The sequence below is a fragment of the Streptomyces sp. NPDC056479 genome, from assembly GCF_042795335.1.
Lineage (GTDB): Bacteria > Actinomycetota > Actinomycetes > Streptomycetales > Streptomycetaceae > Streptomyces.
Window position 1 is genome coordinate 120743 of record NZ_JBHTRZ010000006.1, and the last position, 114008, is coordinate 234750.

Annotated in this window: 103 protein-coding genes and 2 tRNA genes (1 of these 105 cut by a window edge); 50 read left to right on the plus strand and 55 right to left on the minus strand. The window is 70.7% G+C overall.

Going from position 1 to position 114008, the window contains the following annotated elements; all coding sequences use genetic code 11:
* Positions 1-146: 146 nt before the first annotated feature.
* Complete coding sequence (locus tag ACFQ6S_RS23970; protein ID WP_383413270.1) at positions 147-2717, minus strand: ABC transporter permease; 2571 nt, start codon at positions 2715-2717, stop codon at positions 147-149.
* Complete coding sequence (locus ACFQ6S_RS23975) at positions 2714-3502, minus strand: ABC transporter ATP-binding protein (RefSeq protein ID WP_383413273.1); 789 nt, start codon at positions 3500-3502, stop codon at positions 2714-2716. The genes ACFQ6S_RS23970 and ACFQ6S_RS23975 overlap by 4 nt, the downstream gene beginning before the upstream one ends.
* Before the next feature lie 391 nt (positions 3503-3893).
* Here ACFQ6S_RS23975 and ACFQ6S_RS23980 point away from each other — a divergent pair, with 391 nt between their 5' ends.
* Complete coding sequence (locus ACFQ6S_RS23980; RefSeq protein ID WP_383413276.1) at positions 3894-5486, plus strand: MFS transporter; 1593 nt, start codon at positions 3894-3896, stop codon at positions 5484-5486.
* A gap of 95 nt (positions 5487-5581) precedes the next feature.
* A complete protein-coding gene (locus ACFQ6S_RS23985; protein WP_383413279.1) occupies positions 5582-6079 on the plus strand; it encodes a GNAT family N-acetyltransferase in 498 nt (165 codons plus the stop codon).
* 16 nt (positions 6080-6095) lie between these two features.
* Here the strand turns inward: ACFQ6S_RS23985 and ACFQ6S_RS23990 are convergent, their stop codons facing one another.
* The gene (locus ACFQ6S_RS23990; RefSeq protein ID WP_383413282.1) at positions 6096-6683 is read right to left on the minus strand and encodes a hypothetical protein; all 588 of its coding nucleotides are present in this window, start codon (positions 6681-6683) and stop codon (positions 6096-6098) included.
* Positions 6684-6865: 182 nt separating this feature from the next.
* On the opposite strand from ACFQ6S_RS23990, the gene ACFQ6S_RS23995 reads away from it, so the two are divergent.
* The 3 genes from ACFQ6S_RS23995 (at position 6866) to ACFQ6S_RS24005 (ending at position 11648) form a co-directional block, all read left to right on the plus strand.
* Positions 6866-9283, plus strand: coding sequence for a hypothetical protein (locus tag ACFQ6S_RS23995; RefSeq protein WP_383413283.1), 2418 nt, complete (start codon positions 6866-6868; stop codon positions 9281-9283).
* A 224-nt stretch (positions 9284-9507) separates the two neighbouring features.
* Positions 9508-10041, plus strand: a complete 534-nt coding sequence (locus tag ACFQ6S_RS24000) for a DUF485 domain-containing protein (protein ID WP_383413287.1) — start codon at positions 9508-9510, stop codon at positions 10039-10041.
* Positions 10038-11648 (plus strand): cation acetate symporter, encoded by a 1611-nt coding sequence (locus tag ACFQ6S_RS24005; RefSeq protein WP_383413289.1) that lies wholly within the window; start codon positions 10038-10040, stop codon positions 11646-11648. Before ACFQ6S_RS24000 ends, ACFQ6S_RS24005 begins: the two co-directional genes overlap by 4 nt.
* Before the next feature lie 66 nt (positions 11649-11714).
* Here ACFQ6S_RS24005 and ACFQ6S_RS24010 read toward each other — a convergent pair whose 3' ends face one another.
* The 3 genes from ACFQ6S_RS24010 to ACFQ6S_RS24020 all read right to left on the minus strand — a co-directional run bounded on the left by ACFQ6S_RS24010 (position 11715) and on the right by ACFQ6S_RS24020 (position 16732).
* Positions 11715-12602 carry a cellulose-binding protein gene (locus tag ACFQ6S_RS24010; protein ID WP_383413291.1) on the minus strand — a complete coding sequence of 296 codons (888 nt, stop codon included), beginning with the start codon at positions 12600-12602 and terminating at the stop codon, positions 11715-11717.
* 264 nt (positions 12603-12866) lie between these two features.
* Entirely contained in the window at positions 12867-15728 is a 2862-nt protein-coding gene (locus tag ACFQ6S_RS24015; protein ID WP_383413294.1) for an SUKH-4 family immunity protein, read from the minus strand.
* Between the two features lie 8 nt (positions 15729-15736).
* A complete protein-coding gene (locus ACFQ6S_RS24020) occupies positions 15737-16732 on the minus strand; it encodes an SMI1/KNR4 family protein (protein WP_383413297.1) in 996 nt (331 codons plus the stop codon).
* 308 nt (positions 16733-17040) lie between these two features.
* On the opposite strand from ACFQ6S_RS24020, the gene ACFQ6S_RS24025 reads away from it, so the two are divergent.
* Positions 17041-17565 (plus strand): YwqJ-related putative deaminase, encoded by a 525-nt coding sequence (locus tag ACFQ6S_RS24025; RefSeq protein WP_383413299.1) that lies wholly within the window; start codon positions 17041-17043, stop codon positions 17563-17565.
* A 79-nt stretch (positions 17566-17644) separates the two neighbouring features.
* Positions 17645-18139 carry an SUKH-3 domain-containing protein gene (locus ACFQ6S_RS24030; RefSeq protein ID WP_383413302.1) on the plus strand — a complete coding sequence of 165 codons (495 nt, stop codon included), beginning with the start codon at positions 17645-17647 and terminating at the stop codon, positions 18137-18139.
* A gap of 20 nt (positions 18140-18159) precedes the next feature.
* On the opposite strand, the gene ACFQ6S_RS24035 is transcribed toward ACFQ6S_RS24030, so the two are convergent.
* On the minus strand, positions 18160-19494 hold the full coding sequence (locus tag ACFQ6S_RS24035) for a sensor histidine kinase (protein WP_383413304.1): 1335 nt from the start codon (positions 19492-19494) through the stop codon (positions 18160-18162).
* Between the two features lie 207 nt (positions 19495-19701).
* On the opposite strand from ACFQ6S_RS24035, the gene ACFQ6S_RS24040 reads away from it, so the two are divergent.
* The 7 genes from ACFQ6S_RS24040 (at position 19702) to ACFQ6S_RS24070 (ending at position 25214) form a co-directional block, all read left to right on the plus strand.
* Positions 19702-19773 (plus strand) — tRNA-Gln (locus ACFQ6S_RS24040).
* A gap of 118 nt (positions 19774-19891) precedes the next feature.
* Positions 19892-21340, plus strand: a complete 1449-nt coding sequence (gene glmU / locus ACFQ6S_RS24045) for a bifunctional UDP-N-acetylglucosamine diphosphorylase/glucosamine-1-phosphate N-acetyltransferase GlmU (protein WP_383413307.1) — start codon at positions 19892-19894, stop codon at positions 21338-21340.
* 77 nt (positions 21341-21417) lie between these two features.
* Positions 21418-22398, plus strand: a complete 981-nt coding sequence (locus ACFQ6S_RS24050) for a ribose-phosphate diphosphokinase (protein ID WP_383413310.1) — start codon at positions 21418-21420, stop codon at positions 22396-22398.
* Positions 22399-22565: 167 nt separating this feature from the next.
* Positions 22566-23162 (plus strand): 50S ribosomal protein L25/general stress protein Ctc, encoded by a 597-nt coding sequence (locus ACFQ6S_RS24055; protein WP_383413313.1) that lies wholly within the window; start codon positions 22566-22568, stop codon positions 23160-23162.
* A gap of 96 nt (positions 23163-23258) precedes the next feature.
* Positions 23259-23861 carry an aminoacyl-tRNA hydrolase gene (pth, locus tag ACFQ6S_RS24060; RefSeq protein ID WP_383413315.1) on the plus strand — a complete coding sequence of 201 codons (603 nt, stop codon included), beginning with the start codon at positions 23259-23261 and terminating at the stop codon, positions 23859-23861.
* 65 nt (positions 23862-23926) lie between these two features.
* Positions 23927-24415 carry a hypothetical protein gene (locus ACFQ6S_RS24065; RefSeq protein ID WP_383413318.1) on the plus strand — a complete coding sequence of 163 codons (489 nt, stop codon included), beginning with the start codon at positions 23927-23929 and terminating at the stop codon, positions 24413-24415.
* A gap of 136 nt (positions 24416-24551) precedes the next feature.
* Positions 24552-25214, plus strand: coding sequence for an LPXTG cell wall anchor domain-containing protein (locus tag ACFQ6S_RS24070; protein WP_383413321.1), 663 nt, complete (start codon positions 24552-24554; stop codon positions 25212-25214).
* Positions 25215-25285: 71 nt separating this feature from the next.
* Here ACFQ6S_RS24070 and ppc read toward each other — a convergent pair whose 3' ends face one another.
* On the minus strand, positions 25286-28018 hold the full coding sequence (gene ppc / locus ACFQ6S_RS24075) for a phosphoenolpyruvate carboxylase (RefSeq protein ID WP_383413323.1): 2733 nt from the start codon (positions 28016-28018) through the stop codon (positions 25286-25288).
* Positions 28019-28327: 309 nt separating this feature from the next.
* Between ppc and ACFQ6S_RS24080 the strand changes: the two genes are divergently transcribed.
* Together ACFQ6S_RS24080 and ACFQ6S_RS24085 are read left to right on the plus strand one after the other, a co-directional pair.
* A complete protein-coding gene (locus ACFQ6S_RS24080; protein WP_383413326.1) occupies positions 28328-29338 on the plus strand; it encodes an acyl-CoA desaturase in 1011 nt (336 codons plus the stop codon).
* Complete coding sequence (locus ACFQ6S_RS24085) at positions 29335-30012, plus strand: TetR family transcriptional regulator (RefSeq protein WP_383413329.1); 678 nt, start codon at positions 29335-29337, stop codon at positions 30010-30012. The genes ACFQ6S_RS24080 and ACFQ6S_RS24085 overlap by 4 nt, the downstream gene beginning before the upstream one ends.
* Positions 30013-30043: 31 nt before the next feature.
* On the opposite strand, the gene ACFQ6S_RS24090 is transcribed toward ACFQ6S_RS24085, so the two are convergent.
* The 3 genes from ACFQ6S_RS24090 to ACFQ6S_RS24100 all read right to left on the minus strand — a co-directional run bounded on the left by ACFQ6S_RS24090 (position 30044) and on the right by ACFQ6S_RS24100 (position 31458).
* Positions 30044-30217, minus strand: a complete 174-nt coding sequence (locus ACFQ6S_RS24090) for a CsbD family protein (protein ID WP_383413332.1) — start codon at positions 30215-30217, stop codon at positions 30044-30046.
* A gap of 63 nt (positions 30218-30280) precedes the next feature.
* Entirely contained in the window at positions 30281-30649 is a 369-nt protein-coding gene (locus ACFQ6S_RS24095) for a glyoxalase (RefSeq protein ID WP_383413334.1), read from the minus strand.
* Positions 30649-31458: a trans-aconitate 2-methyltransferase gene (locus tag ACFQ6S_RS24100; protein ID WP_383413337.1), complete on the minus strand. Its 810-nt coding sequence runs from the start codon at positions 31456-31458 to the stop codon at positions 30649-30651. Before ACFQ6S_RS24100 ends, ACFQ6S_RS24095 begins: the two co-directional genes overlap by 1 nt.
* 97 nt (positions 31459-31555) lie before the next feature.
* On the opposite strand from ACFQ6S_RS24100, the gene tamR reads away from it, so the two are divergent.
* The gene (tamR, locus tag ACFQ6S_RS24105) at positions 31556-32053 is read left to right on the plus strand and encodes a MarR family transcriptional regulator TamR (RefSeq protein WP_059196100.1); all 498 of its coding nucleotides are present in this window, start codon (positions 31556-31558) and stop codon (positions 32051-32053) included.
* A 108-nt stretch (positions 32054-32161) separates the two neighbouring features.
* On the opposite strand, the gene ACFQ6S_RS24110 is transcribed toward tamR, so the two are convergent.
* Entirely contained in the window at positions 32162-32935 is a 774-nt protein-coding gene (locus ACFQ6S_RS24110) for a LuxR C-terminal-related transcriptional regulator (protein ID WP_383413339.1), read from the minus strand.
* Positions 32936-33207: 272 nt separating this feature from the next.
* On the opposite strand from ACFQ6S_RS24110, the gene ACFQ6S_RS24115 reads away from it, so the two are divergent.
* Entirely contained in the window at positions 33208-33669 is a 462-nt protein-coding gene (locus tag ACFQ6S_RS24115; RefSeq protein WP_383414522.1) for a GNAT family N-acetyltransferase, read from the plus strand.
* A 41-nt stretch (positions 33670-33710) separates the two neighbouring features.
* Positions 33711-34613, plus strand: a complete 903-nt coding sequence (locus tag ACFQ6S_RS24120) for a sulfotransferase family protein (protein ID WP_383413342.1) — start codon at positions 33711-33713, stop codon at positions 34611-34613.
* A gap of 67 nt (positions 34614-34680) precedes the next feature.
* On the opposite strand, the gene galK is transcribed toward ACFQ6S_RS24120, so the two are convergent.
* The 3 genes from galK to galT are packed head-to-tail and all read right to left on the minus strand — an operon-like array spanning position 34681 to position 37895.
* Positions 34681-35853 (minus strand): galactokinase, encoded by a 1173-nt coding sequence (gene galK / locus ACFQ6S_RS24125; RefSeq protein WP_383413345.1) that lies wholly within the window; start codon positions 35851-35853, stop codon positions 34681-34683.
* A gap of 21 nt (positions 35854-35874) precedes the next feature.
* The gene (galE, locus tag ACFQ6S_RS24130; protein ID WP_383413348.1) at positions 35875-36837 is read right to left on the minus strand and encodes a UDP-glucose 4-epimerase GalE; all 963 of its coding nucleotides are present in this window, start codon (positions 36835-36837) and stop codon (positions 35875-35877) included.
* A complete protein-coding gene (gene galT, locus ACFQ6S_RS24135; protein ID WP_383413351.1) occupies positions 36834-37895 on the minus strand; it encodes a galactose-1-phosphate uridylyltransferase in 1062 nt (353 codons plus the stop codon). Before galT ends, galE begins: the two co-directional genes overlap by 4 nt.
* A gap of 160 nt (positions 37896-38055) precedes the next feature.
* Here galT and ACFQ6S_RS24140 point away from each other — a divergent pair, with 160 nt between their 5' ends.
* Positions 38056-39792, plus strand: a complete 1737-nt coding sequence (locus ACFQ6S_RS24140; RefSeq protein ID WP_383413354.1) for a sodium:solute symporter family protein — start codon at positions 38056-38058, stop codon at positions 39790-39792.
* Between the two features lie 20 nt (positions 39793-39812).
* Positions 39813-40163 carry a hypothetical protein gene (locus tag ACFQ6S_RS24145; protein WP_383413357.1) on the plus strand — a complete coding sequence of 117 codons (351 nt, stop codon included), beginning with the start codon at positions 39813-39815 and terminating at the stop codon, positions 40161-40163.
* Between the two features lie 86 nt (positions 40164-40249).
* On the opposite strand, the gene ACFQ6S_RS24150 is transcribed toward ACFQ6S_RS24145, so the two are convergent.
* The 11 genes from ACFQ6S_RS24150 to rsmI form a co-directional block, all read right to left on the minus strand.
* Positions 40250-40957 (minus strand): LuxR C-terminal-related transcriptional regulator, encoded by a 708-nt coding sequence (locus tag ACFQ6S_RS24150; protein ID WP_383413359.1) that lies wholly within the window; start codon positions 40955-40957, stop codon positions 40250-40252.
* A gap of 308 nt (positions 40958-41265) precedes the next feature.
* Positions 41266-43098: a PQQ-binding-like beta-propeller repeat protein gene (locus tag ACFQ6S_RS24155; protein WP_383413362.1), complete on the minus strand. Its 1833-nt coding sequence runs from the start codon at positions 43096-43098 to the stop codon at positions 41266-41268.
* Positions 43099-43184: 86 nt separating this feature from the next.
* Positions 43185-45062 carry a PQQ-binding-like beta-propeller repeat protein gene (locus ACFQ6S_RS24160; protein WP_383413364.1) on the minus strand — a complete coding sequence of 626 codons (1878 nt, stop codon included), beginning with the start codon at positions 45060-45062 and terminating at the stop codon, positions 43185-43187.
* 238 nt (positions 45063-45300) lie between these two features.
* Complete coding sequence (locus tag ACFQ6S_RS24165; RefSeq protein ID WP_383413367.1) at positions 45301-47109, minus strand: ABC-F family ATP-binding cassette domain-containing protein; 1809 nt, start codon at positions 47107-47109, stop codon at positions 45301-45303.
* A 138-nt stretch (positions 47110-47247) separates the two neighbouring features.
* Positions 47248-48366: a peptidoglycan recognition family protein gene (locus tag ACFQ6S_RS24170; protein WP_383413370.1), complete on the minus strand. Its 1119-nt coding sequence runs from the start codon at positions 48364-48366 to the stop codon at positions 47248-47250.
* Between the two features lie 185 nt (positions 48367-48551).
* Complete coding sequence (locus tag ACFQ6S_RS24175) at positions 48552-49469, minus strand: 4-(cytidine 5'-diphospho)-2-C-methyl-D-erythritol kinase (RefSeq protein WP_383413373.1); 918 nt, start codon at positions 49467-49469, stop codon at positions 48552-48554.
* The gene (rsmA, locus tag ACFQ6S_RS24180; RefSeq protein ID WP_383413376.1) at positions 49470-50378 is read right to left on the minus strand and encodes a 16S rRNA (adenine(1518)-N(6)/adenine(1519)-N(6))-dimethyltransferase RsmA; all 909 of its coding nucleotides are present in this window, start codon (positions 50376-50378) and stop codon (positions 49470-49472) included. It lies immediately after the preceding gene.
* Between the two features lie 60 nt (positions 50379-50438).
* Complete coding sequence (locus ACFQ6S_RS24185; RefSeq protein WP_383413379.1) at positions 50439-51833, minus strand: ubiquitin-like domain-containing protein; 1395 nt, start codon at positions 51831-51833, stop codon at positions 50439-50441.
* Between the two features lie 139 nt (positions 51834-51972).
* Positions 51973-52854: a TatD family hydrolase gene (locus ACFQ6S_RS24190; RefSeq protein WP_383413382.1), complete on the minus strand. Its 882-nt coding sequence runs from the start codon at positions 52852-52854 to the stop codon at positions 51973-51975.
* 47 nt (positions 52855-52901) lie between these two features.
* Positions 52902-53315: a hypothetical protein gene (locus ACFQ6S_RS24195; protein ID WP_383413385.1), complete on the minus strand. Its 414-nt coding sequence runs from the start codon at positions 53313-53315 to the stop codon at positions 52902-52904.
* Between the two features lie 190 nt (positions 53316-53505).
* A complete protein-coding gene (gene rsmI, locus ACFQ6S_RS24200; protein WP_383413388.1) occupies positions 53506-54354 on the minus strand; it encodes a 16S rRNA (cytidine(1402)-2'-O)-methyltransferase in 849 nt (282 codons plus the stop codon).
* A gap of 62 nt (positions 54355-54416) precedes the next feature.
* Between rsmI and ACFQ6S_RS24205 the strand changes: the two genes are divergently transcribed.
* The 3 genes from ACFQ6S_RS24205 (at position 54417) to ACFQ6S_RS24215 (ending at position 60079) form a co-directional block, all read left to right on the plus strand.
* A complete protein-coding gene (locus ACFQ6S_RS24205) occupies positions 54417-56159 on the plus strand; it encodes a dolichyl-phosphate-mannose--protein mannosyltransferase (protein WP_383413390.1) in 1743 nt (580 codons plus the stop codon).
* A gap of 500 nt (positions 56160-56659) precedes the next feature.
* The gene (locus ACFQ6S_RS24210; protein WP_383413393.1) at positions 56660-58297 is read left to right on the plus strand and encodes a penicillin-binding transpeptidase domain-containing protein; all 1638 of its coding nucleotides are present in this window, start codon (positions 56660-56662) and stop codon (positions 58295-58297) included.
* Between the two features lie 105 nt (positions 58298-58402).
* Positions 58403-60079, plus strand: a complete 1677-nt coding sequence (locus ACFQ6S_RS24215; protein WP_383413396.1) for a penicillin-binding transpeptidase domain-containing protein — start codon at positions 58403-58405, stop codon at positions 60077-60079.
* 21 nt (positions 60080-60100) lie between these two features.
* Here the strand turns inward: ACFQ6S_RS24215 and ACFQ6S_RS24220 are convergent, their stop codons facing one another.
* Positions 60101-60484: an SsgA family sporulation/cell division regulator gene (locus tag ACFQ6S_RS24220; RefSeq protein ID WP_383413399.1), complete on the minus strand. Its 384-nt coding sequence runs from the start codon at positions 60482-60484 to the stop codon at positions 60101-60103.
* Between the two features lie 167 nt (positions 60485-60651).
* Between ACFQ6S_RS24220 and ACFQ6S_RS24225 the strand changes: the two genes are divergently transcribed.
* The 6 genes from ACFQ6S_RS24225 (at position 60652) to ACFQ6S_RS24250 (ending at position 65460) form a co-directional block, all read left to right on the plus strand.
* On the plus strand, positions 60652-61710 hold the full coding sequence (locus ACFQ6S_RS24225) for an energy-coupling factor ABC transporter permease (RefSeq protein WP_383413402.1): 1059 nt from the start codon (positions 60652-60654) through the stop codon (positions 61708-61710).
* A 1-nt stretch (position 61711) separates the two neighbouring features.
* Positions 61712-62473 (plus strand): cobalt ECF transporter T component CbiQ, encoded by a 762-nt coding sequence (cbiQ, locus tag ACFQ6S_RS24230; RefSeq protein WP_383413405.1) that lies wholly within the window; start codon positions 61712-61714, stop codon positions 62471-62473.
* A complete protein-coding gene (locus ACFQ6S_RS24235; protein WP_383413408.1) occupies positions 62461-63219 on the plus strand; it encodes an energy-coupling factor ABC transporter ATP-binding protein in 759 nt (252 codons plus the stop codon). Before cbiQ ends, ACFQ6S_RS24235 begins: the two co-directional genes overlap by 13 nt.
* Positions 63216-63677, plus strand: coding sequence for a MarR family winged helix-turn-helix transcriptional regulator (locus ACFQ6S_RS24240; protein WP_383413411.1), 462 nt, complete (start codon positions 63216-63218; stop codon positions 63675-63677). The genes ACFQ6S_RS24235 and ACFQ6S_RS24240 overlap by 4 nt, the downstream gene beginning before the upstream one ends.
* A 124-nt stretch (positions 63678-63801) precedes the next feature.
* Positions 63802-64251: an organic hydroperoxide resistance protein gene (locus ACFQ6S_RS24245; protein WP_383413413.1), complete on the plus strand. Its 450-nt coding sequence runs from the start codon at positions 63802-63804 to the stop codon at positions 64249-64251.
* Positions 64252-64287: 36 nt separating this feature from the next.
* Complete coding sequence (locus ACFQ6S_RS24250; RefSeq protein WP_383413416.1) at positions 64288-65460, plus strand: serine hydrolase domain-containing protein; 1173 nt, start codon at positions 64288-64290, stop codon at positions 65458-65460.
* Between the two features lie 19 nt (positions 65461-65479).
* Here the strand turns inward: ACFQ6S_RS24250 and ACFQ6S_RS24255 are convergent, their stop codons facing one another.
* Positions 65480-65755, minus strand: coding sequence for a DUF1876 domain-containing protein (locus ACFQ6S_RS24255; protein WP_383413419.1), 276 nt, complete (start codon positions 65753-65755; stop codon positions 65480-65482).
* A 239-nt stretch (positions 65756-65994) separates the two neighbouring features.
* On the opposite strand from ACFQ6S_RS24255, the gene ACFQ6S_RS24260 reads away from it, so the two are divergent.
* Together ACFQ6S_RS24260 and ACFQ6S_RS24265 are read left to right on the plus strand one after the other, a co-directional pair.
* Positions 65995-67464, plus strand: coding sequence for a metallophosphoesterase (locus ACFQ6S_RS24260; protein ID WP_383413421.1), 1470 nt, complete (start codon positions 65995-65997; stop codon positions 67462-67464).
* Positions 67465-67496: 32 nt separating this feature from the next.
* On the plus strand, positions 67497-68201 hold the full coding sequence (locus ACFQ6S_RS24265; protein ID WP_383413424.1) for a class I SAM-dependent methyltransferase: 705 nt from the start codon (positions 67497-67499) through the stop codon (positions 68199-68201).
* A 134-nt stretch (positions 68202-68335) separates the two neighbouring features.
* Here the strand turns inward: ACFQ6S_RS24265 and ACFQ6S_RS24270 are convergent, their stop codons facing one another.
* The 6 genes from ACFQ6S_RS24270 to ACFQ6S_RS24295 are packed head-to-tail and all read right to left on the minus strand — an operon-like array spanning position 68336 to position 73499.
* Entirely contained in the window at positions 68336-69181 is an 846-nt protein-coding gene (locus tag ACFQ6S_RS24270) for an EamA family transporter (RefSeq protein ID WP_383413427.1), read from the minus strand.
* The gene (locus ACFQ6S_RS24275; RefSeq protein WP_383413430.1) at positions 69178-69684 is read right to left on the minus strand and encodes a YbaK/EbsC family protein; all 507 of its coding nucleotides are present in this window, start codon (positions 69682-69684) and stop codon (positions 69178-69180) included. Before ACFQ6S_RS24275 ends, ACFQ6S_RS24270 begins: the two co-directional genes overlap by 4 nt.
* A 43-nt stretch (positions 69685-69727) precedes the next feature.
* A complete protein-coding gene (locus ACFQ6S_RS24280) occupies positions 69728-71017 on the minus strand; it encodes an NAD(P)/FAD-dependent oxidoreductase (RefSeq protein WP_383413432.1) in 1290 nt (429 codons plus the stop codon).
* Complete coding sequence (locus ACFQ6S_RS24285; RefSeq protein WP_383413435.1) at positions 71014-71811, minus strand: amino acid ABC transporter ATP-binding protein; 798 nt, start codon at positions 71809-71811, stop codon at positions 71014-71016. The genes ACFQ6S_RS24280 and ACFQ6S_RS24285 overlap by 4 nt, the downstream gene beginning before the upstream one ends.
* Entirely contained in the window at positions 71808-72557 is a 750-nt protein-coding gene (locus ACFQ6S_RS24290; RefSeq protein WP_383413438.1) for an amino acid ABC transporter permease, read from the minus strand. Before ACFQ6S_RS24290 ends, ACFQ6S_RS24285 begins: the two co-directional genes overlap by 4 nt.
* Positions 72558-72566: 9 nt before the next feature.
* Complete coding sequence (locus tag ACFQ6S_RS24295; protein ID WP_383413441.1) at positions 72567-73499, minus strand: substrate-binding periplasmic protein; 933 nt, start codon at positions 73497-73499, stop codon at positions 72567-72569.
* A 201-nt stretch (positions 73500-73700) separates the two neighbouring features.
* Here ACFQ6S_RS24295 and ACFQ6S_RS24300 point away from each other — a divergent pair, with 201 nt between their 5' ends.
* Positions 73701-74897, plus strand: a complete 1197-nt coding sequence (locus ACFQ6S_RS24300; protein ID WP_383413444.1) for a CdaR family transcriptional regulator — start codon at positions 73701-73703, stop codon at positions 74895-74897.
* Between the two features lie 45 nt (positions 74898-74942).
* Here ACFQ6S_RS24300 and ACFQ6S_RS24305 read toward each other — a convergent pair whose 3' ends face one another.
* The 3 genes from ACFQ6S_RS24305 to ACFQ6S_RS24315 all read right to left on the minus strand — a co-directional run bounded on the left by ACFQ6S_RS24305 (position 74943) and on the right by ACFQ6S_RS24315 (position 78688).
* Positions 74943-75452, minus strand: a complete 510-nt coding sequence (locus ACFQ6S_RS24305; RefSeq protein ID WP_383413447.1) for a hypothetical protein — start codon at positions 75450-75452, stop codon at positions 74943-74945.
* A gap of 269 nt (positions 75453-75721) precedes the next feature.
* Positions 75722-77938: an MMPL family transporter gene (locus tag ACFQ6S_RS24310; RefSeq protein WP_383413449.1), complete on the minus strand. Its 2217-nt coding sequence runs from the start codon at positions 77936-77938 to the stop codon at positions 75722-75724.
* 150 nt (positions 77939-78088) lie between these two features.
* Positions 78089-78688, minus strand: a complete 600-nt coding sequence (locus ACFQ6S_RS24315; RefSeq protein WP_383413452.1) for a TetR/AcrR family transcriptional regulator — start codon at positions 78686-78688, stop codon at positions 78089-78091.
* A 164-nt stretch (positions 78689-78852) separates the two neighbouring features.
* Between ACFQ6S_RS24315 and ACFQ6S_RS24320 the strand changes: the two genes are divergently transcribed.
* Complete coding sequence (locus ACFQ6S_RS24320; protein ID WP_383413455.1) at positions 78853-82092, plus strand: S41 family peptidase; 3240 nt, start codon at positions 78853-78855, stop codon at positions 82090-82092.
* A 150-nt stretch (positions 82093-82242) separates the two neighbouring features.
* Here ACFQ6S_RS24320 and ACFQ6S_RS24325 read toward each other — a convergent pair whose 3' ends face one another.
* The 4 genes from ACFQ6S_RS24325 to ACFQ6S_RS24340 form a co-directional block, all read right to left on the minus strand.
* The gene (locus ACFQ6S_RS24325) at positions 82243-82437 is read right to left on the minus strand and encodes a hypothetical protein (RefSeq protein ID WP_383413458.1); all 195 of its coding nucleotides are present in this window, start codon (positions 82435-82437) and stop codon (positions 82243-82245) included.
* 87 nt (positions 82438-82524) lie between these two features.
* Positions 82525-83409 (minus strand): SDR family oxidoreductase, encoded by an 885-nt coding sequence (locus ACFQ6S_RS24330; protein ID WP_383413461.1) that lies wholly within the window; start codon positions 83407-83409, stop codon positions 82525-82527.
* Positions 83406-84350 carry an alpha/beta fold hydrolase gene (locus ACFQ6S_RS24335; protein WP_383413464.1) on the minus strand — a complete coding sequence of 315 codons (945 nt, stop codon included), beginning with the start codon at positions 84348-84350 and terminating at the stop codon, positions 83406-83408. Before ACFQ6S_RS24335 ends, ACFQ6S_RS24330 begins: the two co-directional genes overlap by 4 nt.
* Positions 84347-85858: a flavin-containing monooxygenase gene (locus ACFQ6S_RS24340; protein WP_383413467.1), complete on the minus strand. Its 1512-nt coding sequence runs from the start codon at positions 85856-85858 to the stop codon at positions 84347-84349. Before ACFQ6S_RS24340 ends, ACFQ6S_RS24335 begins: the two co-directional genes overlap by 4 nt.
* 134 nt (positions 85859-85992) lie before the next feature.
* Here ACFQ6S_RS24340 and ACFQ6S_RS24345 point away from each other — a divergent pair, with 134 nt between their 5' ends.
* Both ACFQ6S_RS24345 and ACFQ6S_RS24350 read left to right on the plus strand, forming a co-directional pair.
* A complete protein-coding gene (locus tag ACFQ6S_RS24345) occupies positions 85993-86634 on the plus strand; it encodes a MerR family transcriptional regulator (protein WP_383413470.1) in 642 nt (213 codons plus the stop codon).
* Positions 86635-86808: 174 nt separating this feature from the next.
* A complete protein-coding gene (locus tag ACFQ6S_RS24350) occupies positions 86809-88128 on the plus strand; it encodes a recombinase family protein (protein ID WP_383413473.1) in 1320 nt (439 codons plus the stop codon).
* Between the two features lie 61 nt (positions 88129-88189).
* On the opposite strand, the gene ACFQ6S_RS24355 is transcribed toward ACFQ6S_RS24350, so the two are convergent.
* Entirely contained in the window at positions 88190-88993 is an 804-nt protein-coding gene (locus ACFQ6S_RS24355; protein WP_383413476.1) for an exodeoxyribonuclease III, read from the minus strand.
* A 77-nt stretch (positions 88994-89070) separates the two neighbouring features.
* Between ACFQ6S_RS24355 and ACFQ6S_RS24360 the strand changes: the two genes are divergently transcribed.
* The gene (locus ACFQ6S_RS24360; protein ID WP_383413479.1) at positions 89071-89547 is read left to right on the plus strand and encodes a GNAT family N-acetyltransferase; all 477 of its coding nucleotides are present in this window, start codon (positions 89071-89073) and stop codon (positions 89545-89547) included.
* A 4-nt stretch (positions 89548-89551) separates the two neighbouring features.
* On the opposite strand, the gene ACFQ6S_RS24365 is transcribed toward ACFQ6S_RS24360, so the two are convergent.
* The 8 genes from ACFQ6S_RS24365 to galU form a co-directional block, all read right to left on the minus strand.
* Complete coding sequence (locus ACFQ6S_RS24365) at positions 89552-90781, minus strand: MFS transporter (RefSeq protein ID WP_383414524.1); 1230 nt, start codon at positions 90779-90781, stop codon at positions 89552-89554.
* A gap of 107 nt (positions 90782-90888) precedes the next feature.
* A tRNA-Ala gene (locus ACFQ6S_RS24370) sits at positions 90889-90962 on the minus strand.
* 100 nt (positions 90963-91062) lie between these two features.
* Entirely contained in the window at positions 91063-92352 is a 1290-nt protein-coding gene (glpR, locus tag ACFQ6S_RS24375; protein ID WP_383413482.1) for a gephyrin-like molybdotransferase receptor GlpR, read from the minus strand.
* 231 nt (positions 92353-92583) lie between these two features.
* A complete protein-coding gene (locus ACFQ6S_RS24380; protein ID WP_383413485.1) occupies positions 92584-93231 on the minus strand; it encodes a GNAT family N-acetyltransferase in 648 nt (215 codons plus the stop codon).
* A gap of 20 nt (positions 93232-93251) precedes the next feature.
* Positions 93252-93788 (minus strand): molybdenum cofactor biosynthesis protein B, encoded by a 537-nt coding sequence (locus tag ACFQ6S_RS24385; RefSeq protein ID WP_383413488.1) that lies wholly within the window; start codon positions 93786-93788, stop codon positions 93252-93254.
* Complete coding sequence (gene moaC / locus ACFQ6S_RS24390; RefSeq protein WP_383413491.1) at positions 93785-94279, minus strand: cyclic pyranopterin monophosphate synthase MoaC; 495 nt, start codon at positions 94277-94279, stop codon at positions 93785-93787. The genes ACFQ6S_RS24385 and moaC overlap by 4 nt, the downstream gene beginning before the upstream one ends.
* Positions 94280-94365: 86 nt before the next feature.
* Positions 94366-95688 carry a gephyrin-like molybdotransferase Glp gene (gene glp, locus ACFQ6S_RS24395; RefSeq protein ID WP_383413495.1) on the minus strand — a complete coding sequence of 441 codons (1323 nt, stop codon included), beginning with the start codon at positions 95686-95688 and terminating at the stop codon, positions 94366-94368.
* 4 nt (positions 95689-95692) lie between these two features.
* Entirely contained in the window at positions 95693-96595 is a 903-nt protein-coding gene (galU, locus tag ACFQ6S_RS24400; RefSeq protein WP_383413498.1) for a UTP--glucose-1-phosphate uridylyltransferase GalU, read from the minus strand.
* A gap of 94 nt (positions 96596-96689) precedes the next feature.
* On the opposite strand from galU, the gene ACFQ6S_RS24405 reads away from it, so the two are divergent.
* Entirely contained in the window at positions 96690-97304 is a 615-nt protein-coding gene (locus tag ACFQ6S_RS24405; RefSeq protein ID WP_383413501.1) for a 5-formyltetrahydrofolate cyclo-ligase, read from the plus strand.
* Between the two features lie 87 nt (positions 97305-97391).
* On the opposite strand, the gene ACFQ6S_RS24410 is transcribed toward ACFQ6S_RS24405, so the two are convergent.
* Positions 97392-100148 carry a penicillin acylase family protein gene (locus tag ACFQ6S_RS24410; protein WP_383413504.1) on the minus strand — a complete coding sequence of 919 codons (2757 nt, stop codon included), beginning with the start codon at positions 100146-100148 and terminating at the stop codon, positions 97392-97394.
* 227 nt (positions 100149-100375) lie between these two features.
* On the opposite strand from ACFQ6S_RS24410, the gene ACFQ6S_RS24415 reads away from it, so the two are divergent.
* The 7 genes from ACFQ6S_RS24415 to ACFQ6S_RS24445 all read left to right on the plus strand — a co-directional run bounded on the left by ACFQ6S_RS24415 (position 100376) and on the right by ACFQ6S_RS24445 (position 106596).
* Complete coding sequence (locus ACFQ6S_RS24415; protein WP_383413507.1) at positions 100376-101902, plus strand: potassium/proton antiporter; 1527 nt, start codon at positions 100376-100378, stop codon at positions 101900-101902.
* Positions 101903-102173: 271 nt separating this feature from the next.
* The gene (locus ACFQ6S_RS24420) at positions 102174-103466 is read left to right on the plus strand and encodes an MFS transporter (RefSeq protein ID WP_383413510.1); all 1293 of its coding nucleotides are present in this window, start codon (positions 102174-102176) and stop codon (positions 103464-103466) included.
* 67 nt (positions 103467-103533) lie between these two features.
* The gene (locus tag ACFQ6S_RS24425; protein ID WP_383413513.1) at positions 103534-103848 is read left to right on the plus strand and encodes an FmdB family zinc ribbon protein; all 315 of its coding nucleotides are present in this window, start codon (positions 103534-103536) and stop codon (positions 103846-103848) included.
* Between the two features lie 80 nt (positions 103849-103928).
* Complete coding sequence (locus ACFQ6S_RS24430) at positions 103929-104771, plus strand: S-methyl-5'-thioadenosine phosphorylase (RefSeq protein WP_383413516.1); 843 nt, start codon at positions 103929-103931, stop codon at positions 104769-104771.
* Between the two features lie 130 nt (positions 104772-104901).
* Complete coding sequence (locus tag ACFQ6S_RS24435) at positions 104902-105465, plus strand: hypothetical protein (protein WP_383413519.1); 564 nt, start codon at positions 104902-104904, stop codon at positions 105463-105465.
* Positions 105466-105558: 93 nt separating this feature from the next.
* On the plus strand, positions 105559-106017 hold the full coding sequence (gene mscL, locus ACFQ6S_RS24440) for a large conductance mechanosensitive channel protein MscL (RefSeq protein ID WP_383413522.1): 459 nt from the start codon (positions 105559-105561) through the stop codon (positions 106015-106017).
* A 93-nt stretch (positions 106018-106110) separates the two neighbouring features.
* Positions 106111-106596, plus strand: a complete 486-nt coding sequence (locus tag ACFQ6S_RS24445; RefSeq protein WP_383413525.1) for a MarR family winged helix-turn-helix transcriptional regulator — start codon at positions 106111-106113, stop codon at positions 106594-106596.
* Between the two features lie 70 nt (positions 106597-106666).
* On the opposite strand, the gene ACFQ6S_RS24450 is transcribed toward ACFQ6S_RS24445, so the two are convergent.
* Positions 106667-107317, minus strand: coding sequence for an FMN-dependent NADH-azoreductase (locus ACFQ6S_RS24450; protein ID WP_383413528.1), 651 nt, complete (start codon positions 107315-107317; stop codon positions 106667-106669).
* A gap of 149 nt (positions 107318-107466) precedes the next feature.
* Between ACFQ6S_RS24450 and ACFQ6S_RS24455 the strand changes: the two genes are divergently transcribed.
* Positions 107467-108144, plus strand: a complete 678-nt coding sequence (locus tag ACFQ6S_RS24455; protein ID WP_383413531.1) for a nitroreductase — start codon at positions 107467-107469, stop codon at positions 108142-108144.
* A gap of 40 nt (positions 108145-108184) precedes the next feature.
* Here the strand turns inward: ACFQ6S_RS24455 and ACFQ6S_RS24460 are convergent, their stop codons facing one another.
* Positions 108185-108376, minus strand: coding sequence for a hypothetical protein (locus ACFQ6S_RS24460; RefSeq protein ID WP_383413534.1), 192 nt, complete (start codon positions 108374-108376; stop codon positions 108185-108187).
* Positions 108377-108476: 100 nt separating this feature from the next.
* Here ACFQ6S_RS24460 and ACFQ6S_RS24465 point away from each other — a divergent pair, with 100 nt between their 5' ends.
* The 4 genes from ACFQ6S_RS24465 to ACFQ6S_RS24480 all read left to right on the plus strand — a co-directional run bounded on the left by ACFQ6S_RS24465 (position 108477) and on the right by ACFQ6S_RS24480 (position 113154).
* Positions 108477-109715: a low temperature requirement protein A gene (locus ACFQ6S_RS24465; RefSeq protein WP_383413536.1), complete on the plus strand. Its 1239-nt coding sequence runs from the start codon at positions 108477-108479 to the stop codon at positions 109713-109715.
* Positions 109716-109768: 53 nt separating this feature from the next.
* Entirely contained in the window at positions 109769-110809 is a 1041-nt protein-coding gene (locus tag ACFQ6S_RS24470; RefSeq protein WP_383413539.1) for a P1 family peptidase, read from the plus strand.
* A gap of 191 nt (positions 110810-111000) precedes the next feature.
* Positions 111001-112218 (plus strand): Ig-like domain-containing protein, encoded by a 1218-nt coding sequence (locus tag ACFQ6S_RS24475; protein ID WP_383413541.1) that lies wholly within the window; start codon positions 111001-111003, stop codon positions 112216-112218.
* Between the two features lie 189 nt (positions 112219-112407).
* Entirely contained in the window at positions 112408-113154 is a 747-nt protein-coding gene (locus ACFQ6S_RS24480; protein WP_383413544.1) for a DUF6227 family protein, read from the plus strand.
* 36 nt (positions 113155-113190) lie between these two features.
* On the opposite strand, the gene ACFQ6S_RS24485 is transcribed toward ACFQ6S_RS24480, so the two are convergent.
* Positions 113191-113445 carry a hypothetical protein gene (locus ACFQ6S_RS24485; protein ID WP_383413546.1) on the minus strand — a complete coding sequence of 85 codons (255 nt, stop codon included), beginning with the start codon at positions 113443-113445 and terminating at the stop codon, positions 113191-113193.
* 119 nt (positions 113446-113564) lie between these two features.
* Positions 113565-114008 carry the end of a fructose-specific PTS transporter subunit EIIC gene (locus tag ACFQ6S_RS24490; protein WP_383413548.1) on the minus strand. 1632 nt of this gene lie beyond the right edge of the window, so only the last 444 of its 2076 coding nucleotides appear in the window; the start codon falls outside the window, past its right edge; it ends in the stop codon at positions 113565-113567.

Below are 114008 nucleotides of genomic sequence, written 5' to 3' on the forward strand. Positions count from 1 at the left end.
AGGGGAGAGAAAAAAAAAAAAGAGAGGAGAGCCCCACCAAAAGCAAAAGGGAGGCGCTCCTGTGCGCCCCCCCCCCCCCCCCCCCCCCGGGCCCCTCCCCCGCAACCCCCGTCCGCGGTGGTCAATCGGGCCGGGCGACCGCCCGGCTACTCGGTCGCGATCGCGTTCAGTACGTTCATCCGGCCCGCCCGGAACGCCGGGATCAGTGCGGCGAACAGCCCCACGAACGCCGAGCCGATGAAGACTCCGATGATCGTCGGCCACGGGATTTCCAGGACGTTCAGGCCCTCCAGAGCCAGCAGCTTCTGGGCGGTCGCGCCCCAGCCCATGCCGAGCCCCAGACCGAGCAGGGCACCGAAGAGGGCGATGACCACCGACTCCATGCGGATCATGCGGCGCAGCTGACGGCGGGAGAGGCCGATCGCGCGCAGCAGGCCGATCTCCCTCGTCCGCTCGACCACCGACAGCGCGAGGGTGTTCACCACGCCCAGGACCGCCACGATGATCGCCAGGGCCAGCAGGCCGTAGACCATGTTCAGGAGCTGGCCGACCTGGTCCTTCAGCTCCTCCTTGTAGTCGGTCTGGTCGCGGACCTGGTACTGCGGATAGCCGTCGAGCGACTTCTTCAGGGCCGCGTACGCCGCCTCCTCCTGGCCGTCCTTCGCCTTGCCGAACATCATCACGTTCTGCGGGATCCGGTCGGCGGGGAGGTACTTCGACAGGGTCTCGATACTCATGTAGCGAGCGCCCTGGTCGATGGCGGTGTCGTCGTCCGTGATGGCCGCGACCTTCAGCTCGGCCGTGTCGCCGCCCTTGAAGGCGACGTCGATGGTGTCGCCGACCTGTACGCCGTGCTTCTTGGCGTAGTCGGAGCCGACCGACATGGCGTCCTTGCCGTAGGCGGCGGAAAGCGTGCCCGCTGTGGTCGTACGGCGCAGGTCCTCGGCGTACGTCGGGTCGGCGGCCGTGATGCCGCTGTCGTCGGTCTTGCCGTCCGGCGAGGTCAGGGTGGCGTCGACGTCCTTGTAACGGGTGACGTGGGCGAGGCCGGGCGTCTGCTGCATGGCCTTCTCGGCCTGCGGCACGAAGTCCTGCTGCTCGCTCATGACGATGAAGTCCGCGCCCACCGACTTGTCCAGCTCACTCGTCGCCGAGGCGACCATCGAGGAGCCGACCACCGACAGACATGCCACCAGCGCGAGGCCGATCATCAGGGCCGCGCCCGTGGCGCCGGTACGGCGCGGGTTGCGCAGGGCGTTGCGCTCGGCCATGCGGCCCACGGGTCCGAAGGCCCGCAGCAGGACCGCGCTGATCACCCGGACCACCGCGCCCGCCAGCAGCGGGCCGATGACCACGAAGCCGATCAGGGACAGCACCACACCGCCGCCCAGCATCAGCGCCCCGTCGCTCGCCTTGTCGGCGGTGGCGGCCGCGTAGAGCGCGAAGGCGCCACCGCCGGCCAGCAGCAGCCCGATCAGGCCGCGTACCCAGCCCGCCTTGCCGTCGGCCGGCGTACCGGCGTCGCGCAGTGCGGCCATCGGGGAGACCTTGCCCGCGCGGCGGGCCGGGAGGTAGGCGGCCAGCACCGTGACCACGACGCCGAGGATCAGGCCGACGACCGGGGTCGTCACCTTCACCGTCAGATCGTCGGTGGAGAGGTTCATGCCGGCCATCGACATGAGCTTCATCAGGCCGACCGCGATACCGACACCGGCACCCACGCCCAGGATGGAACCGACGAAGCCGAGCAGCAGCGCCTCCACCAGCACCGACCGGTTGACCTGCCGGCGCGAGGAGCCGATCGCCCTCATGAGGCCGATCTCGCGGGTGCGTTGGGCGACCAGCATCGAGAAGGTGTTGATGATCAGGAAGATGCCGACCAGGAACGCGATCCCGGCGAAGCCGAGCATGGCGTACTTGATGACGTCCATGAACGCGCCGACGTCCTTGCGGTTCTCGTCGGCGTTCTCCTTGGCCGTCTGGATCTTGTACGTGCCGTCCAGGGCCTGCGCGACGTCCTGCTTGAGCTGCGCGTCGCTCACTCCGGCGGCCGCCGTGACGGAGACCTGCGTGAAGCGGCCGGTGGCGCCGAGCAGGGTGCGCTGGGCTGTCTCGGTGTCGAAGTAGACGACGGCCGCGCCCGGATTGGTCACCTTCCAGGAGGCGATGCCGACGATCCGAGCGCGGATGTCGCCGGTGGCGGCGATGGTGCGCAACTCGTCGCCCAGCTTGAGGTCGTGCTTGTCCGCGGTGTCCGCGTCGACCATGACCTCGGTGGGTCCGCGCGGGGCGTGCCCGGAGGCGATCTCCATGGACTTCAGGTCGTTCCTGGTCCAGTTGCCGGCGATGGTGGGAGCGCCGGTGGAGGAACCCATGTTCTTGTTCTCGGAGTTGACGACGGTCACGCTCGACGAGCCGACCGAGCCCTCTGCGTCCTTGACGCCGTCCACGGCCGCGACCTGCTCGACGGTCGAGGCGGGCAGCGAGACGGGCTTGCCGGTGCCGGAACCGTTGTCCTCGTCCTTCGCCTCCTTGGGGCTGACGGTGACGTCGGAGGAGGTGACGGCGAAGAGCTTGTCGAACGTGGTGTTCATCGTGTCGGTGAACACGAGCGTCCCGCACACGAACGCGACGGACAGCAGCACCGCCACCGCCGACAGGGCCATGCGCCCCTTGTGCGCGAAGAAGTTGCGCATGGACGTCTTCAGGACGGTCATGACGTACGCCCCCGGGCGTCGAAGTCCTTCATGCGGTCCAGGACGGCGTCGGCGGTCGGCTTGTACATCTCGTCGACGATGCGTCCGTCGGCGAGGTACAGCACCCGGTCCGCGTACGAGGCGGCGACGGGGTCGTGCGTGACCATCACGATGGTCTGCCCGAGCTCGTCCACGGACCGCCGCAGGAAGCCGAGGACCTCTGCGCCCGCGCGCGAGTCGAGGTTTCCGGTCGGCTCGTCACCGAAGATGATCTCCGGCCGGGCGGCCAGGGCGCGGGCGACGGCGACGCGCTGCTGCTGGCCGCCGGAGAGCTGGGTGGGCCGGTGCTTGAGTCGGTCGGAAAGTCCAACTGTGTCGACCACGCGACCGAGCCACTGCTTGTCCGGCTTGCGGCCCGCTATGTCCATGGGCAGCGTGATGTTCTCGATGGCGTTGAGCGTCGGCAGCAGGTTGAACGCCTGGAAGATGAAGCCGATCCGGTCCCGGCGCAGCTGCGTGAGCTTCTTGTCCTTCAGCCCGGTGATCTCGGTGTCGTCGAGGTGGATCTGGCCGCTGGTGACGGTGTCGAGCCCGGCGAGGCAGTGCATCAGGGTGGACTTGCCGGACCCCGAGGGACCCATGATCGCGGTGTACTGACCCCGCGCGATGTCCACGTCCACATGGTCCAGGGCCACGACACGGGTCTCCCCCGACCCGTACGCCTTGACGACCTGCCGCGCCCGCGCGGCAACGGCCGTACGCCCTCCAGTACCCCCGTGCCTGGGAATGGTCACAGCCGATGTCACGGTATGTCTCCTAAGTCGGTCAGCAGGTCGGTCACGAGAACCGCTACGACGGTCAGTCTCGTGGTGGGAGAGGGCCCGGCGCGCTGGTGCCCGGCCCCGTCTTGTGCGGGGGAAAACCCCACCCCCACAGGTTCGGAAAGCCGCCCCCCAGCGGCATAAAGCCAGGTTAAGGACGCACCCCGTGCCCTCTCGTCCTCCGGCGGTACCAACCCTCCCCGAGACCTAGTACGGAGGTCCCCCTAGGGGCCGTCCACCCTTCGGTGGAGCGCGCGTCGGGGTTGTCTCCACCCTCGGACGCATCGAGCCTCCACCCTCCCGCGGCGTCAGGTTCAAGTGGGAAGCTGTTCGGCGGCAGATAGGTGCAAGGGGAAAGCAACAGGAGAGGACCCCGGTGGGCAGTACGAGACCCGCGATACGCGACACCGCACGGCGCACCGGAACCGACCGGCGGGGGCCCGTCGTAGCGGCCCTGATGCTCGCGATGGCGCTGGCCGCGCTCGACGCCACCATCGTCTCCACGGCCGTACCGCAGATCGTCGGCGACCTCGGCGGCTTCTCCGTGTTCTCCTGGCTCTTCTCCGGCTATCTGCTCGCCGTCACGGTGACCCTCCCGGTCTACGGCAAGCTCTCCGACACCTTCGGCCGCAAGCCGGTGCTGATCGCGGGCGCGGCGGTGTTCCTGCTGGGGTCGCTGCTGTGCGCGGTGGCCTGGAACATGGGGGCCCTGATCGCGTTCCGGATCGTGCAGGGACTGGGCGGCGGCGCCCTGCAGGGCACGGTCCAGACGCTGGCCGCCGACCTGTATCCGCTCAAGGAGCGCCCGAAGATCCAGTCGAAGCTGTCCACGGTGTGGGCGCTGTCGGCGGTGGCCGGACCGGGGGTGGGCGGCGTCCTGGCGGCGTACGCGGACTGGCGCTGGATCTTCCTCATCAACCTGCCCATAGGGGCGGTGGCGTTGTGGCTGATCGCGCGTCATCTGCACGAGCCGGAGCGGGAGAGGACGGGTACGCGCGCGCGTGTCGACTGGGCGGGCGCGCTGGCGGTGTTCGCGTGCGGGGGCGTGCTGCTGACGGCGCTGGTGCAGGGCGGGGTGGCGTGGCCGTGGCTGTCGGGACCGTCCTTCGCCCTGTTCGGTATGGGACTCGCCCTCGTGGCGGTCGTGGTGATGGTGGAGCGCAGGGCGGCCGAACCGATCATCCCCGGGTGGGTGTGGCGGCGCCGGACGATCGCGGCGGTGAACCTGGCGCTCGGTGCGCTGGGCCTGCTGATGGTGGCACCTACGGTGTTCCTCCCCACGTACGCCCAGGCCGTCCTCGGACTGGCGCCGGTCGCGGCCGGATTCGTGCTGTCCGTCTGGACGTTGAGCTGGCCGGTGTCGGCGGCCTTGAGTCAGCACGTGTACCGAAGGATCGGCTTCCGCAACACTGCGATGCTGGGGATCGGAACGGCCTCCCTGATCCTGCTGGCCTTCCTGTTCCTGCCGTATCCCGGTCAGGCCTGGCAGCCGACGCTGCTGATGCTGCTGCTGGGAGCTGCGCTGGGGCTGTTCCAACTGCCGCTGATCGTCGGCGTGCAGTCGACGGTCGGCTGGTCGGAGCGGGGCACGGCGACGGCCTCGGTGCTGTTCTGCCGGCAGACGGGCCAGACGGTGGGCGCGGCGGTCTTCGGCGCGGTGGCCAACGGCGTACTGGCGTCACGGCTCGGCGGGGCGGGCGACCTGGACTCGGTGACCCGGGCACTGGACTCCGGTGGCAGGGCCCCGGAGGCCACCAGGAGGGCCATCGCCGACGCGGTGCACGCCGTGTATCTGGGCGCGTCCTGCGCGGCGGCGCTGGCCTTCCTGGTGCTGTTGCTGCTGGCGCCGCGGCGTTTCCCGGTGCTCAAGGAGGTCGGCGATCAGGCCGATGACCGGGCCCCCGATGACGCCGTCGTCGAGGGAGTCGTTGAGGGCGTCACCGACGGCGTCAAGGAGGACGGACGCTGACCTCGGGGGGGCGTAGGCCAGGGGTGCCGAGTGGCGGTGTCCCGGGCTCCTCCCCCGTCGGACACGTCCCCGACGCCCTCACCTACCCTTTCCCCATGCTGACCCTGGAGCGCCTGCGCGCCGACCACGCGGACGCCGTGCTGGCCTTCGAGCGCGAGAACCGGGAGTACTTCGCCCGTACGGTGCCGGACCGCGGGGACACGTACTTCGACCCCGCGGGCTTCGCGGCCCGGCACGAGGCGCTGCTGGCCGAACAGGACGCCGGGGTCTGCCATTTCCACGTCGTACTCGACGACGGAGGACGTCTCGTCGGGCGGATCAACCTGGTCGACGTCGAGGAAGGGTCGGCCGAACTCGGCTATCGCGTCGGCGAGTTCGCAGCCGGCAAGGGCGTCGCCACGGCGGCGGTGGCGGAGATGTGCCGGGTGGCCCCTACGACGTACGGGCTCACGTCGCTGGTCGCGAAGACCACGCTCGACAACTTGGCGTCCCGGACCGTGCTGGAGAGGAACGCCTTCATCGCCGTGGGGGACGTGACGATCTCGAGTGAGCCCGGGGTCCGCTATCGACGCGCGCTTCTCCCTCAGGGCTAGAAAGGGCCAGAAAGGGCTAGAAAGCGATCTCCTCGACCAGGCCGGCAAGAAAGCCCAGCACGCCCACCCCGACGCAGACGACGACTCCGCCCATCAGCCGTTCGGCCACCTTCTCGCGCCGCGAGAGCACCCGGCCCGGGTTCGGCCGGCCCGACTGGGGCGGCCGTACGGCCATGTACGCGAGCCAGCAGAGGATGGCCGCGGCAAATCCGATCTGCCACAGCTCGTCCGTGACACCGCGGATCCCTGCCCGCTGAATCGTCTCCGGCTCCAGCCCCTGCCGCGCCGCGAACTCGGTGCCGTCCGGGTAGTCGTGCCCCGTGTCCTCGAGACGTACATAGACCGCGCCGTCCGCGCCGCCGCCGTCCGGCGTGAAGTCGCCGTAGCAGGAGATGTCGGAGTTCTTACGGCTGGCATCGGTGTCGTGGCAGCTGGCCACCTTGTACGTGCCCGGCGTTCCGTAGACGCCCACGGAGAGGGCGAGATCGGTGGTCGCGGTGACCACCCAGAAGGTGGCGGCGAAGGCGATGACGCCGCCGCCGAGCCAGAGGAACACCCTGGCCACCGGGCCTCGGGTGCGGGGGACAGTGCGGGAGTCGGCCATACGGAACTGCGTTGTCCTTCGGTGGGGGAACCGGCGTGGGCCCGAATGACTGATCACCGGGACGCCCTCGGCACCCTACCTGCGCCTCCGTCGGCCCCTAGGGCCCACCCCGCACACCTTCTCCGGGACCGTCCGCCCTCCCGTATGACGTGCTCCCCGGTCCGCCCCTGTCTGCTGAAGTCATGGACCTCAACAGGCGAACGGCGATGGCGGCAGGGCTCGTTGCGGCGGTGACGGCGGCGGGCGGCACCCGACGGGGCGCCGCACACGCGGCCGGCCCGGCGGCGATCACGGTCCCCGGCGAGTCCCCTACCCGCACCAACATCCCTGTCGCCCGCGACCGCCGCGCCTCCGGCGGCCGCCACCTCGCTCTGCTGACGACCGGACAACCCCCGGCGGACACCGGCTGGTACGCCACCTACCGCGTCCGCGTCCCGCAGGCGGGGCGGTACGCCCTGACCGCTGTGGCGATCGCCCCCGTCGAGACCCCGCACACCGAAGCGGTCGGCTCCTACCTCCAGCTCTCGGTGAACGACGGACCGTTCAGCGAGCTCGCCCGCTCGCAACCCCACTGGTACGCGTCCCCACCCGCCTGGGGAGACCTGTCCGTACTGGATCTCGGCTCGTGGGAACTCCGCGGCGGGGGCAACGCGTTCTGCTTACGAGTCGTCGAGCCGACGATCCTTGACAACAGCATCATGTACGTCCTGTCCCTGGACCACCTTCTCCTGCGCCCCCTGCCCGGAGGTCTCGCTCTCTGCCAGGCATCCGTCTCCCGTCACCGCGTCGGCGAGCCCGCTCGTCTGCGCCTGACCCTCAATGGCCGCGCCGCCCGCCCGCATCCCGTTCACTACGCCGTCACCGACTACTTCGGCCAACGGGTCGCCGCCGGCCGCACGGCCATCCCCGCAGGCCGCAGGACCACCACCGTCGCCCTCCCGGCCGACCTCCCGCCCGGCCACTACCGCATCCGCACGGATGACGGCACGACCGGCACCTTCGCCCGCCTTCCCGCCCGCCGTCGCTCCGGGACCACCGACGTGACCGCCAACCGCTTCGGCGTCAACCTCTGGGCCTCCTCCCTCATCCCGCCCTCCCGGCTGCCCGAATTCGCCGCCGCCGTACGCGACATGGGTGCGGGATGGATCCGTGACGGACAGTCCTGGCCGGTCGCCGAACCCGCGCCCGGCGTGTACGACACCGCGCACCACGACCGGGCCACCCGTGTCCTCCGCGCCCACGATCTCGCCGTCCTGGACGTGCTCTCCCCCGCCCCCGAGTGGGCGATGACCGACGCCTCGCTGCCCCTCCCCGCAGACCTGCGTCACGCGTACCGCTACGCCCGCCGCCTCGCACTGGCCTGCCCCGAGGCGCTCCAGCTCTCCAACGAACCCGACGTCGACACCACCAGCAGCACCGGCGACGCCCACGCGGCCTTCGTCAAAGCGGCCGCGCTGGGCATCAAGGACGCCTGCGACGAGCCGCCGCTGGTCGTCCTGCCCGGCATCGCGCAAGCCGGGCCTTTCCAGGACCTGATGCTGGCGAACGACGTGGTCCGGTACGCCGATGTGTGGGCCTTTCACGGGTATCCGGATCCGTGGGAGCAGGACGAGCCCGAGTTCCCCGGTGCCGCGGACGAGCAGCACGCACTCGCCCGGCGGCACGGGGCGGCTGGGGAGGTACCGCTGTGGATGACCGAGTGCGGGGCCTTCCTGACCACGCCGGGGGATCTGTCCGCCGCGCAGGAGCGGGTGCAGGCGCGGTACCTCGTGCGTTCGATGGTGGAAGGGCTGGCCGCCGGGAACGGTCGGCAGTTCTGGTTCGCGGGGCCGCCGCTGCACGACGACGGCGTCTATTTCGGGTTGTTCGACCGGGACTTCGGGCCGCTTCCCGCGTACAGCGCTTTCGCCGCGCTGACTTCGCTGCTGGGCGCCGCGCATTTCAGGGGGCCGGTGCGCCAGCTGCCCGCCGGGGTGCGGGGGTTCGTCTTCGACGACGGGTGCGGGCAGCGGGTGACCGTGGTGTGGAGTGAGCGGCACGCGCGCGTGCGGGTGCCGGGGGTGCCCGGGGTGGCGTACGACGTCATGGGGCGCCGGATGACCGAGTCGGGCTCGGAGGTCGTCGCCTCGCCGGATCCCGTCTACCTCGTCTCGCGGGCCCGTCCTTCCGACGGAGGCGAGGCGGATGCGGGGATCCGTCGCCGGCCCGGCTGCCTCTCCCCGGCCGAGCACATCGTCCTCAGCCAGCGCTACTCCGCCCGCAATGCCGCTCCCGGCAAGGACAACGGCGACGCGCCGCCGCCTTACGGATACCGTCTCGGCCGTCGTACGCGCATGAGCCTCGATGTCTACAACTTCGGCGGCTCGGGGCGGTACGTGCGTGTCGCGGCGGAGGCGATGGGGGCGGGCTGGTCGGTCCGGCCCGCGACCGGGTCCGCCACGCGTGTGTGGGTGCCCGCGGGAGGGCGGGTCGGGGTGGAGTTCGTGATCGTGGCGGGGCGGCCGGTGCGTCGGAGGGTCGACCGTCGGTTGACGTTCGGGGCGCGGCTCGACGGTGGCGGTGAGGTGCCCGGCACCGTCGGGCTGGTGCACCTGAAGTAATGCGGTCGTCGCCCTCAGTCGCAGCACAGGCACTTCAAAAGTCTGAGTTAACGGCGGTAACACCCCAGGTCAGACACGGTTCCGCATAGCAAGCGCGTACCGACCACTCAGTTTGCTGAAACCCTCGCGTTTGTCAGTACTCCGCAGTAACGTGCGTGGCTCGCCCGCCCCCCACCTCCCTGCGGTCCGCCAACCCGGACCCGAGCCACGCAAGGAGTCCCGGGATGTCCTCCCCGCACGACCCGCAATACCCGCACGATCGGTACGGCCGGCAAGACCAGTTCGACCCGTACGACCGACAAGGCCCATACGAACCCTACGAACGGTTCCAGCCACCCCTGTCTCCACCTCCCTCGTACGCCACCTATCCGTGGCAGCCATCCGCCCCACCCCACCCACCCGAATCCGCACGGCACCGAACCCCCGACCACCCTCCCCTCGGGCACCACAGCGACCTGCGGATCCTGCGCAGCGCCTACCGCTGGCAGCGGCGCGTGGCGACGCTGACCGCGCTCGGGTACTTCACGCTGTTCCTGATCCTGTCCGCCTTCGCGCCCGGGTTCATGACCAGCACGGTCACCGACGGCCTGCCCGCAGGGCTGCTGCTCGCGCTGCTGCAACTGCCCGTCACCTGGCTGGCGATAGGCCTGTACGAGCACACCGCCCGCCGTTACGTGGACCCGATCGCGGACCGGATCCGCAAGGAGGCCGCGGTGGAAGCCAAGCGTGAGGCCGGCAAGAGGGGAGCGGGCCGATGACGAACTTCAGCGGAGACGCGCAGGCGATGTCGCTGGTCGCGTTCTGTGTCGTCGTCACCATCACGTTGCTGCTCTGCGTGATGACCGGCCCGGACCGGGACGACCTCGACGAGTTCTACACGGGCTACAGCTCCCTGTCCCCCATGCGCAACGGCCTGGCGATCGGCGGCGACTACATCAGCGCGGCCACCGTGCTCGGGACCACCGGTGTGGTCGCGCTGTGCGGTTACGACGGGATCGTGCTGGCGTTGAGCACGGCCCTGTCGCTGATGCTGCTGATGTTCCTGCTGGCCGAACCGCTGCGCAACGCGGGCCGGTTCACGATGGGCGACGCGCTGGCGCGCCGGATGCCGGGGCGGGGCGTACGGATCGCCGCGTGCGCGGTGACGCTGGCCGCGCTGGTGCCGCTGATGCTGGTGCAGCTGGCGGGGACCGGGCAGTTGCTGGCGTTCATCCTGGGGTTCTCGAGCGACTCCCTGAAGACGGGGTGCGTCATCGGGCTGGGTGTGCTGATGATCAGCTACGCGGCCATCGGCGGGATGAAGGGCACGGCCCTCATCCAGATCCTGAAGATGGTGATGCTGCTCGGCTCGGGCGCCGTGGTCGCCCTGCTGGTGCTGCGGCGGTTCGACTGGGACCCCGGCGCGCTGTTCAACGCGGCGGCCGAGCAGAGCGGCGTCGGCTCGGCGTTCCTGGAGTCGGGGCTTCAGTTCGCGGGCAGCCCGTATCCGCGCCTGGACATGATCAGCTCCCAGCTCGCGGTCGTCCTCGGCGGCGCGGTTCTGCCGCACATCACCATGCGGATGTACACGGCGACCGGTGCGCGTCAGGTGCGCAGGTCCATGTCCTGGGCGGTGTCGAGCGTGGCGCTGTTCGTGCTGGTGATCACGGTGGTCGGCTTCGGGGCGACGGCGCTGATCGGGCGGGAGGTGATCGCCGGGGCGGATCCGCAGGGCAACACGGCGTATCTGCTGGGCTCCAGGGCCGTGTTCGGCGCCGAGGTCTCGACCGCGGAGAGCCTGCTCTTCACGGCGGTCACCACGGCCATCTTCCTGACCGTGCTCGCCTCGGTGGCGGGCATGATCCTCGCCTGCGCGAACTCCCTCGCGCATGACCTGTTCGCCACACGGATGCGGGAGCTGTCCGGACACCGCGAGATGGCCCTGGCGCGGCTGGCGGCGCTGGCGGTGGGCGTCCCCGCGATCGTGCTGGCGACCATGGTCCAGCACCGCAGCCTGCAGCCCCTGGTGACCCTGTCCTTCACGCTGGGCGCCTCGGCCATCGCGCCGGCCCTCGTCTACAGCCTCTTCTGGCGCAGGTACACCAGGGCCGGCCTGCTGTGGACCCTGATCGGCGGCTCGGCGGTGGTGCTGGTGCTGATGCCGTGGACCAATCTGGTCTCCGGATCGCCGGTGGCAGCCTTCCCCGAGGCCGACTTCAACTGGTTCCCGTTCACGACACCCGGGCTGGTGTCGATCCCGGCCGGGTTCCTGCTCGGGTGGCTGGGGACGGTCGTGTCGGGACGGCGGCAGTCGGAGGAGCAACGGCGGCAGTACGAGGCCGTGGAGGGCTGGATTCTGGCGGGGGCGGTGCGCAGGGGGAACTGAGCGGCCTCGGGTGGTCGGCGGCGGGGGCGGTGGCACGGCCGGTTCCGTGGCCGGTGCCGCCGTCGGTCACTCCAGCGCGGTCTGGCCCGTGAGTGCCGTGAGGCTGTTGCGCATCTGGCCGATGTGGGTCCGTACGTCGTCCCACATCTCCCCGTGTTCGCGCAGCACCTGTTCCGTCTCCCGGGCGATCTCGTCCGACCGCTCCCGGGCCTGCGTGACCAGTTCGGTCGCGCGGGCCTGCGCCTCCTCCTCGGCCCGCCGGGCCGAGATCTTGGCGTCCGCGAAGATCTGCTTCGCCTCGACCAACGACGCCTCGGCCCGGGTCTGCCGCTCGTCCTCCGACGTCCTCTGCGCGGTCCGCCGCTCGTCGGCCTGCCGCCGGAACTCGGCCCACCGCTCGCCATGGTCCCTGGCCTGATCGGTGAGCATCCGGGTGGTCCGATGCCGCAGCTCGCGCAGCGCGAGGAGTTCCAGGCCGCGCTCCTCGCGCACCGTGCGCCGGGCCGCGACCCGGATCTCGTCCGCCTCGGCACGTGCCGCGACCAGCCGCTCATCGGCGTACTCGTCGGCCTCCGCGACCAGGGCGTCGGCGTGCGCCTGCGCGGCGTCCCGCAGACCGTTCACCCACGTCTGCACCTCGTCCTTGAGGCGCTGAGCCTCCTGCCGTGCGCCCTCCGTCAGGGCCTCGGCCTCCTCCCGCACCAACTCGAACAGCCGATGCGCGCTCTCCCCCAGCGATTCGTACGTCTGCGGGCCGAGCTCCGCCACCGCCTCCCGCAGCCGCTCCGCCTCGGTCTCCATCTCCTTGGCCAGCACGGTGAGCCGGGCGGCCCGTTCCCAGGCGGCGTCCCGGTCGTGGAAGAGGGCGTCGACATAGGCGTCGACCTGTTCGGGACGGTAGCCACGCCCTCGTACGACCACGAAGTCGTGGAGCGAGACCGGTGCGCTGCTCATCCTGAGAACCCCTCTCGGCCGGCCGGATACGAAAATGATGATTTAGCGCACATCTTGATGTATCGGGTGGAGGCCTTCATAACGCGACACTCCGGGCATGGGGGAGCCCAGGGAGGGGGCAGAGAGGCACGGCAGGGGGCATACGAAGGGGCCGGCTCCCGGTCGTACAACCGGGAGCCGGCCCCTTACGCCCCGCCCGCCGCCGCCGTCAGCGGCAGCCGGTCGGGGTCACGACGGACAGTCGGGCGAACCAGTCGGGCGGCGTCACAGCAATCCGTCCCACATCTGCTCCAGCAGCACCGACCACCAGCTCTCCGGCGAGCCGAGCGCCGCCGGGTCGAAGGCGGCGAGCTGGGCCTGGAAGTCGACGGTCCAGCGGCCCGCCTGCTCCTGGTTGAGGCCGAAGCGAAGCCGCCACATCCGGCCGAGCAGCGCCAGGCAGCGCTGGAACTCGGGCAGGCCCGTGTTCACGAACTGCGGCGGTACGGGCGCACCGCCCGGGCCGGCCTCCACCGGCACGGCGACGATGTTCGCCGTGCCGTACTGCACACAGATCGCCTTGCCGAAGTCGCTGCCCATGACGAGGTACGACCCCGCGTCCGGCGCCGGCTGCACCCCGCGCTCCTGCGCCAGCTCCGCCAGCGTCGGAACGGGCCGCCCCGGCTGGGCCTGCGCCCAGAAGAACGGGCCCATGTCCATCGGCAGCCCGCCGACGACCAGGCAGTGCGCCACGAGCGGCGGTACGCCCTGCCGGGACACGGCGGCCTGCTCGAACCGGAAGATGCCCGGCCCGAACGCCCCCGCCAGCTCCTGCGCCACGCCCTCCGGCGGAATCGGCGGCGCGGCCTGCACCTGCGGCAGCGGCGCGCGCACCGGTGCCGGACGGGCGGGGCCGTCGGCGACCTCGTGCAACTCGCCCTGGTGGGCGAGCAGCTGCTGCATGCCCTGCTGCCGGCTCGCGTGATCCGTGCCGTACGGCGCGATCGACGTGATGCGCGCCTGCGGCCACTGCTCCCGGATCATCCGCGCGCAGTACGCGCCCGGCAGCTCGCACGACTCCAACTCCGTGTGCAGCTCCAGGACCTGGTCCGACGGCACGTTCATGCCCCGCAGCTCATGGAAGATCTGCCACTCCGGGTGCGGCGTACCCGGCGCCGAACGCCGGATCAGCTGCTGCTCCGAGCCGTCCTGCGCGCGGTAGCGCAGGACAGCCTGGTAGCCGGGGCCGACGGTCGGCTGGCCGGTGGGCTGCGGCGGGTAGCCGTACGACGGCTGGCCCGGGGCGGGCTGGCCGGGCCCGGCGTGCCCGAGGGGCGGCGCGACGGCGCCCGGCGGCATGGGGGGCTGAGGTGCGCCGGCCATGCCCGGGGCACCAGGCGTGCCGAGGGCACCGGGAGCGCCGGGAGGCGGCATCCCCGGTCCCGCCGGGGGCATACCGGGGGCACCCGGCGGCATGCCGGGAGCGCCCGGAGGCTGCGGCGCACCTGGGGCCTGCGGCGGCGGAGGCATGCCGGGACCGCCCACCGGGGGTCCGGACAGCACGGTCTCGGCGTGGTGTACGGCACCTCCCGCACCGCCGGAGGCTCCGGGCGGGATCGGAGCACCGGGGGCACCCGGCGCCCCGGGGAAGCCCGGAGGCTGCGGCGCGCCAGGCATGCCCGGGGCACCCGGAGTACCAGGCGGGTTGGGGAGGCCGGGCGGGTTGGGCGCCCCAGGAGCACCGGGCGCACCGGGCGCACCCGGAGGCTGCGGCGCACCCCCCATCCGGTTCGGGTCGGCCAGGACGGTGGCGGCATGGTGCACCCCACCCGGGGGCGTACCGCCGGGCGTGCCGGGCGGGTTGGGCGCGCCAGGAGGCTGCGGCGCGCCGGGCATACCGGGCGCACCCGGGGCACCGGGCGGCTGCGGAAGGCCAGACGGGCCAGGCGGGTTCGGGACACCGGGACCCTGCGGAGCCCCGGGCCCGGCAGCGCCCTCCGGCCCCTCGGGCCCGAGCGCCGACACGAGCTGCGTGGGCACGTACCCGCCACCCGAGGCATCCGGAGCACCCGGGGCCGACGGCGGTGCGGGAGGCGTACTCCCGGCCGGCGCACCCGGAACACCCGGCGCACCCGGCGGCGGAGGCGGCGTCGCCCCACTCCGAGGCCGAGGGGGCGCCGCCTTGCTCGTGGCGGCGTCGGCGATGTCCGCAGCGTGCGGCGCGGGCGGCTGCCCCGGACCGCCCGGAGCCTGCGGGTAGCCGTAGGAAGGCGCGGGCGGCGGCGTCGAACCCGGCGCGGGCGCACCCGGCGGAGGCGGCGTACCAGGACCACCGGCACCGGCACCGGGTCCCTGCGGATACCCGTACGAAGACGCGCCACCCGGTCCGGAAGCCGCCGCACCGCCCTGCGGCGCCCCGGCCCCGTTCGCATCGTCGAGCGCCGGTGACACGGCCGTCGACGGCAGCTGGCTGCCACCCGACATCAGCGCCGTCTTGGCGTCCGGCGGCACACTGTCGTCGCCGCTCAACGGCGGCGCGAACACCGTCTCGGGCAACGGCACGGAACGGTCCTCACCGACATCGGCGTTGGTGTCCGTCCCGGCCCAGGGAGTGGCCCCGACCGGCACACCGGGCGCCCCGGGCGGCGGAGCCGGCGAAGAGCCGGCCGCCGAGCCGACCCCCACCGGGGGCCCGCCCAACGTCTCAGGAAGCGGCCCGGCACCGGCCTCGGCATCGCCCGACCCCGAACTGCCGTCCCCGTCCCGCCCCTCAGGTGCCCCCAACCGGTCCGCGGCCTCCTGCAGCCACTCCGGCGGAGTCAGCAGGAACGACGTCTGGTTCAGATCCACCCGCGCCGGAGCGGCCGGCGCCGGTTCCGCGGCCGCGACACGGCCGTACTCCTCCTCGTAGCGGCGGATCACCTCGCCCACCGGCAGCGCCGGCCACAGCGTGGCCTCGCCGCTGTCCCGGGCGATGACCAGCCGCTGCGCGCCGGCGTCCGAACGCGGCCCGTCCGCACGGTCCTCGCCCCACACCACGAACCCGCGCTCGAACTCCCGCACCCGCACCTCACGGTGCTGGTACGACGGCACATCCCCGTTGATCCACTCCTCGGCGCGCTCCTGCGCCTGTGCGAACGTCACCATCGCGAAGCTCACTCCCCCACAGCCGCGGCCACGGCAGGCACCGCACGCGCGAACCCACCGTCGACCATCAGATTCGCCACCGTCTCCAACTCCGGCGGAGAACCCGCCAGCCGGGACAGAAACGCGTCGAAGTCCTCACCGCAGGGCACCAGCAGCCGCTCCACGCGGTCGGCCGGCGGCCACGAGGGATCCACGTCCCGCGCGTCGTCGTACGCGCAGAACCACACCGAACCGATCCGCTCGCCCTTCACCTTCACGGCCAGCAGCCCACCCTGGACAAAACCAACACCCAGGTAGTCCTTGGTCAGATGATCGCGCAGGCACTTGTTGACGTAGACCAGGTCATTGACCGCCGCCTCGTCCCGCACCGTGAAGAACGGCTGGTCGATCAACAACCCCAGCTCCGCGTCCAGCGCCGTCCCCACCGGAGCACACCCGCCGGCCGCCTTCAGAAAGGACCGATAGGCACCCGGCAGCCGGTATCCGAGATCCTCCTCGACACCCAGCGCCTGCGCCTCCGTCACCGCCACACCCGACTTCGGCAGCCGGAAGTGCGCGGGCCGCGTCTCCTGCAACGGCCGCGTCCCACGCTTGTGGTGGTCCACCGCCGACGTCGCGATCCCGCCGTGATGCCGCAGCAACGCCTTCACCTCGACCGGAACGAGCTCCAGCCGCCGCGAACCCACCACGTGATGCCAGGTCCAGCCATGCGGCGTCGCCACCGCGGGGACGGTGTCCCACAGTTCGTGCCCCGATGCCGCCAGTGCCGCGTTCGCCGACACATAGTCCGTCAGCCGCAACTCGTCGACCCCGAAACCCTCCGGGGGCTCCGCGATCTCCACCGCCGCGCGCGCGTACGGCGAGAAGTCGGGGTAACCACGCTCGTCGACGCGTACCCCTCTCGGGTGACGGGACGCCCGTACCGGATCCGGGAAATGCACGACCTGCCCGGCGTAGGCCGCGTTCGGCGGCGCGGCTTGCTGCCCGAGCCGACCTGTCGTCATGGCGGTTGCCCCCTGCGGCGTTCTGATACGCGCCAGCATGACCACTCTCGGTCACAACGCCACGTATCGACTGTCTCGTCTGCGCCCACGCGTCATCGCATGGAAAGCGGTGCCGACAGCCTATGCGGTACGAGGACACCGGTCACCGGCGCCGGTCACACCCCCCTCCGCTTCCGTGACCAGCCGTCACCCTGCCGTGACAGCCTGCCCAAACCCGGGCGTGTCGCGTCGCCCCAGCTTCCGCACCCGCCACGGCATTTGGCACTCTGTGACGTCCGAGAGCATGCCCGGGGGATGCTCGGGAGGGGATGATGATCATGAACGCGACGCAAACAGGGCCACACGCGGCGAGGTCCGGGGACCCCCGCATCGGCTGGAGCGCCACCGAGAACCCCCACGCCCCCGCCCTTCGCCACCGCCGCGACGGCATACTCCCCACCGTCGCCGCCGCCCTCTCCGTCCGCGGCGCCACCCTCACCGGCACCGCCGCCCGCGGCGACCAGCCCCCCGAACTGCATCACCTCGTGCAGGACTTCCTCGACACCCTGACCAGCGGCGAACGCGACCGCTTCACCGGCCGCTGCGCCGAGACCATCCTCATCTCACGCCACATCGCCACCGCGGACGCCGCCCGCAGCAAACGCGCCGCCCGCAAACCCATGACCAACGGCGAAGCGCGCAAAGTCCTCAAGCAGGCCAAGCTCACCGCCCGCCGCATCCGTGAGGACGGCGACCCCCTGCACGGCAGCTTCGCGGCACCCTGCCGCGCCTGCACCGCCCTCAGCGACCACTTCGGCGTCCGCATCGTCGACCCGGCCACGGCGGACGGCTGATCACCCCGCCCCCGCCACAGCACACCCGCCGCCCATCAACCCCCCGCACATCCCGTAGGCGCCGACGAACCAAGGGCAGATGCACACCGACCGCACCTCCACCACCCGTTTCCCCGTCCCCGTCGACGCCGCCCTGCGCGCCGCCGGCTGGCAGCCCGGACGCTGGGACATCAAACAAGCAGAGGTCTGGGCCGACACCCTGCGCGAGCACGCATCACCCGCCGGTCACCGTCACGCCGTCTTCCCTGCCGCGGTCGAGGCCTGGGCCGAATTCGGCGGCCTGCACATCGCGCCCACCGGCCCCGGCCGCCAGGTCGCGCCCGCAAGCCTCCACTTCGACCCGCTGCACGGTCTGCACATGGCCCGCACCCTCGGCGACCTCGGCCGCGCCCTCGACACCGAGGTCTGCCCGCTCGGTGCCGAGACGGACACCCAGGCCCTCCTCGCCATCGACGCCGAAGGCCGCGTCTACACCCTCGACCACACCGGCGACTGGTACCTCGGCCCCGATATCGACCAGGCCCTCTCCGGCCTCGTCACCGGCATAGAACCGGTACGCCTGACCGCGGGCTGACCCACCGGGCGCCACGGCGACTACGCGGCCGGAATCACCGCCGACACCCGAAAACCGCCCGCGTCCGTCGGCCCCGACACAAACACCCCGCCCAGCGCCGAGACCCGCTCCTTCATCCCCACCAGGCCATTGCCCCCCGAGGGCAACCGCACCGACGACGCCGACGACAACTCCGGCGGCGGCTCGTTCTCCACCTGCATCGCGATCTCGGACACCCGATGCGCGAGCCGCACATGCGTCTTGGCACCCGCCGCGTGCTTGTGGACGTTCGTCAGCGCCTCCTGCACCACCCGGAACGCCGTCTGCTCGATCTCCGGCGCATAGGACCGGGTCTCGCCCTCCACGGACAGATCCACGACCATGCCCGCGGCGGCGGACTGCCCGATCAACTCGTCCAACTCGGACAGACACGGCCCCTCGGCGGCCGACTCGTCCCCGCCGACCCGCTCCCGGTCCGCCGCCGCGGCGGCCGCGGCCCCCACAGCGGCAAGGGGCACGACCGCCCGCTGGACCTTCTCCGCAGCCACACCCCCGCTGCGCAGCACCCCGAGCATCTCCCGCAACTCGGTCAGCGCCTGCCGGCCCATGTCGCCGACGAGTGCGGCGTTCTTCACGGCCTTCTCGGGATCCTTGCGGGCGACCGCCTGCAACGCGGCGGCATGCACCACCATCAGGCTCACCCGATGAGCGACGACATCGTGCATCTCGCGTGCGATGCGCGTCCGCTCCTCGTTGCGCGCCCACTCGGCCCGCTCCTCCGCCCGCTCCGCGAGCAGCTGAAGCTCCCGCTCAAGACTGTCCGCGCGCTCCCGCAAGCTCTCCATCAGCCGCCGCCGCGCCCCCACGTACAAGCCGAGCAGCAGCGGCGGCGCGGTCACGCCGAGAGCCGTGGTGAGCGAGGCGAACGGGACCACCCAGTCCCCGAAACTCAGATCCCCCCGGTCCACGCCCTGCCGCACCCACACGAACGTCACGATCAACGTCCCGACGAACGACATCCCGGCCAGCGAGGCGATGATCCGCCTCGGCAGCTCGGAAGCGGCGAGCGTGTACAGCCCGACGATGCCCAGCAGAAACCCCATCTGAGCGGGCAACACGGCGATGGACACCAGAACGACGGTGATCGGCCACCGGCGCCGCAGCACCAGCACCGCCCCCGCCAGCACCCCGAACACGACCCCCGCGGCCACCGGTATCCCGGCATCCCCCGCGAACCGAACCCCCTCGATCCCGCACTCCAGCGCCGATACGACACCCAGACTCACGTCCAGTACCGCACTGCGCACCCGACCCCACCACAACGGCCCCGCCCTCGGCGGCGGGACCTCGGCGCGCTCTTCCCCCGTCGTGGTCATGCCTCCAGCCTACGGGCCGCCGCACGTCCATTTCCGGGGAGTTTTGACGACTGGCCTACACCACACTGCGTGACCGAACGTAAACGAAACCACCCGATATCCCAGCGCGAAGACCGTCGATCCACCGTCGCATGGAGGGCACCCGGTACGGCATAGTGTGGGGTGCCGACTCGGCGGCCTGACCAAACGTCCGGTTAGTCGAGATTTTCCCCCGTGGTGTAATTGGCAGCACTGTGGCTTTTGGTGCCATCTGTCCGGGTTCGAGTCCTGGCGGGGGAGCACATACTCGGAGCGGGTCCTGACTGCAGCAGCTCAGTCGGGACCCGCTCTCATGTCCCCCACAAATCGCCCCGGTATCCTGCGGATGTCACCCCACGCCACATCCGAAGGGCAAACCGTGAGCGCCATTCGCCCGGCAGCCGTCGTCGTTCTCGCAGCGGGTGAGGGCACCCGTATGAAGTCGGCCACACCGAAGGTCCTGCACGAGCTCTGCGGACGCAGCCTCGTGGGGCATGTGCTCGCCGCCTCGCGTGAGTTGGACCCCGAGAATCTCGTCGTCGTGGTCGGCCACGCCCGCGAGCAGGTCACCGCGCACCTCGGCGAGATCGACCCCGGCGTACGCACCGCCGTGCAGGCCGAGCAGAACGGCACCGGGCACGCCGTACGGATGGCCCTGGAGGAGCTCGGTGGTGGTGTCGACGGGACCGTCGTGGTCGTGTGCGGCGACACCCCCCTGCTCGCCGGCGAGACCCTGACGCATCTCGCCGCCACCCACTCCGCCGACGGCAACGCCGTGACCGTGCTGACGGCCGAGGTGCCGGACGCGACCGGTTACGGGCGGATCGTGCGCGACGGCGCCTCCGGTGCCGTGACCGCGATCGTCGAGCACAAGGACGCCACCGAGTCGCAGCGCGCGATCCGCGAGATCAACTCGGGTGTCTTCGCGTTCGACGGGCAGCTCCTCGCGGACGCCCTCGGCAAGGTCCGCACCGACAACAGCCAGGGCGAGGAGTACCTGACCGACGTCCTCGGCATCCTGCGCGAGGCCGGTCACCGCGTCGGTGCCTCCGTGGCCGCCGATCACCGTGAGATCGCCGGGATCAACAATCGTGTGCAGCTGGCCGAGGCCCGCCGGATCCTCAACGACCGGTTGCTGACCGCCGCCATGCTCGCCGGTGTCACCGTCATCGACCCGGCGACGACCTGGGTGGATGTGACCGTCACCTTCGAGCGGGACGTCGTCGTCCAGCCGGGCACCCAGCTGCAGGGCGCCACCCATCTCGGTGAGGGCGCGGAGGTCGGGCCGAACAGCCGGCTGAAGGACACCAGGGTCGGCGCGGGGGCGCGGATCGACAACACGGTGTCGGACGGCGCGGTCGTGGGCGCGCAGGCGAGCGTGGGGCCGTTCGCCTATCTGCGGCCGGGGACGCGGCTGGGCGCGAAGGGCAAGATCGGTACGTACGTCGAGACGAAGAACTCCTCGATCGGTGAGGGCACGAAGGTGCCGCACCTGTCCTATGTCGGTGACGCGACCATCGGTGAGTACACCAACATCGGTGCGGCGAGCGTGTTCGTGAACTACGACGGACAGGACAAACACCACACCACCGTGGGCTCGCACTGCCGTACCGGTTCGGACAACATGTTTGTGGCTCCTGTCACGGTCGGGGACGGTGCGTACACCGCCGCCGGGTCCGTGATCACGAAGGACGTACCGCCCGGTTCGCTGGCCGTGGCCCGTGGTCAGCAGCGGAATATCGAGGGTTGGGTGGCTCGAAAGCGTCCGGGCAGCGCTGCCGCGAAGGCGGCGGAGGCGGCTTCGCGGCAGGTGGAGAGCGAAGACTGACCAGAAACGGGCGCGTCAAACACGGCGTACCGTGATAAGTGCACACCCAGCTGAGATACCTCTGAGGAGACAGTGCTGTGACCGGGAACAAGACGACCGGCGAGAAGAAGTTGATGTTCTTCTCCGGCCGCGCCCACCCCGAGCTTGCCGAGGAGGTCGCCCAGCAGTTGGGGGTGGGGGTCGTTCCGACGAAGTCCTTCGACTTCGCCAACGGCGAGATCTACGTCCGCTACCAGGAGTCGGCCCGCGGCGCGGACTGCTTCGTGATCCAGAGCCACACGGCTCCGATCAACCAGTGGATCATGGAGCAGTTGATCATGATCGACGCGTTGAAGCGGGCGTCGGCACGGTCCATCACCGTCATTGTGCCGTTCTACGGTTACGCCCGTCAGGACAAGAAGCACCGTGGACGTGAACCGATCTCGGCGCGTCTGATCGCGGATCTGATGAAGACCGCGGGTGCGGACCGCATCCTCACGGTCGATCTGCACACCGACCAGATCCAGGGCTTCTTCGACGGTCCCGTCGACCACCTCTTCGCCCTTCCGCTGCTCGCGGACTACGTGGGCCGGAAGGTGGACAGGGAGAAGCTGACGGTCGTCTCCCCCGACGCCGGGCGGGTGCGCGTGGCCGACCGCTGGTGCGACCGGCTGGGCGCGCCGCTGGCGATCGTGCACAAGCGGCGCGACAAGGACGTGGCGAACCAGGTGACCGTCCACGAGGTCGTGGGTGAGGTCAAGGGCCGGGTGTGTGTTCTGGTCGACGACATGATCGACACCGGTGGCACGATCTGCGCCGCGGCGGACGCGCTGTTCGCGCACGGTGCGGAGGACGTCATCGTGACGGCGACGCACGGTGTGCTGTCGGGTCCGGCGGCGGACCGGTTGAAGAACTCGCGGGTGGGCGAGTTCGTGTTCACGAACACGCTGCCGACGCCGGGCGAGCTGGCCCGGGATCTGGACAAGCTGACGGTGCTGTCGATCGCTCCGACCATCGCGAGCGCGGTGCGTGAGGTGTTCGAGGACGGCTCGGTGACGAGCCTGTTCGACGAGCAGTAGAGATCCTTTTGGGTGCGGCCTCCCCTTCCGAGTAGACTGCTTCAGTTGCTCGGCGAGGGAGGCCGTTCCCGTTGTGGGATTCGGTGCTCCGTTATCGACGCGCTCTTCGTAGCAGGCCGTTCGTGGCCGGGTGACCACGTCCGTTCCTATTTCTACGAGGAGTGATCATGTCCGAGGTCAAGATCTCCGCCGAGACCCGCACCGAGTTCGGCAAGGGTGCCGCCCGTCGTATCCGTCGTGACTCGAAGGTCCCCGGTGTCCTGTACGGCCACGGCTCGGACCCGCTGCACCTGACCCTCCCGGGTCACGAGCTGCTGCTCGCGCTGCGTACGTCGAACGTCCTGATCGCCCTGGACATCGACGGCAAGACCAACGAGCTGGCGATCCCGAAGTCCGTGCAGCGTGACCCGATCAAGGGCTACCTGGAGCACGTCGACCTGCTGCTGGTCAAGCGCGGCGAGAAGGTCACCGTCGAGGTCCCGGTCCACGCCGAGGGCGAGCTTGCCGCCGGTGGCAACCTGCTGGAGCACGTCCTGAACGCGCTGCCGGTCGAGGCCGAGGCCACGCACATCCCCGAGTCCTTCACGGTGTCCGTCGAGGGCCTGGAGGCCGGCTCCTCCGTCCTCGCCAAGGACATCAAGCTGCCCAAGGGCACCACGCTGGCCGTCGAGGAGGACACGGTCGTCCTCCAGGTCCTGGCCGCGCAGGCCGAGGAGGCCCCCGAGGGCGAAGAGGCCGAGGGCGAGGAAGTCGCCGAGGCCTGATCCTCGACTCTGGCAGAGGCGTGATCCTCGGCTCTGTCATCGGTTCGTCAGCCGCTGTTCCCGCTGGGGGCAGCGGCTGGCGCGTATCAAGGAGACATGGACGTGACGACCGATCCGAGCGCCCCCTGGCTGATCGCCGGCCTCGGTAATCCGGGACCCGAGTACGCCATGAACCGGCACAACGTCGGGTTCATGGTGGCGGATCTGCTCGCCGGGCGGATCGGGGGGAAGTTCAAGCGGGCCGGCAAGGCTCAGGCGCAGGTGATCGAGGGGCGGATCGGGCCGCCGGGGCCGATGAACCGACGGGTGATCCTGGCCAAGCCGATGTCGTACATGAATCTCTCGGGCGGGCCGCTGAACGCGCTGCGGGACTTCTACAAGGTGCCGTTGGGCAACATCGTGGCGGTTCATGACGAGTTGGACATCGACTATGGCACGCTGCGGTTGAAGCTCGGTGGTGGGGACAACGGGCACAACGGGTTGAAGTCGATGACGAAGGCGATGGGTGCGGACTATCACCGGGTGCGGTTCGGGATCGGGCGTCCGCCGGGCCGTATGCAGGTCGCGGACTTCGTGTTGAAAGACTTCTCCTCGACGGAGCGCAAGGAGCTGGACTACTTCGTGGACCGCGCCGCGGATGCCGTGGAGTGTTTGGTGATCGAGGGGTTGGAGCGGTCGCAAAGCACGTACAACTCGTGACTTGTCCGTCCACCCGACCGGACCCAAGTTGACCGAGCGCATGGGCATGGCCAAGGATCGCGGCCATGCCTTCTGCCGTTGTTTCCAGTCGGGGAGCTTTCACCGCGCTGCGGTTCGGGCGGTTCGCGGCGATGGGTACGGTCGCGGTGCTGATTCTGATCGCGGGTGTGTGGGCCTCCTGGGGCACCGCTCATCATGTGATGCTCACCAAGGGCCGGGAGAGCGGCACGATCGAGGTGACTCGGTGCGGCGCGGACACGTGCAGCGGGCCGTACACACCGATCTCCGAGGGCTCTCGGCGGCGCGAGTCGGTCGTCATCGAGAAGAACGTGGCCGTGCGCAAGGGGCAGACGTACACGGTCGTGGTGAAGCCGGGCAGTGACGAGGTCGTACGGTCCGGTCCTGCGGGCGTTCTCTATGCGTGGGTTCCGCTGGGTGGGGCGCTGTTGCTGGCCTCGGTGGTGGTCGCGGGCGGGTTGCGGCGGACACGGCTGGCCTGGGTGATGGCGGGGTCGGGGACCATGTTGCTGACGGCGGCATTTCTGGTGGTTTGAGGGTTCTGGCCTCCTCCTGGCCCGTGGAGGAACTGTGTGTTCCCTGTTCGTGATTGACCTTGGGTCAGTGCCGGCTGGAAGCTGAGCCGCCCCCTCCACATCTTCCCGTTCCTTCTCGAAGATGGACTACTGCCCCATGCGTACCCTCAGTCGCGCCGGCGCCCTGTCCGCCGTCGCCGCGGCGGCCCTGCTCAGTGCTCCGGCCGCCGCTCACGCAACCGCCCCCGGAGACAACGGCACCGTCAAGATCCACGACGCCACCACCGGTGCGGAACTGCGCAAGAACGAACCGCACGTGTGCGAGTTCTACCTGGACGCGTTCGGTTTCGACGCCGTCCAGCAGGTCTCCTGGCACATCGAGGCCTGGGCCCCCACGGCCGCCGTCAAGGGCGAGACCGTGGAGTCCGGCGCGATCACGCTGGACGGCGACGGCCACGGCCGCACCGAAGACATGACCCTGCCCGACGGCCACTACAAGCTGTTCTGGAACTTCGCCGGTGAGAAGGGGTCGGCCAAGCACAAGGTGTTCTGGACGGACTGCGCGGACGAGGAGGAGGGCGGCGGCACCACGGCCACGCCGTCCGCCACCGAGTCCGAGCCCGGGTCCGAGACGCCGGGCGAGCCGGCCCCGAGCCCGTCCACGTCCGGCGAGGCCGCCCCGTCGGCGTCCCCGCAGGGCGGCGCCGAGGGCGATCTCGCCGAGACCGGCAACGGTGCCCCGGTGGGCCTGCTGTCCGCGGCCGCCGCGGCACTGCTGGGCGCGGGCGGGTACCTGGCGTTCCGGCGTCGTCGAGCCTGACGCACGGCGAGAGAAGAACGGTGCCCCCGTGCTCGTACGAAGCACGGGGGCACCGTCATGTGCGGGGTGGTTCAGCCGGTGTTGCGCAGGCCGGCCGCCACGCCGTTCACCGTGAGGAGCAGGGCGCGGGCGAGCAGCGGGTCGGCCTCGGCGCCCGCCGCCACCGCGTCGCGCTGCCGCTTGAGCAGGGTGACCTGGAGGTAGGAGATCGGGTCCAGGTAGGCGTCGCGGATGGTGAAGGTCTGCTTCAGGACGGGCTGGGCGTCGAGGAGTTCCTTCTCGCCGGTGATCTTCAGGACCTCGGCGACGGTGAGCTCGTGCTCGGCGCGGATGGTGTCGAAGACGTGCTTCAGCTCGTCCGGCACCAGGGTGTCGACGTAGTGCGTGGCGATCCGCAGGTCGGTCTTGGCGAGCGTCATCTCGACGTTGGAGACGAAGTTGCGGAAGAAGTGCCACTGCTCGTGCATCTCGTCGAGCACGGTGTCCAGACCCGCCTCGCGCAGCGCCTTCAGGCCGGAGCCGACACCGAACCAGCCGGGGACGATCTGCCGGGACTGGGTCCAGCCGAACACCCACGGGATGGCGCGCAGTCCGTCGAGCGAGACGCCCGAGCCGGGGCGGCGGGAGGGCCGCGAGCCCAGGTGCAGGTCGGCGAGCTGGTCGACCGGCGTGGAGGCGAGGAAGTACGTCGGCAGGTCGGGGTCCTCGACGAGGCTGCGGTAGGCCTGGTGCGCGGCGTCGGAGACGACGTCCATCGCCGCGTCCCAGCGCGCCAGCGCCTCCACGGACTGCCGGGGCGCGGTGTGCAGGGCGGACGCCTGGAGGGTGGCGGCGACGGTCAGCTCCAGGTTCTCCCTGGCGAGCGACGGCACGAGGTACTTGTCGGAGATGACCTCGCCCTGCTCGGTGACCTTGATCTCGCCCTCCAGGGTGCCCCAGGGCTGGGCGAGGATCGCGTCGTGCGAGGGGCCGCCACCGCGGCCGACGGTGCCGCCGCGGCCGTGGAAGAGGCGCAGCCGGACGCCGTAGCGGTGGGCGACGTCGCGCAGCCGGCGCTGGGCGCGGTGGATCTCCCACTGGCTGGTGGTGATGCCGCCGAACTTGGAGGAGTCGGAGTAGCCGAGCATGACCTCCTGGACGTCGCCGCGCAGCGCGACGAGGCGCCGGTACGACGGGTCGGAGAGCATGTCCTCCAGGATCGTGTCGGCGGCCTTGAGCTCGTCCGTGGTCTCCAGGAGCGGCACGATGCCGATCTTCGCCCAGCCGGCGTGCAGGTCGATCAGGCCGGCCTCACGGGCGAGGACGCTCGCCGCGAACACGTCGTCGGCGCCCTGGCACATCGAGATGATGTACGACTCGATGACCTCGGGTCCGAAGACCTCCAGGGCGCGCTTGACGGTCTGGAACACGCCGAGGGTCTTCTCACCGGCCGCGTCCACGGGTGCCGGGGTGGGGGCGAGGGGACGCCGCGACCTCAGCTCCTTGGCGAGCAGCTTGGCGCGGTACTCGCGGGGCATGTCGGCGTAGCGCCAGGACTCCTCGCCGAGGCGGTCGAAGAGCTGGCCGAGGGCGTGGTGGTGGGCGTCCGCGTGTTCGCGTACGTCCATGGTGGCGAGCTGGAGGCCGAACGCGGCCAGGGTGCGGATGGTGCGGTTCATACGGCCGTCGGCGAACAGGCCGCCACGGTGTTCCCTGAGCGAGGTCTGGATCAGCGTCAGGTCGTGCAGCAGCTCGCCGGTGCCGAGGTAGTCGCGCCCGCTCTCGTGCGGGACGCCCTTGGCGAGGCGCTGCTTGGTGTTCTCCAGCTTCTGCCGGATGCAGGTGGCCTTGAGCCGGTAGGGCTCCTCGGCGTTGAGGCGCTTGTAGCGGGGGCTGATCTCGGGGAGGGCGTCGAGGTCGGCCTTGAGGGACTCCAGGAGTTCCTCGGTGGCGCCGGTGTAGCGGATGGAGTTCGACAGGAAGCCGCGCAGCTCGTCGATCAGCTCCAGGGCGTCGTTGATGCCGTGCTCGTGCTGGAGGATCAGGACGTCCCAGGTCACCTGGGGGGTGACGTTCGGGTTGCCGTCGCGGTCGCCGCCGATCCAGGTGCCGAAGGTGAGCGGGCGGGTGACGTCGGGGAGCTTGTGGCCGACGCGCTCCAGCTCCGCGGTGAGGTCCTCCAGGACGTCGCCGACGGCACCGGCGTGCAGCTCGTCGAGGTAGTAGATGGCGTTGCGGGCCTCGTCGGCCGGCTCGGGGCGTACGACGCGCAGCTCGTCCGTCTGCCAGACGAGGTCGATGTTCTCGGCCAGTCGGGTGTCATGGCGGCGACGGTCGCCTTCGAGGACCGGGGCCTCCAGGAGCGCGGCGATACGCCGGAGCTTGTTGAGGACCGAGCGGCGGGCGGCCTCGGTGGGGTGGGCGGTGAAGACGGGGCGGACGTTGAGGTGCTGGACCGTCTGGCGCAGGTGCTCGGGGTCGGCGTCCTTGAGCCGGTCGGCCGTGCGGGCGAGCAGTCCGCCCTCGGCGGCACGCCGGGCGCGCAGCTCACGGCCGCGGTGCACCTGCTCGGTGACGTTGGCCAGATGGAAGTAGGTGGAGAAGGCGCGGACCAGCTTGGCCGCGGTGTCCAGCTCCGTACCCCGCAGCAGCTCGGCGGCGGCCTCGCCGTCCTCGCGGGTCAGTCGGCGAACCTTCTCGACGAGTTCGAGCAGCTCCGGGCCCTCCTGGCGGACCAGGGTCTCCCCGAGGAGGTCACCCAGCCGGCGGATGTCGGCACGCAGCTCGCTGCTGGTCGTCGTGGTCTGGTCGTCGGCACTGCTCACAGGTGCGGCTCCTTGCAGTGTTGAAGCTCGTCCGGAGGGAACCCGGCGCAGGTAGTACCGCGCGGCGGGTGCCGCATACGGCTCCTGACATCCGGGAAAGAAATCAGAGCGGACCGCGCTGTCCGACCGACACAAGGATAGGTGTCCGTGCGGACGCGCAGTCTCTCGGGCTCTTGCCGCCGGACGACGCACTGCCATACTTACGACGCCGTAGGTTACGGAACCGTAGGGACCGTTGTAACGAAACCCGGGAACAGTTCCCGCAACCCCGGCACCTGCCAAAACCCTCGACCCCACAGGGGACGCCCCATGACCACAAGCTCCGATGTGATCGAAGACGCCCCGAAGGCGAACGACGACACCCAACTTCCCCCAGCCACGCTCGGCGGCGAGAAGAAGGGGTCGCTCGAGCAGCTCGCGCTCCTTCTCTTCATCGTCGTCCCGTTCCTGGCGCTCGCCGCCGCGGTGCCGCTGGTCTGGGGCTGGGGCGTGAGCTGGCTGGACCTCGGTCTGCTGGTCTTCTTCTACTTCTACGCCTGCCACGGCGTCACGATCGGCTACCACCGCTACTTCACCCACGGTTCCTTCAAGGCGAAGCGTCCGCTGCGCATCGCGCTCGCCATCGCGGGCTCGATGGCGGTGGAGGGCCCGCTGGTCCGCTGGGTCGCCGACCACCGCAAGCACCACAAGTTCTCCGACGCGGAGGGTGACCCGCACTCCCCGTGGCGTTACGGCGAGACCGTCCCGGCGCTGATGAAGGGCCTGTGGTGGGCGCACATCGGCTGGATGTTCGACGAGGAGCGGACGCCGCAGGAGAAGTACGCGCCGGATCTGATCAAGGACAACGCGATCCGGACGATCTCCCGTCAGTTCATCTGGTGGACGGTGCTGTCGCTGGCCCTGCCGGCGCTGATCGGCGGTCTGGTGACGATGTCCTGGTGGGGTGCGTTCACGGGCTTCTTCTGGGGCTCCCTCGTGCGGGTGGCCCTGCTGCACCACGTGACCTGGTCGATCAACTCGATCTGCCACGCGGTCGGCAAGCGCCCGTTCAAGTCCCGTGACCGCTCGGGCAACGTGTGGTGGCTGGCGGTCCTGTCGTGCGGCGAGTCCTGGCACAACCTGCACCACGCCGACCCGACGTCCGCCCGGCACGGTGTGGAGCGCGGGCAGATCGACTCCTCGGCGCGGATCATCCGCTGGTGCGAGATGTTCGGCTGGGCCTATGACGTGCGCTGGCCGTCACGCTCGCGTATCGATTCGCGCCGGAACGACGAGGAAGGCAGCTCCCGGCGCCGGAAGGAACCCGTAAAGACGGCATGATTGACGCCGTGGCGACCGACTCCAGCAGTACCCCCAGCAACGAGAAGCCTCGGCGGACGCGCCGTACCCGGATGACCGGTGCGGAGCGTCGCCAGCAGTTGCTGGAGATCGGTCGCACCCTCTTCGCCGCGAAGGGCTTCGAGGGCACGTCGGTGGAGGAGATCGCGGCGAAGGCCGGGGTGTCCAAGCCGGTGGTCTACGAGCACTTCGGCGGCAAGGAGGGGCTGTACGCGGTGGTGGTGGACCGCGAGATGCGCCGTCTGCTGGACATGGTCACGGGCAGCCTGACCGCAGGCCACCCCCGTGAGCTGTGCGAGCAGGCGGCTTTCGCTCTCCTGGACTACATCGAGGAGAGCACGGACGGCTTCCGCATCCTGGTCCGTGATTCGCCCATCCCGCAGTCGACGGGGTCGTTCGCCTCGCTGATCTCGGACATCGCCACCCAGGTGGAGGACATCCTGGGCCGGGAGTTCAAGAGCCGCGGCTTCGACCCCAAGCTCGCCCCGCTCTACGCTCAGGCCCTGGTCGGGATGGTCGCCCTGACCGGCCAGTGGTGGCTGGACGTCCGCCGCCCGAAGAAGGCGGAGGTGGCGGCCCATCTGGTGAACCTGGCCTGGCACGGGCTGGACGGGCTTGAGGCGAAGCCGCATTTGATAGGGCGCCGCAAGAACTGACGCCCTCCCGCGCGCTCAGTTGCCTGAGCGCTCAGTGCTTAAAGGTGTCCTTGCCCTTCTCCTTCGCCTGGCGCGCGTCGCCCTTCATCTGGTCGGCCTTGCCTTCGGCGGTCATCCGCTCGTTGCCGACCATGCGGCCCATCGCTTCCTTGGCCTTGCCCTTGACCTGTTCCTTCTTGGCCCGGGTCTTCTCTTCCTTCGCCACGTTCCTCACTCCTGCAAGGTTCGACGTCGGTGTCCCTCAGCGGGTGACCCTGAGCCGTGCCGCTCAAACAGCTGTCAGGGGTTCCAGGAACTCCAGCCGGTTCCCGACGGGGTCGTAGGAGTAGAACCGCCGGTGCCCGGGGAGGTGCTCGTCCCAGTCCACCCGTGCCCCACGGGCCGCCAGCCGGGTGCCGTAGGCCTCGATGCCGGTGACCCGCAGGCCTGGGTGCGCCTTGTTCGCGGGACGGAAATCCGCCTCGATCCCGAGATGCAGCTGTACGCCGCCCGCCTGGAACCAGCAGCCCCCGCGCGCGGCGAGCACGGGCGGCTTGGGGATCTCGGTCATGCCGAGGACGTCCACGTAGTACGTCCGCAGCCGGTCCTCCGAGCCGGGTGGGGCCGCCAGCTGGACGTGGTCGACGGCGGTGATCATCAAGCCTCCTTGCGGGCCACGGCGAAGATGCGGCGGAACGGGAACGGGGTGCCGTGCGCACCGGCCGGATACGCCTCGCGCAGGGCGGCCCGGTACTCGTCGAGAAATGCCTCCCGCGCCTCGGGTTCGTCGGCGAGCGCGGTGAGGACCGGCCGCAGTCCCGTCCCCTTCACCCAGTCCAGCACCGGATCCTCGCCGGTCAGGAGATGGACGTACGTCGTCTCCCAGACGTCGGCCGCGCAGCCCAGGTCGGCCAGCCCGCCGAGGTAGGCCCCGGGGGCGAGCACGGCGTCCTCGTGGCGCAGGGTGTCGGCGAGGCCGTACCGGGGGGCGATCTCGCGCATCAGGCGGTGGCTCGGGGCGTCGAAGTTGCCGGGGACCTGGAAGGCGAAGGTGCCGCCGGGGCGCAGGCCCGCCACCCAGTCGCCGAAGCGCTCCGCGTGGCCCGGCACCCACTGCAGGGTGGCGTTGCTGACGATCAGGTCGTACGGCTCGGCGGGCGTCCAGGTCCGTACGTCGGCGTGGGTGAAGTCGAGGCGGCCGCCGCCCGTCGTCGGGCCCTCGTGCTCGACGTGGGCCCGGTCGAGCATCTCGGCGGAGTTGTCGTGGCCGGTGATGTGCGCGGTGGGCCAGCGCTCGGCGAGCAGGGCGGTGACGTTGCCGGGGCCGCAGCCGAGGTCGGCGATGCGGGGACGCTCGCCGGGGAGGTCGGGGACGCGGGCGAGGAGGTCGGCGAAGGGGCGGGCGCGGTGGCCGGCGTGGCGCAGATACTGGGCGGGATCCCAGGTGGCGGCGGCGGCAGCGGACATGGCAGGGCCTCCTGTCTGTACTCGGCCTCCAGCCTGCCCCGTCAAGTATCTTGACGTCAAGAGACTTCACGTCGACACAACCACTACACTGATCGTCATGGAGGACGAGGTCGATCGGCTGGTCGCAGCGTGGCGCCGGGAGCGCCCGGACCTCGACGTGGAACCGCTCGAGGTGCTCAGCCGGGTCAGCAGACTGGCCCGGCATCTGGACCGCGCACGCCGGCTGGCCTTCTCCGAGCACAGCCTGGAACCCTGGGAGTTCGACGTGCTGACCGCGCTCAGGCGCGCCGGGACGCCGTATCAGCTCTCGCCGGGACAGCTGCTGACGCAGACCCTGGTCACCTCGGGCACGATGACGAACCGCATCGACCGCCTCGCCAAGAAGGGGCTGGTGGAGCGCCTTCCCGACCCCAGCGACCGGCGCGGAGTGCTGGTCCGCCTCACCGACGAGGGCCGCGACCGCGCCGACCAGGCCCTTGCCGGGCTGCTGGACCAGGAGCGCGCGATCCTGGCGGAGCTGTCGCGTGCCCAGCGAGGTGAACTGGCCGGGCTGTTGCGGCAGCTGACGGCACCCTTCGACAACATCCCTGGCTAGCCGCTCCGCTGGTGGTGCCGGGTTGTGTCGTTGGTTGTCTGCGGCGCCGTTGTGGCTGGTCGCGCAGTTCCCCGCGCCCCTGAGGGGGTTGCTGCTCAGCGGCGTCCATCAGGCGCTGCTGCTCTCCTCCGGCAGGATTCGGGCGGTTGGTCCCAGGTCCACCGGCCCGACCCCCGCCCGCCTCGCGAGCGCGACCGCGGCCAGCGTCGAGTGGACGCCCAGTTTGCCGAGGACGTTCTGCATGTGGGTGCGGACGGTGTGCGGGGAGAGATACAGGCGCTCGGCGACGGCCTTGCGCCCCAGCCCCGCCACCATGCACCGCAATACTTCCCGCTCGCGCGGAGTGAGGGACTCCACCAGCCGCTCGCTCTCGGTGCGGTGCTTGCGGGCGGCGGTCAGCTCTCGCAGTACCCCGGTGAGCAGGGCCGGCGGCAGATGCGTCTCGTCGCGCAGCACGCCACGGATGACGGTGAGCAGCCGGGACAGCGAACAGTCCTTGGCCACCCATCCGGACGCCCCGGCCTGCAGGGCGAGCGCGGCCCGGCGCGGATCGTCCTTCTCGGCGAGGACGACTATCCGTACGGCCGGCTGAGCGGAGCGGACCCCGGCGACCAGCGAGATGCCGTCCACCAGCCCGTCCTCGCCCACCTCCTGAACGGGCACGGCCGGCCGGACCCCCGGCACACTGCCGCCCAGGTCGGCGTCGACGAGCAAGACGTCGAAACGGCGCCCCTCGGCGACCGCACGCTCCAGGCTGCGCAGGGCGGCCGGACCGCTGCCCGCGGCGGAGACGTCGACGTCGGGCTCGGCCGCCAGGGCGGCGGCGAGAGACTCGGCGAAGATGCGATGGTCGTCGACGACCAGGACTCGGATGCGAACCACGAAACCCCCTTCCCCACGCTCTCGAAGAGCAGGGGATACCCCATCGTCATGAGGACGACACCGGGAGACGAATACCGTCGCGGGCGCGACGCCCGAAGCGCGGATGGCCGCACGGCCGCCGCCGTGCAAGAACTGCTACCCCCACTTCGGGCGTCGTACCCGACCTGTCTCGCCCCCTGATCAGCACCGGCCCCCACCGGTGCTGCTCATCAGAGTACGGGCGGGGGGCAGGAGCGGAAGGTAATTTGCAGAACTGGTTGGCCGACGCGTTTATGGTGAGCCGCATGTTTCGTCTGGAGACAGAAGTCGACAAATCACGGCAGGATCTGCTCCGCCGCCGACTGCGGGACACCAACACCGCGGCCTCCCCGATCCTGCGCGCCCTGCGCGGAACCCCAGGTGAACGTGAACTTCCGCTCCACGCCTGGGTGTTGGACGACGCCGGCGACGTGGCCGGCGGCCTCGTCGGACACACCTGGACCAGCTGGCTCCATGTCACGTACCTCTGGGTCGACGAACGCCACCGCGGCAACGGGCTCGGTTCGCACCTGCTCGCACACGCGGAGGGCATGGCCCGCACCGAGCGGGGCTGCACCTCCGCACGTCTGGAGACATGGGACTTCCAGGCGCCGGAGTTCTACAAGAGGCATGGGTATGAGGTGGTCTGCGTGATTCCGGACTATCCGCCGGGGATCACGGAGTACACACTGATCAAACATCTGGGACCAAGCTGAGTCTCAGTGTCGTCTCAGACACCTTCCCTACCCTCCGCCCCATGAGCATGCTGCGGAAGCTGAACTCGAAGATCGGCGCGAGGACCGGATACCAGGTACGCCGGGTGCAGACGCCCTCGACCTCAGAGAACCTCGGCGCCATACCCACCCCGCGCGGGCCGCGTCCGGAGCGGCCGGCGGCGACCGGGGCCTTGCGGAGGCCGCTGGATCCGGCGCTCGACCGGCTGCTGAAACGGCCGGTGTTCATCCTGACGTCGGTGCGGTCCGGGTCGACCCTGCTGCGCATGATGCTGGGCGGGCACTCCCGCCTGCACGCCTCCCACGAGCTGCATCTGACCGGTCTGGAGGTGTACTTCAAGACCCACAGTCCCACCGAGAAGTCCATGCGCGCCCTCGGGCTCGGACACGAGGAGCTCGAAGCGCTGCTGTGGGACCGCACGCTGCACCGGGAACTGGTGAAGTCGGGCAAGTCGTTCGTCGTGGAGAAGACGCCGGGCAACGCCTTCGCTTGGCGGCGCATCGCCGAGACCTGGCCCGACGCCCGCTTTCTCTTCCTGCGCCGGCACCCGGCCGCGGTGGCCCGTTCCTGGCACGAGGCCGTCCCGGACCGCAGCCGTGCGGAGGCGGCCGGCCGGGTGCTGAAGTACATGGAGGCCATGGAGGAGGCGTTCACCGAGCTCGGCGGGCACATCCTGCGCTACGAGGACCTCACCACCGACCCGGCCGCCGCACTCCGCGGCATCTGCCGCTTCCTGGACCTCGGCTTCGAGTCCGGCATGCTCGACTACGGCGGCAGCCTGGAGGGCGCCGTGCTGGGCGGCGGCTTCGGCGACTGGAACGACAAGATCCGCTCCGGGCGGGTGCAGCCGGACCGTCCGGCGCCGGCGGAGGACGAGATCGCCGACGCGCTGCGGCCGATGTGCCGGACCTGGGGCTACCTCTAGAGACGGCCAACGGCAACGGGGCCGGGGGCGCGCCGCCCCCAGCCCCGCAACCCTGTTCGTCCCAGGGTCAGCTCAGTCGCCGCGCACCCGCCGCGGGCACCGCCTCGAACACGCGCGGTGCGATGAACCCCGCGGCGCCGAAGGCCTCCTCGACGGCCTTGGTGATGGTCTCGACGTCGGCCGCCTCGGCCAGCACGATCGCCGATCCGCCGAAGCCGCCGCCCGTCATACGGGCACCCAGGGCGCCGCCCGCGAGAGCGGTGTCCACGACCAGGTCCAGCTCCGGGCAGGAGATGCGGAAGTCGTCCCGCAGCGAGGCGTGCCCCTGCGTCAGGACCGGGCCGATCGCCCGGGTCTCGCCCGCCTCCAGCAGGGCGACGACCCGCTCGACGCGCTGGTCCTCGGTGACGACATGACGCACCAGACGGCGCACCTCCTCGTCGTCGCCCAGCCGTTCGAGCGCCGCTTCGAGTCCGTCGTAGGCGACATCCCTGAGCGCGTCCACGCCCAGCAGCGCGGCGCCCTTCTCGCAGCCCGCGCGCCGCTTGCCGTATTCGCCCTCGCTGTGCGAGTGCTTGACCTGGGTGTCGACGACCAGCAGACGCATCCCCTCGGCCGCCAGGTCGAAGGGGATCTGCTGCTGTGAGAGGTCCCGGGTGTCGAGGAACAGCGCGTGGCCGGCCTCGCAGCAGGCGGACGCCGTCTGGTCCATGATCCCGACCGGGGCGCCGACGTAGACGTTCTCCGCGCGCTGGCACAGACGGGCCAGCTGCCAGCCCTTCTGGCCGAGCTCGTAGAGGTCGTTCAGCGCGAGCGCCACGACGACCTCCAGGGCCGCCGACGACGACAGGCCCGCGCCCGCCGGGACCGTCGAGGCCAGGTGGATGTCGGCACCGGTCACCTGGTGGCCGGCCTGCCGCAGGGCCCAGACCACGCCCGACGGGTACGCCGTCCAGTTCCGGTCCGTCTCGGGCGCGAGGTCGTCGACGCGCAGTTCCACGACGCCGCCCGCCTCGCCGTCGATGTCCGCCGAGTGCAGCCGCAGGACGCCGTCGTCACGCCGCGAGACCGCGGCGACCGCGGTGTGCGGCAGCGCGAACGGCATGACGAAGCCGTCGTTGTAGTCGGTGTGCTCGCCGATCAGGTTGACCCGGCCCGGCGCGGCCCACACTCCCTCCGGCTCGGCCCCGTACAGCTCCCTGAACCGCTCGGCGACCGCGGCTGCCCTCTCGACGCTCATCCCCTGACCCTCCAGTACGTTCTACTTGCCGCGCTGCTGCGCGAACTCCCACGCGTCCGCGACGATCCCCGCGAGGTCCGCGCGGGACGGGTTCCAGCCCAGCCGCTCACGGGCGGTGCCGGCGGAGGCGACCAGGACCGCGGGGTCGCCGCCCCGGCGCGGGGCCACGACCTCGGGGATCGGATGCCCGGTGACCTGGCGGACGGTCTCGATGACCTGGCGGACGGAGAAGCCTTCGCCGTTGCCGAGGTTGCAGATGAGGTGCTCGCCCGAGGTGGCGGCCTTCAGCGCCAGCAGGTGGGCGTCGGCCAGGTCGGCGACGTGGATGTAGTCGCGTACGCAGGTGCCGTCCGGCGTCGGGTAGTCGTCGCCGAAGACGGAGATCGCGTCGCGCCTGCCCTGGGCGACCTGGAGGACGAGCGGGATGAGGTGCGACTCGGGGTCGTGGCGCTCGCCGTACTCGCCGTAGGCGCCCGCGACGTTGAAGTAGCGCAGGGACACGGCACCGAGACCGTGGGCCGCCGCCTCGCCGGTGATCATGTGGTCGACGGCGAGCTTCGAGGCGCCGTACGGGTTCGTGGGCCGCGTCGGCGCCGACTCGACGATCGGCACCTCCTCCGGCTCGCCGTAGGTGGCGGCCGTGGAGGAGAAGACGAGCTTGCGCACGCCCGCCTCGCGCATGGCGCCGAGCAGCGCCATGGTGCCGCCGACGTTGTTGTCCCAGTACTTCTCGGGCTTCACGACCGACTCGCCGACCTGCGAGAACGCGGCGAAGTGCAGCACCGCGTCGAAGGAGGAGTCCAGCCACTTGGCGGCGTCACGGATGTCGCCCTCGACGAACGACGCCCCGGACGGCACACCCTCACGGAAACCGGTGGAGAGGTTGTCGAGTACGACGACCTCCTCGCCCGCCTCGATCAGGTGCTGCGCGACCACGCTGCCCACGTAGCCCGCCCCACCGGTGACCAGAAACTTCCCACTCATGTACTCGCTACCTCTCGCAGTCGCTGAGCCGCGCGCTCCGGCGGCACGTCGTTGATGAACACGCTCATGCCGGACTCGGAACCCGCGAGGAACTTCAGCTTGCCGGAAGTGCGGCGGATGGTGAAAAGCTCGAGGTGAAGGGCGAAATCACCCCTGTTCACACCGTCGAACTCGGCCAGCGTGCCGAACGGCGCCTGGTGCCAGGCGGCGATGTACGGCGTCGGCGGCTCACCTTCCCCGAAGATCCGGTCGAAGCGCCTCAAGAGTTCCAGATAAACCTGGGGGAACTCTGAGCGGGCGTCCTCGTCTAGCGCCAGCAGATCGGGCACCCGGCGCTTGGGGTACAGGTGGACCTCGTACGGCCAGTGTGCGGCGTACGGCACGAAGGCCGCCCAGTGTTCACCCTCCAGGACGACCCGCTCACCGGCGAGTTCACGCTCCAGGACCGAGTCGAACAGGTTCTCCCCGCCGGTGGCCTCCTTGTGGGCGGCGAGGGAGCGCAGCATCAGGGCGGTGCGGGGGGTGGTGAAGGGATAGGCGTAGATCTGCCCGTGCGGGTGCTGGAGCGTCACACCGATCTCGGCGCCGCGGTTCTCGAAGCAGAACACCTGCTCGACTGCGGGCAGCGACGACAGTTCGGAGGTCCGGTCGGTCCACGCGTCGAGCACGAGCCGCGCCTGCTCCTCGGTCAGGTCGGCGAAGGAGGCGCTGTGATCGGAGGTGAAGCAGACGACCTCGCAGCGCCCGGAGTCCCCGGCGAGCGACGGGAAGCGGTTCTCGAACACCACGACGTCGTAAGACGAGTCGGGGACCTCGCTCAGCCGCTCACCCTCCGACGGGCACAACGGGCACTGGTCGGCCGGCGGGTGATACGTCCGCCCCTGGCGGTGCGAGGCGACGGCGACGGCATCCCCGAGCAGCACGTCCTGTCGGACCTCGGAGGACGTGACGGTCCGGTCCAGGGGACGGCGGTCGACCGCGTCCCGCACGGTGTCATCGCGCAGGTCGTAGTAGATGAGCTCACGACCGTCGGCCAGTCGGGTCGAGGTCTTCTTCACGCCAGACTCCCATCGAACAGAACTAAACACAGAAAAACACAACTCACCACCCTCGGTCAACATCACAATCAAACAAAGAGCATCACCGGACGTGTTCAATTACTGAACGCGGGGGCGTAGGTTCCGCTCTGTATCGGTTCGCGCAACGAAGCGAGTACATATGCAAACCCCCACAATTTCCGCCACCGCATCCCCCACACACCTCGCTGCGGAGCTACGGCTCCCCACGAACTGGCTCGACTACACGCTCCTGGGTATCTACTTCGTCGTCGTGCTGGGCATCGGATTCGCCGCCCGCCGCTCGGTCAAGACCAGCCTCGACTTCTTTCTGTCCGGCCGCTCGCTGCCCGCCTGGGTCACCGGCCTGGCCTTCATCTCCGCCAACCTGGCCGCCACCGAGATCCTCGGCATGGCCGCCAACAGCGCGCAGTACGGCGCCTACACGGTCCACTGGTACTGGATCGGCGCCATCCCGGCCATGGTCTTCCTGGGCCTGGTGATGATGCCCTTCTACTACGGCAGCAAGGTCCGCTCGGTCCCGGAGTTCCTCCTGCTCCGCTTCGACAAGTGGGCCCACCTGCTCAGTTCGGTGCTGTTCGCCTTCGCCGCGATCCTGATCGCCGGTGTGAACCTGTACGCCCTGGCCATCGTGGTCGAGGCGCTGCTGGGCTGGCCGCAATGGGTGGCGATCGTCGTCGCGGGCTTCTTCGTCCTCGCCTACATCACCCTCGGCGGCCTGTCGTCGGCGATCTACAACGAGGTCCTGCAGTTCTTCGTGATCCTGGCCGCGCTGATCCCGATCACCGTGCTGTCGCTGAAGAAGGTGGGCGGCTGGGACGGCCTGACGGACAAGCTGACCCAGTCCCACGGCGACGACTTCGTCACCGCCTGGGGCGGCACCGGCATCGGCGACGCGAACCCGCTGGGCGCGAACTGGCTGACCATCGTCCTCGGCCTCGGCTTCGTGCTGTCCTTCGGCTACTGGACGACGAACTTCGCGGAGGTCCAGCGGGCGCTGTCCGCGAAGAACCTCTCGGCGGCCCAGCGCACCCCGCTGATCGCGGCGTTCCCGAAGATCTTCATCGTGTTCCTCGTGATGATCCCGGGCCTGGCCGCCGCGGCCCTGGTCCCCGGCTTCGGCACGGAGGAGTCGGGCTACCAGTACAACGACGCCATCCCGTATCTGATGCAGGGCCTGCTGCCCAACGGCGTGCTGGGCATCGCGGTGACCGGTCTGCTGGCCGCCTTCATGGCGGGCATGGCGGCGAACGTGTCGTCCTTCAACACGGTGTTCACCACGGACATCTGGGCGAAGTACGTGGTCACGGACCGCGAGGACTCCTACTACGTCCACTTCGGCCGGCTGATCACGGCGGTCGGCGTGCTCGCGTCGATCGGCACGGCGTTCCTGGCGTCGTCGTTCTCGAACATCATGAGCTACCTCCAGACCCTGTTCTCCTTCTTCAACGTGCCGATGTTCGTGGTCTTCATCGTCGGCATGTTCTGGAAGCGGGCATCGATGAAGTCGGGGTTCTGGGGCCTGCTGGCCGGCACCACGGCGGCGATGATCAACTACTTCGTCCTCTACAAGCAGGACATCATCTCCATCCCCTCCGACCAGGGCGCGAACTTCGTCTCCGCGATCGCGGGCTTCGTGGCCGGTGCGGTCGTCATGGTGGCCGTCTCCCTCTTCACGGCCCCCAAGCCGGCCGAGGAACTCCAGGGCCTGGTCTACGGCACCCTCCCCCAGACTGCGTCCGGGGGGACCCCCACCCCCGGCATGGCCGAGCCGCCCGCCGAGGGGGACGACGCGTGGTACCGCAAGCCGGCGTTGCTGGGGTGGGGTGCGGTGGTGCTGGCCGCCGCCTGCTACATCCCGTTCTCGTTCTCGCTCTGACGACGAAGGACTGACAGACCATGACCGACCACCACTCCGAACACTCCGGGTCCGGGTACTCCGACAAGGACGTCCAGCGCGAGGTCACCGCACTCCAGGAGAAGTCCACGACGGCGGCCCGGCTCTTCGACATCCGGCGCATCATCGGCGGGCTGTTCGTGCTCTACGGCGTCATCGTCACGATCGTCGGGCTCACGGACGACGACGCCACGATCGACAAGGCCGAGGGTGTCAACATCAACCTCTGGACCGGGTTGGGGATGCTGCTTCTCGGCCTGTTCTTCCTGGCCTGGCTGAAGTTGCGCCCTACGGCTCCGCCACCGCCGGTCGTGGAGCCGGGGGATGAGCCGGGAGAGGAGCCGAGGGGCTGACGCCGGGTGGGGGCGGGCCGGGCTTTCCTCGCCCCCCTTTGCTCGCCCCCACTTTCCTCGCCCTCACTTTTGCGGCCCCACCGCCCCTACCCGTCCGTCTCCACCTCCGGCATCTGCGGCACCTGCGGCACCGGTCCCGCCCGGTCCAGCAACCCCGTACGGGCCGCCAGCGCCGCCGCCTCCAGCCGTGAACCGACGCCCAGTTTCATCAGTACCCGTTGGACATGGGTGCGTGCCGTGGACGGGGCGATGCCCATGCCGGCCGCGATCAGGCGGGTGTCCTCGCCGTCGGCCACCCGGACCAGGACCTCGACCTCGCGGGGTGTGAGCATCTGGAGCAGGCGCTGGCCCTCGTCGTCCGGTTGGGCCGCGGGGTTGAGCAACTCGCTGAACGCCCCCTGGAGCAGTTGCGGTGCCACCGCCGCCTCGCCCGCCCGCGCCTTCATGATCGCGCGCTCGACACCCTCTATGCGTTCGTCGTGCCGGACATAGCCGGAGGCCCCGGCCGCGAACGCCGCCGCTATGCCGCGCGGGCTCGGCACCGGGCCGAGCACCAGCACCGCCACCTGCGGGCGTTCCCGCTTGATCTTCGCCACCGGGTCGAACATCCCCGGCTCCGCGGGCGTCGCCGTCCCCAGCAGGCACACCTCGGGCGCCCGCGTGATCACCAGCTCCGCCGCCCCCGCGGTGGGCGCCGCCGCGGCCAGCACCCGGTGCCCCCTGAGCTTCAGTGCCGAGGCCAGCGCCTCGGCGAGCAATCGGTGGTCGTCGACCACCATGAGCCGCACTCCCATCGAGCAACCCCCCAGTCCCCCCAATGGATCTCCATCAATACCCAGGACCGACCGCTTAGGCCCGGATGCCCCACTATGGATGCCCACTGGTCCGCGCGGACAGAAGCCCCCTCCCGGCTCCCCCGCCCTTCATGCCCCCGGAAGCTACACGCTTGTTCGACGTTGCGCTCCCCCTACCGGCGAGAAGTGCCCCGGAACGACGGATTTTCTGGCTTTCCCCGCATTCGACGCCGATGAGACGGTACGCGAACGGCCCCGTCCCGAGCAGGGACGGAGCCGTGATTCACGACCGATCGCGCTCGTCTTCGTCAGCCACTCGCACCGAACGCGATCACATGCGACTTCCTCGTGTCCGAACTGCCCAGCTCGCTCGCGAACTTGGCGGACATGTACAGATGCCCCTGTGCGTAGAGGATCTCGGAGTACTCCGGCGACATCCGCATCTCCACGTCCCGCACCGCCCTCGTGGCCGGGTTCTCCAGCAGCTTCGTCTCCTTGAAGCTCCCGCCGTCGATGCTGACGATCTGCCCGCCCTTGTCGTACGGCGGACGCTTGTACGCGATCACATTGCCGCCGTCCATGCGCAGCGGCGTGATCGTGTACCGGTCGCCCGCGTCCGCGCGCTGGCCGGTCTGCTTGCCGGTGGCCAGGTCGAACGCGACGATCTCGTTGGTCTGGCCGTACTCGCCGCCGCCGTCGTGCTGTTCGGTCTCCACATACAGCCGGTCGTTGCCGACCACGACGCCCGTGCACGCCTCGATCGTGGTGACGCCGGAGCAGCGGGCCGCGTACTGATCGCCCGGCACGGAGATCCGGATGCGCAGCTTGCCGGTCTTGTTGTCGATGGAGAAGGCGTCCGTGATGCCGATGGCGTCCTCGGACTGGCCGGCCTCGGCGGCCACGACGAGCGGATCGGTGGAGATCACGCTCGCGTACTCGACGCCCTCGGCCATCTTGTACTCGGAGATCACCTTCCCGGTCTTCGGGTCGATGGTCTGGATGTGCAGCTGGGGCTGGTCGTAGCTGCCGCACTTGCGGACCGCGACCATCTTCGGACCGCCGGCGTAACCGAGGTCGTAGCAGCTGTCGTTGGCCTTCGGGATCCACAGCGGCTTGCCCGACGCGAGGTCCCACGCGGCGCCGCCGCTGGTGCCTCCGGCGGCGACCGTGCCCCCGCTGAGGGTGATGTTGTCGTAGCGGATCTGCCCGTCCTCGTTCTGGGCGGACTTCGTCCAGAGCTTCTTGCCGGCGTCGAGGTCGATCGCCGCGACCTGGGTGCAGCCGTGCGAGGGCTTGTCCTTGGTCGGCATCGCGGGCTCGAACGCGACGGCCGTCACACCGTCCTCGCTGATGTGCCTGGCGGCCTGGCAGACCGGGCCGGGCAGCTTGACCGACCACAGCTTGGTGCCCTTGTCGGGGTCGTAGCCGACGATCTCCGCGACGCCGCTCTTGACGTACGCCTTGCCGGTCAGCCACGAGCCGGACACGACGATGCTGGTGTCGTCGTCGACATCGGGCGACGGGACCTGGAAGAGGACCTGGGAGGAAGGGTTGCCCGGCGCCTTCTCCGTGCCGTCGGGCGCGTCGAAGCCGCCGTCGCCCTGGTCGTCGCCCCCGCCTCCGGTGCCCCCGCTGGAGCCCGCGGTGTCGTCCTTGCCGCCCTCGTCACCCAACTGCGCGTACCACACGCCGCCGCCGATGATCAGGGCGATCACCACCACCGCGGCCGCCACGATGACGGCCAGCTGCGAGCTGGACCTGCCCCCGCCGCCGGCGGCCTGTCCGGGCTGCGGGTGCATCGGCACGGTCTGCTGCGGGTAGCCGTAGCCGGGCGGCTGGGTGTACGGGTTCTGGGGCTGGCCGTAGGGGTTCTGCGGCTGTCCGTACGGAGCGGGCTGCTGGGTGGGATAGCCGTATCCGGGCGGTGTGGCCTGGGGAGCTCCCTGGGGCGCCTGCGGTGCCTGGGGGTAGCCGTACCCGGGCTGCGACGGCGGCGTGGGCGGGCCCTGGGGAGGCTGCGCGGGCGGCTGCTGCGGTGTGCCGAAGCCGCCGCTCCCGTGCTGCTGGGGCGGCTGGTCCTGCGGCGGGCCGAACCCGCCCTGCGGGGGCTGGTTGGGCGGCGGAGGCGGCGGCTGGGTCATGGCGTGGGTACCTCAGGGGAGGGGGACGGCGGGCGCGGCGGACAGATCGGGGACGACTACGGGGCGGGCCGTGGCCGGTACTCGCCTCACTTGCCGAAGGCGAGGATCAGCTTCTCCTTGGCTTCGTCCTGGCCGCTCAGCCGGGTGCTGGAGAGGTAGAAGCGCCCGTCGGCCCAGTCGTAGGCCTTGGAGAAGAAGCCGTTCTCGATGTCCGCGACGCTCGCCGGGTTCTGGAGCACCTTCGTCGGCTCGTGGTTGCTCCCGCTGATCGGGATCGACACGATCTGGCCGCCCGCGTCGTACGACGGCTGGACGTACGCGATGAGCTTGCCGTCCTCGACCTTGATCGGCAGCATCGTCTCGTCCGCCGGGGACTTCACGCGCCACTTCTCCTTGCCGTTGGCGAGGTCGATCGCGACGATCTCATTGGCGCTGGCGGTCGCCTTGGTCGGCATGTACAGCGTGTCGGCGTCGGCCACCACACCGCTGCAGCCCTGGAGGTCGCGCTGGAGGATGGCCCAGCCGCACTCGGCGCCGATGTCGATGTTGAAGCCGACCTGCGAGCGGGTCTTGCCGCCGGCCGTGAACGCCGAGATGTTGCCGGCCTTCTTGTCCTCGTTGGTGCTGTAGATGACCAGCGGGTCGAGGGAGAAGACGCGCGCGACGCGCCAGCCCTTGTCGAAGTCGAGGGTCCACTTCACCTTGCCGGTCGCCGGGTCCAGCTCCTGCACGGCGTCGTGTTCGTTGCTGCCGGAGGCGTCGCAGGAGGCGACGGCGATCAGCTTGTCACCGCCGGCGAACGCGTCGGGGAAGCACTTGTCGCCGAACCGCTTCTTGTCCCAGAGCTTCTCGCCGCTGTCGATGTCGTAGGCCGTGCCGGACTGCGAGCGGCCGACCAGCAGCGTCTTGCCGGTGATGGAGAGTTCGACGTCGAGTGTGCTGTCGAACAGCTCGCCGTTGGCGACCGAGCCCTTCCAGCCCTTCTCGCCGGTGTTGAGGTCGACCTGCTGGAGCTGGTTGCACTTGGCGCGGTCGCCGGCGCCGCTCATGTACGCGACGACGATCTTTTCGCTGTCCGACTTCTGCGGGGTGACCGCGCAGATCTTCTCCGGGAAGGCGATCGGGTCCCAAGTCGCCTTGCCGTCACCGACGTTGTAGGCGGAGAGCTGCTTGTACGCCGCCTTCACCGCGGTCTTGTCGGTGATCCACATGCCGGGGGCGTCGGCGCCGGACTTGGGCGCGTCGGGCGCCGACTGGTACCAGAGCACCTTCGACTCGCCCGCCTGGCGGCCCGCGTTGAGGTTCTCCGGGTCGTCGCCGCCCTCGCTGCCGCCGCCGGAGTCGGACGGGGACTCGGAGCCCTTCGGGTTGTCGCTCTGCTGCGCGACCGGCTTGTCGTCCTTGTCGTCGCCGCGGCTGGTCACCGCGTACACGGTGCCGCCGATGACGAGCAGCGCCGCGACCGCGGCACCGATGGCCAGGGCGGGCTTGCCCTTGAAGGGGTTGCGCGAGCCTCCGGGCGGGGTGCCGGGGGCGCCCGGGTACTGCGGCTGGGGCGGGTAGCCGTAACCCGGGGCGGGCTGCTGGCCGTAGGGGCCGGGCTGCTGCGGATGGCCGTACGGCCCCGGCTGCTGCTGGGGCTGGGCGTACGGCCCTGAGGCGTACGGGCCCGGCTGGGCCGGCGGCTGCTGCGGGTAGCCGTACCCGGGCTGCGGGGCGCCGGGCGGCGGGCCCTGCGGGGGCGGCGGCGTCTGCGGCGGGCCCTGCGGCGGCGGGGGAGTCTGCGGCGGGCCCTGCGGCGGCGGGGGAGTCTGCGGCGGGCCCTGCGGCGGCGGGGGAGTCTGAGGGGCGCCCTGCGGCGGGGGCGGGGTCTGCGGCGGCTGCGGCGCGCCGAAACCGCTCTGCCGTGGATCCTGCGGTGCGCCGAAACCGCCCTGCGGCGGCTGGTTGGGCGGCTGGCTCATGAGCGGTTCCCCCTTGAGACCGGTGTGGTGCCACGTTCTGTGCCGTCGCGTTTCCGCCACACCGGCTTTTCTCAGACTGTTCTCAGGCGGACCTTTCTATCACCCGCCACCGACAGCGCACCGGGCCGCATCCACCCCTGTTCCCAACGGAGGACCGGCCCGTGATACCGCCGTTATGCGCCTTCACGCCCCCTTCACAGAGCGGCACTTCGCAGTCGCGCCCCTGTCGGCGGAGCGCTTACGCGTCGTCGGCGAGTTCCAGCCAGCGCAGCTCGAGTTCGTCGCGCTGACCTGCCAGGTCCCTCAGTTCCGCGTCGAGTTCGGCGACCTTCGCGAAGTCGGTGGCGTGCTCGGCGATCTGCGCGTGCAGTTTCGTCTCCCGCTCGGAGAGCTTGTCGAGCTGCCGCTCGATCTTCTGCAACTCCTTCTTGGCGGCGCGCGCATCGGCCGCGCTCTTCTCCGGTACGGCCTTCTCGGCGGCGGGAGCGGCGGCCGCGGCGGCGACCTGCGCCTCCATGCGGTGGCGGCGCTCCAGGTACTCGTCGATGCCGCGCGGCAGCATCCGCAGGGTGGCGTCGCCGAGCAGGGCGAACACCCGGTCCGTGGTGCGCTCGACGAAGAACCGGTCGTGGGAGATGACGATCATCGAGCCGGGCCAGCCGTCGAGGACGTCCTCCAGTTGGGTGAGCGTCTCGATGTCGAGGTCGTTGGTGGGCTCGTCGAGGAAGAGGACGTTGGGCTCGTCCATCAGCAGCCGCAGCAGCTGCAGGCGGCGGCGCTCACCACCCGACAGGTCACCGACCGGCGTCCACTGCTTCTCCTTGCTGAAGCCGAACGTCTCGCACAGCTGGCCGGCGGTCATCTCGCGTCCCTTGCCCAGGTCGACGCGTTCCCGTACCTGCTGAACGGCCTCCAGCACACGCAGGTCGGGATCGAGTTCGCCGACTTCCTGGGAGAGGTAGGCCAGTTTGACGGTTTTCCCGACCGCGATCCGCCCGGCGGCCGGCTGTGCCTCGCCCTCGGTCCGCGCGGCCTCGGCCATCGCCCGCAGGAGGGAGGTCTTGCCCGCGCCGTTGACACCGACGAGGCCGATCCGGTCGCCGGGTCCGAGCTGCCAGGTCACATGCTTGAGGAGCACCTTGGGACCGGCCTGGACGGTGACGTCCTCCAGGTCGAAGACCGTCTTCCCGAGCCGGGTCGAGGCGAACTTCATCAGCTCGCTGCTGTCCCGGGGCGGCGGCACGTCCGCGATCAGCTCGTTGGCGGCCTCGACCCGGAAGCGCGGCTTGGAGGTGCGCGCGGGCGCGCCGCGGCGCAGCCAGGCCAGCTCCTTGCGGACCAGGTTCTGCCGCTTGACCTCCTCGGTCGCGGCGATGCGCTCGCGCTCGGCGCGCGCGAAGACGTAGTCGGAGTAGCCGCCCTCGTACTCGAAGACGTCGCCTCTCTGCACGTCCCACATGCGGGTGCAGACCTGGTCCAGGAACCAGCGGTCGTGGGTGACGCACACGAGCGCCGAGCGCCGCTCCCGCAGGTGCTGGGCGAGCCAGGAGATGCCTTCGACGTCGAGGTGGTTGGTGGGCTCGTCGAGGACGATCAGGTCCTGCTCCTCGATGAGCAGCTTGGCGAGCGCGATCCTGCGCCGCTCGCCGCCGGAGAGCGGGCCGATGACGGTGTCGAGCCCCTGCGGGAAGCCGGGCAGGTCGAGACCGCCGAAGAGGCCGGTCAGTACGTCCCTGATCTTGGCGTTCCCGGCCCACTCGTGGTCGGCCAGGTCCCGGATGACCTCGTGCCGGACGGTCGCCTCGGGGTCGAGGGAGTCGTGCTGGGTGAGCACGCCGAGCCGCAGTCCGCCGGAGTGCGTGACCCGGCCGGTGTCGGGCTCCTCCAGCTTGGCCAGCATCCGGATCATGGTCGTCTTGCCGTCGCCGTTGCGGCCCACGACGCCGATGCGGTCCCCCTCGGAGACGCCGAGTGAGACGCCGTCGAGCAGGGCACGGGTGCCGTACACCTTGCTGACGTTCTCGACATTGACCAGATTGACGGCCATTTCTCTCCTGCCCAGGGGGACGATCGACCCTCCAGGGTAGTCGCGCCCGCCGACGGCCCCGCACCCGCGCCCGGTCCCTGACACGTGTGCGCCCCGGGGATCCCCCATCGTCCCCGGGGCGCATCGCCGTGGTCGGCGTCAGCGGCGGGCCGCCGCCGCGCGGACCTCGCCCAGGAGGTCGTACATGATCTGGCCGGGGCACTCGGTGTCGAAGTAGTCGCGGTGCCCGCCGACGGTGTTCGTGTCCTTCTTCGTGCCGTTGACGGGGTTGGTGTACGTCACCCGCGCCTCGGGGTCGAGACCCTTGAACCGGGATATCACCTTGATCAGCCGGATCAGGGACGCCTTGGCCGCGTCCGTGGGGGCCTGGTGGTCGAGGTTGCCGATCAGGGCGATGCCGAGGGCGCCGGAGTTGTAGCCCACGGAGTGGAAGCCGGTGACGAGGTCGCCGTCCGGGTCGAAGGCCGGGATGCCGTCGTCGCCGGAGTAGCGGCCCTCGTAGACGTTGCCCGCCTCGTCGATGAGGAAGTGGTAGCCGATGTCGCTCCAGTCGTTGGTGATCGCGTGGAACTCGTAGATCGCGCGCACCGTCGCGGCCGGGTCGGGATCGTCGTTCGGCGTCGCGGTGTGGTGGACCGTGATGATCTGCAGCGGGTAGTACGTCTCCGGCGAGTTGACCTTGCCGTCCTTGTACCGCTTGGACTCGTCGGCGCCCCAGGCCGGGCGCGAGAGGTAGCGGACGCCCCGCACGCGCGTGGGCTCGCTCGGCACCTGGAAGGTGCGGCCGGGGCCGTCGGTGGTGTCGATCGCGAGCGACCGTACGCCGTCGATGCCGCCCGGGGCCTTCACCTGGTACGCGGTGGCGTCGGCGGCGGCTACCAGGGCCGTGCCGCCGCCCTCGACGGTGGCGCAACCGCTCGTCAGGTTCTGCCAGTTGCCGTCCGCGAGCCGGATGGCGGCGCCCTCCTTCGCGCCGGACCAGCGCACCCCGACGTAGGAGGCGGCGAAGGCGGTGGTGGCCTCGCCGGTGCCGGTGGCGGCCTCGGTGCGGGTGGCGGGGAACTTCTCCGGCGTCGTACCGGAATCGCCGGAGCCGGCGGCGGAGTTGTCCGTCTCGCCTGAGTCGGTGGACGCGAACACCATCGGCGTGACCGCGGCTCCGGCGGCCACCGCACCACCGGCGGCGATCATGCCGCGACGGGACAGGGAGCGCTTTCTACGATGGGACGACTGGGCGGGGGTGGGGGATTCGGACACGGAGGTGTCCCCTTCCAGAAGTGCAGGGTGCAGGTGACGACGCGCGGGCAGACCCATGGCCGACGCCATGACCCGACGCTTGAAACGTCAACCGACCCTAACCGCCGCACTCGTCCCGGGTGTACCGCGATCGCAGTACATCCGTGTGGAGATCGAGCGAAGAACGCGTACTTGTGAGTACGGCGTCACGCTCCGGTGATCCGCACGACCGTCGCACCGGGAACGGGACCGGACGCGGTGCGCACCGCGCGGCAACTGCCGGACGCCCGCAGGGACTCGGCGACCTTCTCGGCCGACTCTGGGTCGCGGGCGAGGAAGGCCGTGGTCGGGCCCGAGCCGGAGACCAGCGCCGTGAGGGCGCCCGCGGCGAGGCCGGCGGCGAGGGTGTCGGCGAGCTCCGGGAAGAGGGAGAGGGCCGCGGGCTGCAGGTCGTTGGAGACGGCCGCGGCGAGCGCGTCGGCGTCGCCCTTCGCGAGGGCGTCGAGCAGCGGCTGCGAGGCGACGGGCTCGGGGATGTCGTTGCCCTCGCCGAGCCGGTCGAACTCCCGGAAGACGGCCGGCGTCGACAGCCCCCGGCCGGCCATCGCGAACACCCAGTGGAAGGTGCCGCCGACGTCGAGCACGCGGAGCTTCTCGCCCCGCCCGGTGCCCAGGGCCGCGCCGCCGACCAGGCTGAACGGCACGTCGCTGCCCAACTCGGCACAGATGTCGAGGAGTTCCTCGCGAGAGGCCCGGGTGCCCCACAACGCGTCGCACGCGAGCAGCGCACCCGCGCCGTCCGCGCTGCCGCCCGCCATACCGCCGGCCACCGGGATGTCCTTGGCGATGTGCAGGTGCACGTCGGGGGTACGGCCGTACCGCGCGGCGAGCGCCTCGGCCGCGCGGGCGGCGAGGTTCGTACGGTCCAGGGGGACCTGGTCGGCGTCGGTGCCGTCACAGGTGACGCGCAGTCCGTCGGGCGAGGGGGTCACCGTGACCTCGTCGTGGAGGCCGACGGCGAGGAAGACGTTGGCCAGGTCGTGGAACCCGTCCGGGCGGGCGGCGCCGACCGCGAGCTGGACGTTGACCTTGGCCGGGACCCGTACGGTGACGCTCGCGCTCACTTACTCGGACTCCTTGTGCTGGGCGGCGGACCGCGTCGGCCCGGCTCCGGCTTCCTTGTGCTCGGCGATGGCCGCGAACTCCTCGACGGTGAGCGCCTCTCCGCGCGCCTGCGGCGAGACCCCGGCCGCCACGAGGGCCGCCTCGGCCGCCGCCGCCGAACCGGCCCAGCCGGCGAGCGCGGCACGCAGCGTCTTGCGGCGCTGGGCGAAGGCGGCGTCGATGACGGCGAAGACCTCGCGCTTGGAGGCGGTGGTCTTGACCGGATCGGTACGCCGGGTCAGGGCCACCAGACCGCTGTCGACATTCGGGGCGGGCCAGAAGACGGTGCGCCCGATGGCGCCGGCCCGCTTGACCTCGGCGTACCAGTTGGCCTTCACCGACGGCACGCCGTACACCTTGGAGCCGGGCGCGGCGGCCAGCCGGTCGGCGACCTCCGACTGCACCATCACGAGGGTGCGTTCGATGCTCGGGAAGGTGGCGAGCATGTGGAGGAGGACCGGGACGGCCACGTTGTAGGGGAGGTTGGCGACCAGCGCGGTGGGCGGCGGGCCCGGCAGCTCGGCGACGTGCATCGCGTCGGAGTGCACCAGCGCGAAACGGTCGGCGCGCTCCGGCATGCGGGCCGCGATGGTGGTGGGGAGCGCGGCGGCCAGTACGTCGTCGATCTCGACGGCGGTGACGCGGTCGGCCACCTCCAGCAGGGCGAGCGTGAGGGAGCCGAGCCCCGGGCCGACCTCGACGACCACGTCGTCGGGGCGGACCTCCGCGGTGCGGACGATACGGCGGACCGTGTTCGCGTCGATCACGAAGTTCTGGCCGCGCTGTTTGGTGGGACGCACACCGAGGGCCGCCGCGAGTTCACGGACGTCGGCGGGGCCCAGCAGGGCGTCGGGGGTGGGGCTGCTCACCCGACAAGGGTACGGGCGCCGCCGGGCGCGATCGTCCGCACGTGACCCGTGAGCGGGGTCTCACCTGTGCAACCGCCCCCCGCAGTGCGGCCAGGGACTCGCCCCCTGCCGCACATACAGCTTCTTCGCACGCATCGTCTGTTCCGCCGCCGGCGCGTCCTGAGGGCGGCCCTCGCCTCCGAGGTTCCGCCAGGTCTGGGTGTCGAACTGGTACAGCCCGCCGTACGTCCCCGACGAGTCCACCGCGTCGGCCTGGCCACCGGACTCGCAGGCCGCGAGGCCGTCCCAGTCCAGCTCACCGGCGCCGCTGACGGACCTCGGCAGGGGCTTCGTGCCCACCTTCACCACCTGTGTCTGCGGTTCACGCACCACCTCGGTCCTGAGCCGCCGCGGCTTCTGCCGGACGCCGTTGACGGTGCGCAGCGAGTACGTGAGCCGTCGCAGCCCCGCCTGCCCGGCCCGCTCGACGACCTCCGTGCCCTTGAAGACCGAGGGATCCTCGATCCGCTCCACGGCGAACGGCAGCGCCTCGTCGCGGATCTCCTTGCGGCCGGTGATCCTCAGGACGGTGACCGTCTGCCCGTCGCGCGGGAAGCTGTCCAGGGAGACGGAGGTGGTGTCCTGGCCTCGCAGGGTGATCCCGGCCTGTTCCACGACCTCGCCCACCGTCGCGGCATTCGTCCGGATGGTGCGTGCCCGCCCGTCCGCCATGACCGTCACCGCCCGCTCGGTCCGCACATCCAGCGCGAGCCCCTCCCGTCCGATGCGCCGGGAGCGCGAGGTCGACAGATACGCGCCCTCCGCACGCACCCCGAGCTGTGTGAGCGCCGCCTCCACCGTGTGCGCCGTCGTCCACACCTCGCGCCGCTGACCGTCGATCGTCAGCCGCACGGGGCGCCCGTAACGCACGGCGATCTCGTCACCGTCGGCGAGCCCCGCGTCCGGCGCGGGCGCGACCACGTCGTGCGCCCCCACCTCGACGCCCTCCTCGGTGAGCAGTTCGGTGACGTCGTCCGCGAAGGTGTGCAGACTGCGCGGCTTGCCGTCGACGCTCAGCTCGATCGCCTTGTCCTTGGCGACGAACGCGCTCGTGCCGCCCGCGAGGAAGGCGACCACCAGCGCCTGCGGTACGAGCCGGCGCATCGTCCCGTCGCCCCGCTCGGCCGCCCGCGCCTTGCGCCGGTGCGCGGCACGCCGTCCGCTCCTGGGGCGCACCACGGGCGGATACGCCGCCTCACTCGTCTCATAGGCGGGCCGGTAGGTGTCCTCGTACGCCCCGTAGGTCTCGTGCGGCTCGTATCTCTCGTAGCCGCTTTCGTAACTGTCCGTACGCGTCACATAGGGGTTGGGCACGCCGTACCCCAGCGTCTGAGCGCTGTACGGGTCGAAGCCGCCGTACGCCCAGGGCCCTTGGGCCGGGGTCGGGTCGTACGTCTCGAACTGCGCGTTGCTCACGACGACACGCTCCAGCGGAGGGGTCCGTTTCGGGCCCCCAGAACCTAGCGGAGGGTCGGTTGCTCACCAAAGCGACTCGACTACGCACAGTGGCGAGCGGCACGCGTAAACCCGTGCGAGCGTTACCCGGCGTTATCGGTCAGTAACCGAAGGCATGTGCCGTGTTCGTCCCGAGCGCCGCCGCCAGCACGTCCTCGTCGATCTCCCGGACGGCCGCCATGGCACGCACCGTGATCGGAATGAGATACGGGGCGTTGGGCCGTCCGCGGTACGGCGCCGGCGTGAGGAAGGGCGCGTCGGTCTCCACGAGGAGCAGTTCCAACGGGGCCACGGCCACCGCGTCCCGCAGGTTCTGGGCGTTCTTGAAGGTGACGTTGCCGGCGAAGGACATGAAGTATCCGGCGCGGGCGCACACCTGCGCCATCGCGGCGTCCCCGGAGTAGCAGTGGAAGACGGTCCGCTCGGGGGCGCCCTCCTCCTTCAGTACACGCAGCACGTCCTCGTGGGCGTCGCGGTCGTGGATGACGAGGGTCTTGCCGTGCCGCTTGGCGATCTCGATGTGGGCGCGGAAGGACGCCTCCTGCGCCTCCTTGCCCTCGGGCCCCGTACGGAAGTAGTCGAGGCCGGTCTCGCCGACGCCCTTGACCTGGGGGAGCGCGGCCAGGCGGTCGATATCGGCGAGCGCCTCGTCGAGGGCCCGCGTGCCGCCGGGCTCGCGCGCCCCCTGCCGGGACCAGCCGTCGGGGTCGCCGTGCACGATGCGCGGCGCCTCGTTCGGATGCAGGGCGACGGTCGCGTGCACGGCGTCGTACGCCGCCGCCGTCTCGGCCGCCCACTGCGAGCCGCGGACGTCACAGCCCACCTGCACCACGGTGGTCACCCCCACCGACGCCGCCTTCGCCAGCCCCTCCTCCACGGTGCCGGACTGCATGTCGAGGTGGGTGTGCGAGTCGGCCACCGGCACCCGGAGCGGTTCCGGGAGGGGCGGGGCGGCGTGCTTGTCGGCGGCGTTCGAAGGCATGCCCCGATCCTACGAAAGGGGCATGCCTTCTCGGCCCGGTGTTCGGCTCAGCCCGCCTTGCGGTGGAAGACGTGCAGGAGATCGGACAGATGCCAGTGGTGGTGCTCCTTGGGCGCCGCCGTCCCGTCGGCCGGCCCGCCCGGCACCTCCACCGGACCCGCGGGCGGCACCCGGTGCTGACGGTGCGCCGCGTCGCGCACCGACGCCACCCGCCCCGACTGCATGATCCGTACGACGTGGTTGTCGCAGTTGGGACATGAGGGCCGGCTCAGCGGCGACGGCACGATCCGGCCGTCGGCCACGTACATCACGAACTCACGACCCTCGCCGTCTATGTGGTGCTCTATCTCGTACGACGCCTCCCAGCCGTGCCCGCAGCGCATGCAGGCGAAGGAGTACGACTCGTTCACGACGGCGGTCGCCCCGTTGCGAAGGCCGGTCTGCCCAGTGATCTCGCTCATGCCAGCTCCTGTGGTCCGCTGGAGGGACGGGTCACGTCCCACAACCCAGTGGACTCCTCCGCAGGAGTGAAGGCACGGGATCTGTCCAGTGTTGGCGCCGACTTGGACGTTCCTTGCCGAAAGGCCCGGGTCCCTTTACCCCGGCATGGGGCGCACGCTCATGCGATATACGCCCTGCTCACACAGCGTTTCACGCCCCCGCCTTCTTGGCCGCCACGACGGCGTCGAAGACCTCCCGCTTGGGCACTCCGGCCTCCACCGCCACCGCCGCGATGGCCTCCTTGCGCCGCTCGCCCGCTTCTTCGCGGATGCGAACCCGGCGCACCAGTTCCCCGGCGTCGACCTCCTCGGCACCCTTCTCGGGAGCCCCCTCGACGACGACGGTGATCTCCCCGCGTACGCCCTCGGCGGCCCAGGCCGCGAGCTCCCCCAGCCCGCCCCGCTTGACCTCCTCGTACGTCTTGGTCAGTTCCCGGCACACGGCGGCCCGCCGCTCGGCACCGAACACCTCGGCCATCGCGGCGAGCGTGTCGTCGAGCCGGTGCGGTGCCTCGAAGTAGACGAGCGTGCGCCGCTCCTCGGCCACCTCCTTCAGCCGCCCCAGCCGCTCCCCCGCCTTGCGCGGCAGGAAGCCCTCGAAGCAGAACCGGTCCACCGGCAGCCCCGACAGCGCGAGCGCGGTGAGCACGGCCGACGGCCCGGGTACGGCGGTGACCCGGATGTCCTTCTCCACGGCCGCCGCGACCAGCCGGTACCCGGGGTCGGACACGGACGGCATCCCGGCGTCGGTCACCAGCAGCACCCGCGAGCCCGCCAGGAGCGCCTCGACCAGCTCGGGCGTGCGGGCCGACTCGTTGCCCTCGAAGTACGACACGATCCGCCCCGCCGGCTGCACGCCCAGCGCCTGGGTCAGGCGCTTGAGCCGCCGGGTGTCCTCGGCGGCGACCACGTCCGCGCCGGCCAGTTCCTCGGCGAGCCGGGGCGGGGCGTCCTTGACGTCGCCGATGGGGGTGCCTGCCAAAACAAGGGTTCCTGTCACGTTTCCATCCTCGCAGGGCGCATCCACGCGACTCCCACAGACGTGTTCCCTACGATGGCGCGGTGACCAGTACCGCGTCCTCCATGGACACCCGGCAGGGCCAGGCACCGCACGAGCAGCGGCCGTCGTGGCAGCAGCGGCTGCGCCGATTCGGCTACACGGCGGCGCCCAGAAGCGACGTACGCGACCAGCTGGTGCCGCCGTACGTCCAGCCCAGCCCGCGGATGTGGCAGTTCCTCGGCGTCTCGCGCCCGCTCGCCGAGCGGATCTCGCGCTGGTCGGGCTGGGGCGGTCCGCTGCTGGTGACGCTGCTGGCCGGGGTGCTGCGGTTCTGGAACCTGGGCAACCCGAAGAAGGTGATATTCGACGAGACGTACTACGCCAAGGACGCGTGGGCGCTCGTCCACCGCGGCTTCGAGGTCAACTGGGACAAGAACGTCAACGACCTGATCCTGTCGACCAACGGCGACGTGCCCATCCCGACGGACGCGGCGTACGTCGTGCATCCGCCGGTCGGCAAGTACGTCATCGGGCTCGGCGAGCTGATGTTCGGGTTCAACCCGTTCGGCTGGCGCTTCATGACGGCGCTGCTGGGCACCCTCGCCGTACTGATGCTCTGCCGCATCGGCCGCCGTATCTTCCGCTCGACCTTCCTGGGCTGTCTCGCGGGCGGGTTGATGGCGGTGGACGGGCTGGCCTTCGTGATGGCGCGCACCTCGCTGCTCGACGGGGTGCTGATGTTCTTCGTGCTGGCGGCGTTCGGCTGCCTGGTCCTCGACCGGGACCGGGCCCGCGCGAAACTCGCCGCGGCACTGCCGGTCGACGCCGACGGCCGGGTCCGCCCCGACGCGCACATCGCGGAAACCCTCCGCCTGGGCCTTCGCCCCTACCGCTGGCTGGCCGGTCTGATGCTGGGCCTGGCCATCGGCACCAAGTGGAACGGCCTGTACTTCCTGGTCGCGTTCGGCCTGCTGACGGTGCTCTGGGACGTCGGCGCCCGCAAGGTCGCCGGCGCCCACCACCCGTACACCGCGGTGGTCAAGCGCGACCTGGGTCTGGCCTTCCTGGCGACGGTGCCGGTGGCGATCGTCACCTACATCGTGTCGTGGGCGGGCTGGATCCTGTCCTCGACCAACGGCAAGGGCGGCTACTACCGCGACTGGGCCACCGCCAACGGCCGCTCCAGCGACTGGTCGTGGCTGTTCCCCGACTGGTGGCTCAGCCTGTGGCACTACGAGCACCAGGTGTACGAGTTCCACGTCGGCCTGTCGTCCCCGCACACCTACCAGTCCAACCCGTGGAGCTGGCTCGTCGTCGGCCGCCCGGTGTCCTACTTCTACGAGTCCCCCACTCCCGGCAAGGACGGCTGCCCCGTCGACGCGGGCGAGAAGTGCGCCCGCGAGGTGCTGGCCCTCGGCACACCCCTGCTGTGGTGGGTGGCGGCCTTCGCGGTCCTGTACGTCCTGTGGCGCTGGGCCTTCCGCCGCGACTGGCGCGCGGGCGCCATCGCCTGCGGCGTGGCAGCGGGTTACCTCCCCTGGTTCCTCTACCAGGAACGCACGATCTTCTTCTTCTACGCCGTCGTCTTCCTCCCCTTCCTCTGCCTGGCCGTGGCCATGCTCCTCGGCGCGATCATCGGCCCACCGGGCTCCAGCGACACCCGGCGGGTGGCGGGGGCGACGGGGGCGGGGGTGCTGGTGCTGCTGATCGCGTGGAACTTCATCTACTTCTGGCCGATCTACACGGGGCAGGCGATTCCGATCGACGACTGGCGGTCGCGGATGTGGCTGGACACCTGGGTCTAGCCGGGGGCGAGGTGCGGCGCGTCAGTCCTGGACGATGACGTCAGGGCTGGTCCCGCCGGACGGTTTGTCCGTGCCGGGGCCGCCGTGAAGCTCGTCCGGGCCCGGGCCGCCGTACGGCTCGTCGTCGCCGGGGCCGCCCTGTACTCGAGCCCTCGCTCCATCCCGGCCGTGGCGGGCGCCGCCGGGTTGCCGCGCTTCGGGCTCAGGGCCGCCGGCAGGGCGAGAGCCGTGCCGAGCGCCAGCACCCGGTACGGACGCCGCGCGAAACGTGCGGAGTCCGGGGAATCGATACGGCGGGGGAGGACCTCCGGGGCCCGGTTGCGATGACCGACGACCTTCTGACCGACGAACCCCGCGCCTGGTTGCCCGCCCCGCCCGTGTCGGAACATGTCGATCGTTCGGCCAAGAATCGGTCACACATTCGGACACCAAAAGGAAACAAGTCCCACTGGTTTCCCTCATGTCACTTACAGTGCGGGAGACATAACGGGGAGGGGACCATGCCCAAGGGGGTCAAGGCCGCCGTCATAGGCGGCGTGTTCGCGGTGATGGTGGGCGGAGCCGGCTACGGCGCCTACAACATCGTGTCGGCGTTGAACGGCGGTGGGGCGACGGGGTCCGCGGGACCCGCGCCGGAGCGGACCGGGCCGCCGAGTGCGGAGGAGGTCGAGGAGGCCTCGGCCAAGTTCTTCGCCGGCTGGGAGAAGGGCGAGGCCGCGCAGGCCTCGACGTACACGAACAACGACGCAGCCGCCGTGGCGGTGCTGTCCTCCTACAGCGAGGACGCGCACATCACCGGCGTGCAGATCACGCCCGGGGCGGCGCGGGGCGCCACGGTGCCGTTCACGGTGAAGGCCAAGGTGTCCTACGAGGGCAGCTCCAAGCCGCTCACCTACAAGAGCGAGCTCACCGTCGTCCGCGGCAAAACCACCGGGCGTGCCCTCGTCGACTGGCAGCCCACCGTGATCCACCCGCAGCTGAAGCGGAACGACACCCTCGTGACCGGCGAGGCCGCGAGCCCGCCCATCGAGGCCGTCGCCCGTGACGGCGCCGTGCTGACGAAGGAGAAGTACCCCTCGCTCGGCCCGATCCTGGACGCACTGCGCGCCAAGTACGGCGACAAGGCGGGCGGCGAGCCCGGCGTCGAGCTGTCGATACGGCACGCCGACCAGTCGCCGGACACTTCGCTGCTGACCCTGTCGAAGGGCAAGCCCGGCAAACTGGAGACGACGCTCAGCGCGAGCGTGCAGGCGGCGGCCGAGAAGGCCGTGAAGAAGTACGCCCAGTCGTCGGTCGTCGCCGTCAAGCCGAGCACCGGCGAGGTGCTGGCCGTGGCGAACCACCGCGAGGACGGCTTCAACGCCGCCTTCGAGGGACGCGTCGCCCCGGGCTCCACGATGAAGATCCTCACCTCGGCGATGCTCATCGACAACGGCGTCACCACGATGAACGGCCCGGCGCCCTGCCCGCAGACGGCCACCTGGCAGAGCCAGACCTTCAAGAACCTCGACGGCCTGAAGGCCGACGAGAGCGCGAGCGCCACGCTCGCCAATGGCTTCCTGCGCTCCTGCAACACGGCCTTCATCAAGCTCGTCGACGAGGACCCGCTCACCGACTCCTCGCTGACGAACGAGGCGCAGGAGCGCTTCGGGCTCGGCCGGGACGACTGGAAGACCGGCATCGTCTCCTTCGACGGCAGCGTCCCCGCCTCCACCGGCCCGGACCGCGCGGCCAACGCCATCGGCCAGGGCCAGGTCCAGATGAGCCCGCTGAACATGGCGTCGGTGACGGCGACCGCGATCACCGGCGACTTCCGCCAGCCGTATCTGATCTCGCCCGACCTCGACGACCGCCAACTGGCCACCGCCAAGGGGCTGCCCGGCAGCACGGCCACCCAGCTGAAGCAGATGATGCGGCTGACCGCGACCCAGGGCACCGCCGCGCCGGCCATGTCCGCGCTCGGTGGGGACATCGGTGCCAAGACCGGTTCCGCCGAGGTCGACGGAAAGGCCACCTCGGACAGCTGGTTCACCGGCTTCCGCGATGATGTGGCGGCCGCGGCCATGTCCCAGGAGGGCGGCCACGGCGGCGACGCGGCGGGGCCGATTGTCGCAGCCGTGCTACGAGCGTCCGGCTGAACTTATCCCCCGCGGCACGGGACTCTAGGGTGGTCGTCGTCGTTGGTATGCGTGAGGTCGGTGGGGCGGCGGGGGCCCCTGGAATACGCGAGGGAACGGAAAGCAGTGGGCAACAGAAGGCGCGTCGCCGAGCGACGGAAGACCAACCCCGCCGTGCTCGGCGGGATGATCGCCGTGGTGCTCGGCGGCGCCGGGTTCGGGGTCTACGCGCTGCTGGGCAGCGGCGCGGCGGCCGAGAACGACACGGGCTCGTCGAGCTCCGGCCAGAAGGCCAAGGCCGTCAAGACCGGCCCGCTGTCGGCCAAGGAGGTCACGACCGCGGCCGAGGACTTCCTCACCGCATGGCAGCAGGGCAAGGTGCCCGAGGCGGCCGCCGCCACCGACGACACCACGGCCGCGAAGGCCCTGCTGACCGGCTACACCAAGGACGCCCACATCAAGGACGTCACCCTCACCGCCGGCACCCGCACCGGCGCCAAGGTCCCCTTCTCCGTGAAGGGCTCGGTGTCGTACAAGGGCACCACCAAGCCGCTGGCGTACGACAGCTCGCTCACCGTGGTCCGGCGTGCCGAGGACGGCAAGCCGCTGGTCGAGTGGCACTCCGCGGTCGTCCACCCCGACCTCAAGGACGGCGACACCCTCGTCACCGGCGCGTCCGGCACCCCGCCGGTCAAGGCCCTCGACCGGGACGGCGGCGAGCTGACGGAGAAGGAGTACCCGTCGCTGGGCTCGGTCCTGGACAGCCTGCGCGAGAAGTACGGCGAGAAGGCCGGCGGCAAGGCGGGCGTCGAGCTCCAGGTGATCCGGGGCGAGGAGTCCAAGAAGGCCGAGCTGTCCGACAAGACCCTGGTGGAACTGAGCAAGGGCACACCGGGCACCGTGGAGACGACGCTGAGCCCGGCGATGCAGGCCGCCGCGGAGGAGCAGGTCGCCTCGAAGGCGAAGGCGTCGGTGGTCGTCCTGCGCCCGTCGACCGGCGAGATCCTGGCGGTCGCCAACTCCTCGCACGGCTTCAACACCGCGTTCCAGGGCTCCCTCGCGCCCGGCTCCACGATGAAGGTCATCACCTCCTCGCTGCTGCTGGAGAAGGACCTCGCGTCGGCGGACGAGGAGCACCCCTGCCCGAAGTACTTCACGTACGGCCACTGGAAGTTCCAGAACGACGACAAGTTCGAGATCAAGGGCGGCACGTTCAAGGCGAGCTTCGCCCGCTCCTGCAACACGGCCTTCATCAGCCAGGCACCCGAGCTGGACGACGACAGCCTCACCAAGCAGGCCCAGCAGGTCTTCGGCCTGTCCCTGAACAACTGGTCCGTCGGTGTCTCCACCTTCGACGGAGCCGTCCCGGTCCAGTCGCAGGCCCAGATGGCGGCCGAGCTCATCGGGCAGGGCGGGGTGCGGATGAACCCGCTGAACATGGCGTCGGTCTCGGCGACCGTGAAGACGGGCACCTTCAAGCAGCCGTACCTGGTCTCCCCCGAGGTCGACGGACGGCAGCTCGCGACGGCCTCGCGCACCATGTCCGCGGCCACGCTGTCCCAGCTGCGCGAACTGATGGCCTACACGGCGGCCTACGGCACGGCGGCCGAGGCGATGTCCGGGGTCACCGGTGACGTCGGTGCCAAGACCGGCTCGGCGGAGGTCGACGGCCAGAAGAAGCCGAACGGCTGGTTCACCGCGTACCGGGGCGACTTGGCGGCGGCCGGTGTGGTGCAGCAGGGCGGGCACGGCGGCGACACGGCAGGCCCGATCGTGGCGGCACTGCTGAAGACGGGCGGCTGAGCCTCAGCCCACCGCTGAGCCTCAGCGACCCAGCTGAGCTTCACGCGCCACGGGTGCAGGTGTTGCGGCGGCCAGGTACGTCCGCCGCAGAAACCTCATCAGCGCCTTCGTATCGAACTGCACGACGTAGTCCCCTTGCGCGGAGTGGAACTCGACCACGGCCTGCACCCGCCCGCACGGCCATACCTGGACGTCGCCGGAGCCGGCGGGTGCGCGCAGGCCCTGTTCGAGGAGATCCCGGGAGAAGCTCCACTCGTGCGGGCCGGGCAGGCGCATCCGGACGGCGCGCGGGTCGGTGTCCGGGTCGTAGCACAGGACAACCGGAATCGCGCCTCGCTCATCCAGCACCTGGACGTCGGCGTCAGTGACGATATGGGCTCGCGCGTACTGCTCGACTACGGACATCGGACGACCCCTTACCGTATGTCACCTGTGCGGAAACTGTGCGTCCGCCTGCACATCCAATGTCCCATATTTCCGGGATTACACCCTCCGGAGCGACTTATCTCTCGTTAACAACAGAGAGAGTCTCGCTCTTGCAAACTGTTCGCATCAAGCCACATCATCGAACCGTGCACGTACCTGACGGATTCATAGACGCCCCCACCTCCGCCGTGACCGGAGTGGTCGCCGCCGCCGCTGTCGCCGTGAGCCTGCGCGGCGCGCGCCGTGAGCTCGACGAGCGGACGGCCCCCTTGGCCGGCCTCGTCGCCGCCTTCATCTTCGCCGTGCAGATGCTGAACTTCCCCGTCGCGGCGGGGACCAGCGGCCATCTTCTCGGGGGCGCGCTCGCGGCGATCCTCGTCGGCCCCTACACAGGGGTGCTGTGCATCTCGGTCGTCCTGCTCATGCAGGGCATCCTGTTCGCGGACGGCGGGCTGACCGCCCTCGGCGTGAACATCACCAACATGGCGATCGTGACGACGGTCGTCGCCTACGCCGTCTTCCGCGGCCTGGTGAAGGTGCTGCCGCGCAGCCGCCGTTCGGTCACCGTCGCCTCCTTCGTCGCCGCCCTGCTGTCCGTCCCGGCGGCCGCGCTGGCCTTTACAGTGATGTACGCGGTCGGCGGCACCACCGACGTCTCCATCGGCAAGGTCGCCACCGCTATGGTCGGCGTGCACCTGCTGATCGGCATCGGCGAGGCCGCGATCACCGCACTGACCGTCGGCGCCGTCGTCGCCGTACGCCCGGATCTCGTGTACGGCGCCCGCGACCTGCGTCAGCGCCTGCGACTGCGGGTCAACGGCGAGCTGGTGGACGCGCCCGCCGCCGAGCCGGCCGTCCCGGTCGCCGCCCGCTCCCCGCGCAAGGTGTGGGCCGTCGGCCTCGTCGCCTCCCTGGTGCTCGCCGGGTTCGTCAGCTTCTACGCCTCCGCCAGCCCGGACGGCCTGGAGAAGGTCGCCGCCGACCACGGCATCGACAAGAAGGCCGAGGACCACGCCAACGCCGACTCCCCGCTCGCCGACTACGGCGTCAAGGACATCACCGACGCCCGTCTGTCCGGCGGCCTCGCGGGCGTGATCGGCGTCGGCGTGACCGTGGTCGCGGGCAGCGCGGTGTTCTGGGCGGTGCGCAGGCGCCGTACGGACGACGTCTCGCCCACGAGCACCACCGCCGGTTCGAGCGCCTGACATGGGCGCAGGGCACGCACACCGGCTGTACCGGCACGGGCACTCGCCCGTGCACGGTCTGCCGCCGCACACCAAGCTCGCCGCGACGTTCGCGTTCGTGGTGGTCGTGGTGTCGACGCCGCGGGAGGCGATGTGGGCGTTCGGCCTGTACGCCGCGCTGCTCGGTCTCGTCGCGTACGCCGCCCGCGTGCCCGCCGGGTTTCTGCTCAAGCGGCTGCTGATCGAGGTGCCGTTCGTCGCGTTCGCCGTGCTGATGCCCTTCGTGGCGGAGGGCGAGCGGGTCGAGGTGCTGGGCATGTCGCTGAGCGTCAGCGGGCTGTGGGGCGCGTGGAACGTGCTGGCCAAGGGCACGCTCGGCGTGGCCGCCTCCGTCCTGCTCGCCTCCACCACCGAGCTGCGCGAACTGCTGCTCGGCCTCCAGCGGTTGAAGCTGCCGCCGCTCCTCGTGCAGATCGCGTCCTTCATGATCCGCTACGGCGATGTCATCGCGGACGAGATGCGGCGGATGCGCATCGCGCGGGAGTCACGCGGCTTCGAGGCGAAAGGCGTGCGCCACTGGGGCGTGCTCGCGAAGTCGGCGGGCGCGCTGTTCATCCGTTCCTACGAGCGCGGCGAGCGGGTGCATCTGGCCATGGTCAGCCGCGGGTACGCCGGTTCGATGCCGGTGATCGACGAGGTGACCGCGTCCCGGGCGCAGTGGTCGTACGCCCTCGCGCTCCCCTTCTCCGCCCTTGTCGTCTGTCTGCTGGGATGGATGCTGTGACAGCTTCTCTCGAGGTCTCGGGCCTCGCCTTCGCCTACCCCGACGGCCACCAGGCCCTGTTCGGCGTGGACTTCTCCATCGCGCGCGGCGAACGGGTCGCGCTGCTCGGCCCGAACGGCGCCGGCAAGACGACCCTCGTGCTGCACCTCAACGGCATCCTGACCGGCGGTACGGGCACGGTGCGGGTCGCCGGGCTGCCCGTCGGCAAGCAGCACATGGCCGAGATCCGGCGCCGGGTCGGCATCGTGTTCCAGGACCCGGACGACCAGTTGTTCATGCCGACGGTCCGTGAGGACGTGGCCTTCGGGCCCGCGGCGGCCGGGCTCAAGGGCGCGGAGCTGGAGGAGCGGGTCGACCGGGCGCTGGAGCGGGTCGGCATGGCGGAGTTCAAGGACCGTCCGCCGCACCACCTCTCCTTCGGGCAGCGGCGCCGGGTCGCGGTGGCGACCGTGCTGGCGATGGAACCGGAGATCCTCGTCCTCGACGAGCCCTCCTCCAACCTCGACCCCGCCTCCCGCCGCGAACTGGCCGACATCCTGCGCTCGTTGGACGTGACCGTCCTGATGGTCACCCACGACCTGCCGTACGCCCTGGAGTTGTGCCCGCGCTCCCTGATCCTCAGCGAGGGTGTGATCGCGGCGGACGGGAAGACGGCCGGACTCCTCGCGGACGACGAGCTGATGCGCGCCCACCGACTGGAGCTGCCCTTCGGCTTCGACCCGCGTTCCGTGACAATGGGCGCGTGACGCATCAAGAGGACGCGGGATCGCTGTCCCTGGACGATCAGCTCTGCTTCGCGCTGTACGCCGCCCAGCGCGCGGTGACGGCCGCCTACCGCCCGCTCCTCGACGAACTCGGCCTCACCTACCCGCAGTACCTCGTGCTGCTGGTCCTGTGGGAGCGGGGCGAGACGACGGTGAAGGAGCTGGCCGCCGCGCTGCGGCTCGACTACGGCACCGTCTCACCCCTGCTGAAGCGGCTGGAGGCGGCCGGCCTGGTACGGCGTGAGCGCTCTTCGCGGGACGAGCGGTCCGTGCTCGTGGCCGTCACGGGGCGCGGGCAGGAACTGCGGGAGCGCGCGAAGTGCGTGCCCGGCTCGCTGCTCACCGCGACGGGGCTCGACGCGACGAGGGTCTCGCGCTTGCGCGAGGAGCTGTGGCAGCTCGCGCACAGAGCCCACCCCGCCGTGGACCACACGCCCTGAACTCGGGTTACCCCCGGTTGCTACCCCCTGGTAACGGCGAACGACGTACCGGCCAGTACCTTGTGCACGATGTACTTGTGCGCGCCTTTTCCGCTGCGCGCCGTTTCTGGGGGGAGGGCCAACCATGACCGACGAGGGCACCACCGTCGACACCCGTCCGACGAAGATCATGTACGTCGCCGAGGCCACCGCGCACGGCGGCCGGAACGGCTATGTCACCAGCCAGGACGGCCAGATCGAGCTGAAGGTCGCGATGCCGCCGCAGCTGGGCGGCGACGGCAACGGGACCAACCCCGAGCAGCTGTTCGCCGCCGGCTACAGCACCTGCTTCCACAGCGCGCTGATCCTCGTCGGCAACCGCGAGGGCTACGACCTCACCGGATCCACGGTCGCCGCCAAGGTCGGCATCGGCCCCAACAAGGACCGCGGCTACGGCCTCGCGGTCGCCCTCAGCGTCTCCCTGCCGGTGCTGGACGCGGACGTCGCGGCCAAGCTGGTCGACGCCGCGCACGAGGTCTGCCCGTACTCCAACGCCACCCGGGGGAACATCGACGTCACGATCCTGCTTGGGTAGAAGGGCACCCGCACAAGGCAGGACGAGGAGACGGACGTGGACGCGAACGGCACAGTGGCCGAGGGCTTCGAGCCGGTCAGGGAGGCGTTCGTTCGGAACTTCACCGCGCTCGGGGAGCGCGGCGCGGCCGTCGCCGTGTACCGGGACGGGCGCAAGGTCGTCGACCTGTGGGCCGGCACGAAGGACGTCGACGGCACGCAGGCGTGGCAGCACGGCACCGCGCAGGTCGTGCGCTCGGCGACCAAGGGCGTCGCCGCCGCCGTACCGCTGTTGCTGCACCAGCGTGGGGTGCTGGACCTGGACGCGCCGGTGGGCGAGTACTGGCCGGAGTTCAAGGCGCACGGCAAGGAGCGGCTGCTGGTGCGGCACGTGCTGAACCACCGCGCCGGGCTGCCGGTCCTGGACCGCCCGCTCACGCCCGAGGAGGCGATGGACCCGCACCGCGGACCGGCGGCGGTGGCCGCGCAGACGCCGGTGTGGGAGCCGGGCACCGACCACGGCTATCACGCGCTGACGTACGGCTGGCTGCTGGACGAGCTGGTGCGGCGGGTGACGGGCCGCTGGGCGGGCGAGTGGCTCGCGGCGGAGGTCACCGGTCCGCTGGGCGCGGATCTGTGGCTCGGGCTGCCGGAGTCGGAGGCGGGCCGGGTGGGCCGTACCGGACGGGTCGAGGGGCCGGAGCCGGCGGGCGGACTGCGCGCACGGCCCAAGCGCTCGGTCACCGACGCCTACCAGGACCCGGACTCCCTCACCCGCCGCGCGTTCGCCGCCATCACCCCGTTCCCCGACCAGAACGACCCTGCCTACCGCGCCGCCGCCCTCCCCGCGACGAACGGCATCGCGACGGCCGACGGACTGGCCCGCGTCTACGCGGCGCTGATCGGCGAGGTCGACGGCGTACGGCTCTTCGACCCGGCGACGGTGGAGCTGGCCAGATCCGAGGAGTCGTCGGGCCCGGACCGCATCCTGGTCGTGAACACCCGCTTCGGCCTCGGCTACATGCTCCACGGCACCGCGTCCCCCCTGCTCGGCCCCGGCTCCTTCGGCCACCCCGGCCGCGGCGGCGCCCTCGGCTTCGCCGACCCGGAGACGGGGATCGCGTTCGGCTATGTGACGAACGGCTTCCGCAAGACGGTGACGGCGGATCCGAGGGCGCAGGGTCTGATACGGGCGCTACGGACGTCGCTGGCGGGCCAGGCCGTGTCCTAGGACTGCCGGAGCCGGTGGCTCACACGTGGATCGGGTGCGAGGTACGCCCCGACGCCGAGTCGATCTCGCTGTGCGCCTTGGTCAGCATCTGCATCGCGAGTTCGTTCAGCGCTCGGGCACCGGCGATCTCCTCCCCCACACGTGGCTGCTGGGAGTCGGTGTGGTGTCGGGTGGCGTGCCCGTGGGCCCGTACTTCCGTGCCGTCGGGAAGCCGCACCATCGCCACCGCCCGCGTGTGCTGGTCGTCCTCCAGGAACTCCAGCTCGACATGCCATCCCACTGTGGTGTGCATCATGACGATCACCTCCGGAAGAACTGTTTCCAGGGTGCTCCCTCGGGGGCGCCCGCGCCTAGTCGGGTACGGCGACGCTTTCGCACCCAGGGACGAACGGGGCAACTCGGGATCAGGTGACACTCGGCACAGAACCTACGACAGACGGTCGCGGCCTGCTTCCATGGAGATGTCGCGCGCCGGACCTGGCCCCGCCGTCACCGCCACCTCCCCCGTTAACCACTCAGGGCCACGTAAAGGACATGCGCTGCTGCTTCTCCGCTCATCTCCCCGCTCTCGCAGCACTCTCGGCCTTCCCCGGCCCCTGCGAGGTGCTGCGCTCCGGCGCGCGTCTCGCACCTGCTCTGGCGCGGTCGGCCTCGGCCGCCGTGCGCCGGGCCCGCTCCCCGCATCCCGATGACCTGTCCGCCGTCAACCTGGAACTGGTCACGCTGACCGAGGACCGCGCCGTCGTCACCTGGTACACCGGCATCCCCGGCACCAACGACGGCCTGGGCCACCCCCTCCCCGCGATCACCGAGGGCGAGGTCGTCTACGGCACCCACCCCGGCCGGCTCAACCACACCGCCTCCGAGGGCCGGCCGACCGCCCATCACCAGGTCGAGCTCACCGGCCTGGAGCCGGGGCAGACGTACTACTACCAGGCCCGCTCCCGCGGCGTGGCCGCGACGCCCACACCGCTGCACCTCGTACGCGGCAACGCGGTGGGCACCTCGACGTTCGGGTTCGGCTCCGGCGGCGGGCCGTACTCCTTCACCACCCCGCAGCCCCCGCCCGGCCGGCATCTGCTGTCGATCGCCCTCTGCAACGACCTGCACCTCGGCGAGACCACCGCCGGCCTGGTCGGCGGCCTGCCCCTGCTGCGCGGGGTCGCGCAGCAGCCGGGCCGGGCGCCGTATCCGGAGCTCATGAGCCGGGCCCTGGTCGAGGAGGCCCGGCGGCGCGGGGCCGACCTGCTGCTGGCCGGGGGCGACATCTCGGCCGGCGGGGCGGCCCACGACCTGGGCGAGGCCCGCCGGATCCTGGACGGCTTCGGCACGCACGGGCAGGACTACTTCGTCGTACGCGGCAATCACGACCGCGCCAAGGACGGCGGCACCTTCCGCACGGCCTTCCCGGTCGCGGGCGGACCCGGCTACTTCGCCCGTGACCTCGGCGGACTGCGGATCATCGGCCTCGACACCTACGCCAAGTCGGGCAACGGCGCCGACGCGGGCGGCCTCGGCGCCGAGCAGCTGGCGTGGTTCCAGGATCGGCTGCGGGAGCAGCCCGACCAGCCGACGGTGGTGTTCGGCCACCATCCGCTGACCGTGCGGGACTCCGTCTTCCCGGTGACCCGCGGCCAGTGTCTGGAGCGCCGCCAGGCCCGTGCCGTGGTCGACGCCTACGCCGCCGCGCCCGGTGTCTTCCTGCACCACGCCGGCCACACCCACCGCAACAAGCGCACGATGCTGCTGCGCGCCCCGCACGTCACCCATCAGGAGGTCGCCGCCGCCAAGGAGTACCCCGGCGGTTTCACCCTGGTGCGCATCCATTCCGGCGGCTACGCCCTCAACCACTACAAGGCCGGCGACACCGCCGCCCGGCAGTGGAGCGAGCGCAGCCGGCGGGTCGCCGCGGGCCTGTGGCCGCACCACGCGCTCGGCCGTTCGGTCACCGACCGCAACAGCATGCGGGCGCACGACCTGTCCGGTGTCGCGGGGCGTGAATAGCGCGTGACCGTGGGTGTTCGTAGCATCGAGACATGGCGACCCTCTGGGAGCTCATGCGCGACTGCATCCCCGACGACCACGCTCGGCAGGTCACCTCGCGGTATTACGTCGACGAGGTGATGGCCGCCCCCGGCGCACCCGGGCTGGTCGTCGACCTGGGGTGCGGTCGTGGCACCTCCGCCAAGCTGTTCCGCAGGCACGACCCCGAGGTGCGGTGGGTCGGCGTGGACATCCGTGACTCGCCGGAGGCCGGGCAGCGCACACCGGGCGGCGACCCGGTGGTGCACTACGACGGCGTCCGCCTCCCCCTCGGCTGCGGCTCGCTCCCGCTGGTCTACTCGCACCAGGTCTTCGAACACGTCGCCCGTCCGCGCGAGCTGCTCGCGGAGATCGCCCGGGTGCTGAAGCCCGGCGGCCGCTTCATCGGGTCGACGTCCCAGTTCGAGCCGTACCACTCCTTCAGCCTGTGGAACTACACGCCGTACGGCTTCCGGATGCTGGTCGAGGACGCCGGGCTCGTGCTGGAGGAGATCCGGCCCTCCCTCGACGGAGTCGCGCTGATCATGCGCAGCTACCTCGGCCGGCCGCCCGAGTACAGCCGCTACTGGGACGAGCAGTCCCCGCTGAACACCGAGATCGACGGCTGGGCCAAGCATGGCCGCCGCCGCACGGCCCTGGTGAACCTGCGGAAGCTGACGTACTGCGGCCAGTTCGCGTTCCGGGTGGCCAAGGCGTAGGGCTCCGCCGGTCGGGCCGTCGTTCGTGTGCGGCGCCGTCGTGGCCGGTCGCGCAGTTCCCCGCGCTCCTTGGGGCGTTGCCCGGAACGGCGCCGCTGACCCCACCCGCATGCGACGACCCGGGCCCAGGCGCCTCAACCCGTGTGCAGCATCAACCCGATCCCCACGACCAGCAGCCCCGCCGCCAGGATCCGCCCCAGCCCGAACCGCTCCTTGAAGAACACCGCCCCGATCGCCGCCCCCACGATGATGGACGACTCCCGCAGCGCGGCGATCGGCGCCAGCTCCGCCTTCGTCTGGGCCCACAGGACCAGCGCGTACGCGGTGACGGACAGCGCCGCGCCCAGCAGCCCGAGCGCGGCGAACGGTCGCAGCACGGCGACCGTCTCCCCGCGCCAGCGCCAGACGGCGTACGCGGGGATGACGAGCCCCTCGACCACCATCAGCCAGGCGATATAGCCGAGGGACGAACCCGAGGCCCGTACGCCCAGCCCGTCCAGCACGGTGTACGCCGCGATGCTCAGCCCGGTCGCCAGCGCCGCGCCGATCGCGGCCCAGTTCGGCCGGCGCCCGCGCAGCCCCCACAGCGCGACACCGGTCAACCCCGCGCAGGACAGGGCGATTCCGGTGGCCGCCCAGCCGTCCGGCACCTCGTGCGCGAACACCGCGGCGAGCACGGCGACCACGAGCGGCGCGGTGCCGCGCGCGAGCGGGTAGGCCAGCCCGAAGTCGCCCAGCCGGAAGGACTTCATCAGCAGCGCGAAGTAGACGATGTGGACGACCGCGGAGGCCAGCAGATACGGCCACGCCCGTGCCGCCGGGAACGTCCCGAAGGGCATCAGCGCCAGCCCGATCAGCACGCCGCCACCGGCGATGAGCGTGAACCCCACCAGCTTGTCGGTGATCTTGTGGGCGATGGCGTTCCAGCCGGCGTGCGTGACCGCGGCGAGCAGGACGGCGGCGGTGACCAGCGGGGTCACGAAGTCTGCTCGCGCACGTCCACCAGGGTGGCGCCGGCGTGGGCGACGAGGTCCTCGGGCGCCATGGGGAAGACCGCGTGCGGGTTTCCGGCGGCGGCCCACACGACCTCGTGCTCCAGCAGCGACCGGTCGGCGAGCACCCGCGTCTTCGTGAGGTGCCCGAAGGGCGGTACGCCCCCGATGGCGTATCCGGTCGTCTCCCGGACGACGTCCACCTTGGCCCGCGTGACCTTCTGGGCGCCCAGTGCCTTCCGGACGAGCTCCAGGTCGACCCGCGACGCCCCGTCCATCAGGACCAGCACCGGCACCCCGTCGGCCGCGAAGATCAGCGACTTGCAGATCTCGCTGAGCTCGCAGCCGATCGCGGCGGCGGCCTCGGCGGCGGTACGGGTCGCATCCGGGAAGCGGCGGATCCGCCCCCGCAACTCGCCCAGCCCCAGCTCATCCAAGGCGGCGGCGAAACGGGGGTGGGCTCCGGACTGGGTGCTGTCGGTCGTCGTCATGCAGGGCACGCTAGCCGTGCGTGTACGGGACACGCGACCGAGTTCAGCGCCCCGGCCGGTCGAAGCGGAACGGCGCCAGCACCTCCGGACGGCGGCCGGTGAGGAGGTACTCGGCGAGCCGGTGACCGGTGGCGGGGCCCAGAGTGACGCCGAGCATGCCGTGGCCGGTGGCCGCGAAGACGTTGTCGTGTCCCGGCAGACGGTCGATCACCGGGAGCCCGTCGGGGAGGAAGGGCCGCCCGCCCACCCAGGGATCGCGGATCCGGCTGACCAGGTCGTCCGGGTCGTCGAACCAGCGGCCCAGGTAGTGCCGGCTCGCGAGCGCGACGGCGACGATCCGGCGCCAGTCGAGCCGGTTGTTGTTGCCGCTCAGCTCCATCGTGCCGCCGATCCGCGTGGTCCCGCCGATGGGTGAGGCGACGGCACGGCGCTCACCGAAGTACAGCGTGTGCCGGGGAGCGGGGTCCAGGTCCACCGAGAAGCTGTACCCCTTGCCCGCCTGCAGCGGCAGCCGGTGACCCAGGGCGCGCAGCAGCTGGGGGGTGCGCATGCCGGCCGCGACGACGACGGCCGAGCAGGGGATCTCGCCCTGGTCGGTCCGCAGCGCTCCGACGTGCCCCGACCCGGACCGGAAGCCGGTCACCTCGGCGTTCTCGTGGACCTTCACGCCCGCGGCGGCCAGTGCCTCGCCGAGCCCGCGCGCGAAGGCCTCCGGATCGACCACCCCCTCGCCCTTCACGAGATAGGCCGCCCGCACCCTGTCCGACAGGGCGCTGTCCAGCAGACGGGCCTCGGTGCCCGTGGTGACGTCGGCGGGCAGCGAGTAGCGGCCGTCCGCCATCTCCCGCTGGATCGCGAGGTGGTGGCGTGCCTCGGCCGGTGACAGGAAGGCGTGCACCATGCCGGGCCGGGTCAGTGTCGTGGCCACTCCCGCGTCGTCGAGGGCGTCGAAGAGGTCGAAGGTGTCCCGGTTCAGCTCGGCGATCGCCGTGTAGCCGCGCCGGAACGCGGCCGGTGTGCTGCTGCGCCAGAACCGCCACAGCCACCGCAGGAACGCCGGGTCCGGGAGCGGCCGCAGATACAGCGGTGAGTCGGGTCGGCCGAGGGAACGCAGCGCGTAGCGCAGCACGCCGGGGGCGGGGACCGGGGTCGAGTGGCTGAGGCAGACCCAGCCCGCGTTGCCGCGGGACACGCCCGAGCCCAGCCCGCGCCGCTCCACGACCTCGGTCGGCACACCGGCCGCGGCCAGGTAGTACGCGGTGCACAGCCCGATGACACCGCCGCCGACGACGACCACGGGGGCCGACCCCACCGGCCCTGCCGTACCGGTCATGACCGGGATCCGTAGGACGCGAGGAACTCCCGGGTGCGGGTCTGGGCGGGGTTGTCGAGGACGTCCTTTGGCCTGCCCTCCTCCACGATCCGGCCGCCGTCGACGAAGACGACGTGGTCGGACACCTCGCGGGCGAAGGGAAGTTCGTGGGTGACGAGCATCATCGTCATCCCGTCCGCGGCCAGTTCCCGCATGACGCTGAGCACCTCCCGGGTGGCCTCCGGGTCCAGTGAGGACGTCGGTTCGTCGAAGAGCAGCAGTTCCGGTTTGAGCGCCAAGGCCCGTGCGATGGCGACGCGTTGCTGTTCACCGCCGGAGAGCTGTTCCGGCTGGGCGAGGGCGCGGTGCGCGACGCCGACGCGGCGCAGCAGGGCGACGGCGCGTTCCAGTGCCTGCTGTTCCGGGATGCCCGCCCTGCGCTGGGCGAGGACGACGTTCTCCACGGCGGTCAGGTGCGGGAACAGGTGGAAGCGCTGGAAGACCATGCCAACGGTGCGGCGCAGCCGGGGCAGATCGCGGCAGACCGTACGGCCGTCGCGGTGCACGACCTCTCCGGCGACCTCGATGGTGCCCCGGTCGGGCTGTTCCAGGAGGTTGACGCAGCGCATCAGGGTGGTCTTGCCGCCGCCGCTCTGTCCGATGACGGTGACGATCCGGCCGCGGTCGATCTCCAAGTGGACGTCGTCGAGCACGAGTCGGCCGTCGAAGGACTTGCTCAGCCCCTCGATCCGTACGACGGCCTCGGGCCGCGCGTCGCCGGTGTCGGCCTTGGCTGCGGTGACCGGCTCGGTCATACGGCACCTGCCTTCACGGTGGTCTCCGGTTGTTCGGCGAGCAGGGCGCGCGCCGCCCGCAGGCGTCGCCGTCGCCACGGGGAGAGGGCGACGCCCGCCCGCACCTTGCGCTCCAGCAGCAGAAGGAGCTGGGAGAGCGGGTAGCACAGGGCGAAGTAGATGGCGGAGATGACCAGATACACCTCCAGGGCCCGGAAGGTGGACGAAGTGATGAGCCTGCCTTCGCTCATCAGCTCGGCGGCCGAGATGGTGACCAGGAGGGACGTGGACTTCAGCAGGTCGACGAGGAAGGTGTTGGTGCCGGGCAGGGCCTGGCGGACGGCCTGCGGAAGGATGACGTGGGCGAAGATGCCCGCCCTGCCGAGTCCGAGCGCCTCGCCCGCCTCGGTCTGTCCGCCGTGCACCCCGCTGATCGCGGAGCGGAAGATCTCGGACAGGTAGGCGGCGTAGAACACGATCAGGCTGACGCAGCCGGCCGTGAACACGTCCAGCCGGAGCCCGGCCGAGGCCAGGCCGAAGTAGGCGAGGAAGATGATGGCCAGCAGCGGGATGTTCTTGAACACCTCGGTGTAGACGGCGGCGACGGCACGCGCGAGCCACACCTTGCTCAGCCTGAGCAGCGCCACCGCGAGACCGAGCAGCACCGCGCCGGCGAAGCTCACCACCGTGTAGGAGACGGTGCGCCAGAGGGCGTCCAGCAGATCGGGCCGGTAGTCGGACCAAGGGACCTGGAAGAGACCGGACATGTCATCCCCTCACTGCGCGATGGACGGCGGCGTCCAGTCCTGCGGCCGGTCCACGCCCCGGCGCGCGGTGGCGACGTCGGCGGCGGGCTTCAGGAACTGCTCGGGATCACCGCCGTACTTCTTCACCAGCTCGGCCATCTCGCCGCTGGCGTACATCGCGTCGATCTGCTTCGAGATCGCCTTCTCCAGCTTGGTGGCCTGCCGGGGGAGGTAGAAGCCGGTCTGGTACGGCTGGAAGTAGGCGTAGGCGGGCTGGGCCTTGACCTGGTCGGCGGTCGGCGGCGTCATGTACTGGGTCTGGATCTTCAGGTCCGGGCGCTCCTTCTGCGCCGCGATGATGATCAGCGGGTCGAGGAAGCCGACGTCGATCCGGCCCGCACCGAGGTCGTCGAACACGCCGTTGGCGTCGGGGTAGGCGTGCAGCTTCGCGTCGGGCACGGCCTGGATCGACTTGACCCAGACATAGCCCTCGACCGTTCCGAGGTCCAGGCCCTTGAGGTCGTCGACCGTCTTGTAGGTCTTGTCGCCGGCGACCGCCATGGCCGGGGGCGAGTAGTAGGGCGGGTCGGTGAACAGCCCCTGTTTCTGCCGGTCCTCGGACCAGGCCACGCCGCCGACGGTGATGTCCACGCGACGGGACTGCACTCCGGCGAGCATGCCGGCGAAGTCGGTCACCTGGGGCTCGATCCTGAGGTCCAGCTTCTCGGCGACGCGGGTGAGGATGTCACCGTCGAGTCCGACGATCTTCCCGCCCTGGACGGTGGTGTAGGGCGCGTACGGCTGGACGGCGACCTTGATGACGCCGGGGGTGAGCGTGCCGAGCGCGGCGGCCTCGGCGGACACGTTCTCCGGTTCGTCGTCACCGCCCGAGCCGCAGGCGGAGGCCGTCAGAAGCAGGAGTATCGCGGACAGAGCGGAAGCAAGCGGTCGTATGCGGATCATGGCCTGGGCCTTCCGGATCGGCGCTGAACGAACCCGCCGTTCACCGCGCTGTGCCCCCGGCGGGGAGGTGATTGGGGCCATACGCTACGAACAGGCCCGGCGTACGTCACCGGTCACTCCGTACGAACTTGTGGCTGAAATCGCGCGATCCGCTGTACGGTGCGTCCAGCCGCGGCCGTCCCCCGCAGCGGGAGGAATCCCATGCTGAGCCCTGCCCTCGCACAGGAGATCGCCGGGGACACCACCGCCGTCATCGGCTTCAACGTGCTGATCACCGACGCGGAGGGCATGGTCATCGGCAGCGGCGACAGCAGCCGGGTCGGCTCCTTCCACGAGGCGTCCGTCGAGGTGATCCGCACCCAGGAGCCCGCCACGCACAATGCCTCGCAGGCACAGTTGCTGCGCGGCGTACGTCCCGGTGTCACGCTGCCGCTGGTCTCGGACGGCGCGGCGGTGGGGACGGTCGGCATCACCGGGACGCCCGCCCAGGTCCGCCGTTTCGGGCTGCTGGTGAAGCGTCAGACGGAGATCCTGCTCCGGGAGTCCGTCATGCTGCGCTCCCGGCTGCTCGCCGAACGGGCGGCCGAGAAGCTCGTCGCCGACATCGCCTCCTACGATCCCCAGGTCGTGGAGGGCGAGTTCCTGATGTTCCGGGCCGCCGAACTCGGCTTCGACCTACGGCTGCCGCGGGTCGCGGTGACGTTCGAGGTGACCGTGCCGGACGCGGGCACCCGACGCCCCGCCGCTCCCGGCCGGAACATGACGCTGGTCCGCTCGGAACTGCTCCGCACGGTCCGCGAGGTCTTCGCCGACCCCCAGGACATCGTCGCCGCCACGGCCCCCGGCTGGATCGGCGTGCTGCATCGCCTTCCGCCCTCCCGCAAGGCGGGGCACCTGGCCGACGACTGCCGGCGCATCACCGACGTCATCGCCGCCCAGGACGGCCTCGCCGCCCGCGTGGGGATCGGCGAACGGGCCACGTCGCTCGGCGGTCTGCGCGACTCCTACCAGGACGCGTGCGACGCACTCCGCCTCGGCGCCCGCGTGACCGGTGACACCCCCGTCCACCTCATCACCGACCTGAGGGTCCACCAGCTCCTGACGGCGGTGGGCCGCCCCGCCCGCAATCGCCTGATCGAGCGCGCCGCCGCGGACCTGCGGGCCCAGCCGGACTGGCCGGTGCTGCGGGACACGATCACCGCGTGGTGCGAGAACGGCTTCAACCTCGTACGGGCGTCCACCGCCCTGCACATCCACCGGAACACCGTCGTCTACCGAATGAACAAGATCGAGCAGATCACCGGCCGCCCCCTGCGGGAACACCGCACCACGATGGCCCTGTACCTGGCGTGCCTGGCCGACCGCCTGGGCACGGGGACCGCCGACCCCACCGCGTGAAGAAGCCGGTGAGAACGCCGCGGTCCCGCGGAGCACTGGCCGAGGTCAGGAGTGGTACAGCACTCGCACGACCATCGTGTCGGCCGGCAGGTCCTGCAGGTAGGCGTTGAACCACTGCCGGTAGCCGGGGCCCCCGTACTCGACCCAGCGGCCGGCCAAGGTGAGCATGGCCGGGGTGGGGAGCACGTCGGCGACGCGTTCCGCGATGTACGCCTCCCGGTCACGGCCGAACCAGTTGTAGGGGTCGTGGGTGAACCGCTCCTCCAGCTCCGGGTCCTTGGCGATGGCCCGCAGCACCGACTCCGGACCGGTGTGGCGGTCGGCGAACCGCCGCCAGTCGTCCCACCGGCGTGCGGCCTCCCGGCCCACCTCCGCCCGGTCGGTATCGAGGTCGAGCAGCCCGCGCGGCCCCCCATGGCACCGCGAGCGGGGCAGTTCCTCGGGCCGTTCGGTCCACTCGTCGTGGCGGACGAGTCGGGGGTCGTCCTCGTGCCCGGGAAGGACGGCGAACGCGTAACCGGCGCCGGAGACGAACCAGTAGTCCCACTCGCCCACCCAGTCCGCGTGGGGGATGTCCTCGCGGTTTTAGTCGTACGGAGCCATGGCTTGTCCGATCGCCCGGTGCAGCGACTCGGGGTCGTCGGGGTCACAGGGCGGGACACAGACGGTGACGCGCTGCTTGGCCATGGCTCCTTCTTGTCAGAGACGATGACATCGTCTCAGCCCAAGATGGCCATCGGCTGACACCCAGCACGAAGAAGGCCGGTGAAGGCACCCCGTCCCCACGGAGCCCTCACCGGCCGGCCTGCTTCACTGGTGACGGGTCAGACGCGTACCAGTTCCCGGTCCTCGTCCTTGTCGGTCCGCGTCCGCAGGCCCTCGCCCTCCACGTCCACGTTCGGCAGGGCCCGGTCCAGCCACTTCGGGAGCCACCAGGCCTTCTTGCCGAGCAGGGCCAGGACCGCCGGGACGATGGCCATCCGCACGACGAAGGCGTCGAAGAAGACGGCGATCGCCAGGCCGAAGCCGATCATCTTGACCATGGACTCGGACGAGCCGATGAAGCCGGCGAAGACCGCCATCATGATCACGGCCGCGGCCGTGACGACCCTCGCGCCGTACTTGAACCCGGTCACCACCGCCTGGCTCGGCTTCTCACCATGGACGTACGCCTCGCGCATCCGCGTCACGAGGAACACCTCGTAGTCCATCGCCAGGCCGAAGACCACGCCGACCATGAAGATCGGCATCATGGACATCACCGGGCCGGTCTCCTCCACGCCCATGAGGCCAGCGAACCAGCCCCACTGGAAGACCGCGACCACCGCGCCGAGGGCCGCCATCACGCTCAGCAGGAAGCCGAGCGCCGCCTTCAGCGGGACCAGGATCGAGCGGAAGACCACGATCAGGAGCAGGAAGGCCAGGCCCACCACCAGTGCCAGGTACGGCAGCAGCGCGTCGTTGAGCTTCTGCGAGACGTCGATGTTCATCGCCGTCGAGCCGGTGACCAGCACGGTCGCGTCCGTGTCGGCCTTCACCTCCGCGCCCTTGTCGCGGATGGAGTGCACCAGGTCCTCGGTCGTCACCGACGACGGCTTCGACTTCGGGATGACCGTGATCGTGGCCGTGTCGCCCGCCTTGTTGGGCGCCGCCGGCGTCACCGTCACGACGTTCTTCAGACCCTTGATGTCATCGCCGACCTGCTGGAAGACCGCGTCCGGGTCCTCCTTGCCCTTGGCGTCGACCACGACCATCAGCGGGCCGTTGAAGCCGGGTCCGAAACCGTCGGACAGCAGGTCGTAGGCACGACGCTGGGTGGTGGACGTCGGCTGCGATCCGTCGTCGCCGAGACCCAGTTCGAGGGAGCCGGCCGGGATCGCCGCCGCGCCGAGGCCGATGACCGCCAGCAGCAGCACGGCGATCGGACGGCGTACGACGAAGCTGGCCCAGCGCGTGCCCATGTTCGGCTTGGCCTTGCCGGCGGCCGCCTTCTTCTCGGCCCGGTTGCCGCCCATCCAGCGGCTCCTGGTGCCCGCCGGGCGCACCTTCTTGCCCGCGTATCCGAGCAGGGCCGGGATCATCGTGAGCGCGATCAGCACGGCGATCACGACGGTGCCCGCGGCCGCGATGCCCATCTTGGTCAGCATCGGGATGTTGACGACCGACAGGCCGACCAGCGCGATCACGACCGTCAGGCCCGCGAAGACCACCGCCGAACCCGCCGTGCCCACGGCCCGGCCGGCCGCCTCCTCGCGCTCCCGGCCCTCGGCGAGCTCGGCGCGGTAGCGGGAGACGATGAACAGGGCGTAGTCGATGCCGACCGCGAGGCCGATCATCATCGCCAGCGTCGAGGTCGTGGAGCCCAGCTCCAGCGCGCTCGCCAGGGCGGTGATCGTCGAGATGCCGATGCCGACGCCGATCAGGGCGGTGAGCAGCGGGAGACCTGCCGCGATCAGCGAGCCGAACGTGATGACCAGGACGACCGCGGCGACCCCGATGCCGATGATCTCCGTGGCTCCGGTCTCGGGTGTCGTCTGGAGCGCGTCACCGCCGACCTCGACGGTCAGCCCGGCGTCCCGCGCGTCCTGCGCGGCGTCCTCCAGCGCCTCCCGTGAGGAGTCCTGCAGCTCCATGCCGGAGACCTCGTACTTCACCGACGCGTACGCGATCGTGCCGTCCTTGCTGACGGCCTTCGCGGTGTAGGGGTCGGCGACGGAGGCCACCTCGGAGCCGTCGGACAGCTCCTTGACGGTCTCCTGCACGGTCGCCTTGTGGCCGGCGTCGGTCATCTTCTGGCCGTCCGGCGCCTTGAAGACGACCCGGGCGGTCGCACCGTCGGCGCTCATGCCGGGGAAGCGCTGTTCCAGCAGGTCGAAGGCCTTCTGTGCCTCGGTGCCGGGGATCGAGAAGGACGTCGTGCCCGCCGCGGGCGCACTGGCCGCGCCCACACCCGCGAGGGTGAGCAGCGCGACCCATATCAGGGCGACGAAGTGCCGTCGCCTGAAGGCGAGCCGGCCGACTTTGTAGAGGAACGTGGCCACGAGGGCGACTCCCGGTCAGGTCGTGGGGTTGGGGCGCCCGGCCGGGGTTCCGGCACAGGCCCCAGGGCAGGGGTGATCAGCCCGACGACGTGAGCGGGTACGTCAGGTGGAGGGCTTGCTGAAGGGGACTCGTCAGCTGAAGGGGACTCGTCAGCTGACGGAAACGCCGAGGGCGGGGAGGACCACGGCGTCGATGTACGAAGTGAGGAACTCCTGGGTCGGCGGCTGGTCGTCGATCAGCGTGCGCGTGGCGAACGCGCCGACGAGCATGTGCACGACGTAGTGCAGCGCCGGGCAGTCGGCGCGGATCTCGCCGCGGTCGACGGCCCGTTGCACCACCCGGTGGAACTCCTCCATCTCCGGCTCGATGAGGAGTTCCTTGAACGCCTGGAGGAGGTCCGGGTTGCCGTGCACCGCCATGAACAGACCCCGCATCAGCGCGGCGTTCTGCTGCATGGAGCAGTCGTCCTCACGGGAGGTGAGGGTGTGCAGGTCGCCCCGCAGGGATCCGGTGTCGACGTCGGAGATGCCGCCCGGCTTGTTGTGCCGGATCGCCTTCGCCACCAGCTCCGGCTTGCCGCCCCACTGGCGGTAGAGCGTCGCCTTGCTGGACCGGGTGCGGGCCGCCACGGCGTCCATGGTGAGGGCGTCGTAGCCGACCTCCCGGAGCAGGTCGAGCACGGCCTCGTACAGCTCGGCCTCACGCTCAGGGGTGATGCGGCTGCGACGCGCGGCTGCGACCTCGGTCACCGTTCTCACCTTCCCACTCCGAACGACACGGTTTCGTACACCACGACGATAGCGCACCCACGAGCGAAACGAAACGGTTTCGTTCGTGTTCTGGCTCACGCCCGTCTCCCCGACAGGAGATGTCACGAGTTGCTCAGGTACGTCCACGGGAAAAGCATGGGGAGGTGAGCTATCTGCGCCTGCCGCACCTCCATGACGACCTGCTGTGCTTCGTGGCCGAGGACGACCTGTGGCTGGCCCCCCTCGGCGCCCCGGGCCGCGCCTGGCGGCTCACCGTGGACCGCACCAAGATCGGCCACCCCCGCTTCTCCCCCGACGGCCGGCACATCGCGTACACGAGCTGGCGCAGTCTGGTCCCGGAGATCCATCTGGTCCCGGTGGACGGCGGACCGGGCCGGCAGCTCACCCACTGGGGATCGGCGGACACCCAGGTGTGCGGCTGGACCCCCGACGGCATCATCCTCGCCGTCGCCTCCCACGGTGAGCCCTTCTCCCACTTCACCTGGGCCTACAAGGTCAGCCTCGGCGGCGACCCCGGCCGCAAACTGCCCTGGGGCCCCTGCTCCGACATCCAGGTCGCCGACCTCGACGGCGAGCGCAAGAGCCTGCTCCTGACCGGCACCCCACCACATGAACCGGCCTCCTGGAAGCGCTACCGGGGCGGCGCCACCGGCCGCCTCTGGATGCACGGCGAACGCCTGCTCGCCGACCTCGCCGGCCACCTCGACTCCCCCATGTTCGTCGGCGGCCGGATCGCCTTCCTCTCCGACCACGAGGGCGTCGGCAACCTCTACTCGTGCGCGTACGACGGCTCCGACCTGCGCCGTCACACCGACCACGACGCCTTCTACGCCCGGTACGCCTCAAGCGACGGAACCCGGGTGGTGTACCAGTGCGCGGGCGACCTGTGGATCGTGGACGACCTGGCCGCGGACTCCGAGCCGCGCAGGCTCGACGTACGGCTCAGCGGGCCGCGCGCGGGCCGACGTACCTACCAGGTACCCGCCGCCCAACACGTCGACGGCATCTCCGTGGACGAGACGGGCCGCGCGAGCGCCGTGGTCGTACGCGGCAGCCTGTACTGGCTCACCCACCGCGACGGCCCGGCCCGCACGATCACCGACACCCCGGGCGTACGGGTCCGGCTGCCGGAGATGCTCGGCCCGGTCGGCCAGGTCGCGTACGTGACGGACGCCGAGGGCGAGGACGCGATCGAGATCGCCTACCTGCCCCGGGCGACGGGCGACCGTGAGCCGCGGCGGATGGCCTCGGGCGAGCTGGGCCGGGTCCTGGAGATGGTCGCCGACCCGAAGGGCGAGCGCCTCGCCATCGCCGCACACGACGGACGGCTGCTCCTGCTCGACGCGACCGAGGACTCCAACGGCGAGGTCACCGAGCTGATCCGGTCGGTCAACGGACCCGTACGGGACCTGGCCTTCTCCCCCGACGGGGCATGGCTGACCTGGTCGCACCCCGGGATCGGCCGCTCCCTGCGCCAGATCAAGCTGGCCCGGATAAAGGACGCCCTGATCGTCGACGTCACGGGCGGCCGTTTCGAGGACGAGAACCCGGTGTTCACCCGGGACGGCCGCTACCTCGCCTTCCTCTCCTGGCGGGGCTTCGACCCGGTGTACGACGTCCACACCGGCGACCTCTCCTTCCCGCTCGGCTGCCGTCCCTACCTGGTGCCCCTGTCCTCCGCGACTCCCTCCCCCTTCGCCCTGAACCCCGAGGGCCGCCCGGCCGCCGGCGGCCTGGACCCGGTGGAGGACGAGGAGGGCGACGGCGGTGGCGCGACGACCGTCGAGGTCGAGGGCCTGGAGAGCAGGGTCACCCCCTTCCCGGTCACCGCCTCCAAGTACTCGGCGCTGTGCCCGGTCTCGGGTGGCGGGCTGGTGTGGCTGCGCTGGCCGATCTCGGGAGCGCTGGGCGAGACGTTCGCCAACCCGGACGACATGACCGGCCGGCCGACCCTCGAACACTTCAGCATCAGCAAGGCCAAGAAGTCCGAACTCGTCGACCATCTCGACTGGTTCACGGTCAGCGGTGACGGCACCCGCCTGGTCGTGGTCGACGAGGGCGATCTGCGGGCGGTGCCCGCCACCGAGTCCGGCGACAGCGACTCCACCGTCTGGATCGACGCGCGCCGCATCCTGCACGAGGTGGACCCGGCGGCCGAGTGGAGGCAGTCCTACGAGGAGGCGGGCCGGCTGATCCGGGCGTACTTCTGGGAGCCGCGGATGTGCGGCATCGACTGGGACGCGGTCCTCGACCAGTACCGTCCCCTGGTCGAATGGGTCGCCTCCCCCGACGAGTTCGCGGATCTGCTCCGCGAGGTCCTGGGCGAACTCGGCACCTCGCACGCCTATGTCGCCGCCGCCCGCCGCAACGAGGGCCCGGCGCACTACCAGCGCTGGCAGGGCCTTCTGGGCGCCAACTTCGTACGCCGCGACGAGGGCTGGATGGTCAAGCGCATCCTCCCCGGCGAGTCCTCCGACTCCAAGGCCCGCTCTCCGCTGGCGGGTACGGGAATCCGGGAAGGCGCGGTGCTCACCCACGTGGACGGCCGCCCGGTGGACCCGGTCGCCGGCCCGTATCCCCTGCTCGCCGGGGCGGGCGGTACGACGGTGGAGCTGACGTTCACCCCGGCCGAGGGCGAGGCGGGCCGGGCCCGCCGGGTGGCAGTGGTCCCGCTCGTCGACGAACGCCCTCTGCGCTACCAGGACTGGGTCGCCAAACGACGTTCCGTCGTACGGGAGTTGAGCGGCGGCCGCTGCGGCTATCTGCACATCCCGGACATGGGCGGCTCGGGCTGGGCCCAGTTCAACCGCGACCTGCGCATGGAGATGTCCCGGCCCGCCCTGATCGTCGACGTACGCGGCAACGCGGGCGGTCACATCAGCGAACTGGTGGTGGAGAAGCTGACGCGCACGATCCTGGGCTGGGACCTCACCCGCAACGCCCAGCCGGTGTCGTACGCCTCCAACGCCCCGCGCGGCCCGGTGGTCGCCCTGGCCGACGAGGCGACCTCGTCGGACGGCGACATGATCACGGCCGCCTTCAAACTCCTCAAGCTGGGCCCGGTGGTGGGCCAGCGCACCTGGGGCGGAGTGGTCGGCATGACCGGCCGCCACCGCCTGGGAGACGGCACGGTGATCACGGTCCCGATGAACGCGGCGTGGTTCGACGCGTACGGCTGGAGCATCGAGAACAAGGGGGTGAGCCCGGATGTCGAGGTCCTGCGGACGCCGCTGGACTGGGCGGAGGGCCGCCACGCCCAGCTGACGGACGCGGTGGAACTGGCGCTGGAGCTACTGGAGACGAACCCTCCGGCAACTCCCCCGGACTACGCACACGTACCGGACCGGTCACGTCCGAAGTTGCCGCCGCGTGCAACCCCCTAGGGGCGCGGGGCTGTATCAATCCGCGGCTCCGCCGCGCGGGCGCGACCAGCCCCCACCGGCCCGCACCCGCAAACGAACCCCCAGCACCAACGCAAAACGCGGGGCACCCACCATTCCTGGGGGCACCCCGCGTCTCAGCGAACCGACTGACTACCGGTCGTAGTCCTGGTCGAACCGCTCCTCGTCCTCACGCTCACGCATCCGCTCGGACTCCTCGTCCCGCTGCGGCCGCTGACGGCCACGCTCCTGCTCACCGTGCTGGCGCGGACGCTCCGGCTGACCGTGCTGGCGCGCACGCTCCTGAAGCTGCTCGGACTTCTCCTTGAACTGGTCCTTCATGCCCATGTGGGTTCACTCCCGTAGTGGGTGGGGGTTGGCCCCTCGCTGGGGCCTCGACCAGATTCACACGGGCGATAACCCTGCGCATGTCGATCAGTTACGCCGCGTAATACGTTCCTGCTCATCGGCGGCGCCACCCGCTCCGACCAGCCCCGTCCGCACCCCCGACAGCCGGTCCCCGAACCGCCGCATCTCCCGCTGCCCCACCGTCCCGATGAGCCCCGGCAGATACCCGCGCACCCCCTGCATCCCACGCAGCCACCACTGCCCGTACACATGGCTGGAGCGCCGCTCGATCCCGGCCACGATCCGGTCGACCGCCGGCCCCAGCGGATAGGTCTTGTTGGACGGCCACGGCAGCCGCTTGCGCAACTCCCGCATGACGTCGTCCTGATCGGCACCGCGCACCATGTCGGTGTCGGTCCAGGACAGATAGCCGACCCCCACCCGCACGCCCTTGTAGCCGACTTCGGCCCGCAGACTGTGCGCGTACGCCTCCACACCGGACTTGGACGCGCAGTACGCCGTCATCATCGGCGCGGGCGTGATGGCCGCGAGCGAAGCTATCTGGAGGAGATAGCCCCGGCTCTCCATCAGCACCGGCAGGAACGCGCGCGCCGTCACCGCCGACCCGATGAGGTTGACCTCGATGACCCGCCGCCACGCCTCCGGGTCGGAGTCCACGAACGGTCCCCCGCTGGCGACACCCGCGTTGGCGACGACGATGTCGACCTTCCCGAATCGCTCCTTCACCTCCTGCGCGACCCGTGCCATCGCCTCGTGATCCGTCACGTCGGCGTACCAGTGCCCGCTGTCGCCGTGCAGTCGTTCGGAGACCTGCTTGAGGGCGTCCGGCTCCAGCCCGACGAGCGCCACCGTGGCGCCGCGCGCGGAGAGCTTGCGCGCGAGCAGCTCACCGACGCCCCGCGCCGCGCCCGTGACGACGGCCACCTGTCCTTCGAGGCTCACCCTGCTCATGCGCCCTCCTTCACCTGAGTGTGCGTCCTGGTCCCCGGGTACGTCGTGACGAGTTCCCGTATCTTCGCGGTCACCAGCTCGGGCGCCTCGATGGGCGTCATGTGCCCGAGGCCGGGCAGTTCGGTGACGCCGAGGCAGTTCGGCAGCGCGGCGGCGAGTGAGCGCGCGTGCACCGGCGGGGTCAGCCGGTCGGCCGTGCCGACGATCACGGCGGTCGGCAGCGCCAACTCCCGTACGCCATGGTCGAGATCGAGCAGATCGAGCACCCGCGACCAGGCGTGGCGCACCTTGCGCGGACACGCGTGCACGATCCGCGCGCAGGCCTCGACCATGTGCGGGGCCGAACCGGGGCCCATCGTCGCGTACTTGAGGATCGCCCTGGCGATCGGTGTGACCGGCCCGAGCGGCGCCCGGGAGCCGAGGACCCGCCCGGTCAGCCAGGTGCGCAACCGACCCGCACGCAGCGGCAGAACCGTGGACTCGGCGACCAGCCGCGAGGCGCCCGTGCTGCACAGCAGGACCGCGGTGGCGTGCTCGCGAAAGCCGGGGCGCGCGGCGGCGGCCATCACCGTCATGCCGCCCATGGAGTGGCCGACGATCACGGCCTTCTCACCGGGCGCGAGCGTCGCCTTCAGGACGGCTTCGAGGTCGTCGGCGAGAGAGTCGGTACTGCACGCCGAGCCGGCCGGGCTGCGTCCGTGGCCGCGCTGGTCGTAGGCGATGACCCGGTGGTCGACGGCCAGTTCCCGGATCTGCGCGGCCCAGAAGGCGGTCGAGCAGGTCCAGCCGTGCGCGAGGACGACGGCAGGAGCCTGCCCGTCGTCGACGGGTCCGTGCACCTCGACGTGCAGCCGGGCCCCGTCGGCCGACACGGCCGTCATCTCGTGGGCGGGGGTGGGAGGGGCGTACGGCCCGGAGGCCACGTTCATCAGGCGGCTCATGCGACGGCCTCCGCGCTCTTGTCGGTCTCGGCTTCGATCGACGTCCGGACGACGGCGTACTCCGCGAGATCCACCCGCCGTGTCGCCTGCCGGAACTCACTCGTGGTTCCGGGCCAGATGGTGGTGTTGCGGCCGCTGGCGTCGAGGTACCAGCTCGTGCACCCGCCCGTGTTCCACACCGTCCGTTTCATCCGCTCCTGCACCCGGCGGTTCCAGGCGTGCACGGCACTGGGGCGCGCGTCGAGGGCCACCCGGCCGCCGAGGACGTTCAACTGCCGTACGAAGTCGGCCATGTAGTTCAGCTGGGACTCGATCATGAGGATCATGGACGAGTTCCCGAGCCCGGTGTTGGGCCCGATGACGGTCATCCAGTTCGGGAACCCGGCGGCCGAGGCACCCCGCAGGGCCTCCATGCCGCCCTTCCACGTCTCGGCGAGCGTCCTGCCCTCCGCGCCCACGACCCGCTCGGCGATGGGCATGTCGGTGACATGGAACCCGGTGCCGAAGACGATCGCGTCGACCTCGGCCTCACTGCCGTCGGCGGCCACGACGGTCGAGCCGCGGATCTCGCTCAGCCCACTGGCGACGACGTCCACATTGGGCCGGGCGATCGCCGGGTAGTACTCGCTGCTCAGCAGGATCCGCTTGCAGCCGATGCGGTAGTCGGGGGTGAGCTTGGCGCGCAGGGCCGGGTCCTTGATCGCGCGGGCCATGTTCCGCTTGGCCAGCCGCTCGATGAAGCCGAGCTCGTTGGGGTGCTTGGTGAACGCCTGGACCTGCAACTCCCGGATGCCCCACAGCAGTCCGCGGCGCAGCCGGCTGGTGAAGGGCAGGGCCCGGTGCAGGGAGCGCTCGGCCCCGCTGATGGCACGGTCCATGCGGGGCATCACCCAGGGCGGGGTGCGCTGGAAGAGGGTCAGCCGGGAGACCTCGGGCTGGATGGCCGGCACGATCTGGATGGCGGAGGCGCCGGTGCCGACCATGGCGACGCGCTTGCCGCGCAGGTCGTAATCGTGGTCCCAGCGGGCGGAGTGGAAGACCTTGCCGGGGAAGGAGTCCAGCCCGGGGATGTCGGGCAGCTTCGGGTCGGACAGCGGACCGGTGGCGGAGACGACGAGGTCGGCCGACAGACTCCCGCTGCTGGTCTCGATGTCCCAGCACAGCCGTTCGCCGTTCCAGGTCATCCGCTTCACCTCCGAGTCGAAGCGGATGTGCGGGCGCAGCCGGAAGACGTCCGTGACATGCTCCAGGTAGGCGCGGATGTGCTCCTGCCCGGAGAAGGTGCGCGGCCAGTCGGGGTTGGGCGCGAACGAGAAGGAGTACAGGTGGGACGGTACGTCGCAGGCGCACCCCGGATAGCTGTTGTCCCGCCAGGTGCCGCCGACGCTGTCGGCCCGCTCCAGGACCACGAAGTCGGTGACGCCCTCGCGCCGCAGCCGTACGGCGGCCCCCAGCCCGCCGAACCCGGACCCGACCACCGCGACCCGCACATGCTCGCGTTCGGCCATGCCTGTGCCTCCACACATCGAACCGGAACCACGCCAGTGAACACTGGCGCAATGGGGAGAGTAGAGGAGGCGCGTACCGACCGGTAGGGGTCAGGACGAGGAAAGTTACCGCCGGTACGAATTAAGGTTCCGGAGTGACCGAGAAGCGTGAATACCGCATGGAGGAGCTCGCCCGACGGGCCGGCATCACGGTGCGCACCCTGCGCTTCTACCGAGAACGCAAGCTGATCCCGCCACCGCGCCGCGAGGGCCGTATCGCCTGGTACGACGACCACCACCTGGCCCGCCTGCGCACCATCGCGGCACTGCTGGAGCGCGGCCACACCCTGACCGGCATCGGGGAACTGGCCGAGGCCCTCGACCACGGCCGCGACGTCGCCGACGTCCTCGGAGTCAGCCCGACCGAGGAGGAGCCGGTCCGCCTCACCCCCGAGGAACTCGCCGCCCGCTTCGAGGGCCAGGTCACCCCGGAGAACCTCGCCGCCGCACTGGACCTCGGCTACCTCGGCACCGACGGCGACGAGATCGTCCACATCAGCCGCCGCCTGCTGGACGTCTCCTCGGCCCTGGTCCGCGAGGGCATCCCGCTCGCGGAGGTCCTGGCGGCGGGCAAACAGGTCCGCGAACACGTGGACGACCTGGCCGAGATGTTCGCCGACCTGGTCCTGCGCCACGCCCAGGAGGAAGACCTCCCTCGCCTGCGCCCACTCGCCCGCAGCGTGGTGGAGGCAGAACTCTCACTGGCACTGGACCGACGGCTGCGCAAGCAGTCGTAGCCCTTCGGACTTCCGCCCGCTCCGGCCAGTACCTGATTCCTCCGCGGGCGTCTCGCATTCGGTGAAGATTCATTCCATAAGGGCAGATTCCGGGAGACGGTATACGGAATCACGTGCGCACTCCGAGAGTGAGATCGAAAGGCCCCGGCGGCTGTGCCACCAGCCCCCCGGGGTATGCCGACACCGTCAAGGAGCATCGACGTGCCCAAACCGAGGGCTCTTGCCGCACTGCGTCTGAGTTACGTCACCAGCGTGACAACCTCACCGCGTCGACAGCGGTCCGACATCCAACTCTCGGCCGAGAGGCTCGGCTTCACCTTGATCGCCGAGGCATCAGACCTCGGGGTCTCCGCCCGTCGGACGTCCCCGTTCGAGAGGCCCTCCCTGGCACCCTGGCTGCATCGACCTCACGAGTACGAAGCTGTCATTTGGTCAACCGTGGATCGCGCTGTGCGTTCCGTGGCGCACATGGTCGAGTTGATCGCATGGGGGCGCGAGCACACCCGGACACTCGTGTTCGGCATGCCGGGGCACGATCACCCGCTCGTCGTGACGCCGCAGGCGGACGGCTCGACCCGGCGGCTGTGCATGGACCTCGCTCGCGACGCCGAGCGGGAAGCGCACACCATCTCCGCCCGGCTCAGCAGCAGCCATGAGGCACTGCGCGCAGCCGGTCGCTACGGAGGCGGACTGATCCCCTTCGGTTACCAGAAGGCACCGCACTCCTCCGGCAGCGGATGGTGTCTGACTCCCGACCCCGAGACCGCCGCAGTCGTCCGCATGATCGTGGAGCACGTACATACAGGCCGGTCGCTGATCACCATCGCGCGCGAACTGAACGACGCGGATGTGCTGGTGCCGCGCGACCGTCACGCCCGGCTTCAAGGGCGTCCGACGGGTGGCCGTCGCCACGGACGGGACTTCGAACGATTCCGCTGGACCTCAGGAACGCTGTCCAAAGTGCTGCGCAGTCCCTCACTGATGGGGCACCGGACTCATGGCGGCCATACGGTTCATGACACCACCGGGGCCCCGGTGCTGATCGGACGGCCGCTGCTGTCCGAGGAGGAGTTCCAGGCGCTGCAACACGCCCTTGATGCGCGATCCAACGGCACTCGCCGACCGAGGAGTCAGGGGACTGCGCTGCTCACGGGCGTCGCTCACTGTTCGGGCTGCGATGGACGCATGTACTTCGCAGCCCGCAAGAGCCATCCGCACGGCGACTACGTGTGCCGTGCAACCGCGCGGGGTGAAGTGTGCCCCGCTCCAGCCGCGATGCGGTCCGACTGGCTGGAGGCGTACACGGTCGACCGCTACCGCGCGGCCACGGCGTGGGACGCTGCCGTCTCCAGAGAGCTCCTGCTCGAAAGCGACGTCCGTGTCATCGTCGCCAAGGGCCGCTGCGGCGGTGGCCCCGCCCGGCTTGCCGGACCGGACACCTCACGCTTGACCTTCACCCTCGGTGAACGCCTGGGCGCCTACCAGGCCGACTGATTCCGCCGGGCCGGCCGAGCGGGGGGCATGCCGCGTTCGTCATCGCCTCGCTCGGCCCATGTCACATCGTGAAGACCACGGTGACGGGAGCATGGTCCGACCACCGCTCCCCGTGGCTGGCCGCCCTTTCCACCACTCCCTTGACGGCCCGTGCCGCGAGCCCGGGAGTCGCTGCGGCCAGGTCGATTCTCCATCCTGAATCGTTGTCGAAGGCCCGCCCGCGATACGACCACCAGCTGTACGGCCCCTCCACATCGGGGTGCAGCGCCCGCACGACATCGACGTATCCGCCGTCGGACGGGTCGAAGACCTGGGTCAGCCACTCCCGCTCCTCCGGCAGGAAGCCGGAGTTCTTGGTGTTGCCGCGCCAGTTCTTCAGGTCGGCCTGCTGGTGGGCGATGTTCCAGTCGCCGCAGACGAGGACCTCCCGGCCGTCGGCGGCGGCGCGCTCGCGCAGGCCCTTCAGGTAGGCGAGGAACTCGCCCATGAAGCGGACCTTCTCGTCCTGCCGCTCGGTGCCGACATCGCCGGAGGGGAGATAGAGCGAGGCGATCGTCACACCCGGCAGATCGGCCTCGACATAGCGACCGCTGCCGTCGAACTCCGCCGAGCCGAAGCCGACCTGGATACGGTCGGGCTCGCGGCGGGTGTAGAGGGAGACCCCGGCACGGCCCTTGGCGGCCGCGGGCGCGTGCACCACATGCCAGCCGTCGGGCCTGCGGACGTGCTCGGGCAGCTGCTGCGGCTCCGCGCGCACCTCCTGGAGGCACAGCACATCCGCCTCGGTGCCGGCGAGCCACTCCACGAAGCCCTTCTTCGCGGCGGCCCGCAGCCCGTTCACATTCACAGAGGTCACAGTGAGCACTGAGGCACCCTACCGGCACACTGGACGGTGTCCGGTTCTGGAACCCATTGATCTTGAATTGATATACGGTATCTAGCATGTATATACGCCGCGTCCCCTTCGACCACCCCGACGCCGTGAAGCTCAACGACCAGGTCCAGGCCGAGTACGCCGTCCGCTACGGCGACGACGGCGACGCCACGCCGCTCGCCCCGACCGACTTCGCGCCGCCGAACGGCCTGTACCTGATCGCGTACGACGAGTTCGGCGTCCCGGTCGCCTCCGGCGGCTGGCGGTCCCAGGACGACAACGGCGAGGGCAACCAGGACGGCGACGCCGAGCTCAAGCGGATGTACGTCGTCGAGGCGGTGCGCGGACGCGGCCTCGCGAGACGGATCCTGGCCGCGCTGGAGGAGGACGCGCGGGCGGCGGGCCGTATCCGCATGGTGCTGGAGACCGGCGCCAAGCAGCCGGAGGCGGTGGCGCTGTACACGTCCAGCGGTTACGAGTCGTGCGGGAAGTTCGGCTACTACCGCTTCCACGAGCTGAGCCTGTGTTACGCCAAGGCTCTGTGAGCGGTCAGTCCCGTGTCGCGTTGACTCGGTAGAGGTCCCGCACACAGAGGTTGAGCACGGTCGCGGCGACGATGAGTCCGGCACACGCCACCAGTACCGTGCGGTCCTCCCACACGCCCGTCGCGAGAGCGGTGAGCAGATAGCCGAGCGGAATCGCAAGCCGCTCCCCGACGCTGTTGAAGGCGCTCATGCGCCCCAACTCCCCCTGCGGCACATGCTGCTGGAAGGCGGTCGTCCACGTGACGATCGCCACATCCAGCCCGATTCCGGCGAGCAGCGCGGCCAACAGCAGCCAGGGCAGCGGCAGTCCCCAGCCCATGACGAGCAGCGGTGCGGCGAGGGGCGCACCGGCGGCGACGGCCACGACCATCAGCCGGTACGGACGCCAGCGCAGGCACACCACGGCCCCGGCCAGCAGCCCGGCCGAGAAGGCGCCCGCCACGAGCCCCCAGTCCCGCGCCCCCGCGTACCGCTCCGCCGCGACGACGGGCCCGAGCAGCTGGAACCCCGCGAGCCAGGCGGCGACGAGGACGGTGCCGCTCGCCGTATAGGTCCACAGCCAGGTCCGCGACCAGAAGCCGGCCCAGCCCTTCCGCAGATCACCGAGCGCGCTGCCGGCGGTGACGGGCGCGTTAAGGCGCAGCCCGAGCAGCAGGAAGGCGGCCACGGCGAAGGTGAGCGCGTCCCAGGCCAGCGCCCAGGCCGGGCCGCTGAACGCGACGACGACTCCGCCGACGGCCGGTCCGAGCACCTTGACCGCGTTGCTCGGCAGCCTGAGCAGGGCGTTGGCCTGCTGCAGCTGCTCCGCGGGCACGATCTGGGCGACGGCCCCCTGGGTGGCGGGCACGGTGAAGGCCAGGGCCGTCCCCGAGAGGAAGCCGCAGACCGCGATGGAGGTGGTCGTCGCGTGCCCGGTGGCGACGGTCACGGCCAGCGCCCCCTGAGCCGCGGCCGCCAGCAGGTTGCCGAGGAAGAGCAGCCGGCTGCGGGACACCCGGTCCGCGAGCACTCCGCCGACGAGGAGGAAGACGGTGGTCGGAACGGAGTTCGTGGCGAGCACCACACCGAGGGCGCCGGCTCCCCCGCCCTGTTCGATCACGGAGTAGGCGAGTGCGAGGGGTGCCATCGCCGAGCCGGTGGCGGAGATGAGACTGGCGGTCACGAACCGCCGGAAGGGCGCGTTGCGCAACGGCGTCACGCGCCTCGCCGGTAACGGTGCGGCGGTCTTCTCCACAGTCCCCCTCAACACGCGGCCCCTTGGGAACAGCAAAGATCCCGCCCGATCAGCCGATCGGACGGGATCTTTCCAACTCGCCAAGTCTCCCTGGAGAGTTGTTGCGGTGGACCTGAGGGGATTTGAACCCCTGGCCCCCTCGATGCGAACGAGGTGCGCTACCGGACTGCGCCACAGGCCCTTGCAACGAGTGAAACTTTAGCACCCCGATCGGCCTGCTTGGAAATCCGTTCCCGGCCGGGCCGACGACCCTCCGGAGGCGGGTTCCCAGGTCGCGGCCGCTACTCGTTCGCCGCTCGGGGCCGCTCGCCGTCCTCGTACTGGTCGAACAGCGGCGTACGACCCCGCTCGCGGGCCCGGCGGGCGGAGGGGGTCCCCCCGCGCGTACGCGACCGGGCCTGCGGGAGGGCGTCGCCCCGTCCGCTCCCGTCGGCCCTGCCGTCCCCGCGAGCCGCCTCGCCCGCTTCCGCGTCCCGCCCGGCGGCGGCAGCCTCGGCGGCCGCCTCGCGGTCCCGGGCGACGGAGCTGGACCGGGCCGAGCTCCAGGCGTCCGGCGCCCCGAGGTCCACGTCGGGGGTGGCACGCGGGGCGACCGGTGCGGTGACGTAGGTCGGCAGGGGCACCGGGACCGGGTCCCAGCTGTCCCCGTGGCCCGGCCGCCGCCGGCGCTCGCGCTGCTGGTCGACCCACTCGGCGTGATCGGTCTGTTCGACGAGGGCACGCCGGTCAGCGGCGAGCGCGGACAGTCCGGGATCGGTACCTGGTTCGGGCCTCTCGTCGGGCTCGTCGACACCGGACCCGGCGTCGGCGCTCCCCCGGCGGCGCGACTGGCGCGCATGTTCGCGCAGCCGCTGCGCGGCGGCCTCGGCACGGCGCCGGTCCATCTGGTAGGCGAAGCGACGGCGCTCCTGAGTGCGCAGATAGGCGATGTACCCGCTGAGCATCACGGCGGGAATGCCGGGCGCCCAGAGGAACGCGAGCCCGCCGACGGCGGCGACGATCGCGCCGAAGGTGAAGGCGAGGAAGAGGACGACGGTCGTGCGCCTGCGGCGCGCGAGCGCCTTCGTGCGCCGGGCCCGCGCCGCGGCCGCCTCGTCCGAAGGGGCACGCCGGGCCGCGGGCACACGCTTGCGCGCCTTGCCCGCCGGACCGGGGCCCGGTTCGGCCGCGGAGTCGCCGACGCGTTCGGGCGCCGGCTTGGCGACCGGTTCGCGGGCGGGTTCACGGGCCGGCTCCGGGCGCGCGGACGCCTGCGCCTGGGCCGTCGACTGGGCCGCCGCCCGGGTCTGCGGACGGGTCGGAGGTACGGCGAAGGCCCGGACGTCCACCGACTCGGTGGCGTCGCCCGGGGCATCGGCGCTGGGCTCCCCCTTCTCGGTGGAACGCGCGCGCAGGTCCTTGGCGTACCGGCGCTCCATCCCCGCCCGTCCGGACAACAACCGGATGGCTGTGCTGAAGCGTTCCGTCGGACGGGCCTCGTTCAGCTCGTCCTGCCTACGGAGCCACATCGGCACCAAGTAGGCGGCCCAGGCCCCGACAATGACTGCGTAGATGAGGCCGCTGCTGCTCACGCCTCACACGGTAGAGGGGTTTGCGTGAGGCCATCTGCCAATTGAGCCGGTGTGTCGCACGATCTGGCTGATATTTCGAACTTTTTTTGTGACCGATGCGATCAGCAGCCCGCTCGGGGCGCGAATTTAATGCCCCGAGCCGGTCATCCTTCGATCAATTTCGAACACTTATTCAATTACCGGCCACTTCCAGGGACACTTCCCCGGGCCACTTCCCCGGCCAGTTCCGCGCTACGCGGGATTCCCCTGCTGGTTCTGCCGGGTGTTCTGCGGGTTCGAGCGCTGCGTCTTCTCCGAGCGTGTCCGCTGCCAGCGGCCGAGCACCCCTTCAGGGACCTCTTCCGCGGTGAGCGCGAACACGAGATGGTCCCGCCAGGCTCCGTCGATGTGGAGATATCGCGGACGCAGCCCCTCCTCGCGGAATCCGAGTTTCTCAACGACCCGGCGGCTGGGCCTGTTCTCGGGGCGAATGCAGACCTCGATGCGGTGCAGACCAACGCTCCGGAAACAGTGGTCCACGACGAGCGCCACGGCCGTCGGCATCACCCCGCGGCCCGCCACCGCCTCGTCCACCCAGTAACCGACATGCCCCGAACACATCGAGCCCCAGGTGATACCGGCCACCGTCAATTGCCCGACCAACCGCCCCTGGTACTCGATGACGAACGGCAGCATCCGGCCCGCGTGCGCCTCGGAGCGCAGATGCCGGACCATCTGACGGTAGGTCGGCCGGTGCGCGATCGGCCCGCTGGGCGTGGGCGGCGGAATCGTCGCCTCCCAGGGGCGCAACCAGTCCCGGTTGCGTCGGTTGACCTCGCGCCAGGCCCGCTGGTCGCGCATCTTTATCGGCCGGAGGACGATGTCGCCGTCCCCCAGCACGACGGGCCAGGATGGGGTGTTCAGCTCGCACCCCCACTGCCGGGTCTGGGGTGGTCGCCGCCGCGGATCTGGTCGACGGCGTGGATCAGCAGGGGCTCCAGGACGGCCAGTCCGTCCTTCACCCCGCCACTGGAACCGGGCAGGTTCACGATCAGGGTGCCACCCGCCACTCCGGCCAGACCCCGGGAGAGCGCGGCGGTCGGCACCTTCTCCCGGCCGAAGGCCCTGATGGCCTCGGCGATGCCCGGCACCTCGTGGTCGATCACCTCGCGGGTCGCCTCGGGGGTGCGGTCGGTGGGCGAGATGCCGGTGCCGCCGGTGGTGACGATGACGTCGTAGCCGGCCTCGACGCCGGCGCGCAGGGCGGCGGCCACCGGGTCACCGTCGGGGACGACCTGCGGTCCGTCGACAGCGAAACCGAAGCCCCTCAGGCCGGCGGCGATCAGCGGACCGCCCTTGTCCTCGTAGACCCCTGCGGCGGCCCGGTTGGAGGCGGTGACCACCAAGGCGCTGTACGGCGCGAGGAGTGCGCCGCCGTTCGCTGCGTCCGATGTCATGCCCGGCTCCAGTCGCCCGACTTGCCGCCCGTCTTCTCCTCGACCCGTACGTCCGTGATGACCGCTCCCTTGTCTACCGCCTTCACCATGTCGATCACGGTGAGCGCGGCGACGGAGACCGCGGTGAGGGCCTCCATCTCGACGCCCGTGCGGTCCGTGGTCTTCACGGTGGCCAGGATCTCCACGGCGTCGTCCGCGACCGACAGATCCAGTTTCACACCGGACACCGCAAGCGGGTGGCACAGCGGGATCAGATCCGGGGTGCGCTTGGCACCCATGATGCCCGCGATCCGCGCGGTGGCCAGGGCGTCGCCCTTGGGGACGCCCTCGCCGCGGAGCAGCTCGATCACGCGGGGTGAGACGAGGACGCGTCCGCTGGCGCGGGCCGTGCGCGCGGTCACGTCCTTGCCTGACACGTCGACCATGCGGGCCGCGCCCGCGTCGTCGATGTGCGTGAGTCGGTCCTGGGGGGATGGGTCCTGCGTGCTCATGCTGGTGTGGCGCTCCCGGTCCGGGCCCGCCGCGGTGCGGCGCACGGGCCTGCTGTGCGCGACACGGTACCGCCAACCAGGGCCTCTCAGCCGAGCAGGACCACCTCGACCTCGCTGCCGGGCTCGACGCTCTCGGTGTCCTCGGGGACGACGATCAGCGAGTCCGCGTGCGCGAGGGCGGCGATGAGGTGTGATCCGGCGCCGCCGACCGGACGCACCTCGCCGTCGGCGTAGATCCCGCGCAGGAACTGTCTGCGCCCCTTCGGCGAGGTCAGCGCCTTGTCCGCGGTGAGCGTCGCGGTCAGGCGCGGCCGGTGGACGTCCGTCAGGCCCATCAGGGTGCGGATCGCGGGGCGCACGAACAGTTCGAAGGAGACGTACGACGACACCGGGTTGCCCGGCAGGGCGAGCAGCGGGGTGTGGTCGGGGCCGATGGAGCCGAAGCCCTGGGGCTTGCCGGGCTGCATGGCGAGCTTGCGGAAGTCGATGCCGCTGCCCGCCTCGTCCTCGTCGCCGACGTGCGACAGCGCCTCCTTGACGACGTCGTACGCCCCGACGCTCACGCCGCCCGTGGTGACCATGAGGTCGGCGCGCACGAGCTGGTCCTCGATGGTGGAGCGGAGCGTCTCGGTGTCGTCGGCGACGGCGCCCACGCGGTAGGCGATGGCTCCGGCGTCGCGGGCGGCCGCGGTCAGGGTGAAGCTGTTGGAGTCGTAGATCTGGCCCTCGGACAGCTGCTCGTCAGGCTGGACGAGTTCGCTGCCGGTGGACAGCACGACCACGCGCGGGCGCGGGCGGACGCGAACCGTGCCGCGGCCGATCGCGGCGAGCAGGGCGATCTGCGAGGGGCCGAGGACCGTGCCGGCTTCCAGCGCCCGGTCGCCGGCCTTCACGTCGCTGCCCTTCGCCCGCACATGTGCGCGTGCCTCGGCCGGCCGGTGGATGTGCACCTGGCCGTGCGCGCCCTCGGGGGCGAGGCTGCGGGCGCGCATCCCGGTCACCGGGCCCTCGCCGAGCCCTCCGTCGGTCCATTCCACCGGAACGACGGTCTCGGCGCCGGGCGGCAGCGGGGCGCCGGTCATGATGCGAGCGGCCTGGCCGGGCCCCACAGGGAGCAGCTCGGCCTGGCCCGCCGCGACGTCCCCGACGACCTCCAGGACCGCCGGGAACTCCTCGCTCGCGCCCGCGACATCCGCGACCCGCACCGCGTACCCGTCCATGGAGCTGTTGTCGAACGGCGGCAGGGAGACCTGCACCGTGACGTCGTCGACCAGGACGCAGCCCTGGGCGTCGAGGAGTTGCAGCTCGATGGGTTCGAGGGGGCGGACGGTCGTGAGGATGTCCTCCAGGTGTTCGTCCACCGACCAGAGGTGGTCCTGGGCGACGGGGCGGGGCGCGGCGGTGCTCAACTCGCTACATCTCCTCGGCTACGTAACTGCGAAGCCAGGTCCGGAAGTCCGGGCCCAGGTCTTCACGTTCGCATGCGAGTCGGACAATGGCACGCAGATAGTCGCCTCGGTCGCCGGTGTCATAGCGGCGGCCCTTGAAGACGACGCCGTGCACCGGGCCGCCGACCTTCTCGTCCTGCGAGAGCTGCTGGAGGGCGTCGGTGAGCTGGATCTCGCCGCCGCGGCCCGGCTCGGTCTTGCGCAGTATGTCGAAGATGTGCGGGTCGAGGACGTAGCGGCCGATGATCGCGTAGTTCGACGGGGCGTCCGTCGCGGTCGGCTTCTCGACGAGGTCGTGCACCTTGACCACGTCGGCGTCCTCGGTGGGGTCGACCGCCGCACAGCCGTAGAGGTGGATCTGCTCGGGCGCGACCTCCATCAGCGCGATGACGCTGCCGCCGCGCTGCTCCTGCACCTCGACCATCCGCTTGAGCAGCGGGTCGCGCGGGTCGATCAGGTCGTCGCCGAGGAGGACGGCGAAGGGCTCGTGGCCCACGTGGGGGGCCGCGCACAGGACGGCGTGGCCGAGTCCCCTGGGGTCGCCCTGGCGGACGTAGTGCATGGTGGCCAGGTCGCTGGACTCCTGCACCTTCGCGAGCCGGCCGGCGTCACCCTTCTTCTGAAGGGCGGACTCCAGCTCGTAGTTGCGGTCGAAGTGGTCCTCCAGCGGGCGCTTGTTGCGACCGGTGATCATGAGGACGTCGTCGAGGCCGGCGGAGACGGCCTCTTCGACCACGTACTGGATCGCCGGCTTGTCGACGACCGGCAGCATCTCCTTGGGAGTGGCTTTGGTGGCCGGCAGGAAGCGGGTACCTAGGCCCGCTGCGGGGATGACAGCCTTGCTGATCCGAGGGTGCGACTGAGTCATGCCCGCCACCATATCCGTTGCCTTTGTAGGGAATCTGAGGCTCCGGTTATTTCGCTCTCATATGAGCGCATCGGGAAGGAAACGGGATCAGCCCATGAGTCACGCCGGACGCGCGGCCGAGCCTGACAAGCGAACGTTGCGGCGAGAACTCCTCGCGGTGAGGAACAGGTTGCCGGACGGTGACCTGCGGGAAACCGCGGCCGCGCTGGCCGTACGGGCCCTCGATCTGCCCGAGCTGGCGCACGCGCGCGTGGTGGCGGCGTACGTCTCCGTGGGGAGCGAACCCGGCACGCTCGCGCTGCTGGACGCGCTGCGCGCGCGGGGCGTGGAGGTCCTGCTACCCGCCCTCCTGCCCGACAACGACCTCGACTGGGGCGCGTACACCGGGGCGGACTCCCTGGCCCGTGTCCGGCACGGCGGGAAGATGGCCCTTCTGGAGCCCGCCGGCGAGCGCCTCGGCCCGGAGGCGGTGACGGGCGCCGACGTCGTGCTGCTGCCCGGTCTGGCGGTCGACGCGCGCGGGCTGCGCCTGGGGCGCGGCGGAGGGTCGTACGACCGTGTCCTCGCCCGTCTGGAGCGCGCGGGCGCCCGGCCCGTGCTCGTGGTGCTCCTGTACGACTCCGAGGTCGTCGAGCACGTCCCCGAGGAACCGCACGACCGACCCGTGCACGCGGTGGTGACGCCGTCGGGGGTGCGGCGGTTCGGCTGACGCGGGCGGCTCGAACGCGGAAGCGGCCTCCACGCGCGTGTGGAGGCCGCTTCCGTTCAGGAGCCTGGTCCGTTCAGGGACCTTGCGTCACGGCTTCAGCACGAGTGTGTCGCTCGTACCGTCGTCGACCGACTTCTCGGTGAAGGACCAGTCGAGCAGCTCGCCGTCGGCCCACTTGTCCGTCTGGTCGGTGTAGTGGGCGTTGTAGGCGTGCCCGGAGGCGCCGGTGAGGTTGATCCACTTCGACTTGTCGAGGTCGCCGAGGTTGACCACCATCCGCATCGACGGCACCCAGACCACGCTGTAGCCGCCGGCCGCGTTCCAGCCGCTGGCGTTGACCGTCGCCTCGCCGCCGCTGAGCTTCCAGGGGCCGCGGTTGAGGGCGTACTGGAGGAACCCGGGGCCGTCGGTGCCGAGGGTCTGGTTCTTCAGGAACAGGCGGTGCAGCCGGCCCCAGCTCCAGGTGTCGATGTCCTTGCCGAGCTTGGCGGTCAGCTCCCAGCGGGCGTCGATCATGGCGCGCTTGAACAGTCCGTCGCGGTCGGTGGCCGCGGGGCGGGTGCCGTTCTTCGGCGTCTTCCACCAGTCGCTGTCCTCGTCGTCCATGAGGCTGCGGACGACCTCGAACCAGCGGTCGCCGCCGTCCGGCTGCGCCTGGTCGGCGTCGCGCTCGCCGCACTCGCGCACCTTCTCGGTCTCGTCCGCGGGCCCGGTGGTGTTCACCGGGTCGACCAGCAGGCACTGGCCCTTGACCCGCAGCTCCTTGGGCAGCTTGTTGCCGAAGGCGAGCTTGAGGATGTTGCGCCAGACCGAGTTGAAGTAGGCGGCCGCCGCCGAGTCGGCGTCCTGGGTGTAGTCCCAGCCCTCCAGGAGCTCCTGCGCGTCCCGTACGTTCTTGTCGTCGATGTCGATCTTCAGCAGCTTGGGCACGAGCAGCTTGGCGATCTCGCTGCTGTTGTCGAGCTGCATCTGGCGCATGTCGTCGGTGGAGATCTTGCCGCCGTCGTCGATCTTCGACTGGATCAGATCGGTGATGCGCTGGCTGCGGGCGCCGTAGCCCCAGTCCGTGGTGAGCGTGTAGGGGTACTTGGCCTTGTCGACCACGGCCTGGTTGGCGGTGACGATGTAGCCGCGGGCCGGGTTGTACTCGTACGGCAGCTCGTCGTCGTCGATGTAGCCCGTCCAGCGCGACCTGGGGTCCCAGCCCGGCGCCGGGACGGAGCCGTCGTAGCCCTGCGCGCGCGTGGGGATCTTTCCGGGCAGCGTGTAGCCGATGTTGTCCTCGGCGTCGGCGTAGATCAGGTTCTGCGAGGGCACGTCGAACAGGGTGGCCGCGGCGCGGAAGTCGTTCCAGTCCTTCGCCTTGTCCATGGCGAAGACGGCGTCCATCGTGGTGCCCGCGTCCAGCGCGGTCCAGCGCAGCGCGATGCCGTAGCCGTCGCCACGGTCGGGGGCGGCGGTGTCGACGGTGGCCTTGCGGCCGACCTTCACGAGCTCGTCGCTGCGGTCCGACAGCAGGGGGCCGTTCCCGGTCTCGCGGACGACGATCTTCTTGGCGGCGCCGCCGGCGACCTTGATGGTCTCCTCGCGCGTGGTGAAGGGCACCGTCTTGCCGTCGTACAGGTAGCCGTCGCCGGAGAGCTTCTCCAGGTAGAGGTCGGTGACGTCGACGCCGGAGTTGGTCATGCCCCAGGCGATGTTCTGGTTGTGGCCGATGACCACGCCGGGCATGCCCGCGAAGGTGTAGCCGCTGACGTCGTACTGGCAGGTGCTGGAGACCGAGCGGCAGTGCAGGCCCATCTGGTACCAGACAGACGGCAGCGCGGCCGACAGGTGCGGGTCGTTGGCCAGCAGCGGCTTGCCGGTGATGGTGTACTGCCCGGCGACCACCCAGGAGTTGGAGCCGATGCCGTTGCCGTTCACGCCGACGGCCGTGGGCAGGTCGTCCAGGACGTTCTGGAGGCCCGCCAGCTGGCTCTGCAGGCCCGCGGAGCCGGAGGAGGAACCCGTGCCCGTGGTGCCGTCCGTGGACGAGCCCGCGGTGGACGAGGAGCCCGGCGACTCGAACGTCTTGGTGACGTCGTCGTACTGACCGGCCTGGACGATCGTCTTGTTCCGGCTGTACGGGTACTGCGGGTACAGGTCGGCGATCTGCTTGGGGCCGAGGCGGCTGGTCATCAGGGCGCGGTCGATCTCGTCCTGCATGTTGCCGCGCAGGTCCCAGGCCATCGCCTTGAGCCAGGCGACCGAGTCGACCGGGGTCCACTCCTGCGGCTTGTAGTCGTTGGTGAGGCCGAGGGCGGCGTACTCCAGGGAGATGTCCTTGCCGTCCTTGCCGTCCAGGTAGGCGTTGACGCCCTTGGCGTAGGCCTGGAGGTACTTCTTGGTGGAGGCCGACAGGGTCTTGTCGTACTCCTTCTGCGCGGTCCGCTCCCAGCCGAGGGTGCGCAGGAACTCGTCGTTGTCGACCTGGCTCTTGCCGAACATCTCCGACAGACGGCCGGAGGTCATGTGGCGGCGTACGTCCATCTCCCAGAACCGGTCCTGGGCCTGGACGTAGCCCTGCGCCATGAACAGGTCCTCGTCGGAGGAGGCGTATATCTGCGGGATGCCGTAGTCGTCGCGCTTGACGTCGACCGGCCCGGACAGGCCTTCGAGCGTGAGCGATCCCTTCGTCTGCGGGAACGACGCACGCACGGTGCTGATGGACCAGTACGCCCCGCCGGCGACGCCCGCCACGACGGCCAGCACCAGCACGAGGACGAGCAGGCGGGCTCTGCGCCCCTTCTTCCTGCCGGACTTGCCGGGCTGCTGACCCGTGGAGGCGGTGGTGTTGGGGGGCATCGCTGTCCTTGCTGTCCTAACGCGAGCGGCAGGCGGTCCTGGAGTGCTGGAGCAACCATAGGCGCAGGGCTTGGTCGCACTTGACGCGGAGTAGGGAACCAGCACGGACGGACGTTCGATCATGCCCCCTTATCGTCAAGAAATCGTCAAGAGTTAGGTAAGGTAACGAAGTAGTTGGGTGCGGAGAACCGCCACTTCGTGTCCTATGTACGTGAGCTCACGCGCGTGTGCGGGTGAGCCAGGGAAGGGAACGGCCGCTGACTGTCCACGACCTCAACCAGCTCCTGCTCGTCTGCTCGCTCGTCCTGCTCGTCGCCGTCGCAGCGGTCCGGATCTCCTCGCGCAGCGGGCTCCCCAGCCTGCTCGTATACCTGGGCATCGGCGTGCTCATGGGCCAGGACGGGATCGGCGGCATCCGCTTCGACGACGCCGAGCTGACGCAGGTCATCGGCTATGCGGCGCTGGTCGTGATCCTGGCCGAAGGTGGCCTGGGCACGAAGTGGCGGGAGATCAAGCCGGCCCTGCCGGCCGCCTCCGCGCTGGCCCTGATCGGGGTCACGGTGAGCGTCGGGGTCACGGCGGTGGCCGCGCACTACCTGGTCGGGCTGGACTGGCGGCAGGCGCTCATCATCGGGGCGGTCGTCTCCTCCACGGACGCCGCGGCGGTGTTCTCCGTACTGCGCAAGATCCCGCTCCCCGCGCGCGTGACCGGCACCCTGGAGGCGGAGTCCGGCTTCAACGACGCCCCCGTGGTCATCCTGGTGGTCGCCTTCTCCCAGGCCGGCCCCATCGAGCACTGGTATGTGCTGGCCGGCGAGATAACCCAGGAACTGGCCATCGGCGCGGCCATCGGCCTGGCGGTGGGCTGGCTGGGTTCCTGGGGCCTCAGGCACGTGGCGCTGCCCGCCTCCGGTCTCTACCCGATCGCCGTCATGGCCATCGCCGTCACCGCCTACGCGGCGGGCGCGATGGCGCACGGCAGCGGCTTCCTCGCCGTCTATCTGGCCTCGATGGTGATGGGCAACGCGAAGCTGCCGCACTGGCCCGCCACCCGCGGGTTCGCCGACGGCGTCGGCTGGATCGCCCAGATCGGCATGTTCGTCCTGCTCGGCCTGCTGGTCACGCCGCACGAGCTGGGCGACGACATCCTGCCCGCGCTGGTGATCGGGCTGGTGCTGACCATGGTGGCGCGTCCGCTGAGCGTCGTGCTGTGCCTGACGCCCTTCCGGGTCCCCTGGCGGGAGCAGGCGCTGATGTCGTGGGCCGGGCTGCGCGGCGCCGTGCCCATCATCCTGGCGACGATCCCGATGGTGGGCGGGGTCGAGGACAGCCAGGCCATCTTCAACATCGTCTTCGTGCTGGTCGTCGTCTACACCCTGATCCAGGGACCGACGCTGCCGTGGCTCGGCCGCAAGCTGGACCTCCGCCAGGGTCCCGAGCCCACCGACCTCGGCATCGAGTCGGCGCCGCTGGAGCGGCTGCGCGGACACCTGCTGTCCTTCGCGATCCCCGAGGGCTCCAAGATGCACGGCGTGGAGATCAACGAGCTGCGGCTGCCCGCGGGGGCCGCCGTGACCCTCGTCGTCCGTGACGCAAAATCGTTCGTTCCGCTGCCCACGACGGTGCTGCGGCGCGGGGACGAGCTGCTCGTGGTCGCCACGGATCCGGTGCGGGACGCCGCCGAGCGCCGGCTGCGCGCGGTGGGCTCGGGGGGCAAGCTGGCCGGATGGCTGGGGACGAACGGGACGAGTTGACCGTACGTCCGGCTGCAGGTCTATTCGCAGGCGGGGCACTTCATGGTGCTCATTTTCACAGGATCAGCAGCCGCTCTCCCTGTACTATGCAGGCGTAACCCAGATCGAACCAACTCTGCCTGACGCAGAGCTGGCGCGACCGTATGGCGGCCGGGACGTCCTTCCTCAAAGTGGGCGCCGGTATCTACCGCAGTTCAGCGCAAGAGGACAGCTCTCGGCGCCGCCCCCCACCCCAAGGGGCCGCGCTACCAGGTGGCAGAAAGGCACGGCCGTGGCGTCCACGGTCACCAGCGAGCCGTCGAAGGACTCGTCGGCCTCCGCCCGCCCCGGATACGGACAGCTGCTGCGCACCCGCGGCGTCTGGACGTTCCTGCTCCCCGGCTTCGCCGCACGCCAGCCGTTCGCGATGCTGACCATCTCCATCGTGCTGCTGGTGCAGCACACCACCGGTTCGTACGGTGCGGCGGGCGCCGCCGCGGCCGTCACCGGCGTCTCCATGGCACTGTTCGCGCCCTACAGCGGCCGCCTGGCCGACCGCTACGGCCAGCGCGCGGTCCTGATCCCGGGCGTCCTCGTGCACGTCCTGTCCGGTCTGACGCTGACCGCGCTCGCGCTGGCGGAGGCGCCCCTGTGGGCGCTGTTCGTGGCGGCCGTGCCGACCGGCGCCTCGGTGCCGCAGATCGGCCCCATGGTGCGGGCCCGCTGGGGCGTGAAGCTCCAGGACTCGCCCCTGATGCCGACCGCGGCGGCCTTCGAGTCGGTCACCGACGAGCTGACCTTCGTCGTCGGCCCGCTGCTCGCCACCGCCCTGTGCACCGCCGTCGACCCGGCCGCGGGCCTGGTGACCGAGGCCGCGCTCACCCTGATCGGCGGTCTGCTGTTCGCCGCGCAGAAGAGCACCCAGCCTTCGGTCGCCGCAGACGGGACCGCGCGCGTGGAGCACGCTTCCGCGCTGCGCATCCCCGGCGTGCGCGTGCTGATCGTGACCTTCCTCGGCATCGGTTCCGTCTTCGGCGGCATGCAGGTCTCGCTGGCCGCCTTCAGCGAGTCGATCGGCGAGCCCGGCCTCAACGGCGTCCTGTACGGCACCTTCGCCGCGGGCAACATGCTCTCCGGCATCGCCTGCGGTGCCATCGCGTGGAAGGTGGCCCCGCAGCGCCGCCTCCTCCTCGGATACGCCGCCCTCGCGCTGACCGCGTCCGGACTGTGGGCCGCGCACTCGGTGCTCGTCCTGGCCGGCCTCGGCCTGCTCGTCGGCATGTGCATCGCGCCCGCGCTGATCACCGGGTACACGCTGGTCGAGGGCCTGGTCCCGGCCGGGTCCCGCACCGAGGCGTTCACCTGGCTCACGGGTGCGGTGGCGCTCGGCCAGGCCGCGGCCGTGACGGTCGCCGGGCAGCTGGAGGACCGCCTGTGGGGCGGTGCCGGGTTCCTGGTGCCGATGGGCGGCACATTGCTCGCCCTCGCGACCCTGGTGGCCCTGCGCTCGCGGCTGGTCGCACGCACCGGCAGCCGTACGGTCGCACGTGGCGTCGGTCACCGCGTGCCGGTGGCAGTGGACTGATCCGCTGGAATACGTCACTATGGATCGTCGTTAGCACTCATCGAGTGAGAGTGCCAGGAGGAAGACAGTGCCCACCTACCAGTACCAGTGCACCGAGTGCGGCGAGGGCCTCGAGGCGGTGCAGAAGTTCACCGACGATGCCCTGACCGAGTGCCCCAACTGCCAGGGCCGCCTCAAGAAGGTGTTCTCCGCGGTCGGCATCGTCTTCAAGGGCTCCGGCTTCTACCGCAACGACAGCCGCGGCTCCTCGTCGAGCAGCTCGCCGGCGTCGTCGTCCAAGTCGACGTCCTCCTCCTCGTCCGACTCGTCGTCCTCTTCCTCGTCCTCCTCGGACTCGAAGACGTCGAGCACCGGCACCTCCTCCAGCAGCTCCGCCGCCTAGGGGCCACCACTCCTTACGGGACCCTGCCGTCGTCCGACGACGGGGTCCTCGGCATTTCCGGGTGCGGTTAGGGTGCGGACATGGCGAACAAGGCGAACGTCGAACTCGGCGTGATCGGCGGCTCCGGTTTCTACTCCTTCCTCGACGATGTGACCGAGATACAGGTGGACACCCCGTACGGGCCGCCCAGCGACTCCGTCTTCCTCGGCGAGATCGCCGGCCGGCGGGTCGCCTTCCTGCCCCGGCACGGCCGCGGCCACCATCTGCCGCCGCACCGGATCAACTACCGGGCCAACCTGTGGGCCCTGCGCTCGCTCGGCGTACGCCAGGTCCTCGGCCCGTGCGCGGTGGGCGGCCTGCGCTCCGAGTACGGGCCGGGCACGCTGCTGGTGCCGGACCAGCTGGTCGACCGTACGAAGTCCCGCGCGGGGACGTACTTCGACGGGCTGCCGCTGCCCGACGGCACCGTGCCGAACGTGGTGCACGTCTCGCTGGCCGACCCCTACTGCCCCACCGGGCGGGCGGCCGCGCTGAAGGCGGCGCGCGGGCGGGACTGGGAGCCGGTCGACGGCGGCACGCTGGTCGTGATCGAGGGACCCCGCTTCTCGACCCGCGCCGAATCGCTGTGGTACCAGGCCCAGGGCTGGTCGATCGTGGGCATGACCGGTCACCCCGAGGCGGCGCTCGCCCGTGAACTGGAGCTCTGCTACACGTCGTTGACGCTGGTCACCGACCTGGACGCGGGTGCCGAGACCGGCGAGGGCGTCTCCCATGACGAGGTGCTGCGGGTGTTCGCGGCGAATGTGGACCGGTTGCGCGGGGTTCTGTTCGACGCCGTGGCGGGGCTGCCGGCGAACGATGAACGGGACTGCCTTTGCACCTCGGCGCTGGGCGGGATGGATCCGGGGTTCGAGCTGCCGTAGCGGAACTCCTCGTTCGGGTGGGGAAGTTATCCACATCCGGTCGGTCGTCCACGGGCTCCGGCGGGCGGCGGCGCGATACCTCATCGTGGATTCGCAAGCCGTTCCGTCGTCGCAGGTGGTGGTCCTCCTCATGTCCGTTGCTCCGCCGTTCCCCTCCTTCTCCTCCCTTTCCCTCTCCTCCCCCGCCGCCCCGCTTCCGCCGGGCACGGACGCCCCGGCCACCTGCGAGGTACCGCACTTCGATCCGGTACGGGTCCGCGGTGGGCGTTATCGACCACGCCGGCTCGTACGGCACCGGAGGCGGGCCTTGGCGGCCGGGCTCGCCGTGACCGCGGCGGCGCTCGTGGCGGCGGGTCCGCGGGAGGCCGACCGGGCGCGTGGACACCCGGCGGCGGAGCCCGTGCGCCAACACCGGGTCGTCGAGCGGGTGTCGGCGCCGGTGCGGATCGCGGACGGGGCCGCCGTACGGCTGCTGCGGCCCGGTGACCGGGTCGATGTGATCGCCGCGGAGGAGACCGCGACGGGCGGGGACGCCGAGGTGGTCGCGCGCGGGGCGCGGGTGACAAAGGTGCCTGAGCCGCTGGACACCGCTGCCGAGAGCGGGGCGCTGGTGGTGCTGTCCGTGCCGCGCGCCACGGCGACACGGCTCGCGGGGGCGAGTGCCGGCGCACGGCTGGCCGTGACGCTGTGCTGAGCCGGGGGCCCGACTGGACAGGGTGGCCGAGCCCTGCCGTAGGTTGCGGAGCGATCTGTTCCACAACTTGTGTCTCCGAGGGGTGGCTCCGAAGTGAGCGAGAAGAAGGAACCGGGCGTCTGGGATGGCTTCAAGGCCTTCCTGATGCGCGGGAACGTCGTCGACCTGGCTGTCGCGGTGGTCATCGGCGCCGCGTTCACGAACATCGTCAACGCGGTGGTGAAGGGGATCATCAACCCCCTGGTCGGCGCGATCGGCACCAAGAACCTCGATCACTACAGCTCGTGCCTGAGCTCATCCTGCGAGGGCGAGCAGGGCATTCAGATCCTGTGGGGCTCGGTCCTCGGCGCGGCTCTCAGCTTCGTGATCACCGCCGCCGTCGTCTACTTCCTGATGGTCCTGCCCATGGCGAAGTACCTGGCCCGGGTGGAGGCGCGCCGCAAGGCGAAGGAGGGCGCACAGGAGGTCATCGAGGTGACCGAGCTGGAGGTGCTCAAGGAGATCCGCGACGAGCTGGTCGCGCAGCGCGGCCCGGGGCGCGACCAGCCATAGCGCCCCCGGCGCGTCGGCTCCGGCCCGGGATTGGGTCACATTTGGTTTCGATTGAAACCGTATCGGATGAATCGTCGGCGGTAGGGTGGGCCCATGACCGCCGACGCTTCCCGCAGCACCACCGCCCCCCGGGCGACCGGCCGCCGCGGGGACGCCTCTCCGTTCGCCCTCGGACTGCTGCTGCGCCGGGCGCACTGGCACGCGGCCGCGGTGATGACGGAGGCGCTCCGTCCGCTCGGCATCGAGTTGCGGCACTTCGCCGTGCTGATCGTGCTGGCCGACCGCGGGCCCACGGTTCAGCGGGACCTGGCGTTGGCGACGGGATCGGACAAGGCGGGAATCATGCGCGTCGTGGACGACCTGGAGCGCAAGGGACTGGCCGTACGCAAGGCCGTCCCCGGGGACCGTCGCGTGCGGGCCGTGGAGATCACACCCCAGGGCGTCGAGCTCTTCGGCGCCGCCCATGTGGCGGCTGAGCCAGTGGTCGAGCGCCTGGCGGCGGGGCTCGGCCCCGGCGAACCCGAGCAACTCACCGACCTTTTGACCCGGTTCGCCGATCCCGGGGACGGCGAGGCGTAGACACGCCCGCACCCGGGCCCCGTGTGCCGCCGGCGGCCACCGACGTCACACGGAGCGCTCGACCACGGGTTCAGGCGGCGAGGCGCTCGGCGAGTTCCTTGGCCTTGACGGCCGCGTCCTCGAAGGCCTGCCTGCGCGATGCCTCGTAGAGCGGGACCAGTTCGGACATGGCCGGGTTGCGGGGGGCCATGGTGAGTTCCGGGACGATGAAGTCGAGGTCCAGGCGGAGGGTGTCCCTCAGCACGGCCTGGAGATAGTTCCGCACGAACTCGAAGCCCTCGCGCGGGGTGCCCGGCGCGTAGGAGCCACCGCGGCTGGCGACGACGATCACCGGGGTGCCCTGGGCGGAGGGGTTCTCGCCCGCGGTGCGTCCGAGCAGGAGCACATTGTCGAGCCACGCCTTGAGGGTCGAGGCGATCGAGAAGTTGTGCATGGGGGCACCGATCAGGACGGCGTCGGCCCGCTCCAGTTCCTCGATGAGCTCGATGCGCGCGGCGAACGCGGCGGACTGCTCCGCGGTGCGTTCGGCCGGGGCGGTGTAGCCGGCGGACCAGGCGGCGGCCGTGATGTGCGGGACGGGGTCGGCGGCGAGGTCGCGATGAACCACCGTGCCCTCCGGGTGCTGCTCCTCCCATGCCTTGCGGAATGCGGCCGCGACCGAACGGGACGAGGACGCCTCGCCGGGGAGCACGGACGAGTCGATGTGCAGCAGCGTGGCCATGGGCTTTCTCCAAGGGGCGGCGCCCGGGGCGGCGAACCACGGACTGATGGCTTGTACCAGACCATAGTTAAACACGAGACAGTATCGATTGATACCATCGCGACTGCAACGGAGTTGGGAAGCGACGAGCGAAAGCGAGGTAAGCGACCTTGGACGTCTATGAGGCCGTCAGGAGCCGGCGGGCGGTACGGGGATTCACCGACCGGCAGGTCCCGGCACAGACGTTGGCGCGCGTGCTGTCCGGCGCGGCCTGGGCCCCGTCCGCATCGAACTTGCAGCCGTGGCACGCCTACGTGCTGACCGGCGAGCCGCTGGAGGATCTCAAGAAGCGGGCCGGTGAGCGTGTGACCACGGGCGACGCATGGGACGAGCCGGAGTACGAGCAGTACCCGGCCGATCTGCAGTCCCCGTACCGCGAACGCCGGTTCGCCTTCGGCGAGCAGCGCTACGGCGGGCTCGGCATCGCGCGCGGCGATCTGGAGGCGCGCCAGCGGGCCGCTTCGGCGAACTGGGACTGCTTCGGTGCGCCCGCCGCCCTGTTCTGCTACATCGACCGCGGCATGGGCCCGGCACAGTGGTCCGACATCGGCATGTATCTGCAGACCGTCATGCTGCTGCTTCGCGATGAAGGGCTGCACAGTTGCGCGCAAATGGCGTGGGCGAAGTATCACCGCACCGTCGCCGAGGTCCTGTCACCGCCGAAGGACCTCGTTCTCTTCTGCGGTATGTCCATCGGGTACGAGGACATGTCCGCGACCGAGGCTCGCACAGGCCGGGCACCGCTCGACGAGACGGTCACCTTCATCGACGGCTGCGTCCGCGGATGAGAGCAGGACTCCCCGTGGCCTGAGCGCGTGAGCCGCGGCCTCAGAGGTGGTGGGGCGGCTTCTCGTCGAGGAAGCGCTTCAGGTCGGCCGCGCTGTCGCCGGAGCCGCCCGGCCGCTCGCCCCACCCGCGGTCCGTGTCGTCCGAGGACTGCTGGTCCAGCGGGTCGTCGAAGATCAGCGCGGCCTTGGGCTCACGCGGCTCGGGGGCGTCGGGGGCGGGGGTGGTGCGCATGCGTCCAGGGTACGGCCCCCGCTGAGACGCCCCGGGCCGTTCTCCCGCGGGTGATTCCTTGCGGGAGAAATTCCCCGCTCCATCTGCTGTGCTTGACCCCATGACGTCCAGTTCCACTCCCGCGCCGGACTCCCCTCGCCCACGCGGAGGCCGTCGCCCATTGCGCAGGCTCACCGCCCGTGGACGGGGTGAGGCACACCGGGTCGCCACTCCGCTGGAACTCTTCTTCGACCTGTGTTTCGTCGTGGCCATCGCCCAGGCGGGCATCCAGCTGGTGCACGCGGTCGCCGAGGACCACGCGGGCCAGGGGATCATCGACTACGCGATGGTCTTCTTCGCCATCTGGTGGGCCTGGATGAACTTCACCTGGTTCGCCTCCGCCTACGACAACGACGACATCCTCTACCGGATCGTCACCCTCATCCAGATCGCCGGTGTGCTGGTCCTGGCCGCCGGAATCTCCCGGGCGTTCGAGGACCACGAGTACCTGGCGGTGGTGCTGGGCTATGTGATCATGCGGCTGGCCCTGGTGGCGCAGTGGCTGCGCGTGGCCAGATCGAGCGGCGGGCCGGAACGAAGAATGGCCCTGCGGTACGCCGGTGGTGTGCTGCTGTGCCAGATCGGCTGGCTGGGCCTGCTGGTCCTGCCCGAGGACGCCAGGCCCTGGCTGTTCCTGGTGATGGCGACCCTGGAGATGTGCGTGCCGCCGTACGCCGAGAAGGACCATCCCACGTCCTGGCACCCGCACCACATCGCCGAGCGGTACGGGCTGTTCACGATCATCGTGCTCGGCGAGACCATCGCGGCGGCCACGGTGGCGGTGAAGACCGGCATCGACGAGAACGACGCGCTGGGCGAGGTGCTGCCGATCGCCGCGGGCGGACTGCTGATCATCTTCGCCGCCTGGTGGATCTACTTCGTGGTGCCGATCCACGGCCATCTGCGCTCCAACAAGCAGGCGTTCCTGTGGGGTTACGGCCACTACGTGGTCTTCGCCTCGGCGGCCGCGATCGGCGCCGGTCTGGAGGTGGCGGTCGAGCATGCCGTGGGCAAGGCGCACATCTCGACGCTGGCGGCGTCGGCCGCGGTGACCCTGCCGACGGCGCTGTATCTGCTCACGGTCTGGGCACTGCACTCGCGTTACTTCAAGGTGGGCATCGCTCAGCAGATGGTGCTGCCGACCACCGCCCTGCTGGTGATCTGCTGCACGTTCCTGGGTGAGTGGGCGGTGCTCGCGGCCGGCCTGGTCACCGCTTCCGCGGTGGTGACCGGGGAGACGCTGACGGCACGTATGCGAGCCCGGGGGCGCGGGACGGCCGCGCGGGCGCCGGTGACCTGATCGGCGCGGCCCGGTGCCCGCCCCGGCGGGCGCGGCTGGACGAGACTGACCCCATGACACTTGACGCTCTGACAGATGTCGCCGGGCTGCGGGTGGGACACGCCACGCGCACCGGCGAGGGTTGGCTCACCGGGACCACGGTCGTTCTCGCACCCGAGGGCGGGGCCGTCGCGGCCGTGGACGTGCGCGGCGGCGGCCCCGGTACGAAGGAGACGGACGCCCTCGATCCGCGCAACCTCGTGCAGAAGGTCGAGGCGATCGTGCTGACCGGCGGCAGCGCGTACGGGCTCGACGCGGCGTCCGGGGTGATGGCCTGGCTCGAGGAGCAGCGGCGCGGGGTGCGTGTGGGGGTGGATCCGGCGCATGTCGTGCCGGTGGTGCCGGCCGCCTGTGTCTTCGATCTCGGGCGGGGCGGCGACTTCCGGTCAAGGCCGGACGCGGCGACCGGACGGGCGGCGGTCGAGGCGGCCGCGGCGAGCGAAGCCGGCACGCCGGTGCGGGAGGGCTGCGTGGGCGCCGGCACCGGAGCCACCGTCGGACCGGTCAAGGGCGGCATCGGCACCGCGAGCACGGTCCTCGACTCGGGGATCACGGTGGCCGCGCTGGTGGTGGCCAATGCGGCGGGGTCGGCCGTGGATCCGGAAACTGGGGTGCTGTACGGGGAGTTGTTGCGGGGGCGGGTGGACTACCCGCAGGAGAAGGTGCACCAGGCCGCGGGCCGGCGGCTCGCCGAGAGCGCGGCGCGGAACGCACCGCCCCCGCTGAACACCACGCTCGCCGTGGTCGCCACCGACGCGGACCTGTCGAAGGCGCAGGCGCAGAAGCTGGCCGGCACCGCGCACGACGGCATCGCGCGTGCCGTGCGGCCGGTGCATCTGCTCAACGACGGGGACACCGTGTTCGCGCTGGCCACCGGGGAGCGCCCGCTCGACGCCGCGAATCCGCTCGCGCTGAACGAGATTCTCGCGGCGGGCGCGGACGCGGTGACGCGGGCGATCGTACGGGCCGTGCGGGCGGCGGAGTCGGTGGACGGGCCGGGTGGAGTGTGGCCGTCGTACGGGGAGTTGTACGGGAACGACGACGGCGAGAGCTGACCGGACGGCCTCACCTCGCCCCTTCCCCGCACCTCCTCGCCCCTTCCCCCGCCACTGCGTGCGAGGGATTGTCGCGGTTCTGTCACGTGATGGCATTCACCGCGAACGCGGGGAACCCGCTTCGGTGACGGGGGCCTCTTCCTCCGTGCAACGGAACGGATCCCGCAAATCGCATGAAGATGGAGCAGATCGTGACAACGCCGGACATAGCAGCGCGGCGCGCACTGGGGGCCTGTGCCGCCCTGATGATCGGCGCCCTGACGCTCACCGCCTGCGTCGGGAGCGCCAACGCCGACAACGACGGCAAGGGCGGCGGGGACTCGCCCGGGAAGTCCGCCGCGGAGATCGTGATCTCGGCGAAGAACGGCTCGACCGGGGCGTCCATCAACTCGACCGGTGTGAAGGTCAGCGACGGCAAGCTGACCGAGGTGCAGATGACGGTGGCGGACAGCGGGAAGGCCGTGCCGGGTTCACTGTCGACCGACGGCGGCACCTGGAAGCCCGAGGAGCAGCTGGAGCGGGGGACGAAGTACCGCATTTCGGCCACCGCGAAGGACGGGGACGGGCGCAGCACGGCCGCCGACTCGACCTTCACCACGGTCAGCTCGGGCAACAGCTTCATCGGGACGTACACGCCCGACGACGGCACCACGGTCGGCGTCGGCATGCCGGTGTCGTTCAACTTCGACAAGGCGATCAGCGACACGAAGGCCGTGCAGTCGCACATCACGGTCACCTCCAGCAGCGGCCAGAAGGTGGCCGGGCACTGGTTCGGGACACAGCGGCTCGACTTCCGGCCCGAGGAGTACTGGAAGGCCGGCTCCAAGGTCACCATGAAGATCGACCTGGACGGCGTGGAGGGCGCGAACGGCGTCTTCGGCGTGCAGAAGAAGACGGTCACCTTCACCATCGGGCGCTCGCAGGTCTCGACGGTCGACGTCAACACGCAGACGATGACGGTCGTGCGGGACGGCACCACGCTCAAGTCGGTGCCGATCTCCGCGGGCAGCTCGGAGTTCTCCACCTACAACGGGCAGATGGTGATCTCCGAGAAGTACAAGAAGCTGCACATGGACAGCCGCACGGTCAACCTCGCCGACGCGTACGACATCAAGGACGTGCCGAACGCGATGCGTCTGACGACGTCGGGGACCTTCATCCACGGCAACTACTGGTACAACAAGGGCAATCCGCCCTTCGGCAGCCAGGGCACCAGCCATGGGTGCGTCGGTCTGCAGGACGTGAAGGGCGGACAGGGGGACACGCCCTCCAAGTGGTTCTACGACAACTCGCTCATCGGCGATGTCGTGATCGTCAAGAACTCCCCGGACAAGAACGTGACGCCGGACAACGGGCTCAACGGCTGGAACATGGCATGGAGCGAGTGGGCCGCGGGCAGCGCCGCGTGATCCACTCCTGATCCACTGAAGTGCCGTCCGAGCAGGGATTCTTGACGGCCGCCGGGGCCGCGCGGGAACTTCTCGCGCGGCCCCGGCGTTTTACCGGACGTACGTTTTCTCGGTTCCCGGACATGATGTCCGACCGAGGGGCTACGGTATGCACCCACAAGGTGACATGCAGCAACGCCGGGAGAAACCTTGAGCGTTCCGTACGAGACGGCAGCGTACGAACCACCCGAGTCGCCGGAGTCTCCGGAGGAGCATCTCGCGCGACTCCTCGGCCGCGCCCTGAACTCCTTCGAGTTGCCCGACGAGGCGATTCGGCGGCTCGACTGTGCGCTGGCTCATGACAGCTCGCTGCACTCCGCGCACCACAGCGCGGGACTGCATCGCGAGACGTACCGGCACACCTGGCTGCTGGCCGACGGCTCGGCGCTGACACTGTGGGAGCTCGTCCACAACACCGCGCGGGGCCGCGACCCGCAGCACGAGGTGTACGCGGACGAGGAGGAGCTGCGCGCCGCGACCGCGCGGCTGCCGCTGCCGCCGGACGCACCGGACTTCGAACTGCCGGTGACGGTGCAGCTGTCGCCGATCCCCGCGCCCCGCCACGCGTATGTGCCGGACGACTCGGCGGACCACGCGCGCCGGCTGCTGCGCCGGGCGGAGAACGCCGACCGGCCGGGCACGGAGACGGCCACGCGGCTGACCACGGCGTGCGCGCACCAGATCACGCAGGCATTCGGGCGACCGGGCCGTGCGGGCCGCGCCGGGCTGTGCTTCTCGCTCTACGAGCACGCGTTCCTGCTGCGCGACGGTGAGGAGGTCTCCCTCTGGGAGGTCGAGCACACGGCGACGCCGGACGGGCGGCACATGTGCGAGGTGTACGTCAGCGAGGACGCGGCGCGGGACGCGATGGAGCGGCGGGCGGCGCAGGTGCCGTAGGCGGGCGGCCGCGGATGCCGTAGGGCGAGCGGCCGTTCAGCGGCCGTCGTTGAGCTGTCGTACCAGGCCCGCGAAGGCGTCTCGTTCCGCCGGGGTGAGTTCGACGGCCTCTTGCGGCGGGGCGGTCTGTCGCTGGTACGGGAGCCCGGGGAGCGTCTGGTCCGTGTGCCACGGGGTCGCCCCGGGGCGGCTGCGGCGCAGTAGGCGAGCCAGTCCCATCACCCACAGCACGGCGGCCAGGGCGAGGACGACCGGGCCCAGCAGCTGGAGGATCGAGACGTTCTCAGGCATACGCTCCAGTAGACAACACGGTCCGGGCCTTTGGGCCCGGACCGTGACGTATCTCGCAGGTGCCGTGAACAACTCACAGCGCCCCAAAGGGACAAGCGGCAGGCTTGCCCGTGGAGGGCCTACGCCGCCACCGGCTGCTTCGCCTCCGCGGGCGTGGCCGCCGGGGACTCGGCGGCCAAGACGCCCTCCGGCGCCTTGCGCATGCCCTTCAGCAGGATGACCAGGCCCGCCGTGACCGCCGTACCGGCGGCGATGGCCAGCAGGTAGAGGAACGGCTTGCCGATCAGGAAGGTGACCCAGATGCCGCCGTGCGGGGCGCGCAGGGTCGAGCCGAAGGCCATGGCCAGCGCGCCGGTGACCGCGCCGCCCGCCATGGAGGCGGGGATGACGCGCAGCGGGTCGGCCGCGGCGAACGGGATGGCGCCCTCGGAGATGAAGGAGGCGCCGAGGACCCAGGCCGCCTTGCCGTTCTCGCGCTCGGCGTTGGTGAACAGCTTCTTGCGGATGGTGGTGGCCAGGGCCATGCCCAGCGGCGGGACCATGCCGGCGGCCATCACGGCGGC

Excerpts from the sequence above, each read along its gene's own strand:
- ACFQ6S_RS23970 (WP_383413270.1), bottom strand. The coding sequence starts at position 2,717 with ATGACCGTCCTGAAGACGTCCATGCGCAACTTCTTCGCGCACAAGGGG.
- ACFQ6S_RS23985 (WP_383413279.1), top strand. The coding sequence starts at position 5,582 with ATGCTGACCCTGGAGCGCCTGCGCGCCGACCACGCGGACGCCGTGCTG.
- ACFQ6S_RS23990 (WP_383413282.1), bottom strand. The coding sequence starts at position 6,683 with ATGGCCGACTCCCGCACTGTCCCCCGCACCCGAGGCCCGGTGGCCAGG.
- ACFQ6S_RS23995 (WP_383413283.1), top strand. The coding sequence starts at position 6,866 with ATGGACCTCAACAGGCGAACGGCGATGGCGGCAGGGCTCGTTGCGGCG.
- ACFQ6S_RS24000 (WP_383413287.1), top strand. The coding sequence starts at position 9,508 with ATGTCCTCCCCGCACGACCCGCAATACCCGCACGATCGGTACGGCCGG.
- ACFQ6S_RS24005 (WP_383413289.1), top strand. The coding sequence starts at position 10,038 with ATGACGAACTTCAGCGGAGACGCGCAGGCGATGTCGCTGGTCGCGTTC.
- ACFQ6S_RS24010 (WP_383413291.1), bottom strand. The coding sequence starts at position 12,602 with ATGAGCAGCGCACCGGTCTCGCTCCACGACTTCGTGGTCGTACGAGGG.
- ACFQ6S_RS24015 (WP_383413294.1), bottom strand. The coding sequence starts at position 15,728 with ATGGTGACGTTCGCACAGGCGCAGGAGCGCGCCGAGGAGTGGATCAAC.
- ACFQ6S_RS24020 (WP_383413297.1), bottom strand. The coding sequence starts at position 16,732 with ATGACGACAGGTCGGCTCGGGCAGCAAGCCGCGCCGCCGAACGCGGCC.
- ACFQ6S_RS24025 (WP_383413299.1), top strand. The coding sequence starts at position 17,041 with ATGATGATCATGAACGCGACGCAAACAGGGCCACACGCGGCGAGGTCC.
- ACFQ6S_RS24030 (WP_383413302.1), top strand. The coding sequence starts at position 17,645 with ATGCACACCGACCGCACCTCCACCACCCGTTTCCCCGTCCCCGTCGAC.
- ACFQ6S_RS24035 (WP_383413304.1), bottom strand. The coding sequence starts at position 19,494 with ATGACCACGACGGGGGAAGAGCGCGCCGAGGTCCCGCCGCCGAGGGCG.
- ACFQ6S_RS24055 (WP_383413313.1), top strand. The coding sequence starts at position 22,566 with ATGTCCGAGGTCAAGATCTCCGCCGAGACCCGCACCGAGTTCGGCAAG.
- pth (WP_383413315.1), top strand. The coding sequence starts at position 23,259 with ATGGACGTGACGACCGATCCGAGCGCCCCCTGGCTGATCGCCGGCCTC.
- ACFQ6S_RS24065 (WP_383413318.1), top strand. The coding sequence starts at position 23,927 with ATGCCTTCTGCCGTTGTTTCCAGTCGGGGAGCTTTCACCGCGCTGCGG.
- ACFQ6S_RS24070 (WP_383413321.1), top strand. The coding sequence starts at position 24,552 with ATGCGTACCCTCAGTCGCGCCGGCGCCCTGTCCGCCGTCGCCGCGGCG.
- ACFQ6S_RS24080 (WP_383413326.1), top strand. The coding sequence starts at position 28,328 with ATGACCACAAGCTCCGATGTGATCGAAGACGCCCCGAAGGCGAACGAC.
- ACFQ6S_RS24085 (WP_383413329.1), top strand. The coding sequence starts at position 29,335 with ATGATTGACGCCGTGGCGACCGACTCCAGCAGTACCCCCAGCAACGAG.
- ACFQ6S_RS24095 (WP_383413334.1), bottom strand. The coding sequence starts at position 30,649 with ATGATCACCGCCGTCGACCACGTCCAGCTGGCGGCCCCACCCGGCTCG.
- ACFQ6S_RS24100 (WP_383413337.1), bottom strand. The coding sequence starts at position 31,458 with ATGTCCGCTGCCGCCGCCGCCACCTGGGATCCCGCCCAGTATCTGCGC.
- tamR (WP_059196100.1), top strand. The coding sequence starts at position 31,556 with ATGGAGGACGAGGTCGATCGGCTGGTCGCAGCGTGGCGCCGGGAGCGC.
- ACFQ6S_RS24115 (WP_383414522.1), top strand. The coding sequence starts at position 33,208 with ATGGTGAGCCGCATGTTTCGTCTGGAGACAGAAGTCGACAAATCACGG.
- ACFQ6S_RS24120 (WP_383413342.1), top strand. The coding sequence starts at position 33,711 with ATGAGCATGCTGCGGAAGCTGAACTCGAAGATCGGCGCGAGGACCGGA.
- galK (WP_383413345.1), bottom strand. The coding sequence starts at position 35,853 with ATGAGCGTCGAGAGGGCAGCCGCGGTCGCCGAGCGGTTCAGGGAGCTG.
- galE (WP_383413348.1), bottom strand. The coding sequence starts at position 36,837 with ATGAGTGGGAAGTTTCTGGTCACCGGTGGGGCGGGCTACGTGGGCAGC.
- ACFQ6S_RS24140 (WP_383413354.1), top strand. The coding sequence starts at position 38,056 with ATGCAAACCCCCACAATTTCCGCCACCGCATCCCCCACACACCTCGCT.
- ACFQ6S_RS24145 (WP_383413357.1), top strand. The coding sequence starts at position 39,813 with ATGACCGACCACCACTCCGAACACTCCGGGTCCGGGTACTCCGACAAG.
- ACFQ6S_RS24150 (WP_383413359.1), bottom strand. The coding sequence starts at position 40,957 with ATGGGAGTGCGGCTCATGGTGGTCGACGACCACCGATTGCTCGCCGAG.
- ACFQ6S_RS24155 (WP_383413362.1), bottom strand. The coding sequence starts at position 43,098 with ATGACCCAGCCGCCGCCTCCGCCGCCCAACCAGCCCCCGCAGGGCGGG.
- ACFQ6S_RS24160 (WP_383413364.1), bottom strand. The coding sequence starts at position 45,062 with ATGAGCCAGCCGCCCAACCAGCCGCCGCAGGGCGGTTTCGGCGCACCG.
- ACFQ6S_RS24165 (WP_383413367.1), bottom strand. The coding sequence starts at position 47,109 with ATGGCCGTCAATCTGGTCAATGTCGAGAACGTCAGCAAGGTGTACGGC.
- ACFQ6S_RS24190 (WP_383413382.1), bottom strand. The coding sequence starts at position 52,854 with ATGCCTTCGAACGCCGCCGACAAGCACGCCGCCCCGCCCCTCCCGGAA.
- ACFQ6S_RS24195 (WP_383413385.1), bottom strand. The coding sequence starts at position 53,315 with ATGAGCGAGATCACTGGGCAGACCGGCCTTCGCAACGGGGCGACCGCC.
- ACFQ6S_RS24210 (WP_383413393.1), top strand. The coding sequence starts at position 56,660 with ATGCCCAAGGGGGTCAAGGCCGCCGTCATAGGCGGCGTGTTCGCGGTG.
- ACFQ6S_RS24220 (WP_383413399.1), bottom strand. The coding sequence starts at position 60,484 with ATGTCCGTAGTCGAGCAGTACGCGCGAGCCCATATCGTCACTGACGCC.
- cbiQ (WP_383413405.1), top strand. The coding sequence starts at position 61,712 with ATGGGCGCAGGGCACGCACACCGGCTGTACCGGCACGGGCACTCGCCC.
- ACFQ6S_RS24235 (WP_383413408.1), top strand. The coding sequence starts at position 62,461 with ATGGATGCTGTGACAGCTTCTCTCGAGGTCTCGGGCCTCGCCTTCGCC.
- ACFQ6S_RS24245 (WP_383413413.1), top strand. The coding sequence starts at position 63,802 with ATGACCGACGAGGGCACCACCGTCGACACCCGTCCGACGAAGATCATG.
- ACFQ6S_RS24255 (WP_383413419.1), bottom strand. The coding sequence starts at position 65,755 with ATGATGCACACCACAGTGGGATGGCATGTCGAGCTGGAGTTCCTGGAG.
- ACFQ6S_RS24260 (WP_383413421.1), top strand. The coding sequence starts at position 65,995 with ATGCGCTGCTGCTTCTCCGCTCATCTCCCCGCTCTCGCAGCACTCTCG.
- ACFQ6S_RS24265 (WP_383413424.1), top strand. The coding sequence starts at position 67,497 with ATGGCGACCCTCTGGGAGCTCATGCGCGACTGCATCCCCGACGACCAC.
- ACFQ6S_RS24275 (WP_383413430.1), bottom strand. The coding sequence starts at position 69,684 with ATGACGACGACCGACAGCACCCAGTCCGGAGCCCACCCCCGTTTCGCC.
- ACFQ6S_RS24280 (WP_383413432.1), bottom strand. The coding sequence starts at position 71,017 with ATGACCGGTACGGCAGGGCCGGTGGGGTCGGCCCCCGTGGTCGTCGTC.
- ACFQ6S_RS24285 (WP_383413435.1), bottom strand. The coding sequence starts at position 71,811 with ATGACCGAGCCGGTCACCGCAGCCAAGGCCGACACCGGCGACGCGCGG.
- ACFQ6S_RS24290 (WP_383413438.1), bottom strand. The coding sequence starts at position 72,557 with ATGTCCGGTCTCTTCCAGGTCCCTTGGTCCGACTACCGGCCCGATCTG.
- ACFQ6S_RS24295 (WP_383413441.1), bottom strand. The coding sequence starts at position 73,499 with ATGATCCGCATACGACCGCTTGCTTCCGCTCTGTCCGCGATACTCCTG.
- ACFQ6S_RS24300 (WP_383413444.1), top strand. The coding sequence starts at position 73,701 with ATGCTGAGCCCTGCCCTCGCACAGGAGATCGCCGGGGACACCACCGCC.
- ACFQ6S_RS24325 (WP_383413458.1), bottom strand. The coding sequence starts at position 82,437 with ATGGGCATGAAGGACCAGTTCAAGGAGAAGTCCGAGCAGCTTCAGGAG.
- ACFQ6S_RS24330 (WP_383413461.1), bottom strand. The coding sequence starts at position 83,409 with ATGAGCAGGGTGAGCCTCGAAGGACAGGTGGCCGTCGTCACGGGCGCG.
- ACFQ6S_RS24335 (WP_383413464.1), bottom strand. The coding sequence starts at position 84,350 with ATGAGCCGCCTGATGAACGTGGCCTCCGGGCCGTACGCCCCTCCCACC.
- ACFQ6S_RS24340 (WP_383413467.1), bottom strand. The coding sequence starts at position 85,858 with ATGGCCGAACGCGAGCATGTGCGGGTCGCGGTGGTCGGGTCCGGGTTC.
- ACFQ6S_RS24350 (WP_383413473.1), top strand. The coding sequence starts at position 86,809 with ATGCCGACACCGTCAAGGAGCATCGACGTGCCCAAACCGAGGGCTCTT.
- ACFQ6S_RS24360 (WP_383413479.1), top strand. The coding sequence starts at position 89,071 with ATGTATATACGCCGCGTCCCCTTCGACCACCCCGACGCCGTGAAGCTC.
- ACFQ6S_RS24385 (WP_383413488.1), bottom strand. The coding sequence starts at position 93,788 with ATGACATCGGACGCAGCGAACGGCGGCGCACTCCTCGCGCCGTACAGC.
- moaC (WP_383413491.1), bottom strand. The coding sequence starts at position 94,279 with ATGAGCACGCAGGACCCATCCCCCCAGGACCGACTCACGCACATCGAC.
- galU (WP_383413498.1), bottom strand. The coding sequence starts at position 96,595 with ATGACTCAGTCGCACCCTCGGATCAGCAAGGCTGTCATCCCCGCAGCG.
- ACFQ6S_RS24405 (WP_383413501.1), top strand. The coding sequence starts at position 96,690 with ATGAGTCACGCCGGACGCGCGGCCGAGCCTGACAAGCGAACGTTGCGG.
- ACFQ6S_RS24410 (WP_383413504.1), bottom strand. The coding sequence starts at position 100,148 with ATGCCCCCCAACACCACCGCCTCCACGGGTCAGCAGCCCGGCAAGTCC.
- ACFQ6S_RS24430 (WP_383413516.1), top strand. The coding sequence starts at position 103,929 with ATGGCGAACAAGGCGAACGTCGAACTCGGCGTGATCGGCGGCTCCGGT.
- ACFQ6S_RS24435 (WP_383413519.1), top strand. The coding sequence starts at position 104,902 with ATGTCCGTTGCTCCGCCGTTCCCCTCCTTCTCCTCCCTTTCCCTCTCC.
- ACFQ6S_RS24445 (WP_383413525.1), top strand. The coding sequence starts at position 106,111 with ATGACCGCCGACGCTTCCCGCAGCACCACCGCCCCCCGGGCGACCGGC.
- ACFQ6S_RS24450 (WP_383413528.1), bottom strand. The coding sequence starts at position 107,317 with ATGGCCACGCTGCTGCACATCGACTCGTCCGTGCTCCCCGGCGAGGCG.
- ACFQ6S_RS24460 (WP_383413534.1), bottom strand. The coding sequence starts at position 108,376 with ATGCGCACCACCCCCGCCCCCGACGCCCCCGAGCCGCGTGAGCCCAAG.
- ACFQ6S_RS24465 (WP_383413536.1), top strand. The coding sequence starts at position 108,477 with ATGACGTCCAGTTCCACTCCCGCGCCGGACTCCCCTCGCCCACGCGGA.
- ACFQ6S_RS24470 (WP_383413539.1), top strand. The coding sequence starts at position 109,769 with ATGACACTTGACGCTCTGACAGATGTCGCCGGGCTGCGGGTGGGACAC.
- ACFQ6S_RS24485 (WP_383413546.1), bottom strand. The coding sequence starts at position 113,445 with ATGCCTGAGAACGTCTCGATCCTCCAGCTGCTGGGCCCGGTCGTCCTC.